This window comes from Synechococcus sp. H70.2 (assembly GCF_047462275.1).
GTDB lineage: Bacteria > Cyanobacteriota > Cyanobacteriia > Thermostichales > Thermostichaceae > Thermostichus.
On the sequence record NZ_JANSIU010000007.1, the window covers coordinates 54,838 to 136,559 of the forward strand.

74 protein-coding genes (1 of these 74 running past the window's edge) are annotated in these 81,722 nt (G+C 60.2%); 38 read left to right on the plus strand and 36 right to left on the minus strand.

Annotation, left to right across the window (positions count from 1 at the left end; all coding sequences use genetic code 11):
• On the minus strand, nt 1-1,006 hold the 5' portion of the coding sequence (locus NW822_RS08385) for an NAD(P)H-quinone oxidoreductase subunit 5 (RefSeq protein WP_414404143.1). The gene continues 1,145 nt to the left of window position 1, outside the view; 1,006 of the gene's 2,151 nt are visible here — the first part of the coding sequence; the start codon lies at nt 1,004-1,006; the stop codon falls past the left edge of the window.
• A gap of 297 nt (nt 1,007-1,303) precedes the next feature.
• On the opposite strand from NW822_RS08385, the gene NW822_RS08390 reads away from it, so the two are divergent.
• Nucleotides 1,304-1,660 (plus strand): single-stranded DNA-binding protein, encoded by a 357-nt coding sequence (locus NW822_RS08390; protein ID WP_414362199.1) that lies wholly within the window; start codon nt 1,304-1,306, stop codon nt 1,658-1,660.
• Here NW822_RS08390 and NW822_RS08395 read toward each other — a convergent pair.
• The gene (locus NW822_RS08395; RefSeq protein WP_414404144.1) at nt 1,581-2,423 is read right to left on the minus strand and encodes a cobalt-precorrin-6A reductase; all 843 of its coding nucleotides are present in this window, start codon (nt 2,421-2,423) and stop codon (nt 1,581-1,583) included. The genes NW822_RS08390 and NW822_RS08395 overlap by 80 nt on opposite strands.
• A gap of 73 nt (nt 2,424-2,496) precedes the next feature.
• Here NW822_RS08395 and NW822_RS08400 point away from each other — a divergent pair, with 73 nt between their 5' ends.
• From NW822_RS08400 to hemL, 3 genes are all read left to right on the plus strand, one after another.
• Nucleotides 2,497-3,024 (plus strand): bifunctional nuclease family protein, encoded by a 528-nt coding sequence (locus NW822_RS08400; protein ID WP_414362203.1) that lies wholly within the window; start codon nt 2,497-2,499, stop codon nt 3,022-3,024.
• Between the two features lie 155 nt (nt 3,025-3,179).
• Entirely contained in the window at nt 3,180-4,421 is a 1,242-nt protein-coding gene (gene ispG / locus NW822_RS08405; RefSeq protein ID WP_414362205.1) for a (E)-4-hydroxy-3-methylbut-2-enyl-diphosphate synthase, read from the plus strand.
• 36 nt (nt 4,422-4,457) lie between these two features.
• A complete protein-coding gene (gene hemL / locus NW822_RS08410; protein WP_414362207.1) occupies nt 4,458-5,768 on the plus strand; it encodes a glutamate-1-semialdehyde 2,1-aminomutase in 1,311 nt (436 codons plus the stop codon).
• 165 nt (nt 5,769-5,933) lie between these two features.
• Here the strand turns inward: hemL and NW822_RS08415 are convergent, their stop codons facing one another.
• The 3 genes from NW822_RS08415 to NW822_RS08425 form a co-directional block, all read right to left on the minus strand.
• Nucleotides 5,934-6,899: a protochlorophyllide reductase gene (locus tag NW822_RS08415; protein WP_414362209.1), complete on the minus strand. Its 966-nt coding sequence runs from the start codon at nt 6,897-6,899 to the stop codon at nt 5,934-5,936.
• Nucleotides 6,900-7,096: 197 nt separating this feature from the next.
• Nucleotides 7,097-8,383: a recombinase family protein gene (locus NW822_RS08420; protein WP_414404182.1), complete on the minus strand. Its 1,287-nt coding sequence runs from the start codon at nt 8,381-8,383 to the stop codon at nt 7,097-7,099.
• A 99-nt stretch (nt 8,384-8,482) separates the two neighbouring features.
• The gene (locus tag NW822_RS08425) at nt 8,483-9,463 is read right to left on the minus strand and encodes a 30S ribosomal protein S1 (protein ID WP_414362210.1); all 981 of its coding nucleotides are present in this window, start codon (nt 9,461-9,463) and stop codon (nt 8,483-8,485) included.
• 211 nt (nt 9,464-9,674) lie between these two features.
• On the opposite strand from NW822_RS08425, the gene obgE reads away from it, so the two are divergent.
• From obgE to NW822_RS08445, 4 genes are all read left to right on the plus strand, one after another.
• Complete coding sequence (gene obgE, locus NW822_RS08430) at nt 9,675-10,808, plus strand: GTPase ObgE (RefSeq protein ID WP_414404183.1); 1,134 nt, start codon at nt 9,675-9,677, stop codon at nt 10,806-10,808.
• Nucleotides 10,795-11,118 carry a hypothetical protein gene (locus NW822_RS08435; protein ID WP_414404145.1) on the plus strand — a complete coding sequence of 108 codons (324 nt, stop codon included), beginning with the start codon at nt 10,795-10,797 and terminating at the stop codon, nt 11,116-11,118. Before obgE ends, NW822_RS08435 begins: the two co-directional genes overlap by 14 nt.
• Nucleotides 11,119-11,133: 15 nt before the next feature.
• Nucleotides 11,134-11,829 carry an L-threonylcarbamoyladenylate synthase gene (locus NW822_RS08440; protein WP_414404146.1) on the plus strand — a complete coding sequence of 232 codons (696 nt, stop codon included), beginning with the start codon at nt 11,134-11,136 and terminating at the stop codon, nt 11,827-11,829.
• 72 nt (nt 11,830-11,901) lie between these two features.
• Nucleotides 11,902-12,528 carry a PAP/fibrillin family protein gene (locus tag NW822_RS08445; protein ID WP_414404147.1) on the plus strand — a complete coding sequence of 209 codons (627 nt, stop codon included), beginning with the start codon at nt 11,902-11,904 and terminating at the stop codon, nt 12,526-12,528.
• Here NW822_RS08445 and NW822_RS08450 read toward each other — a convergent pair.
• The 6 genes from NW822_RS08450 to trpC all read right to left on the minus strand — a co-directional run bounded on the left by NW822_RS08450 (nt 12,443) and on the right by trpC (nt 18,357).
• Entirely contained in the window at nt 12,443-13,147 is a 705-nt protein-coding gene (locus NW822_RS08450; RefSeq protein ID WP_414404148.1) for a hypothetical protein, read from the minus strand. The two genes, NW822_RS08445 and NW822_RS08450, sit on opposite strands and share 86 nt — an antisense overlap.
• Before the next feature lie 63 nt (nt 13,148-13,210).
• On the minus strand, nt 13,211-14,239 hold the full coding sequence (locus tag NW822_RS08455; protein ID WP_414404149.1) for a sirohydrochlorin chelatase: 1,029 nt from the start codon (nt 14,237-14,239) through the stop codon (nt 13,211-13,213).
• A gap of 184 nt (nt 14,240-14,423) precedes the next feature.
• Entirely contained in the window at nt 14,424-16,688 is a 2,265-nt protein-coding gene (locus tag NW822_RS08460) for a heavy metal translocating P-type ATPase (RefSeq protein WP_414404184.1), read from the minus strand.
• A 184-nt stretch (nt 16,689-16,872) separates the two neighbouring features.
• On the minus strand, nt 16,873-17,067 hold the full coding sequence (locus NW822_RS08465; RefSeq protein ID WP_414362221.1) for a heavy-metal-associated domain-containing protein: 195 nt from the start codon (nt 17,065-17,067) through the stop codon (nt 16,873-16,875).
• 68 nt (nt 17,068-17,135) lie between these two features.
• Entirely contained in the window at nt 17,136-17,375 is a 240-nt protein-coding gene (locus tag NW822_RS08470; protein ID WP_414362223.1) for a DUF5340 domain-containing protein, read from the minus strand.
• A 61-nt stretch (nt 17,376-17,436) separates the two neighbouring features.
• Complete coding sequence (gene trpC, locus NW822_RS08475; RefSeq protein WP_414362225.1) at nt 17,437-18,357, minus strand: indole-3-glycerol phosphate synthase TrpC; 921 nt, start codon at nt 18,355-18,357, stop codon at nt 17,437-17,439.
• 204 nt (nt 18,358-18,561) lie between these two features.
• Here trpC and hmpF point away from each other — a divergent pair, with 204 nt between their 5' ends.
• Both hmpF and lysS read left to right on the plus strand, forming a co-directional pair.
• Complete coding sequence (gene hmpF, locus NW822_RS08480) at nt 18,562-20,286, plus strand: pilus motility taxis protein HmpF (RefSeq protein WP_414404150.1); 1,725 nt, start codon at nt 18,562-18,564, stop codon at nt 20,284-20,286.
• Between the two features lie 109 nt (nt 20,287-20,395).
• Entirely contained in the window at nt 20,396-21,934 is a 1,539-nt protein-coding gene (gene lysS / locus NW822_RS08485; RefSeq protein WP_414404151.1) for a lysine--tRNA ligase, read from the plus strand.
• A 30-nt stretch (nt 21,935-21,964) separates the two neighbouring features.
• Here lysS and groL read toward each other — a convergent pair whose 3' ends face one another.
• The 3 genes from groL to NW822_RS08500 form a co-directional block, all read right to left on the minus strand.
• Nucleotides 21,965-23,587 carry a chaperonin GroEL gene (groL, locus tag NW822_RS08490; protein WP_414404152.1) on the minus strand — a complete coding sequence of 541 codons (1,623 nt, stop codon included), beginning with the start codon at nt 23,585-23,587 and terminating at the stop codon, nt 21,965-21,967.
• Between the two features lie 251 nt (nt 23,588-23,838).
• Nucleotides 23,839-24,168: a 30S ribosomal protein PSRP-3 gene (locus NW822_RS08495; RefSeq protein ID WP_414362302.1), complete on the minus strand. Its 330-nt coding sequence runs from the start codon at nt 24,166-24,168 to the stop codon at nt 23,839-23,841.
• A 499-nt stretch (nt 24,169-24,667) separates the two neighbouring features.
• A complete protein-coding gene (locus NW822_RS08500; RefSeq protein WP_414404153.1) occupies nt 24,668-25,732 on the minus strand; it encodes an ABC transporter substrate-binding protein in 1,065 nt (354 codons plus the stop codon).
• A gap of 14 nt (nt 25,733-25,746) precedes the next feature.
• On the opposite strand from NW822_RS08500, the gene nadC reads away from it, so the two are divergent.
• The 3 genes from nadC to NW822_RS08515 all read left to right on the plus strand — a co-directional run bounded on the left by nadC (nt 25,747) and on the right by NW822_RS08515 (nt 29,236).
• Entirely contained in the window at nt 25,747-26,589 is an 843-nt protein-coding gene (nadC, locus tag NW822_RS08505) for a carboxylating nicotinate-nucleotide diphosphorylase (protein ID WP_414362234.1), read from the plus strand.
• A gap of 156 nt (nt 26,590-26,745) precedes the next feature.
• Nucleotides 26,746-27,678 carry a quinolinate synthase NadA gene (gene nadA / locus NW822_RS08510; RefSeq protein WP_414365436.1) on the plus strand — a complete coding sequence of 311 codons (933 nt, stop codon included), beginning with the start codon at nt 26,746-26,748 and terminating at the stop codon, nt 27,676-27,678.
• A gap of 34 nt (nt 27,679-27,712) precedes the next feature.
• A complete protein-coding gene (locus NW822_RS08515) occupies nt 27,713-29,236 on the plus strand; it encodes an L-aspartate oxidase (protein WP_414404154.1) in 1,524 nt (507 codons plus the stop codon).
• Here the strand turns inward: NW822_RS08515 and gndA are convergent.
• Nucleotides 29,233-30,642, minus strand: a complete 1,410-nt coding sequence (gene gndA, locus NW822_RS08520) for an NADP-dependent phosphogluconate dehydrogenase (RefSeq protein WP_414404155.1) — start codon at nt 30,640-30,642, stop codon at nt 29,233-29,235. The genes NW822_RS08515 and gndA overlap by 4 nt on opposite strands.
• A gap of 89 nt (nt 30,643-30,731) precedes the next feature.
• Nucleotides 30,732-31,235 carry a pentapeptide repeat-containing protein gene (locus NW822_RS08525; protein ID WP_414362240.1) on the minus strand — a complete coding sequence of 168 codons (504 nt, stop codon included), beginning with the start codon at nt 31,233-31,235 and terminating at the stop codon, nt 30,732-30,734.
• 123 nt (nt 31,236-31,358) lie between these two features.
• Between NW822_RS08525 and larC the strand changes: the two genes are divergently transcribed.
• The 4 genes from larC to NW822_RS08545 all read left to right on the plus strand — a co-directional run bounded on the left by larC (nt 31,359) and on the right by NW822_RS08545 (nt 37,662).
• The gene (gene larC / locus NW822_RS08530) at nt 31,359-32,552 is read left to right on the plus strand and encodes a nickel pincer cofactor biosynthesis protein LarC (protein ID WP_414404185.1); all 1,194 of its coding nucleotides are present in this window, start codon (nt 31,359-31,361) and stop codon (nt 32,550-32,552) included.
• A gap of 179 nt (nt 32,553-32,731) precedes the next feature.
• Nucleotides 32,732-34,726: an ABC transporter ATP-binding protein/permease gene (locus tag NW822_RS08535; protein ID WP_414362242.1), complete on the plus strand. Its 1,995-nt coding sequence runs from the start codon at nt 32,732-32,734 to the stop codon at nt 34,724-34,726.
• A gap of 218 nt (nt 34,727-34,944) precedes the next feature.
• Nucleotides 34,945-36,726 (plus strand): NADPH-dependent assimilatory sulfite reductase hemoprotein subunit, encoded by a 1,782-nt coding sequence (locus NW822_RS08540; protein WP_414362244.1) that lies wholly within the window; start codon nt 34,945-34,947, stop codon nt 36,724-36,726.
• Nucleotides 36,727-36,840: 114 nt separating this feature from the next.
• Nucleotides 36,841-37,662 (plus strand): tetratricopeptide repeat protein, encoded by an 822-nt coding sequence (locus tag NW822_RS08545; RefSeq protein ID WP_414362246.1) that lies wholly within the window; start codon nt 36,841-36,843, stop codon nt 37,660-37,662.
• A gap of 35 nt (nt 37,663-37,697) precedes the next feature.
• On the opposite strand, the gene NW822_RS08550 is transcribed toward NW822_RS08545, so the two are convergent.
• Nucleotides 37,698-38,042 (minus strand): STAS domain-containing protein, encoded by a 345-nt coding sequence (locus NW822_RS08550; RefSeq protein ID WP_414362248.1) that lies wholly within the window; start codon nt 38,040-38,042, stop codon nt 37,698-37,700.
• A gap of 111 nt (nt 38,043-38,153) precedes the next feature.
• Between NW822_RS08550 and NW822_RS08555 the strand changes: the two genes are divergently transcribed.
• A complete protein-coding gene (locus NW822_RS08555) occupies nt 38,154-39,341 on the plus strand; it encodes a glycosyltransferase family 2 protein (protein ID WP_414362250.1) in 1,188 nt (395 codons plus the stop codon).
• On the opposite strand, the gene NW822_RS08560 is transcribed toward NW822_RS08555, so the two are convergent.
• The 3 genes from NW822_RS08560 to NW822_RS08570 are packed head-to-tail and all read right to left on the minus strand — an operon-like array spanning nt 39,338 to nt 40,891.
• The gene (locus tag NW822_RS08560; RefSeq protein ID WP_414362252.1) at nt 39,338-40,294 is read right to left on the minus strand and encodes a DNA adenine methylase; all 957 of its coding nucleotides are present in this window, start codon (nt 40,292-40,294) and stop codon (nt 39,338-39,340) included. The two genes, NW822_RS08555 and NW822_RS08560, sit on opposite strands and share 4 nt — an antisense overlap.
• 1 nt (nt 40,295) lies before the next feature.
• On the minus strand, nt 40,296-40,685 hold the full coding sequence (locus NW822_RS08565; protein WP_414362254.1) for a PD-(D/E)XK nuclease superfamily protein: 390 nt from the start codon (nt 40,683-40,685) through the stop codon (nt 40,296-40,298).
• Nucleotides 40,686-40,723: 38 nt separating this feature from the next.
• The gene (locus tag NW822_RS08570; RefSeq protein WP_414362256.1) at nt 40,724-40,891 is read right to left on the minus strand and encodes a hypothetical protein; all 168 of its coding nucleotides are present in this window, start codon (nt 40,889-40,891) and stop codon (nt 40,724-40,726) included.
• Between the two features lie 304 nt (nt 40,892-41,195).
• Between NW822_RS08570 and NW822_RS08575 the strand changes: the two genes are divergently transcribed.
• Together NW822_RS08575 and lgt are read left to right on the plus strand one after the other, a co-directional pair.
• Nucleotides 41,196-41,888: a response regulator transcription factor gene (locus tag NW822_RS08575; protein ID WP_414362258.1), complete on the plus strand. Its 693-nt coding sequence runs from the start codon at nt 41,196-41,198 to the stop codon at nt 41,886-41,888.
• Nucleotides 41,889-42,064: 176 nt separating this feature from the next.
• Nucleotides 42,065-43,168: a prolipoprotein diacylglyceryl transferase gene (gene lgt, locus NW822_RS08580; RefSeq protein WP_414404156.1), complete on the plus strand. Its 1,104-nt coding sequence runs from the start codon at nt 42,065-42,067 to the stop codon at nt 43,166-43,168.
• 30 nt (nt 43,169-43,198) lie between these two features.
• Here lgt and NW822_RS08585 read toward each other — a convergent pair whose 3' ends face one another.
• The 5 genes from NW822_RS08585 to NW822_RS08605 form a co-directional block, all read right to left on the minus strand.
• Complete coding sequence (locus tag NW822_RS08585) at nt 43,199-45,151, minus strand: tetratricopeptide repeat protein (protein ID WP_414404157.1); 1,953 nt, start codon at nt 45,149-45,151, stop codon at nt 43,199-43,201.
• A gap of 15 nt (nt 45,152-45,166) precedes the next feature.
• Nucleotides 45,167-46,651, minus strand: coding sequence for a site-2 protease family protein (locus tag NW822_RS08590; RefSeq protein WP_414362264.1), 1,485 nt, complete (start codon nt 46,649-46,651; stop codon nt 45,167-45,169).
• Between the two features lie 47 nt (nt 46,652-46,698).
• Nucleotides 46,699-47,790, minus strand: a complete 1,092-nt coding sequence (gene acsF / locus NW822_RS08595) for a magnesium-protoporphyrin IX monomethyl ester (oxidative) cyclase (RefSeq protein WP_414404158.1) — start codon at nt 47,788-47,790, stop codon at nt 46,699-46,701.
• A gap of 108 nt (nt 47,791-47,898) precedes the next feature.
• A complete protein-coding gene (gene gltB / locus NW822_RS08600; RefSeq protein WP_414404159.1) occupies nt 47,899-52,506 on the minus strand; it encodes a glutamate synthase large subunit in 4,608 nt (1,535 codons plus the stop codon).
• Between the two features lie 210 nt (nt 52,507-52,716).
• Complete coding sequence (locus tag NW822_RS08605; RefSeq protein ID WP_414404160.1) at nt 52,717-53,730, minus strand: hypothetical protein; 1,014 nt, start codon at nt 53,728-53,730, stop codon at nt 52,717-52,719.
• A 298-nt stretch (nt 53,731-54,028) separates the two neighbouring features.
• On the opposite strand from NW822_RS08605, the gene NW822_RS08610 reads away from it, so the two are divergent.
• The 11 genes from NW822_RS08610 (at nt 54,029) to NW822_RS08660 (ending at nt 66,680) form a co-directional block, all read left to right on the plus strand.
• A complete protein-coding gene (locus tag NW822_RS08610; protein ID WP_414404161.1) occupies nt 54,029-55,045 on the plus strand; it encodes an ATP-binding cassette domain-containing protein in 1,017 nt (338 codons plus the stop codon).
• 43 nt (nt 55,046-55,088) lie between these two features.
• The gene (locus NW822_RS08615) at nt 55,089-55,943 is read left to right on the plus strand and encodes an ABC transporter permease (protein WP_414404162.1); all 855 of its coding nucleotides are present in this window, start codon (nt 55,089-55,091) and stop codon (nt 55,941-55,943) included.
• An 885-nt stretch (nt 55,944-56,828) separates the two neighbouring features.
• Complete coding sequence (locus tag NW822_RS08620; RefSeq protein ID WP_414404163.1) at nt 56,829-58,823, plus strand: pentapeptide repeat-containing protein; 1,995 nt, start codon at nt 56,829-56,831, stop codon at nt 58,821-58,823.
• A gap of 112 nt (nt 58,824-58,935) precedes the next feature.
• Nucleotides 58,936-59,310 (plus strand): DUF1257 domain-containing protein, encoded by a 375-nt coding sequence (locus tag NW822_RS08625; protein WP_414362277.1) that lies wholly within the window; start codon nt 58,936-58,938, stop codon nt 59,308-59,310.
• A 9-nt stretch (nt 59,311-59,319) separates the two neighbouring features.
• Nucleotides 59,320-59,535 (plus strand): DUF2997 domain-containing protein, encoded by a 216-nt coding sequence (locus NW822_RS08630; protein ID WP_414404164.1) that lies wholly within the window; start codon nt 59,320-59,322, stop codon nt 59,533-59,535.
• 98 nt (nt 59,536-59,633) lie between these two features.
• Nucleotides 59,634-60,278 (plus strand): helix-turn-helix domain-containing protein, encoded by a 645-nt coding sequence (locus NW822_RS08635; protein WP_414404165.1) that lies wholly within the window; start codon nt 59,634-59,636, stop codon nt 60,276-60,278.
• Nucleotides 60,275-61,804, plus strand: a complete 1,530-nt coding sequence (locus tag NW822_RS08640; protein WP_414404166.1) for an Hsp70 family protein — start codon at nt 60,275-60,277, stop codon at nt 61,802-61,804. The genes NW822_RS08635 and NW822_RS08640 overlap by 4 nt, the downstream gene beginning before the upstream one ends.
• Before the next feature lie 5 nt (nt 61,805-61,809).
• Nucleotides 61,810-63,225, plus strand: coding sequence for a pentapeptide repeat-containing protein (locus NW822_RS08645; protein WP_414404167.1), 1,416 nt, complete (start codon nt 61,810-61,812; stop codon nt 63,223-63,225).
• Nucleotides 63,226-63,270: 45 nt separating this feature from the next.
• Nucleotides 63,271-64,053: a pentapeptide repeat-containing protein gene (locus NW822_RS08650; protein ID WP_414404168.1), complete on the plus strand. Its 783-nt coding sequence runs from the start codon at nt 63,271-63,273 to the stop codon at nt 64,051-64,053.
• Between the two features lie 43 nt (nt 64,054-64,096).
• On the plus strand, nt 64,097-65,731 hold the full coding sequence (locus tag NW822_RS08655; RefSeq protein WP_414404169.1) for an AAA family ATPase: 1,635 nt from the start codon (nt 64,097-64,099) through the stop codon (nt 65,729-65,731).
• 226 nt (nt 65,732-65,957) lie between these two features.
• The gene (locus tag NW822_RS08660; protein ID WP_414404170.1) at nt 65,958-66,680 is read left to right on the plus strand and encodes a pentapeptide repeat-containing protein; all 723 of its coding nucleotides are present in this window, start codon (nt 65,958-65,960) and stop codon (nt 66,678-66,680) included.
• Between the two features lie 194 nt (nt 66,681-66,874).
• Here NW822_RS08660 and NW822_RS08665 read toward each other — a convergent pair whose 3' ends face one another.
• Nucleotides 66,875-67,798, minus strand: coding sequence for an NAD(+) kinase (locus NW822_RS08665; RefSeq protein WP_414362441.1), 924 nt, complete (start codon nt 67,796-67,798; stop codon nt 66,875-66,877).
• Nucleotides 67,799-67,971: 173 nt separating this feature from the next.
• Between NW822_RS08665 and ispE the strand changes: the two genes are divergently transcribed.
• Together ispE and leuC are read left to right on the plus strand one after the other, a co-directional pair.
• A complete protein-coding gene (ispE, locus tag NW822_RS08670) occupies nt 67,972-68,928 on the plus strand; it encodes a 4-(cytidine 5'-diphospho)-2-C-methyl-D-erythritol kinase (protein ID WP_414404171.1) in 957 nt (318 codons plus the stop codon).
• A 111-nt stretch (nt 68,929-69,039) separates the two neighbouring features.
• A complete protein-coding gene (leuC, locus tag NW822_RS08675; protein ID WP_414362439.1) occupies nt 69,040-70,443 on the plus strand; it encodes a 3-isopropylmalate dehydratase large subunit in 1,404 nt (467 codons plus the stop codon).
• Between the two features lie 56 nt (nt 70,444-70,499).
• On the opposite strand, the gene thiD is transcribed toward leuC, so the two are convergent.
• The 9 genes from thiD to NW822_RS08720 form a co-directional block, all read right to left on the minus strand.
• Complete coding sequence (thiD, locus tag NW822_RS08680) at nt 70,500-71,348, minus strand: bifunctional hydroxymethylpyrimidine kinase/phosphomethylpyrimidine kinase (protein WP_414404172.1); 849 nt, start codon at nt 71,346-71,348, stop codon at nt 70,500-70,502.
• Between the two features lie 37 nt (nt 71,349-71,385).
• Nucleotides 71,386-71,586, minus strand: a complete 201-nt coding sequence (locus tag NW822_RS08685) for a hypothetical protein (protein ID WP_414404173.1) — start codon at nt 71,584-71,586, stop codon at nt 71,386-71,388.
• A gap of 30 nt (nt 71,587-71,616) precedes the next feature.
• Complete coding sequence (locus tag NW822_RS08690) at nt 71,617-71,925, minus strand: 2Fe-2S iron-sulfur cluster-binding protein (protein ID WP_414362436.1); 309 nt, start codon at nt 71,923-71,925, stop codon at nt 71,617-71,619.
• 8 nt (nt 71,926-71,933) lie between these two features.
• Entirely contained in the window at nt 71,934-72,182 is a 249-nt protein-coding gene (locus tag NW822_RS08695) for a DUF1816 domain-containing protein (RefSeq protein ID WP_414404174.1), read from the minus strand.
• 57 nt (nt 72,183-72,239) lie between these two features.
• The gene (gene rlmB / locus NW822_RS08700; RefSeq protein WP_414404175.1) at nt 72,240-73,133 is read right to left on the minus strand and encodes a 23S rRNA (guanosine(2251)-2'-O)-methyltransferase RlmB; all 894 of its coding nucleotides are present in this window, start codon (nt 73,131-73,133) and stop codon (nt 72,240-72,242) included.
• Nucleotides 73,134-73,174: 41 nt separating this feature from the next.
• Nucleotides 73,175-73,597 carry a ribonuclease III domain-containing protein gene (locus NW822_RS08705; RefSeq protein WP_414362433.1) on the minus strand — a complete coding sequence of 141 codons (423 nt, stop codon included), beginning with the start codon at nt 73,595-73,597 and terminating at the stop codon, nt 73,175-73,177.
• 26 nt (nt 73,598-73,623) lie between these two features.
• Nucleotides 73,624-74,082 (minus strand): photosystem I reaction center subunit XI, encoded by a 459-nt coding sequence (locus NW822_RS08710; RefSeq protein WP_414362432.1) that lies wholly within the window; start codon nt 74,080-74,082, stop codon nt 73,624-73,626.
• An 85-nt stretch (nt 74,083-74,167) separates the two neighbouring features.
• The gene (locus tag NW822_RS08715; RefSeq protein ID WP_414362431.1) at nt 74,168-74,287 is read right to left on the minus strand and encodes a Photosystem I reaction center subunit IX; all 120 of its coding nucleotides are present in this window, start codon (nt 74,285-74,287) and stop codon (nt 74,168-74,170) included.
• A 55-nt stretch (nt 74,288-74,342) separates the two neighbouring features.
• Nucleotides 74,343-74,888 (minus strand): Photosystem I reaction center subunit III, encoded by a 546-nt coding sequence (locus tag NW822_RS08720; protein ID WP_414404176.1) that lies wholly within the window; start codon nt 74,886-74,888, stop codon nt 74,343-74,345.
• Nucleotides 74,889-75,079: 191 nt separating this feature from the next.
• Between NW822_RS08720 and tsaD the strand changes: the two genes are divergently transcribed.
• On the plus strand, nt 75,080-76,177 hold the full coding sequence (gene tsaD / locus NW822_RS08725; RefSeq protein WP_414404177.1) for a tRNA (adenosine(37)-N6)-threonylcarbamoyltransferase complex transferase subunit TsaD: 1,098 nt from the start codon (nt 75,080-75,082) through the stop codon (nt 76,175-76,177).
• On the opposite strand, the gene mnmG is transcribed toward tsaD, so the two are convergent.
• Nucleotides 76,138-78,072 carry a tRNA uridine-5-carboxymethylaminomethyl(34) synthesis enzyme MnmG gene (mnmG, locus tag NW822_RS08730; protein ID WP_414404178.1) on the minus strand — a complete coding sequence of 645 codons (1,935 nt, stop codon included), beginning with the start codon at nt 78,070-78,072 and terminating at the stop codon, nt 76,138-76,140. The genes tsaD and mnmG overlap by 40 nt on opposite strands.
• 232 nt (nt 78,073-78,304) lie before the next feature.
• Between mnmG and thrC the strand changes: the two genes are divergently transcribed.
• From thrC to NW822_RS08750, 4 genes are all read left to right on the plus strand, one after another.
• Entirely contained in the window at nt 78,305-79,624 is a 1,320-nt protein-coding gene (gene thrC / locus NW822_RS08735; protein ID WP_414404179.1) for a threonine synthase, read from the plus strand.
• A gap of 296 nt (nt 79,625-79,920) precedes the next feature.
• The gene (locus NW822_RS08740) at nt 79,921-80,196 is read left to right on the plus strand and encodes a ubiquitin-like small modifier protein 1 (protein ID WP_414362426.1); all 276 of its coding nucleotides are present in this window, start codon (nt 79,921-79,923) and stop codon (nt 80,194-80,196) included.
• Nucleotides 80,197-80,213: 17 nt separating this feature from the next.
• A complete protein-coding gene (locus NW822_RS08745) occupies nt 80,214-80,801 on the plus strand; it encodes a DNA-3-methyladenine glycosylase (RefSeq protein ID WP_414362425.1) in 588 nt (195 codons plus the stop codon).
• 70 nt (nt 80,802-80,871) lie between these two features.
• Nucleotides 80,872-81,722 (plus strand): peptidase C39 family protein (locus NW822_RS08750; RefSeq protein ID WP_414404180.1); only part of this gene is annotated, 851 nt, incomplete at its 3' end.

Below are 81,722 nucleotides of genomic sequence, written 5' to 3' on the forward strand. Positions count from 1 at the left end.
AGCCCATGGCCATGACCATATAGCCCAATTGGGAAATAGTGGAGTAGGCCAGGCCCTTTTTGATGTCGTTTTGGGTAATGGCGATGCTGGCCCCCAAAAAGGCCGTCCCTGCCCCTGTCCAGGCAATGAGATCCATGACTGCCGGGATCCCTTCCAAGACCGGAAACATACGCGCCAACAGGAATACTCCGGCAGCCACCATGGTGGCCGCGTGGATGAGGGCGGAAATGGGCGTGGGACCTTCCATGGCATCCGGCAGCCACACGTGCAGCGGGAACTGAGCTGACTTGGCCACTGGCCCCAAGAACACCAAGAGGGCAAACAGGGCAACCAAGCTGCTGCTCACCGCGCCGTTGGCCACCATCTGCTCCACATTGCGGGCCAGTTCCTCGAACTCGAAGGTTCCAGAAATCCAGTAAAAGCCCAAAATGCCCAGCAACAGACCAAAGTCGCCCACCCGGTTGACCACAAATGCCTTCTGGGCTGCCTCTGCCGCCGCCTGCCGCTCGTACCAGAAGCCAATCAGCAGGTAGGAGCACATCCCCACCAGCTCCCAGAAGATGTAGATCTGTACCAGGTTGGGACTGAGCACCAGGCCCAGCATCGAGGAGGCAAACAGGCTTAGGTAAGCATAGAAACGCACATAGCCGGGATCCTGGGCCATGTAGCCATCGGAGTAGATCTGCACCAAGAAGGCCACCGTGGTCACCACCACCAGCATCATGGCGCTGAGGTGGTCGACCACAAAGCCCATGTCCAGCGAGAAGGAGCCCGCCTGGGCCCAGGTGATGGTTCTAAGGACGGCCTCATGGCCTTGCAGCTGGCTGGCCAAGAGGGCAAAGGCGTGAACCATCGCCGTCCCCGTTGCAAATACGCTCAAAAAGGCGGCCAGAGCCCGGTTGGCCCTTGTCCAGGCGTTGAAGACCAAAATGCCTAGACCCAGCAAAAAGGCCGCCACTAGGGGATAGACGGGGATCAACCAGGCGTATGCGTAGATGAATTCCATGGGAAATGGTGCTGAATGCTTCCGCTTGCAGTAGTCAACCCTTCCTGCTGGCCGCTGAGAAGGCCTGGGCCGGCAGGGACTCTGGGGCCTCTGACATTGTAAATCTTTGCAACACAATCAGCGCCCCCTTGCGGCTACTCACTCGCAGAGATTTTTGGATCCCCCCAGAAAACCATCCCCAGCCTCAAACTACAAGGGCAATAGCCCGCTGACCCAAAGGCCTGAGGCTGGCGCTGCATCCCTTGCGGGCGCTAAAACAAAAAAGGCTAGAGCGGTCAGTAGTCTGGAGAAAAGCCCATGAGCCTGAACCTGGTGACCCTGGTGGGCCGGGCCGGTACGGATCCGGAAGTGCGTTACTTTGAATCGGGCAAGGTGGTGTGTACCTTTAGCCTGGCGGTCAACCGCTTCCGCAAGGGCGAAGACAAGCCCGATTGGTTTAACCTAGAGCTGTGGGGACGCACCGCTGAGGTGGCGGGGGAGTATGTGCGTAAAGGCAGCCTCATTGGGGTGACGGGCAGCCTGAAGTTCGATCGCTGGAAAGACAGATCCACAGGGGAGGAGCGCCAGCGGCCCGTTATTGCCGTGGAGCGGCTGGAGCTGCTGGGATCCCGTCCCGATCGCGAGCCTGATTTGCCTGCAGAGGAGCCGTTTTAAATTTCTCCAGCTGACGTTGGCACTCCTGCACCACCTCAGCCAAATTCTGGCTACACCAGGGGTAGGGCAAAGGGGGTCGTTGGATCACCCAGAGGGGGATTCCTAGGGTCTTAGCCACGGCCTGCTTGACCAGTAGACCACCGGCTTCCCCGGAGTCCTTAGTAATAACCACTTGGGGCTCCAGCCTCTGCCAAAGCTGCAGTTCCTCCTCAAAGCTCAGGGGCAAACGCCTGCCAATGACCCGCTCGGCAGCAATCCCAGCCCGCACCGCCTGGGGAACTGACTCCGGAAGCACCCGCGCGTACAACTGGCAGCGATCCTGCCAGGGTACAAACAAGGGCAACGCCTTCACCCCCACCGTTAAGAGCACCCGCCGCCCCGCCAGTACGCTCTCGCTGAGGACGGTCTGCCAGCCCGGCGCCACCTGCACCCACGGATCTAGACCTACAGAAGGACGTTCGTAGCGCAGGTAGGGGATCCCCAGTTGGGCTGTTACCTGTATAGCCAGCTGCGAGATCTGCTGGGCAAAGGGATGGGAGGCATCCACCAGCACCCCAATCCGCCGCTCCTGCAGGAATTGTGCCAAAGAGGGCAGCGAAAAGCGGGTAACCACCACCTGCCCAGGCAAATCCCGGTAAAGCCTGCTTCCCCCTGCAGTGGTAACCGTAGCTATCCAAGGGATCCCTTCTTGGCTAAGGGCGGCGGCTAAGCTGCGGCTTTCACTGGTGCCGCCGAGGAGAGCTACTGCAATTGAGTGCCGCATTGAGCTCATGCGTGTTGCCAAAGTTTTCTACCCATGGGTACGATCGAGATCCAGAGGCTGGAGGCAGTTGACCATGATCGAGATGCAGGTGGCTGGGATTGCGGTCGATGCCGTTAACCAGAACCCCATTGTCATCCTGCGCGATACCCATGGACGTCGTGCTCTGCCTATCTGGGTAGGAAAAGCAGAAGCCAATGCCATTTTGCAGGCCCTGGACGATCAGAAGCCGCTCCGCCCCATGACCCATGATCTTATCCTCAACTCCTGGAAAGCTTGGGGAATTAAGCTGGAGCGGGTCATTATCCATGCCTTGCTAGACAACACTTTTTATGCGGTGCTGGTCACGGTTAGCGGTGACAAAAAGCAGGAGATCGACTGCCGTCCCAGCGATGGTATTGCCCTGGCTCTGCGGGCCCACGCCCCCATCTGGACGGTAGAGGAAGTCATTGCGGAGGCCTCGATCCCAATGAATCAGGATGCCGACGAAGCTGAGCGCGAGGCCTTCCGCAAGTTTGTGGAAAATGTAACGCCTAGAGACTTTATTCGCCACCGACCCCTCACAGACTACCCTACGGATTCCACCACAGAAGCAGACAGCTGAAGCTGCTGTCCTATTTTCCCCGCCCTCCGGAAGGGAGCCAGGGGGGCAACTAGTGGCCTGTCTGGAAAGCACCTCGAGGCAAGGGTAGGCAGGGCCCCTCAATAGGCGGGCATTTCCGCCTACAATGAGGCTAGAGCAGCCCTTCTGAGCAAGCTATGCAAACTGTGGAGCGGCCCAACGCACAGCAGCCCTACCCAGAACCGGTCTACCCCCGTCGCCCCACCCGCACAGTGGCGGTGGGCAACGTCTTAATTGGCAGCCAGCACCCAGTGGTGGTGCAGTCCATGATCACCGAAGACGTGCTTAATATTGACGCGGCGGTGGCTGCCATTCGCCGTCTGCACGAAGCGGGCTCGGAAATTGTGCGGGTTGCTGTTCCCAGCTTGGCCCATGCCAAGGCGATGGAGGCAGTCCGGGAGAAGTTGCTCCAAACCTACAAGCCGGTGCCGCTAGTGGCTGACGTTCACCACAACGGCCTCAAGGTTGCCCTGGAGGTGGCCAAATACGTTGACAAGGTGCGCATCAATCCTGGGTTGTTCGTTGTTGAGAAGCCCCAGCCAGGGCGCACAGAGTACACAAAGGCTGAACTAGAAGCCATCCGTAGCAAGATCCGTGAAGCTTTTGTCCCCCTTGTACAGACCCTCAAGGCCCAGAACAAGGCCCTGCGCATTGGCGTCAACCACGGCTCCCTGGCGGAGCGGATGCTCTTTCTCTATGGCGACACCCCCGAGGGAATGGTGGAGTCAGCCCTGGAGTACGCTGAGATCTGTGCCGAGCAGGACTTCCACAACGTGGTTCTCTCCTTCAAGGCTTCCCGTCCGCAGGTTATGTTGGCTGCTTACCGGTTGGCGGCCCGCCGTTTCGACGCCTTGGGCCTGAACTACCCCTTCCACCTAGGGGTGACCGAGGCTGGAGATGGAGAGTATGGCCGCATCAAGTCAGCAGTGGGGATCGGGACGCTCTTGGCGGAAGGGATTGGCGACACCATTCGCGTCTCCCTCACAGAAGCGCCGGAAAAAGAGATCCCAGTGGCCTACGGTATTTTGCAGGCCCTCAACCTGCGCAAAACCATGGTGGAGTACGTGGCCTGTCCCTCCTGTGGGCGTACCCTTTTCAACCTGGAGGAGGTGCTGCAGAAGGTGCGGGCGGCAACTCAGCATCTGGTAGGCCTCGACATTGCCGTCATGGGCTGCATTGTCAACGGCCCTGGGGAAATGGCCGACGCTGACTACGGCTATGTGGGCAGGACGCCGGGGGTGATTTCCCTCTACCGTGGCAAAGAAGAAGTGAAAAGGGTGCCTGAGTCAGAAGGCGTCCAGGCTCTGATTGAGCTCATCAAAGCCGATGGTCGCTGGGTGGATCCCCCTGGGGAAGGAGGGTCCTCCTCTGCCTGCTAGTTTTATTATTCTCAGAGATACGTCGAATGCCTTGTTATGACCAGCACGCTCCGCTCCACCTCGTTCAATACCACCCGCTCCAAGGAGATCTTTGCCCGTGCCCAGCAGCTGATGCCAGGAGGGGTTAATTCTCCAGTGCGTGCCTTCAAGTCTGTCGGCGGGGATCCCGTCGTGTTTGACCGCGTCTCAGGAGCCTACGCCTGGGATGTGGACGGCAACCAGTACATTGACTACATCGGCAGTTGGGGGCCGGCCATCGTTGGACATGCCCATCCCGAAGTTATTGAGGCATTGCGGCGGGCACTGGAGAAAGGCACTAGCTTTGGCGCTCCCTCTGTTTTGGAAAACGAGCTGGCAGAGCGCGTGATCGAAGCGGTGCCCAGTGTGGAGATGGTGCGCTTTGTTAACTCCGGCACCGAAGCCTGTATGGCGGCGCTGCGCCTAATGCGGGCCTACACGGGCCGGGAAAAGGTGATCAAGTTTGAGGGCTGCTACCACGGTCATGCAGATATGTTCTTGGTCAAGGCCGGCTCAGGGGTAGCCACCCTGGGTCTGCCGGATTCGCCGGGGGTGCCCAAGGCCGCCACCAGCGCTACGCTGACTGCTCCCTACAATGATCTAGAGGCAGTTAAGGCTCTGTTTGAGCAGTATCCAGATTCGATTGCCGGGGTAATCCTCGAGCCAGTGGTGGGCAATGCCGGCTTTATCCCGCCGCAGCCAGGGTTTTTGGAGGGCCTGCGCGAACTAACCCAAAGGTATGGCGCCCTGCTGGTGTTTGACGAGGTGATGACCGGCTTTCGCATCAGCTACGGCGGCGCCCAGGCCAAGTTTGGTGTCATCCCTGATTTGACTACCCTGGGTAAGATCATTGGCGGTGGCCTGCCGGTAGGCGCCTACGGCGGCCGGCGGGAAATTATGGAGATGGTAGCACCGGCAGGGCCGATGTACCAGGCGGGTACGCTGTCCGGCAACCCTCTGGCTATGACGGCGGGGATCCAAACGCTGGAGATTTTGCGTCGCCCGGGCACCTATGAGTATCTGGAGCGCATTACTGCGAAGCTGCTGACGGGGCTGCTGGAGATTGCGCGAGAAACTGGGCACGAAATGTGCGGAGGCTATTTGCCCGGCATGTTTGGCTTCTTTTTTACTGCCGGCCCAGTGCGCAACTACGAGGAGGCCAAGCAGTCGGACTTGCAAAAGTTTGCCCGTTTCCATCGCGGCATGCTGGAGCGGGGGGTGTATCTGGCGCCCTCACAATTTGAGGCCGGCTTTACTTCCCTAGCCCACACGGAGGCGGATGTAGAGAGAACCCTGGAGGCCGCACGGGAGGTGCTGCGGGCCCTTTAGTTCTCTCACCAGCGCAGCACCTGCTAGGGGGGAAGCCTTCTCTGGAGCGCAGTCCCTTCCCACCCCTGCTTGGGCTGGATCCGACGGAGTCGAGGCTCCTGGCCCCCGCCACTCCGACAGAATTGGGGGGACAGGCCATGCAACCAAGCGGAAGGATTGCCAGCGCTAGAGGGCTGCCAACTGGGGCAGGCCCACCAATTTCTCGCTCAGCTCCCAGAGCAACTTGGCTTTGGCTTCATCCTTTGCTTCGTCGGAAACCTCTTGGTTAAAGGGTTTGGCATTTTTCCGTTGCCGGTTGCCCCAGCTCCAGTAGAATCCCGAATGGCGAAATTCGGGATCGGCCACCACCTGCGCTACCCGTTCGCCGGCCAGCTCCTGGGAGACATAGCCGCCAGTGATGTTTTTTTGAAACCAGGGGAAAAGCTTTTGGAACAAGGGATAGTGGTGGCGGAAGAGGCCGGTTTCTGCCACACAGCCAGGATAGAGGGAGAGAAAGGTGATGCCGGTGCTTTCGTGGAAGCGGCGGTGCAGTTCCCGCATGGTGATGATGTTGCAAACTTTGCTGTCTTTGTAGGCTTTGACGGGATCGAACTTGCCGCCATCGGCCATGCTGATGGGTTCCTTAAAGCCCTGGGCAAAGCCCCGCAGATCTCCCAGGTGGGGTTGGGGAGGGATCTTGCCTCCCAGCTCCTTGGGGTTGTGGGTAACCGTCCCTAAGATGACCAGACGCCGGTCCGGGTAAGGGGAGCGCTGGAGATCCTCCAGCATTAGGCGGCAGAGGAGGAAGTGTCCCAGGTGGTTGGTGGCCATCGTTAGCTCGTAGCCCTCGGGGCTGCGCAGGGGCTGCTTGAGCAGGGGCATGTAGATGGCGGCGTTGCACACCAGGGCATCCAGAGAGCGGCCCGACTGGCGGAACTGCTCGACAAATTGCCGCACGCTGGCCAGGCTAGCCAGATCAATTGGCATTAGGCTATAGCTCCCCTCTGGGATCCCCACCTCCTCGGCCATCCGCCGGCCCTTGTCCAGATCCCGACAGGCCATGACTACGTGCCAGCCCCGCTTGGCCAAAGCCAAGGACGCATACAGGCCAACGCCCGAGGAAGCACCAGTAATGACGACAGTGGGTTGCATTGGTCCCTCCCTATCCAACTCCTTCCTAAAGTGGGATCCTCCGGATCCCTGCAGGATCCATCTTGGAGTGGAAAGGGAGCTGGACAAAGAATTGATAAGGTTTGCGACGCTTTTCCGGGTCAGTCCCTTCATTTTTAGATACAAGCTCGGCTTCCGCTCCTGCAAAGCGGGGCCAGGTGGGCAAAGCCCTGCAATCTCTAGGGATCAAAGGCAAAGAGAAGCCGCACCGCCCCTGTAGAATCCACCTCAACCCCGCGTAGGAATTCCCGCAGGTAGGTGCGGCGCTCGCTCTCGCTGAGATCCTGCCAGAAGGGTGGGATGGAGAGGGTTTGGATGGTCTGGGTAAGCTTAGCAGGGGGGAGCTGTTCCAGCTTTTGGGCCAAGCGGGCGGTCTCAGCTCGCAGCTGGTAGCAGCGCTGGGCCAGCGAGGGCTCATCCATCAGTCCAGATTGCTGCAGCGCCTCCAGTTGCCGCAGCCGCTCGCTGTTGGCCTGGATCTGGGCTTGGAGCTGTTGGCGGGTTCGGTCTAGGGCCTGCCAATCCAGGTTTTGGGCACGGTGGGGAAGCTGTTCGCAGACCTGGCGGATCACCTCCTGCAAGACTTCAGCATAGCGGAGGCTATAGCGACAGGCTTGGCAGCGCAAGTAGAGGTAAGAAGAGCCGTTCTGCTTGCCCTTGCCGGGGGTGGTTTGCACAATGCGCAAAAGGCCGCCACAGGTCCGGCAGTGGACGAGGCCGGCCAAGGCGCGGGAGGCACTGGCGCTGCGGCGCGGGATCCCTTGGTTGCGCTTTAGCCAGCGATCGATCTGGGCGGCTTCGGTGCGGCTGAGGAGAGCTGGATGAGTATCGCGCAGAACGGTGCCATCGGCGTAAGCCAGATCCCCTCGGTAGACCGGGTTGAGCAGCCAGTTGCGCCCAGTGGCTACGGAGATGTGCTTGTGGTGTTTCTCAGCAATGAAGCGCACCGCCTGGCGCAGGGATCCGTAGCGGAGAAAGTGCTGGAAAAAATCCTGAACAATAGGGGCCTGGCGGCAATCCGGGACATAGCGTCCCCCTTCGCGGCGGTAGCCAAAGGGAGGTGGCCCAGGGGGAGGCTTGCCCGCCAGACGGCTTTGGGCTTGGCGTTGACGGAGACGGCGACTTTGCAAGTGATGGGGAATCTCGGCCAGCAGCGGGATCCAGTCGCTGGGAGTGCTAGGGGTTTGCAGGCCGTCAGCACTAACTAGGCTAAGGCGGATCCCAGCCTGTTGGATTTGCAGCAGCCGCCCGTACACCTCCTCCACCTGGTCTCCTAGATCTGCTAGGCGCACCAGCAGCACCTGCTGCACCGAGCCCCTGGCAACCTCCTGCAGCAGTTCCTCCAGGTAGGCACGGGATCCCCAGTCGTGCCAGAGGGGATTCGCCCCGTGGGCTTTTAGCCAAGCCAGCTCCTCCTCCGGCCAAGGAGCATAGGCAGGCGTGTAGAGGTAGCCGCAGACGCCCATGGACAAACACCCTGCCACCGCTGCTGCCCTAGGCTTGCTGCGCTAGGCTTCCCAGCAGATGCCCCTAGGGCCAGGTCGACACCCCCCAGCCTGCCTGCTCTACTCCACTGCTGTTGCCGCATATTCCAGCTCTTCTTCTGCCACCTCCAGCTGTGCTTCCTCCGCCTGTCCCGCCTGTTCTTGCTTGGCAGCCCGCAGTTGCTCGCGGTACTTGGCTGCCATCTCCTCCGCTTTCTCGTAGACCAGCTTGGGATCCCGCAGCATATCGCCGGGATTGGGCTCCAGTTGCTTAGTCGATAGCGAAATTCGACCCCGTTCTGCGTCTAGGTCAATGATCATTACCTTCACTTCATCGTTGACGTTGAAGACGCTGTGGGGGGTATCGACATGCTCGTGGGAGATTTCGGAGATGTGCAGCAAGCCGGAGACGCCGCCAATATCGATGAAGGCCCCGTAGGGCTTGATGCCACGCACTGTGCCGACTACTACCTCGCCCACCTCCAGCTTGTTCATCTTCCGCTCCACCAGGGCCCGGCGATGGCTTAACACCAAGCGGTTGCGGTCTTCGTCCACCTCGAGAAACTTCAGGGGCAGTTCCTCGCCCACCAGCTCTTCCTTGGGCTTGCGGGTGCTGATGTGGGAGCCGGGGATAAACCCGCGCAGTCCCTCAATGCGCACCAGGGCGCCCCCACGGTTGGTGGCAAAAATGGTGGCCCGCACCGTGGCATCCTCCTTTTGAAGCTGGCGCACCCGTTCCCAGGCCCGCATGTACTCAATGCGGCGGATAGAAAGGGTCAGCTGCCCCTCCTCGTTCTCTTCGGTGAGGATGAAAAACTCACGCGTTTCCCCCGGCTGCAGGACCTCGTGCGGATCCTCCACCCGGCTAATAGACATCTCCTGCAGAGGCAGAAAGGCAGCCGTTTTGGCCCCAATGTCGATTAACGCGCCGCCCGGTTCCACCGAAAAGACTGTGCCGGTTACAATTTCGCCGGGGCTAAAGTGATAGTCGTACTTATCCAGGAGAGCAGCAAAGTCCTCGGTGGTAAAACCAACATCGGCAGCAGCGGTAACTCGAGTCATAGGGGCCTGGTAGCAAAGGTAGTTGCACAAGTTCAAAGAGAGCTGAGCTTAGCCTGGGTGAAGGCACCAGCGCGCCTCCACCTTCCCACCCCACCTAGGGTGGGCGCTGGAAACACTATCCTAGCTCAAAAAAGAAGCTTTTGTGGCAAGTTTCCTTGCAAGCTTGCCAAGCTAGAAGGAGGTGGCCCAAAGAGGTTTGGGAGAGAGGCAGTTGCATTTCATTGACCAAGTGGAAATTGAGGTGCAGGGGGGAAATGGCGGGGATGGCATCGTTGCCTTCCGCCGCGAGAAGTACGTCCCTGCCGGCGGACCCTCGGGTGGCAATGGGGGGCGGGGCGGCTCGGTAATTCTGGTAGCCGATCCCGGCCTGCAGACCTTGCTAGACTTTCGCTTCCAGCCGGTAATCAAAGCTGAAGACGGGTCAAAAGGAGGACCCAACCAGCGCACGGGGGCCAGTGGTGCAGATCGGCTGGTGCGGGTGCCCTGTGGCACGATGGTGTTCAACGCGGAAACGGGCGAGCTCCTCGGGGATCTGGTGCAGCCGGGGGATCAACTGCTGGTGGCCCGCGGCGGCAAAGGGGGTTTGGGCAATGCCCACTTCTTGAGTAACCACGATCGCGCCCCCCGCCGCTTTACCAGGGGTCAGCCGGGAGAGCGAGTGCGGCTGCGCCTAGAGCTGAAGCTCATTGCTGAAGTGGGGATCGTCGGCTTGCCGAACGCCGGCAAGTCAACCTTAATTTCCGTGGTCTCCTCCGCCCGCCCTAAGATTGCCGATTACCCCTTCACCACGCTGCAGCCCAATTTGGGAGTGGTGCCCCATCCCTCGGGGGATGGAGTGGTGTTTGCCGATATTCCCGGGCTCATTGAGGGAGCCCACCGAGGGGTAGGGCTGGGGCATGACTTTTTGCGCCATGTGGAGCGCACGCGGCTGCTGATTCATCTGGTGGACGGCACGGCCGCCGATCCGGTCAGGGATTACCAAATTGTGCAGCAGGAGTTGCGTGCCTATGGCCACGGGCTAATCGACAAGCCACAGATGGTGGTTTTAAACAAAATCGACGCCCTCGAGCCGCGGGAGGTTGTCGAGCGCACCCAGCGGCTTGCGGCTGCTGTCGGCGCTCCGGTATTGGCCATCTCAGCAGTGGCCAGGCAGGGTCTGGATTCTCTCCTGCAGCGGGTGTGGCAGGGGCTGGGCCGGGATCCAGAGCCCTCTCCTGGAGGAGGGAGAAGCAAGATCCAGCCAGCTGCAGCTCAGGAGAAGCCTAGAATAGGAGTGCCCCTGCTTTCCCATAGCCCAGATGTATATCTCCGAGGAGAATCTGCCACCCGACTTGCGCCAGATTAAGCGGGCCGTTGAGCAGGCAGCGCAGGCGAGGGCAGGAGTCTGTCTAGAGCTGTTAATGCTGCTGCGCCTGTTGGAGGACCTGCACCGCACTATTTTGGAGGGAGCCTTCCAAGAAGCTTTGCCCAACACTCGGCACGAGCTCTATCGAGTGCTGCAGGAGCTAGAGGAGGCAGGTGACTGGCCCTACCTGCCGCGTTTGCACATCCAGGCCCTGATGCAGCAGCTCAAGGACTGGCCGCAGGGATCCCTGTCGGTGCCGCCCACCCCTCGTCCTATGGTGGAAGTGGCGGAAAGTCCTCCTAAAGCTTGAGGTTTTCTCTCCCTCATGGCCGAGTACTTTAGGATCCATCCCCAGCACCCCCAGCCCCGTTTCATCCAGCGCATTGCAGCTGCTCTCCGCGAGGGGGCGGTGATGCTTTACCCCACCGATACGGTCTATGCCATTGGCTGCGATGTTACCCACAAGCAGGCCGTGGAGCGGGTGCGGCGCATCAAGCGGCTGTCCAACGACAAACCTCTTACTTTTCTGTGCCCCTCGCTTTCCCAGATTGCCCAGTATGCCCAGGTGAGTGATCCCGCTTATCGGCTAATGCGGCGGCTAGTCCCTGGCCCGTTTACGTTTCTGCTGCCAGCCACCAAGCTGGTGCCCAGGTTGGTGATGGATCCCAAGCGGAAAACCACCGGCATCCGCGTGCCGGATTCGGCCATCTGCCAGGCGCTGTTGGCCGAGTTGGGCAACCCCATCGTCTCTACCTCGGCCAAGCTGGGCGGGGATCCTGTGGGCTCCCTGGAAGTGGGCTTTGATCCGGCGACGGTGGGGGAGGAGGGGGGAATCTTTACCGCTGAGGAAATGCGCCAGCTGGAGAAGCAAGTGGATCTAATAGTGGACGACGAGGCCCCCTATCGTGCCCAGGTCTCAACCGTAATCGATCTCACAGGGCCGAAGCCGCTCCTGGTGCGAGCCGGGCTGGGCTACGAGCAGGTGGCAGACCTGCAGTGGGCAGAAGAGGCGGGCGGCTGAGGGGTGGGATCCTGGCTGCCCCGCTCAGCGGTCGTTAGCTCCTAGAATAGGGTCGTGCTCCTGGGTAGGCCCATGCCTAGAGCTTTAGCTGAGCAAAAAGCGGTGCTGTTGCGCCTCTTGCAGACAACGGACCGGGGCGGCAAGCTATCGCCCGACCAAAAAAGTCAAATCCTGTCTCAGATTGCCGCGCTGGAGGCCCTCAACCCCACCCCTGAGCCCCTGGCAGCTCCTGAGCGGCTGGAGGGGAATTGGCTCAACCTATTCACCACCAGCGCCGCTTTGTTGCGGCTGGCCCAGTTGCCCCTTTTAACCACCGGCGCGATCTATCAGTGCATTCGGGCCCAAAAGGGTCAAGTTTTTAACGTAGCCGAAATCCAGGGATCCGGCTGGCTAGAGGCCTGGCTGCCGCGGGGGGTTTTGGCGGTGGCAGCCCGTTTCTACCCCGAATCGCAACGTCGGATTCGGGTGGTTTTCAAGCGACTGCTGCTGGGATCCCAGGCGTTGATGAGCTACGAGATTGAGAGTTTCCTCTATTTGCTTGAATGGGCTCCAGAGCGGATCCCAGCGCTGAAGGTCGACCTCCTTCGCCGCGAGCCCACAGGCTGGCTGGATATTACCTATTTGGATGAAGACTTACGGATAGGTCGGGGCAACGAGGGGAGTGTGTTTGTGCTGCAGCGGGTGGGCAAAGGTGGCTAGCCGCAGCTACTCCCGCCGAGGGTTTGGGGATGAGGGTAAAGCTAATCTCGCAGAGAGTTGCTAGAGCATGGCAGGACTCCCGCAACGTTTGCACCTCCTGCTGGCATTGCTCCAGTTGCCGGGCCCACTCCTCTTGCTGGGAGCGCAGCTTTTGGTTTTCCCATTCTGTGCGCTGCAGGAGACCCTCGAGCTTTTGTTGCTGCTGCTGGAGTTGAAGCCGCTCGGCTTCCGACTGCTGCAGTTGGAGCCCTTGGCGCTCCAATTCCGCCCTCAGGGCAGCGACCTGGGACTGCAGCTGAATCAGCGCTTGCTCTGGGCTAGGCTGGGGTTGCTGCCGTGGCTGGCCGCCGTGATCGGCAGGGTCGAAGGGAGAGAGAGCCTCCAGCAGCGCTTCTCGAAAGCTGCCCCAAGAAGCCGACTGCAACGCTAGCCGGGCCACCCACCAAACCCCGTAGGCGGCTGCTAGCCCGGCCGCCAGGCCAGGGATCCCGGCCAGGGAAACTTTGGGCAGGGTGGGCAGGATGCGATCCAGAAGAGCGGCCACCCCCGCCGCGACGCAGAGCCCGCTCCCCGCAGCAGCGGCACCTGAGATCCAAGAGGAGCGGGAGAGCCTTGGCATTTTGTTACCCTCCACAGGGGATCGAGAAGAGGCCTGCCACCCCCAGTTTATCCTGCCCCCCTCCTAGGGCACCTGCCAAGCTCGTTGGTGGTAGTCCTCCAAGGTGGCCCAGGGATCCGCAGCCCCTGCGTGGGTATGGCTGTGCTCTAGGTGAGGGGGGTGGTGATGGGATCCCTGCCCATAAGAGTGGTGGTCATGGGGATGGTGGTGGGTATGCCCCACTCCCAGCTTTGCACTCACCGCCAGGCGAAACTTGCAGAGGTGGCAGTTCACCTGGGTTTGGCCCTGGAGAGCTTCCTGCTCCAGTTGCTGCAGGCTGTGCAGCACTGCCTCCTCAAGGCCCAATTCCGGCAGCATCAGCCAGTCAATCTCGGGGTGGCAGCGCCGCTGCTCTTGCACAGCCGCCTCAATTTTTTTTACCAGTACCCCCGTAAAGAGGAAATAAGGCAACACAATGACCCGGCGCGGCTGCCAGGAGAGGGCTCGCTGCAACCCCACCGGCAGGCGGGGATGGGTAATGCCGATAAAGCAGGTCTCCACAGCAGCAAACCCGGACCCTTCCCAAAGGAGCCGAGCCAGCTTACACGCTTCAGCGTTGGCTTCGGGATCGCTGGAGCCGCGGCCAACGAACAGCAGCACCGTCTCAATTGCTGGGATCCGCCGGGGCTGGGCGGCCAGCAAAGCGGCCAATCGCTCTCGCAGCAACTGGAGGATTTCGACGCGGATCCCCAGCGGCCCGCCGTAGTGAATGCGCAACTGGGGGTAAAGAGCCTGGAGGCGATCCAGCTCGGTGGTCACGTCAAACTTGTCGTGGCGCGCCCCAAACAGCAGCAGCGGTAGGGCTACGATTTCCTGCCACCCTTGGGCCAAACACTGCTCCACCCCTTGGGCAATGGTTGGCTGGGTCAGCTCCAGAAAGCAGGGGATCACTGGCCGTTGGGGGGTGCGGGCTTGGTAAGCCTGGGCCAGCTCCAGAAAGGCTTGCCGCCCCTCCGGATCCCGGGAGCCATGGCCAATGAGCAGCAAGGGCAAAGGGGCAGGAGAAGACTGCCCAACGGCAAGGGAGGGGGAAAACCTAAGGGTACTCGACACAAAAAGCTCCGTTTTATCAATCGCAAGGGGTACAGAACACTGGCAGGTGGGGGCTCCGGAGTAGCACCGCGCTGTCCCCAATCTGCCTGGGCTTTTTAGGTTAGCTTGCTGCCTGGCGTTCACCAAGCCCCCCTGGGGGGATGGCCGCCTCCGAGAAGATAACTCCAGCCCCTTGCCTTGATCCCTAACTCCCCTGTCCCAGAGGAAGAGAGGCTGGGGGTGAGGGCCGAAAATGCCTTAGGCGCAGGGCATTGGCCACCACCGAGACGGAACTAAGGGCCATGGCTGCCCCTGCCAGCATGGGATTGAGCAGCCAGCCAGTGAAGGGATAGAGCGCTCCAGCGGCAATAGGGATCCCCAGGATGTTGTAGATAAAGGCAAAGAAGAGGTTTTGGCGAATGTTGGCGAGGGTGGCCCGGCTAAGTTGGATGGCAGCAACCACACCCCGCAAATCGCCAGATACCAGGGTAATGTCACTGGTGGCCATGGCCACGTCCGTGCCTGTTCCAATGGCGATCCCCACATCGGCCTCAGCCAAGGCCGGCGCATCGTTAATGCCATCCCCCACCATCGCCACCCGCCGCTGAGGCCGCCTTAGCTGGCGAATCAAGGCTGCCTTTTGCTCAGGACGGACCTGGGCGATTACCCGCTGGATTCCGACTTGGCGGGCAATGGCTTGGGCAGTGGTGGAGTTGTCGCCAGTTAGCATAACCACCTCCAGCCCCATTTGTTGCAGCTGTTGCACCGCTGCCGCGGAGGTGGGCTTTAGCGGATCGGCAATGGCCAGCAGTCCCAGAAGACTCCCCCCTTGGGCCACGCCAATGGCCGTTTTGCCCTCGCTCTCCCAAGCCTGGGCCTGTTCCCCGCTAGCAGGAGGGCAGGGGATCCCCATCTGCTGTAGCCAGCTCAGGCGACCAACACGCACCTGCTGGCCCTCCACCCAGGCCTCTACCCCCTCGCCTACCCTGACCTGGAAGGACTGGGCCGGCGGGAGCGCGATCCCTTCGGCTTTGGCTTTTTGCACCACTGCCCGGCCTAGAGGATGCTCGGAGTACTGTTCCGCCGCAGCCGCTAGACGCAACAGCGCCAGAGGAGAAGAGGTGGGAGTCCAGATATCCGTAACAGCGGGACAGCCGGCGGTGAGAGTGCCGGTTTTGTCGAAGACCACCGTGGCCAGCTGATGGGCCAGTAGCTCTAAGCTCTCGGCCCGCTTCACCAGGATCCCCAGCTCTGCTCCTCGCCCTGTTGCCACCTGGATCGAGGTAGGGGTGGCCAAGCCCAGGGCACAGGGGCAGGCCATGACCAGCACCCCGACGGTATTCACCAAAGCGAGCGTCGGGTTGCCCGCCAGCCCCCACCAGAGCCCAAACGTCACTGCTGCCACTCCAATCACCGCCGGCACAAACCACGAGGTAACCCGATCTGCCACCTGCTGAATGGGAGCCTTGGATCCTTGAGCTTCCTGCACTAGGCGCACAATCTGGGCCAGAAGCGTATCTTTGCCCACCCGCCGCGCTTCCATCACAAAGCTGCCTGTCTGGTTGAGGGTGGCCCCAATGACCTCATCCCCTACCGATTTGCTTACCGGCAGGCTCTCGCCGGTCACCATCGACTCGTCCAGACTGGAGGATCCCTCTAGAATGACCCCATCCACCGGCACCTGCTCACCGGGGCGCACTCGGATCCAATCCCCCACCTGCACTGCTGCAATTGGGATCTCCTGCTCCACCCCCTCGCGGATGACCCTTGCCGTTTTCGGCTGCAGCCCCATTAGCTTGCGGATGGCCTCGGAGGTTTGGGCTTTGGCCTGCTGCTCCATCCACTTGCCCGCCAGTACTAGGGTGACGACCACCGCTGCTACCTCGTAATACACATCGGGGTGCAGGCCCTGGCGGTGGAAGAAGTCGGGAAAGACGGTGGCAAAAAGGGAATAGAAGAAAGCAGCGCTTGTTCCCAAGGCCACTAGGGTGTTCATATCGGCCGTTCGCCGCCGCCAAGCCGCCCAGGCGCCGCGGTAAAACGGCTGGCCCACCCAGAACTGCACCGGCAGCGTCAGCAGCAACTGCAACTTGGGATCCTGCAGCCACGAGGGTAGGCCTGGAATTTCCCTCCCCAGCATCATTGGCAGTGAGCCAATCAGCAGCACTGTGCTGATCCCTACCCCTAGGGCCACCTTCTGCTTCAATTCCCGCTCTGCCGCCCGCTGGGCAATTCGCTCGGCATCGGCGGGCTCTGCCAGTGGCCAATCGTCCTGGAGGAGGTGGGCTCGGTACCCTGCCAGCTCCACTGCTTGGAGCAGGGCCTGAGGAGTGACCCGCCGAGGATCCCCTTGGACGATAGCCTGTTCGCTAGCAAAGCTTACCGTTTGCGCTGTTACACCGGGTACCTGGCTCAGGGCCCGTTCAATACCGGCAGCACAGGAGGCACAGCTCATCCCGTGGATGGCCAGGCGCCAGGTGGCCTGTGCCGATGGCGCGCCCCCAGGAACTGCGGTAACCTCTGGACAAGCGGGCAGACCAGGGCTCGAGGCGGAGGAAGTGGGATCTGACACGGCCACTTTTAGAGTCAAAGTTAAAAAGGCGAGGGAAAGAACCTCCCTCCAGCCAGGGGAAAGCTCCCACTGGAGTTCCTGCCTAGGCAGGTGGATAGCCCACTTGAGCAAGCACCTGCCGCCAGTCAGTGTCTATCTGCTCAGAAATAATCCGCACCTGCTTGGTCTTGGGATCCGCTTCCACCTGCGCCTGGGGGTCCCGTTGCCGCACCGCCTGGGTAACAGTATCCACGCAAGCTGAGCAGGCCAGCCCCGGTACCGTCAAAACAACCACCATCGCGGGAGGTCCTCCTGGACCCATCTTGTCTAGCGTAGCCAAAGCCCCATCTTCCGGCAAGCGGAAGATTAGGGAGAGGGAGGAGGCTCGTCTAGGTTCCAGCGGTAGTCCACCTGGTAGCCTCGCTGGCGCCACTCTTCTTCCAGTTGCAACTGTTGGGTGAGGGCCTTGCGCAAAGAGGTGATTAGCTCTTGCGCGCGGCCGCGGTTGCCAAAATCCTGTTCCTCGACTGCCGGAAACGTCTGCCGCTCCAGAACTCGCAGCAGAAATTCGTAGTGGATGTGGGCTGGCACCGGAATCCGTTTCATCAATTTCAGCAATTTAAGAGGGGACCCATCCTTAGGGGTTTCCTAAGAGTTTCCTAAGAGTTTACGAAGACGACAACAGGGAGCGCAAAGCTTGACCGGGATCCGGCTGCGTGACCAGCGCTTCCCCCACCAGCACGGCGCGCACCCCCCAGGCTTGCAATTGCTGCAGATCCCTAGAGGTGTGGATGCCGGACTCGCTGACCACAGGCAGATCGCCCAGGCGCTCCCGGTAGAGGGCTAGGAGGTTGCGTGTTGTATTTAAGTCCACTGCAAAGGTTCTCAAGTCGCGATTGTTGATTCCAATTAACACCTTCCCCTTAGCTTGTGGCAGTTGTGGCAAGGCCAAAACCCGCTCCAGTTCCCGAGCGGTGTGCACCTCCAGCAAGGCCGCCATACCCAATTGCTGAATGAGCTTGAGAAAATAGCCCAAGTCCGCATCCGAGAGAATGGCGGCAATCAGCAGCACCGCGTCCGCTCCTAGGCTGCGGGCCCAGAGAATTTGGTAAGGGTAGAGGATAAACTCCTTGCAAAGGATGGGGATCCCTGTTGTCTTGCGGATCTGGTGCAGGTGCTCGCCGCTGCCCTGAAAAAACCGCTCATCGGTGAGCACGGATAGGCAACTGGCCCCCCCCGCTTCGTAGCTGCGGGCAATGGCCACCGGATCAAAGGGATCCCGGAGGAGGCCGCGGCTAGGAGATGCCCTTTTCACCTCAGCAATGACAGAGACGGGGTGAGGGGATTGGGTAAGGGCAGCTACAAAATCCCGCACCGGTGGGGCCTGATCCAGTTGCCGTTGCAACTCCTTGAGGGGAAGCTGCTCCCGTTGGCGCTCCACCTCCCGTTCTTTGTGCCAGACGATTGCCTCCAAAATGTGGCGCGGCTGAGCCTCCGGCGCTGTTGTCCGATAGACTTGCGAGGCCACCACCACTTCTGGAGCAGGGGAACGCCGACGAATAGCAAGTAGCTCACTTTGCAGCTCCATATTGCCCCTGAAGAGAACCTCCCACCTCACCCTAGTCTAGGGCTCGGCGGTCAGTTTGAATAGCTCCTCTAGACTTCTCTAGGCAGCATCTGGCGAGGGCGTTTTTTTTACCCTATCGTTGAGTTGGGATCAGGCAGCAACCGAGATGGGTTGACCTACCATTAGCGGCCGCCCCAAACTGTTTATGGCTAAGGGGGTTCAGGCGTGCTGTACCTAGCAGAGCTATCCAAGTCCATTGGGTTTGGCAAGTCGTCTTTACAACTGCTAGCTAAGCAACAGCAGGACAACACCTGGGTGGCGGTCAACGAGGACCCCATCCCTCTGGAGGGCCGGATTGCTCAAGAAACCGGGCGCTTCAAGGACGGAGTGCTGGTGCTGGCGGAGGTTGCCGGCAACCGTCAGGTGACTCGCATTAGTGAAGCTGCCCGCCAGCTAGTAACCTACCTGCAAAGTTTTAGCCAACTTCAGCTGAGAGTTCGCCGCCAAGAGGAAGAGATCGAGAATTGGCGCAAGTCCCTCACCTTTCAAGCTCAAGAGCTCACCCGCCGCGAGATGGAGTTGGCTGCCCAAGAAGAAGAGGTGCAGCGGCTGTACGAGCAATACAAGGCTGTTGCGGAGGAGCGCAAACTCCTGGACAGTCTCAAAGAAGAGCTGGCCAGTCAGCAAGCCTATCTGGCTGAGCAACAGCGCTGGATTGGAGAGCAGCGAGAAGCTCTCAACCGGCAGCGGCAGGAGCTGGAAGCCCAGCTCCAGGAAGCTCGCTCCCGCCGCCTGGGGGAAGCCGAAGCAGCCCAGCTCCAGGCTTTGCTGCAAGAAGTTCAGGAGCATCTAAGTTGCTCTACGGCGTCCCTGGCCCCTCTGCAAAGTTTAAAAGGTCAACTCCAACAACAGCAGGAGCACTGCCATCGCCAGCTGGCCCAACTGGAGCAGGAACGACAACAAGCCCAACTTTGCCAGGAGGAGCTGGATCGGGACTACCGAGCCTGGCGGGAGCGTCGCGCTGCCTGGTGGGGATCCCGCCATTCCCTAGAGCAAAGCCAGGCCAGCTGGCAGGCCCAGCAGCGATCCCTGCAGCTTTATCAAGAGCAGCTGCAGCGGATCCTCCAGCAGTTGCACTCCCAGGAGAGCCTCCAGCAAAAAGCCTATCGTTTGCTTCAGGAGTACGACTTCATTGTCGACGGCAGCAGCAACGGCGGTGGGGAGGCGGCGATCTCGGTGGAGGAGCTGGCAGCTTTGGTTAGCCAAATGCGCCAGGACTACGAGCAGCGAGCAGCCCAGGTCAGCCAACAGCGGGCCGAGCTGGAGCAGCACCGGAAAACTTTGCAGGAGCTGCAAGCGCGGCTGGCTACCGCCTCTCCTGAAGAGCGGTTGGAGCTGGAAATGGATATCGACTACGCCCAGTCTGCCTGTAGCGCCCTGGAAGAAGCTCTGCTGCCCCAGGAAAAAAACCTGCAGCGGGAATACGAGGAGCTAGCCCGCTATGAGGCTCGCCTCAGACAGCTACAGAATCAGGCTGCCACTCCAGTTCGAGTGGATATTGGCCCCCTCCTAGCGGAGATTGCTAAGCAAAAGCAGGAGCTGCTCCAGGAAAAAAACCGCCTGCAAACGCTTGTCCGCCAACTGGAAACTTCCCTCTCAGCTCAGCAGGAGCAACTGGCCCGCCAACAGCAGGAGCTGGAGCAGCAGTGGCAACAGCTAGAGCAAGAGGAGGAAGCCTTGCGAGCCCGGACCCAGGCCCTGGCCGAAACCTGGGGGCGCCTCAACCAGCTGCAAGCTACGCTTGCTGCCGAGCAAGAGCGCTGGGCGGAGTTGGCAGGCCATCTGGAGCAATTGGAGGCGGAGCTTGGCCACGGCCAAGAAGGGAGCTCCAGGGCCTGGGCTCACCTCCAGCAGCTGCAGTCCCTTTTGGCTAGCCTTGCCCAAGGATAAACCTCCCAAGGAGGCACTCAAGCCCAGGCCCCTAGGTTCCTAAAAACGTGCGGGGACAAGGCTGGGATCCTCATCTTAGTACTCTGGTTAGATAAGCTTTTCTCCTGCTATGTCCACCCTTCCCACCAGCAGTGAAGCCGCTCAACGGGCTGCCCGCCTGGAAAAAGCCCGCCACCTGCAGGAACAAGGGATCCTGCCCTATGCCTATTCTTTTCCTGTTACCCACCTAGCTGCTGAGTTGCAGGCGCAATTTGCGGACCTGGAGCCTGGCGGAGAGCGGGAGGACGTCCAGGTGGCAGTGGCTGGGCGAATCCGGGCGCGGCGAGTTATGGGCAAACTGGCCTTCTTTACCCTGCAGGATCGCTCCGGCACCATCCAGCTTTACCTGGAGGAGCAACGGCTAACAGAGCGCATGGGGGAGAGGGCCTTCAAGAACCTAGACAAGCTCATCGACGTGGGCGATTGGTTGGGGGCTAAGGGCTGCCTCAAGCGCACCAAAAAAGGGGAGCTATCGGTGCGGGTGGACGAATACCAGATCCTGACTAAGGCCCTCTTGCCTCTGCCTGACAAATGGCATGGCCTGCGGGATGTGGAGAAACGCTACCGCCAGCGCTACGTCGACCTCATTGTTAACCCTGAGGTTAAGCAGACCTTGCTCGACCGGGCCAAGATCATCCGCTCCCTGCGGCAGACGCTGGAAGAGCAAGGTTTTGTGGAAATTGAGACGCCGGTGCTGCAGGTCATCCCTGGGGGGGCAGAGGCGCGGCCCTTTGTTACCCACCACAACGCTCTAGATCTGGATCTCTACCTCCGCATTGCTACCGAGTTACACCTAAAGCGGTTGGTGGTAGGCGGGATCGAGCGGGTTTACGAAATTGGGCGGGTCTTTCGCAATGAGGGTATCTCCACCCGCCACAACCCGGAGTTTACCTCGCTGGAGGCCTACCAAGCCTTCGCTGACTACCACACGATGATGGAACTTACCGAAACCTTGGTCTGCAACGCCGCCCTGGCGGTACGGGGATCCCTGCAGCTTACCTACCAAGGGGAAGCCATCGACCTCACTCCTCCCTGGCGACGGGTGACGATGCAGGAGTTGGTGGAAGAGGCCACTGGTATTTTCATCGATGTGGAAAAGGGAAGCACCGAAGAGCTCTTGCCTGCCTTGGCCGCCCAAGGGATCCCCAACCTCTCCCCCCAGGACTCTCCTGGCCAGTTGCTGGTCAAGGCCTTTGAGCACTGTTGTGAAAGCCGCCTGCGCCAACCCACCTTTGTTCTGGACTATCCCCTTGAGGTGTGTCCGCTCACCAAGCCTCACCGCAGCAAGGCAGGGTTGGCCGAGCGCTTTGAGCTGTTCATTGTCGGGCGGGAGACAGCTAACGCCTACTCGGAACTCACCGATCCGGTGGATCAGCGGCGGCGGCTGGAGGCCCAAGCAGCCCTGAAGGCAGCCGGCAACGAAGAAGCCCACTTTCTCGACGAAGACTTCCTCACCGCCTTGGAATATGGCCTTCCTCCCACCGGCGGTCTGGGTCTAGGCATTGACCGCCTGGTGATGCTACTGTGCGATGCTCCCAGCATCCGCGATGTCATCGCCTTTCCCCTGCTGCGGCCCGAGAGCTCCGCTCAAGAAAAAGCCCCTGAATAGGGGCAGGGGCCTCCAGTTGGACAAGGGGATTTACATCATTCCAGGCTTGCTCGAGCGAGCTTTGGCTGGCTTAGGTTCCGGCTTTTCGACGACCACGGCCTCAGTAGTAAGGTACATGGCCGCGATGGAAGCCGCATTTTGCAAGGCAAAGCGCACCACCTTGGCCGGATCGACAATCCCGCGGGCAAACATGTCCACATACTCACCCGTCAGGGCGTCGAAGCCGTAGGGCATCTCCTGCTCCAGAACCCTTTCCACCACTATTGATCCCTCCAGCCCAGCGTTGTGGACAATTTGATAGAGGGGCGCCCGCACGGCCTGGTAGACAATGTCTGCTCCCACCTGCTCTTCGGCGTTCAACTTGGCTTTAAACTCTGGGATCCCCTTGGAAAGGTGGAGCAGCGTCGCCCCCCCACCTGGGACAATCCCTTCCTCTACGGCTGCTCGTGTGGCGTTGAGGGCATCTTCAATCCGCAGCTTGCGGTCCTTGAGCTCTGTCTCCGTGGCAGCCCCCACCTTGATCACCGCCACCCCGCCAACCAGCTTGGCAATCCGCTCCTGCAGCTTCTCACGGTCATACTCCGAGTCAGTAGTCTCCAGCTGCCTACGGAGTTGCGCTACCCGCTTCTCCACTGCCGCCTTGGTACTGCCATCGGTAACAATGGTGGTCTTGTCGCGGGTAACTGTAATCTTGCGGGCCACCCCCAGCATGTCCAGGGTGACATTCTCCATCTTGATGCCAATTTCCTCCGAGATGAGCCGGCCTCCAGTGAGGATGGCAATGTCCTCCAGCATGGCCTTACGGCGATCCCCAAAGGAGGGGGCCTTCACGGCCACTGCATTCAACACCCCGCGCAGCTTGTTGACTACCAGGGTCGCCAAGGCATCTCCCTCTACATCTTCGGCAATTACCAGCAAAGGTCGCCCTTCCCGGGCCAGCCGCTCCAGCAGGGGCACCAGCTCCTGCACATTGGAGAGTTTGTTGCTGGTAATGAGCAGATAGGCGTTTTCGTATTCGGCTACCATCCGCTCTGTATCGGTGACGAAGTAGGGAGAAATGTAGCCACGGTCGAACTGCATTCCTTCCACCACTTCTAGCTGAGTTTCCATCGACTTGGATTCTTCGACCGTGATCACCCCTTCTCGCCCCACTGCATCCATAGCCTTGGCAATCATCTCGCCTATCTCGCTGTCGTTGCCAGCAGAGATAGTGGCTACCTCGGCAATGGTCTTGCGCTCCTCCACCCGTTTGGCAGAGGCAGCAATCTTCTCCACTAGGTAGGCGGTGGTCTTTTCAATCCCGCGCCGCAGGGCTACAGGGTTAGCCCCTGCTGCAACGTGCTTTAGCCCTTCCTGCACCATGCTCTGGGCCAAGATGGTGGCTGTACTGGTGCCATCTCCGGCCGCGTCATTGGTCTTGGTGGCTACTTCCCGCATCAACTGGGCACCGGCATTTTTCAAGGGATTGGCCAACTCAATTTCTTTAGCAATTGTTACCCCATCGTTGACAATCTGAGGCGCACCAAATTTCTTCTCTAGAACCACATTGCGCCCCTTAGGGCCAATCGTAACCTTGACTGCGTCTGCTACTTGATTAATGCCCTCCTCCAGTGCCTTGCGGGCCTCTTCCTTAAACAAAATCTGCTTGGCCATAGCGTCCCCGATCCTCGCTATCTCAACTAGCAACTAGGCCACTTGTTCTGAGTGCCACTGGGCCGAGCGGGATCCTGGGAGGTTCCCAGTGATCCCCTCCCTTGGCTAGGTCAAGGGCTAGCACTCTGAAACCTCGAGTGCTAATCTAGCCCAAAGGCGGCAGCCTCAGCAAGATGGCCTGGATTCGGAGGTAACTTTCGGCTGGAGAAGCCTGCCTTTGGCCTGCTGCAAGGGAACAAACAGGGGGGCTGTTACGAACTGTCGCTGATGAGGATGTCAGGAAACCGGGCTTGGGCTTCGCTAATGGGACGCTCCCGTCCACCGTTTTGCCAGTAGTTGATCAGTTCGGTGGCTTGGTTGAGCAGGTTGATGCGATCTTCCTCACTAATCCAGCTTTTGCTTTCCAGTTCAGTCTTAAGCTGTTCCCAAGCATCATCCCGCGGCCAAAAAAAGTAGCGGGTGAGGGGACTGCGGTTTTTGGCCACTATTTGATCCACTGCAATAGCCAAATCGTTTTGCAGCCACAGGGCTTTTAGGGCAAATTTTGGCAAGGCTTGCTTCTCCTTTTCACCACTCAACAGACGGAACGACAAGAGACAAACCTGGCCTCAGCCAGGCAGTCTTCCATTGTAAACTACCCGCCCTCCTGCCGCGGCAGGGAGCGTAGCCTCAGGAGGCTGTCCCCTTGCCCCAAGGGGTAGCCCTCCCCCTGCCAGCCTTACCTTCTCTTCTTGGGAGCTTGCCAAGGGATCCTAGGCCCTCCCTCCAACGGCTAGGCAATATCCGTGCACCCCAACCCAAAGCTCCCTTGCCCCTTTACCCAAGGGGTAGCTTTCTGGTAGGTGCCGGTTGGCTGACGGGGGTGAGCGAACCCCCGCCAAGGGAAGACCCCAGCGGCACAGGTGACAAAGGCAGCCTTGAGGGACAACCTGGCGAGAACCCTTAGTGGGCCAAGTTCCTGGACAAGCTGAATCCAGCACGAATTTCGGATCCCTGCCCCCCGGCCAGAGAGGGGCGCGCGGATTCTGATGGAGGGCTGTCTGCCCCTAAGGGGGTCGTCAGGCTTTGTAGGGCGTAGGCCTAGCTCTTGTAATAATCAGGCCCTTTGTTGACAAAGTCCAGGGTGTAGGCAGCTCGGTAGTTGATGGTTGGCTCAAAGACACCCGCCACTGTCATGTTCTCAAAGAAGCTTTGCCAACGTTCGTGGGTCATGGCGCCAATGCCCTTTTCTAGGGCGTCGCCAGATAAAATGATGCCGTACTCCTTCAACTTCTCAAAGCTATAGGCCAACTGCTCATCGCTCATCTCCGGGTTATCCTGCTTGATGAGGCGATAGGCGGGGCGGGGATCCTCTAGAAAGCTGTACCAGCCCTTGATGGAGGCATCCACAAATCGCTGCACCAGGTCTGGCTTGGTTTCCACCAGTTGGCGCCGCGTCTCGATGGTTGTGGCATAGGGGTTGTAGCCGTAGTCGGCTAGGAGAAAAATTACCGGCTTAAAGCCTCCTTGTTTTTCAATGGCAAAAGGCTCAGAGGTGAGATACCCCTGCTGCGCTGAGGTGGGATCCGCCAAGAAGGGACCGGGGTTGAAGTTGTAGGGGCGGGTCTGGTCGTCGGTGAAGCCGTACTTGGCCCGCAGAAAGGGCCAGTAGGTAGTAAAAGCCCCTTTGGCCACGAAGATGGGTCGGCCCTTGAGATCCTCCAAGCGCTGGGTGCCGGGATGGGCGAGGAGAACCTGGGGGTCTTTTTGGAAAATAGCCGCCACGCAGATGAGCGGGATCCCTTCCCGCACGGCGTTGATGACTCCCGCGCTTCCCCCCATGGCAAAGTCGGCAGCTCTGCCGGCCAAAATCTGGGTAATGTTGACGCCAGGGCCGCCCATCTTGATGGTGACGTCTAGCCCATATTCGCGATAGATGCCTGTGGCCACCGCCTGGTAAAAGCCGCCATGCTCCGCCTGGGCATACCAGTTGGTAGCATAGGAAACCCGGTCAAGTTTGGATCTCTGAGCCACGATGAGAGTGGGGGAGGATCGGGCAGCCGCTGCCGCCAGCAGACTTCCCCCAAGGGCAGCAGCTCCTGCTTTGAGCAACTGACGACGGCTGAAGGTACCGCTATTGGGTTGAGACGATCCAGTCGAGGCCATAAGCAAAGCAAAAGATGATGTCAGCATTCTACATCCCGGAGGAGACCCTGTGCGCCTGGCTACAGGAAGATCTCGGCCACGGCGATCTCACCAGCGAGCTGACGCTGCCCCCCGGAGTAGAGGGCGAGGCGGTGATCCTAGCTAAGGAGGCAGGGATCCTGGCGGGTCTGGAGATTGCCAGGCGGGTTTTCCGGCTGGTGGATCCCCAGGTGGAGTTCGCTCCCAAGGCAGAGGAAGGGGAGAGGGTGGCCGTCGGCCAAGAAGTGCTCCAGCTCAAGGGATCCCTGCGGGGGATTCTGGCAGCAGAAAGGCTAGCGCTGAACCTTCTCCAAAGGCTTTCTGGCATTGCCACCCTTACCCGCACCTACGTAGAGGCGTTGCGGGGAACCTCGACCCAGCTCCTGGACACCCGCAAGACCACCCCCGGCCTGCGCGCTCTGGAGAAATATGCGGTGCGGGTAGGAGGCGGCAAAAACCACCGCTTTGGCCTCTTCGACGGCATCTTGATTAAGGAAAACCACATTCGCGGTGCCGGCGGCATCCTGGCAGCCGTCCAGCGGGCCAAAGCAGGTGCCCCCCACCACCTCAAGGTCGAGGTTGAGGTGCGCAACCTCCAGGAGCTGGAGGAGGCTTTGGCGGCAGGCGCCGATCTAATCCTTCTCGATAACTTCCCCTTGGAGCAGATCCGGGCTGCCGTTCAACGGGTAGGGGGGAAAGTTCCCCTAGAAGCCAGCGGCAACATGAACCTAGAGCGCGCCCGGCAAGCGGCGGAGGCAGGCGTTGACTACATCAGTGTGGGGGCCCTGACTCACTCGGCCAAGGCCCTGGATCTCTCCTTGCTCGTGGTGCGGCCCTGAGGTTTGCCCCAGGGAGCGCTGTTTCTAATGCTAGGCTAGGTAACAATCCCGCCTAAAGCAGGAAGGCCAGTTGCTGCCTACTGGCAACTTCTCCTTAGCCCCGCACCAGTCCAGATCTGCACCCGTGGCCGGCCCAGCCAAAACAGAAGGTTCACCATGACCCAAGAAACCCTTGTCCAGGAAATTGCTCGACTCAAGCAGGAAAGGCAGGCCGTTATCCTAGCCCACTCCTACCAACTCCCCGAGGTGCAGGAAGTGGCGGACTTTGTGGGAGACTCCCTGGGCCTGGCCCGCGCGGCCCAAAAGACAGATGCCCAGGTCATTGTCTTTGCTGGCGTCCACTTCATGGCCGAGACGGCAGCTATCCTCAACCCGGAAAAGACGGTGCTGCTGCCGGATCTAGAGGCAGGCTGCTCCCTGGCCGATAGCATCCGGCCTGAGGATGTGCGGCGCTGGAAGGAGGCCAACCCCGAGGGGCTGGTGGTGGCCTATGTCAACACGGCCGCCGAGATTAAAGCCCTGGCCGATGTCTGCGTTACCAGCGCCAACGCTGTGCAGGTGGTGGCCAGCCTGCCGCCGGATCGCCCCATCTTCTTTGTGCCGGATATGTTCCTGGGGGCCTATGTAGCCCAGACAACGGGGAGGGAGTTGGATCTGTTCCCCGGCGAGTGCCACGTCCATGTGGGCATTCGCGAGGAGCACCTCAAGGCAATGGCAGAGAAGCACCCGGAGGCGGAGTTCCTCATCCACCCCGAGTGCAGTTGCGGCTCCAGTTGTCTATTTCTCAAGCCGGACGCCAAGCTCCTTTCTACCGAGGGGATGGTGCGTTATGCCAGAACTTCGGCCAGCCGCGAGTTTGTGGTTGCCACCGAAGTGGGCATTCTCCACCGGCTGCAAAAAGAGGCCCCCGATAAGACCTTTATCCCCGTCAAGGCGGACGCCGTCTGCGAGTATATGAAAAAAATTACCCTGGAGAAGATCTACCGCTCCCTAGTGGAGATGCGCTACGTGATCCAGGTGCCGGAGGCGGTGGCCGAAAAAGCCCGCAAGTCGATCCTAGCCATGCTGTCAGTGCCTGCTGGAGCCTAGAGGGAGCACCCTTGGCGAGGGTCTGTTTTGTCCAGTGTTGTCTACGTCTTTCCTAGCGGAAACAGACCTCTTGATCCTGGGGGCAGGGGTGGCAGGGATCTATGCAGCCCTGTGGGCGGAAGCAGAGGGAGCCAGAACCCTGGTGGTAAGCAAGGATCCCTTGCCTTCTGGATCCACTCCTTGGGCGCAGGGGGGGATAGCTTTTCCACTGGATGCAGCAGATGTGGAAGCCCACCTCCAGGACACCCTGCAAGCAGGCCGTGGCTTGGTGGAAGTGGAGGTGGCCCGCTCCATCCTGCAGGAAGCCCCCTTTCACCTGGAGAGGCTTTTGTCCTGGGGGCTGCCCTTCCATCCGGAGCCGGTGCGGGAAGGGGGCCACTCGCGGGCGCGGATACGCCATCTGGGAGGGGATCGGAGCGGGCTGTGGCTATTGCAAGGTTTGCTGGCTCGCCTAAACAAGCCGCCTCTCCAGGGATATACAGCCCTCAGCCTTTTGATGGCAGGAGACAGGGTAGGGGGGGCCCTGCTGCTGGGGCCAGATGGGCCACTGCAGGTGAAAGCAGGGGCAGTTCTCTTAGCTACAGGCGGGTTTGGCAGCCTTTTCCCCCTCTCGACGGCTCCGCCGGGGGCCAGCGGGGATGGGATGGCCTTGGCCTGGCGGGCAGGAGCTGTCCTAAGGGATCTGGAGTTTGTGCAGTTTCACCCCACCGCCTTGCCCAATGGAGCCCTGGTCAGTGAGGCTGCCCGAGGGGCAGGGGCCGTGCTTCTCAACGCCTGGGGGGAGCGCTTTATGCCTTGCTATACGGAGCTGGGCGAGCTGGCGCCGCGGGATGTGGTGGCCCAGGCGGTGTTCTGGGAGCGGCAGCGGACGGGGGGAGTTTATCTTGATCTACGAGCTGTGCCAGAGCTGGAGGAGCGCTTTCCCACCGTTGTTGCCTCTGCCCGCGCTTTGGGGCTGGATCCCGGAAAAGACCTCCTGCCGGTTGCTCCCGCTGCCCACTACGTCATGGGCGGGGTGCGAACGGATGCCTTTGGCTTCACTGGCCTGCCGGGCCTCTATGCTGCCGGGGAGGTGGCTTCTACAGGGTTGCACGGGGCAAACCGTTTGGCTTCCAACAGCCTCTTGGAAGGGCTGGTCATGGGCAAGCGAGCTGCTCTAGCTGCCCTGCGGGAGCTCCAGGAGCCACCCCTTCAGGTGCAGGCTCTACCTGTGCTGACCGCGCCGCCCTCTCTTCTTCCCAAGCTTAGGCAGCAGGTGGGAGAGGCACTGGGCGTGGTGCGGCAGGGAGAGCGGCTGCGGGCTTTTCTAGCTTTTGCAGAAGCCCTGCCCCTGGAGGAGAAGCCCTGGGCCAGCCGGGAGGAGGTCGAGGCCGGGAGTTTGTTGCTGCTTGCCCGCCTGGTGGGGCAAGGGGCTCTCTTGCGGGAGGAAAGCCGCGGATCCCACTTCCGCAGGGATTTTCCCCAAGAAGGAGAGCCTTTCCATACCGAGGCGTGGGGCTCTACCTTGAAGCAGACGCCGCTAGGTCTAGCGGCCGCACCAGAGGGGGATCCTGCCTAGGCGTTCCAGGCGTGGTGGAAAACCCCCGGCCTGTCGATGCGCTCAAAGGTGTGGGCGCCAAAGAAATCCCGCTGGGCTTGGGTGAGGTTCTGGGGCAGCTCGGCAGTGCGGTAGCTGTCGTAGTAGGCCAGGGAAGCGCTAATGGCCGGGATCGGGATCCCTAGGGTAGCTGCGGTGGCCACCACCCGCCGCCAGGATCCCTGCCGTTCCTGGATGGCCTGCTGAAACTCCTCATCCAAAAGCAGGTTGACCAGCTGCGGATCCCGCTGGTAGGCCGCCTGGATCTTGCTCAGGAGGCGGGCGCGGATGATGCAGCCCCCCTTCCAGATGCGGGGGATCTCGCTAAAGGGGTAAACATAGCCGTGGGCAACGGTGGCTTGCTTGAGCAGCGCCATCCCCTGGGCGTAGGAGCAGATCTTGGAACAGTAGAGGGCGGCGCGCAGATCCTGGAGGAAGCGGTCGGGATCCCCTTCAAAGGCTGTTCCCGGCCCTGGCAACTGCTGCGAGGCGGCCACCCGCTCTTCCTTCATCGAGGAGAGGAGGCGGGCCTGCACTGCCGCCTCAATGGTGGGCACCGGCACCCCCAGATCCAGGGCGTCCTTGACCGTCCACAGGCCCGTGCCCTTCTGGCCTGCTTTGTCCAAGATGAGATCCACCAGCGGCTTGCCCGTCTCCGGATCCAGCGTCCCCAAGATCTTGGCGGTAATCTCAATCAAAAACGACTCCAGCTCCGTCTCGTTCCAGGCCTGGAAGATCTCCTGCATCTGGGGGGCTGACAGCTTCAGCCCCCTGCGCATGAGGTCGTAGGCCTCGGCAATCAGTTGCATGTCGCCGTATTCGATGCCGTTGTGCACCATCTTCACGTAGTGCCCGCCCCCTTTGGGTCCCAGGTAGGTGACGCAGGGGCCGTCCGGCCCTTGGGCGGCAATTTTGGTGAGGATGGGCTCCAGTTGGCGGTAGGCTTCCAGGCTGCCGCCGGGCATGAGGCTAGGGCCGTTAAGGGCACCTTCTTCCCCGCCGCTCACCCCCATGCCGACAAAGTGGATCCCGCTGGCTTCTAGGGCCTCGGCGCGCCGGTCGGTGTCGCTGTAGAGGGAGTTGCCGCCATCGATGAGGATGTCGCCTGGCTCCAGCAGCGGCCTGAGCTCGTCGAGGATGGCATCCACCGGCGGGCCTGCCTTGACCATGATTAAGATTTTGCGGGGCCGCTCCAACAGTTGCACCAATTCGGGCAGGCTGTAGGCGGGGGTAATCTGCTTGCCTTGGGCCCGCCCTTGGATGAACTGCTCGGTCTTGGCGCGCGTCCGGTTGTAGACCGCAACGGGAAAGCCATTGCGCTCGACGTTGAGGGCCAGGTTTTCCCCCATCACCGCCAGGCCAATGACTGCGAAGCTGGGCTTGCTCATGGTGGGGCAGGGTCAACACCTTCCCCAATCTAAAGGGCAATCCAGCCAAGAGGGTTCAGGGATCCTGTTTTCTTCACCTTTGCCGGCTTTCAGGGACAGCCTAGACTTGCGCGGGTGGCAACGCCTGTTACGGGATGGGATCCCTCAGCCCGCTGGCACAATTCCCGCAGGGCTGCCCGATCCACATAGGCGTCGCTAAAGTCAGCGCCGGCAATCTGCGCCCCTTGCCAAACCGCCCGGGCAGCAATGGCTCCCCTGAGGTTGGCCCCCCTAAGGTCGGCGCCTGCTAGGTTGGCCAGATCCAACAGGCTGTTGCTGAGATCTGCCCCCGCCAGGTTAGCCCCCGCCAGATTGGCTTTGGTAAAGGCCACGCCGGCAAGGTTGGCCCCGTGCAGATCGGCACCCTGCAGGTTGGCGCTGACAAAACTGCTGCCCCGCCAGTCCTGGCCGGACAGATCCTGCCCCTGCAAATTGGCATTGCTAAAGTTGAGGCGAGTCTGGGATCCTGCTGGGGATCCCCACAGGCCCCACAGCAGCAGCGTTGCCCCCAGCAGGATCCCCAGGGAAAGCCAAAAGCGGATCCAAGGATTCATTTGGGATCCCCCCTTGCGGCGGAAGTTTTTCCTATTTTGGCCTTGGCGGCAGCCCCTCCCGTTGGCATCGCCACCACTCTGGGCAAAACTGAGTGGAGCCGTCCCTCCCGTTTCAACGCTGCTATGAAGGTGGCCTACTTGGACTGTGCGGCAGGCATTGCCGGCGATATGTGCTTGGGGGCTCTGCTGGATTGCGGGGTGCCCCTGGAGTATCTCAACCAGCAGCTCCAGGCGCTGGGCATCGAAGGAGAATACAGCCTACAAGTATGCCGGGTGCAGCGGTGCGGCCAGCCGGCTCTGCAAGCGGTGGTGGAGGTGTTGGACGAGTCCCCGCCCGCCCGCTCCTGGAGGGAGATCCAGGCTTTGATTGCCGGATCCCGCTTGGCCCCTGGGGTCAAGGCCCGCAGCCTCAAAGTTTTTGAGAAGCTGGCGCAGGCAGAGGCAAAAGTCCATCAGGTGCCCCTAGAAAAAGTGCATTTCCACGAGGTGGGGGCCGTCGATGCCCTGGTGGATATCGTCGGCACCTGTATCGGCCTGGATTGGCTGCAGGTGGAGCGGGTGATCTCCTCTCCCCATCCCATTGGCGGTGGCTGGGTGAGCACCAAACATGGCCAACTGGCGGTGCCCGTGCCGGCGGTGATTGAGCTGTGGGAAATGGGACGGGTGCCAGTGTTTAGCAACGGCGTGGAAGCCGAGCTGGTTACCCCCACCGGCGCAGCCCTGGCGGTGGCGCTGGCAGAAGCGTTTGGGCCCTGTCCACCGCTGCGGCTGGAAAAAGTGGGGCGCGGGGCCGGCAGCCGCGAGTTGCCCATTCCCAACATCTTTCGTCTCTGGATTGGTCAGTCCCAGGGGGAAGAGCCAACCGAGATCGTCTCAGTGTTGCAAACTCAGATTGACGACCTCAACCCCCAAGTGATTGCTTATACCTGCGAGCAGTTGCTGGCCCTCGGCGCCTGGGACGTGTTTACCCAGCCCATCACCATGAAGCAGGGGCGGCCGGGAGTGTTACTGACGGTGATCTGCCCGCCGGATCGGGTGCCGGAGTGCCAGGAGCTCATCTTCCGGGAAACCACCACCCTGGGCATCCGCCACTCCCAGCAGCAGCGCACCGTCCTGGAGCGCCGGATCGAGCGGGTGGAAACCCCCTACGGCCTGGTGGACATCAAGGTGGCCTATCACCATGGCCGCCTTGTCAACGCCCAGCCGGAGTTCCGCGACTGCGTGGCCCGCGCCCAAGCGTTTCGCGTGCCGGTTCAGACGGTGTGGCTGGCGGCCCAAGCGGCCTGGCAAAAGCGGTTGCAAGGGGATCCCAACTGAAAACAGAAGCTTTGGGCAAAAGTAGGCTCCCGCGCAGGAGCTGGACATAATCCCTACCAGCACTGGCTCAGCATGGGCAGCGGGGCTCTTCCTTAGAGGCGAAGGGATTTGCTCCTGGTGGACCAAGAAGGGATCCCTGGCCTGTTAGCCTGGAAGATGTTGTTGCCGACAACTGCCACATGGAATCCCAGACCTATCAATTTAACTTTGACCGCAAACTTTGGGACCGCTTTATTAGCGTAGCCCAGCCCTATTTTTACCCGCGGGTGCGCTATGGGGGCTGGATTTTCTTTGGCTTGTTAACAGCATCCATGGTGTTTGTGGTTGCCCTGATGTTTTTTGTCGAGATTGGGGTAACCCTGGCTGGGCAGGCTCTTTTTCCAGAGTTCTTCCGAACTTTAGCAGCAGGACTGGTCGAGCAAACGGAGAGAAACCTAGCCTCGCCAGTACTGGGGGTGGCAGCAGCCAGCTTAGTCCTAAGCAGTCTGGCGTTTGTGGTGGTGTGGAGGCAGATTCATCGGCGCTGGTTGCAGTGGGTGCTCCTTACCTTTTTGCTGTTTCTATCTCTAACGGTAAACCGACTAAACGTAATGATTAGCTTTATCTTTCGGTTTATCGATACCGCCCTACAACAAAAAGAAGAGAGTACCTTCTGGCAGTTTTTAATCATCTACGGGGTGCTAATCATCTCGGCCATTCCCATTTTGGTTATTTACCGATATACGCGGCTGAAGCTGGGGCTGTTTTGGCGGGAATGGCTGACCGACCACTTTCTGGATCGCTACTTTGATCGCCGGGCCTACTACGAGCTGGATTCCAACGCCGCCAACACCGAAATCGACAACCCCGACCAGCGCATCTCCGAAGACGTTCGCTCCTTTACCGGCACTACCCTTTCTTTTTTGCTGGATATTCTCGACTCGATCCTCACCCTCTACGCCTTTACCGGCATCCTCTACAGCATCTCCCGCCCCTTGGCGGTGGGATTGGTTGTCTATGCTGCCATTGGCACCGCCATTGCCATTGTGGCTGGACGCAAGCTAATTAAAATTAACTTCGATCAACTGCGCTACGAGGCTGACTTTCGCTACAGCCTAGTCCACGTGCGGGACAACGCTGAGTCCATCGCCTTTTACCAGGGAGAAGACCTAGAGCTGAGGCAGATCTTGAATCGCTTTGCTGCTGCCCTGCGCAACTTTGACTTGTTAATCATTTGGCAGGCTGTTATTGACATTTTTCAGTATGCCTATAACTACTTCACGCGCATTGTGCCCTATGTAATTGTGGCCCCCCTTTACTTTAGCGGCGTACGGGATTTTGGCACCATTACCCAGGCCACCATTGCTTTCAGCCAGGTGCTGAGTGCCCTTTCAATCGTGGCCAACCAGATCCAGAGCATCTCCAGCTTTGCCGCCGGGATCAACCGTCTAGGGTCCTTTTACGAAGCGTTGGAGAATCCGGCCCTGCGCCACACCCACACTCGGGAGAGCACCATCCAAACTCGCATTGCTCCCCACCTGGCGCTGCAGCACGTTACTTTGCTAACACCAAACTCGGAACAAACCCTGGTGCGGGATCTGTCTCTGAGTTTAGAGGCAGGCCAACGGCTGCTCATTGTAGGAGCCAGCGGCAGCGGCAAGAGCTCCCTCCTGCGGGCCATTGCCGGCCTGTGGAACAACGGCCAGGGATCCATTGCCCGCCCCGATACCACCGAGATGCTCTTCCTGCCGCAAAAGCCCTACATGCTGCTGGGATCCCTGCGGGATCAACTCCTCTATCCAGGTCGTCGCCGAGATCTAACCGACGAGGAGCTCTTGCAAATCTTGGCTCGGGTTAATCTAGCCGACTTGCCGGAGCGGGTGGGCGGCTTTGACGTGGAGAAAGATTGGGCCAGCACCCTCTCCTTGGGCGAACAGCAGCGCCTGGCCTTTGCCCGCATTTTAATTACACGGCCTCGCTACGCCATTTTGGATGAGGCCACCAGCGCTCTAGATGTAGCCAACGAAAAGCTGCTCTACCGGCAACTGCAACACCTCAACACCACCTACGTCAGCGTCGGCCACCGCCCCACTCTCCTGGCCTACCACGACCTGGTCTTGGAGCTACAGGGCAACTCTGCCTGGAAACTCTGGTCGGCGGCAGAATACGGCGCCCGCCTGGCCCTGGCCGGCTAGAGGCTCTCAATCTGCGGTGGTATCCTGCCCTCACCCCCGTCCCCTCTCCTGGAGTGACGACCCAAGCGCTCCGCGCCGCTAGCGCGAACACCCCCAGCCCCTCTCCCAGAGGGAGAGGGGGGTAGGCTGTTCTAACCCCAACCCACAGAACTAGACACGGCCCAGGGGAGATGCTACCCTGTTTCACAGGTATTCCGACCGGATTACTGGAGAATCGGATGAGCTCCCTTGTCGGCTCTGCGGCCAAGCGCTCCAAGGTGGAGCAGATCAAGGCAGATAGCCATTTCCTGCGGGATCCCTTGCAGCAGGAGCTGGCCCAAGACACCACCCACTTTAGCGAGGCGGCGGCGCAAGTGCTCAAGTTTCATGGCGCCTACCAGCAGGACGACCGGGATCTGCGGCAGCAGCGGAAGCAGGAGGGACGGGAGCGGGCCTACCAGATGATGTTGCGCACCCGCATTCCGGGGGGGCATGTGCCGCCGCAGCTTTACTTGACCCTGGATCGGCTGGCCGAGGAGTACGGCAACGGCACCCTGCGGGCCACCACCCGGCAGACCTTTCAACTCCACGGGATCCTAAAGAAAAATCTCAAGGCCACCATTGCCAGCATCATCCGGCAGATGGGATCCACCCTGGCCGCCTGTGGCGATGTTAACCGCAACGTCATGGCGCCGGCTGCCCCCTACAAAAACCGGCCTGCCTACCGCTACGCCCAGGAGTACGCCCGCAAGCTGGCGGATCTCCTGGCTCCAAAGACTTCTGCCTACTACGAGCTGTGGGTGGATGGAGAGCCGGTTCCCATCCCGCCGGTGGATCCGGAAGTCCAGGAAGCCGAGCAGTTTGTGGGCAACGGCGTGAGGCTGGAGGGGCCGGAACCTCTCTATGGCCCGGTCTATCTGCCCCGCAAGTTTAAGACGGCCATCGCCGTAGCCGGGGAGAACACCGTCGATGTGTACTCCCAAGACCTGGGTTTGATCGTCCTCACCGACCGCAAGGGCAACCTCAAGGGCTTCAACATCGTGGTGGGCGGCGGCATGGGGCGCACCCACGGCAAGGAGGAGACCCAACCCCTTTTGGCCCAGAAACTCTGCTTTGCCCCGCCGGAAGCGGTGTACCGGGTTTGCCAGGCGGTTTTGGCGGTGCAGCGGGATCACGGCAACCGCTACGACCGCAAGCAGGCACGGCTGAAGTATCTGGTGCGCGACTGGGGGATCCGCAAGTTTCGCCGCGTGGTCGAGCAGTACCTGGGGGAGAAGCTACTGCCCTTCCGGCGCATGCCCAAGTTTGTCCCCAACAGCGACGACTACCTGGGCTGGCACGAGCAAGGGGATGGCCGTTGGTTTTTGGGCCTCTCGATTGAAAATGGCCGCATCCAAGATACGCCGGAGCGGCAGCTGAAAACGGCCCTGCGCAAGATTGTAGAGGAATTTTCCCTCCACCTGCGGCTAACCCCTACGCAGGACGTGATCTTCATTGACATCGAGGAGAGTCAGCGAGAGGCCATCAACCAGATCCTCAAGTCCCACGGGGTGCTTTCCAAAGAGGAGATCCCGGAGCTGGTGCGGCTCTCCATGGCCTGTCCGGCGCTTCCCACCTGCGGCTTGGCCATTACCGAGTCGGAGCGAGCCCTGCCCACCCTGATTCGCCAGTTGGATCAGCTCTTGCAGGAGCTGGGGCTGCAGGATTCGCCCTTTTTGGTGCGCATGACCGGCTGCCCCAATGGCTGTGCCCGACCTTACTTGGCAGAGCTCGGCTTGGTGGGATCCGCCCCCGATGGCTACTACCAGATCTGGCTGGGGGCCAGCCCGCAAGGGGATCGCCTGGCCCAGCCGTTTCAGGATCGGGTGCACATTAGCCAGATCGTGCCCCTGATGAGAATTCTTCTGCAGCTCTACAAGCAGGAGCGCCACCCCCAAGAGCGCTTCGGCGACTACTGCTACCGGGTGGGGATCCCCTACCTACAGGCCCAGGTGCAGCAGCTCCAGCAGGTTCAAAGTTAAGGGGGCTGCCGGCGAGGTTCTAGCACCATCCCTGTGCCGCTGGCCTGGCCAGTAGGCTGCTGTGCTTTCAAGGGGGCCGATGATAGAGTACAGAGAGATTGGTGGAGCCCCTTCATGCCTCAGTCCAAACCTGACAAATCGCCCCTCCGCAAATTCCTGGAAGCCCTGATGCTGGTGTTTGGCGCAGTCGTGTTCCTGGGCTTCTCCTTTGGCCCGATACTGCAGGCACTGGGGCCTTCTGACTCGGCAGACACCGCCAATTTGGTTACCGAGCAACTGCGGGCCCAGGCGGACGGCTACCGGGCCGTGCTGGAACGGGAGCCGGATAACCCCATTGCCCTGCGGGGGTTAATTGACACGCAACTGCAGCTCAACGAGCCGCAAGGGGCCATTGAGCCGCTGAAGAAGCTGGTGGAACTGGAGCCGGAAAATCGGCAACTGCGAGCTTTTTTGGCTCAGATTCAGCGGGAGACAGGAGATCTAGAAGGGGCATTAGGACAGCTCCAGATCCTTCACAAAAAGGATCCCAAAGATAGCCAAGTTCTGCAGGAGCTGGCCGATGTTCAACTGGCTCTGGGCCGCACTTCTGAAGCCATTGACCTGCTGGAGAACTACCTGAAAGAAGTACCGGAAGATAACGATGTCCGCCTGCGCTTGGCCTTTATCTACGCCCGCAACAACCAGACGGGAAAAGCGGTGGCCCTTTATGATGAGATGATAGCGGCGGATCCCAGTGATTTTGCGCCCCTGTTGGGCAAAGCCATTGCTCTTAGCTCCGCTACCGACGAAAGCCTCCGGGCACAAGCCCCTGATCTGTTTGAGCAAGCGGCCCGCCTGGCCCCGCCCAAGGTGCGGGAGGAAATCCGGCAACAGGCAAAGCTCTATGCCCAAAGAAACCAGCCCCAGGCCGTTGAGAACCAGGAGACTAGCCCCTAGGAGTTTTGATTTGAGGAGGCGGTAAGCTCTCCCCTTTAGGACTCAGAGACCTCCTTGAGGGCCGCTTCCACCGACGGATAAATCTCAAAAAGAGAATCCAGACGGGTAACCTTGAGAACCAGCTTGGCTTGTTCTCCTAAGCCGCAGAGCTTGAGATGACAGCCAGCGGCAGAGCAGAGGCGTCTTGCCCACACCAAAGCCGACACCCCCCTGCTGTTGATCAGCGTAACCTGGCTTAGATCCAGTAAGAGGTGTTTGGGTTTCTCGGCAAGAATTTGGCCCAGCTCTTTCCGCACCAAAGCGGGATCCAGCTTTTCTGCCGGAAGCCTGACCAGGGTAACAAGGGATCCCCCAGGGCTGAGCTGAGTGGAAACATCCACAAAGGGCTGGAAAGGTGAGGGTCAGCGAAGGAGCCACACTGATTCTGAACCGAAGCCGCTGGGTTGGGTTCCACCGGGCAACTTTTGTTTGATGTTGAAAAGTAGGTTGAGATGGATACACATGGGATCCCGGATTGGATCGGCGATGCGGCTGCCCTGGGTTTGCTGGCCCTGCAGATGCCAATGGCAGCGGTGTTGCTGGCCCGGCTGCTGCCCGCTGTGTGGCGCCCTTCCCCTCTGCCCCCTGGCCAAGCGGGGATCCCTTTCCCGCCGGGCCTGGTCAGCGTCCTGCTGCCCACCCTCAACGAAGCCAAGCGCCTGGATCCCTGCCTGGAAGGGCTGCACCGCCAGGGAGCGGTTGTGCGCGAGGTACTGGTGGTGGATAGCCACTCCCAGGATGGCACCCGCGAGAAAGTGCTGCAGATGGCCGAGCGGGATCCCCGCTTTCGCCTCTTGACCGACGATCCCCTGCCCAGTGGCTGGGTAGGTCGTCCCTGGGCGTTGCACTATGGATTTCTCCAATCGGATCCCGCCTCTGAGTGGATCCTGGGTATTGATGCCGATACCCGCCCCCAGCCAGGCCTGGTAGAGCGCTTGCTGGAAACTGCCCAAGCCAACCAGCTGGATCTCATCACCCTGGCGCCGCAGTTTATCTTGGAGCACTGGGGAGAAGCTTGGCTGCAGCCAGCTCTTTTGGTAACCCTGATCTACCGCTATGGGGCGGTAGGGGACACGGCTGCTCTGCCGGAGCGGACGATGGCCAATGGGCAATGCATGTTGGTGCGCCGCTCGGTGCTGGAAGCCATGAATGGCTACACGCTGGCGCGAGCTTCCTTTTGCGACGACGTCACCCTGGTGCGGCAGATCGCGGCAGCCGGCTTTAAAGTAGCTTTTTGCGACGGTCGGCACCTGCTCAAGGTGCGCATGTACACGTCTTTGGCCGAAACCTGGCGGGAGTGGGGCCGCTCCCTGGATTTAAAAGATGCCACCCCCAAAGCTCAACTGTGGGGGGATATCGCCCTACTGGTGCTTACCCAAGGGATCCCGGTCTTGGCAGTTGGGGGGCTGGGGCTCAAGGCCGGGATGGGGTTGCCTTTTTCCCTAACAGAGCAGGTTCTGTTGGGGCTAAACTTAGGCCTACTCGCCCTGCGCTTGGGCGTGCTGGTAGGCATTCGCGGCTCCTACCAGGATCCCCCGTGGACATTCTGGGCTTCGCCCCTGGCGGATCCCTTGGCTGTCCTGCGGGTGATCTTGTCAGCCCTCAGTCGCCCCCGCTCTTGGCGCGGGCGCACCTACTAGTCTGTTGCCTCAGGAGCGACGCCGAAGCGCAGCGGAGCAGCAGCAGGGGCAGGCGCCTGTTGGGTGGCATTCAAATAAGGCAACCCCTGCTCCAGTAAGCATAGCTGCACCGTTCTTTCAACAGGGTAGTTTGTGATCACTAGCTCCGTGATTTTTCCTCGCTTTGCCCCCTTGCAGTTGATAGCCCGGTTTGCTTGAACCTCATCAACAGCAAAGAAGGGCATAGCGTACAAAGAGCGAATGATTGCAGTATCAGAATTAGAAAGCGTGATGTACACGTTATTCTTGCTCAAGTCAATGCAAATATCTCGTAGTCGCTCTTGATCCTTTAAGGTGAAGCCGTTGGCATGATAGGAAGTAAAGTTTGATGTTTGCGAGACAGGAACATAAGGTGGGTCGAAATACACCCAGTCGCCCGGCTTGGCTCTCTTGATAACTGTCTCAAATGGCACGCACAAAATTTCAGCATGTTGTAGAGCAAGGGACGCAGCTAAAAGATTGTCTTTGTCCAGATACTTTGGAGCTTTATATCGTCCAAAAGGAACATTAAACTTTCCCTGCCGATTGACCCGATACAAACCATTGTAGCCTGTCTTGTTTAGGTAAATCATGCGTGCTGCTCTTTCTGCAAGACTCATTGACCAAGGATCTTTCTCTCGAATCTGGTAATAAAAACTTTTATCGTATGGAAATTCAGAAAGCAGTTGAATAACTTCCCAAACATGATCGCGAATGGCTAGGTAAGTATCTATCAACTCGGCGTTGATATCAGAAAGAATCGCTTGTTTAATCTTGCGTTCTCTGTACAGGCGAAAGAAAAGTGCACCACTCCCAACAAAAGGCTCGTGGTAAGTGTTGAAATAGAGGGGCATCCGCTCCAATAGGGCGTCTGTCAGTTGTGTCTTGCCGCCAGCCCATTTTAGAAAGGGTCGCGGAAGAAGCAAATCGCTCATGTTACAATCCAAAATACAAACGTAGCCAATCTTCTAAATCGCTAAACCAAACCACCTTCCCTGTAGACATCAGGTATCCTTGCATGTTTTTTGAGAACCCTTCGCCATCAATCACCACGATCCCTGGAATAGGCCAGTGCTCCATATCTTGAATGGTTGCAGGGATCTTCTCTTCTGCTGTACCTAACGTCGCCTGAAACTTGCACTCTACTCCTAGTCGCTTGCCGCTTTCCTCATCGCTAATGACCACATCAATATAGCGCTGTTGCCCCCACAGCCTTCGTCCTGCTTTGACTCTTGCTTGTGTCTTCAATCCAAGAGATTGTGCTAGAGCAACAACTCGCTGCTCCAATTTGTCACCACTTTTAGGTGCTGTTCCTTTTCCTGGCATTGGGAAAACTCCTCACAGACAATGGGTTTCGTTTGGTTTTACCACCCATGCGCTCCCACATCGCCACCCAACCCCCGCACCAGAAGCAAACTCCCGTCGGCAGTCCACCACTGCAACCAGTTGGCCTGGGTCTTGACTTTTTGTCCGCGCCACACCCCCAGGAACAAGCCAATCTCCAGGATCTCACCCTGGGCACGTACAGCCACTTGGGGGCTTTTACCACCACCTTGCTGCCCAGGCCAAAGTTGGAGGCGATCAAAGGCTGGGGGGAGTGAGCTGAGCCAGTTCCAAAGCCTCGCGCCCGGCAGTTTTTCCCATGCAATTGGGGGTAGAGACGACATGGCCCACAGGGATGCTCTTTGAATAACTCAAAGCCCTCTCTGGGATCAACCGCAGGCAATTCTACAGGACTGGCGTAGGCTTTGAGTAACCTCAACTGCCAACCCCTAGGGCTGAGGTATGCTGGTGGGCAGTGAGCAAGTTTCCCGCCTCTTCCTTTGAGGAGAGAATATGCCAGAACCGGAATCCTCCTCTGCGCACATTTTGGTGATCGAAGATGAGACTAAACTGGCCCGCTTCCTGGAAACTGAGCTGACCTACGAGGGATATCGGGTTAGTGTGGTCAGCGATGGCACGGCGGGGCTGGCGGCAGCTTGTGATCAGAAGCCTGACCTAGTGCTGCTGGACTGGATGTTGCCCGGGATCTCGGGGCTGGAAGTTTGTCGGCAGTTGCGCCTGACGGGCAACCGCATGCCGGTGGTGCTGATGACTGCTAGCGACGAGGTGGCGGATCGAGCGGCAGGACTGGAGGCCGGGGCGGATGATTACGTGGTCAAACCCTTTAGCCTGCAGGAGTTGCTGGGGCGGATACGGATCTATTTGCAGCACCCCAAGGGATCGCCTAATGGCCAGTTAGTCTTCATGGATCTAACCCTGGATCCCGTGACACGGGAGGTGAGGCGGGGGGAGCGACAGGTGGAGCTGACGGCTAAAGAGTACGAGCTGCTGCGCTACCTCATGGAACATCCTCGCCAGGTGCTCAGCCGCCAACAGATTTTGGAGCATGTGTGGGGACATAACTTTACAGGGGACTCCAACATCATCGAGGTTTATATTCGCTACTTGCGTCTCAAGATTGAAGCTCCAGGGGAGAAGCGCCTCATCCAGACGGTGCGCGGGGTAGGCTATGTGTTGCGGGACTAAATCGTCTGGGCATCCGGAGGAGCAAGATGGGGGAGAATGGATCCCTACTGGAGGGGACAACGGCTGCTCAAGGTTACGGAAAGGAACCCAGACAGGACTTTGTCCCACTGGCGCAATAGGGTCTTCTGATGGAAGCCGGCTGCTGGAACTGAATTGGGGATTTTGGGGTGCAGAGCATGCTGGGTCTTACCTTCAGCTCGCCGGGAGAATTTGTCTTTCGCTTTCCCCCCGAAACTCCATTGCTGGGCGGTCTGGGGCTGCGCTGGTACGGCCTGCTGATGGCCATTGCCGTGTTGGTCGGCCTGCTCCTGACCAAAGCCCTAGCAGAGGCTCGCCATCTGGAGAAAGAGCCTGGCAAGGCCAGCGAACGGGTCGAGATCCTGGCCCTGTGGCTGGTGGTGTCCGGGTTTCTGGGCGCCCGCCTCTACTACGTCCTCACCCACTGGTCAGAGTTCCAAGACAGCCCCCTCTCGGCCTTCGCCATCTGGCGGGGAGGCATCGTCATCCACGGTGGGATCTTGGCTGGCGCTCTGGCCCTCTACCTCTATTGCCGCGCCACCGGGATCAACGGCTGGAAGTACGCCGATGTGATCACACCGGGGTTAATCTTGGGCCAAGCCATTGGGCGCTGGGGCAATTTTTTTAACTCCGAGGCCTACGGTGCCCCTATTCCCCCCGACAGCGGGTGGCCCTTGCGGGTATACATCCCCCCCCAAGCCCGCGAGCCGGAGTACAGCCAGTTTGAGTTTTTTCACCCCATCTTTTTCTACGAGAGCGTCCTCAACCTGGTTCTGTTTGCCCTCTTGATGGGGATGTTCTGGCGCTTCCCCAAACTCAAAGATGGCACCTGGGTTTGGACCTATGTTGTCGGCTACAGCCTAATTCGCATCCCTTATGAAATCTTGCGCGTCTCGGCGGTGGCCTATCTGCCGGGAACCTCCATCAAGGCTGCCTATGTGGCCAGCGCCATAGGCCTAGTGCTTGGGATCGGCATGCTGATCTACATGTACCGGCTGCGCTTCGATCCCGACTTGGAACAATTGGCGGCTTGGCTGGCCCAACAGGCGGGGCTGGAGCTGGAAACAGCCGCAGAGCTTGTGCAGCGGGCTTGGGCCATCCAGCAAAAGCACCGCCGCGCCGACTTGCTGGATCGCGTTACTCTGGCCATGCCCCACTTTCCAAGCACTCTTGCTCCCCATCTCTCTTTGGGCCAACGGGAGCTGCTGATGCGGCAACTGTTCTGCCGTCTGGAAGGCCGGGATCTTCCCCAGGCAGGTTAGCGCTAAGGCTATTGGGCTGGATGAGAGTACCTAAACCAGACTTTGCAACCAGGCTTCCAGGGCGCGGATGGGGGCTGGATCCCGGTAGACACGCTCCTGGCGGGCTTTTACCTGCTGGCCCATCTGTTCCCGCCAGCGGTCATCCAGGCCCAGGCGCACAGCAATCCGGACATACTCCTCTAGGTTAGAGGCAATGGTGGCGTGGATCCCCATCTGCTGCAGGATGGCGTAGGTGTGGCGACCCCGCATCAAGGATCCCGGCAGGGTAACGATGGGCAGCCCGTGGGGCAAGGCTTCCAGGGTGGTGTTGCCGCCAGACCAGTCAATGCTGTCCAGGTAAACATCTCCCAGGGCGTTGTAGGCGGCGTACTCGGCGGGGGAGAGTTCTGGCAGCAGCAGCACATAGTCTTCCGCGGCCAGGCCGTAGGCGTGGAAGGCTCGCTGTAGCCGTTGCCAGAAGCGCTGGCGGATCCCTTGGGAGAGGCGGCCCCGCAAAAACAGGAATTGACACCGCCCCACTTCCCGAGCAATGCGGGGGAAGACCTCGTCGTACTGGGGCAGGTACTTAAACAGAGATTGGGCGCAGAGGTAGAGCACCCTATCGGGATCCACACCCCACGCTTGCCAGTCCACAGGGGCGGGGTCAACGTCCAGAGGGATGTAGTAGGTGCCGATGCCAGGCAGAAGCAGGAGCTGCTCGGTGTAGTGGTCGGCCCCATCCGGCGGCTCCATTAGTTCGCTACTGATGAAAACGTCCAGCGTCGGCAGGCCAGAGGTTTGCGGATGTCCCCAGGCCATGGCCTGCACAGGGGCCAAACGCAAGGCGGCCAACTGGGCGCAGACCGGGTCAATGCCCACTTCCGGGTAGAGGAGCACGTCCAGTTGGGCCGCTCGAATCGCCGCCTGCCACTCCGCCAAGCTGCGGGATCCGGCTATAAACTGCTCAAAACGCGGTGGCAGGGAGCGCGTAATCTCGTCTTGGACGACCGAGGTGTGGAAGCCGTAGAGGGCTACTTGGGAGCGATCCAAAGCTTCTACCCAGCCATGGGTCAGGATCTTCCAAACAGAGTGATCCCGGAACAGGCCAGAGACGATGCCCACCCGCAGCCGCCCAGGACGGCGCCGCAGGAGAAGGGGGGGCTGCGGGTAGCGAGCCGCCATCACCTCCCCTACCAGGGATCCGTACAGGTGCTGCAGCTCGCGGTCGTTCTGGCCCTGGTAGGGCAAAAAGAAGGGTTGGACGGAGCCAACACCAGCAGCTGCCCGCTCTAGGGTTTTGGGATCCCGCGGCAGTTGCTCCCAGCGGGCCTTCACCTGCTGCAGAGCTTGGCGGTAGCGCTCCCGGGCAACTGGGATCTGCTCAGAGGTGTCGTAGAGCAGGGGCAACTGGCTGACACACCAGCCCAGGGCCGCTGCCAAATCGGCAGGATCAGTTTGCCAGAGGCGGTAGAACAGCCCTGCCGCTTCCTCCTCCCGGCCACAATCGCGCAACAGGATGGCCAGCGTATAGGCGGCATCGGCAAAGTCTGGCTGCAACTCCAGAGCCTGCTTCAGCGGCACCAGGGCCGCTTCCAACTCCCCCTGCTGCCGCAGCACCAGTCCTAACTGGTACAGGACTTCCGGATCCGGCCCCCCTTGCTGCAGAGCCTGCTGGAGGTGGGCTTTTGCCTCCCCCAGGTAACCTGCCTGCTTAAGAGCAATCGCCAGATTATAGTGGGCGTCGGGAAAGTACGGCTGCTGCGCCAACGCCTGCTGCATCAGGGCAATGGCCTCCTCCAGGGATCCCTGCTGCTGCCGACAGACCCCCAAAAGGTGCAGCGCCTCCGGGTGGGTGGGCCGGGCCTGCAACACCTGTTGATAGAGGGAGCTGGCCTCCTGCAGTTGCCCCCTCTGGTGATGGTGGAGAGCCTGAAGCAGCAGGCGCTGTAGATGCTTCTCTCTGTTGTCTCGGCTGGGGCCAAAGCCCTTTCCCGGCGGCGACATCGAGCTTCCCAGACTTTAGCCGTTGGGGAGGTTGAGGAAGCCCGCCAAGGCTGGGGCAATGGGCAGCAGGGTCATCACCATCAAAAAGAGAGCTAGCAGCGCCAAGGCATCCCGCTGGCCGTCGGTTTCGGTAATCTCATCCTGCGGGGGACGCTCCGGCTCGCGGGCAATAAAGAGAATCAGCAGCGCCCAGTAGAGGGCCAAAACGTTACTAATGGCTGCCACTGCCAGAGCAATCAGGGTGATGACCGTAGCACGTGCCGCCGTCTTCCGCCCGTACACCGCCTGCACGATCCGCCCGCCGTCCAACTGGCCCGCCGGCAGCAGGCTCAAGGCGGTGATGGCCAGGCCAATCCAGCCTACGGCCACGAAGGGGTGAATGGGCACCAGCTCCGCCTGCAACTGGGATCCCAGCACCAGCCGCGCCAGCGTGCCCACCAGGATGGAGCTGCGGAAGATCTCCGTGGGCACGTATAGGCCACTGGAGCCAGACAACTTCAAGCCAACCAGCAGCACCACCAGGGAAAGAAGACCCCCCGCCGCCGGGCCGGCAAAGGCAATGTCAAACAGGGCCTTGCGGTTGGGCACCGGCGACTGGATGCGGTTTAGGGATCCCAGCGTGCCAATCCCCAAGCTGGGAATCACAAAAGCCGGGCTGAGGCGCACGCCGTACTTGCCGGCCATCCAGCGGTGGCCGGTCTCGTGCACCAGCAAAATGGCGAAGATCCCCGCCGCCACTGGCAGGGCCTCCACCCAGCGCCCTGGCGCCTCCAACAGCCGGAAGCCCAGCAGGTTGGCCCCCACCTCCAAAGTGGCCAGAAAGCTCGCTAGCATTAGGCCTGCAGCCAGGATCTTTGCCCCTGTCGAAGTGCGGTAGTTAACAATCTCGTCTGGCAGAACCACCACCGCTGGCTTTTCCGAGGCATCCTCAACCAAAAACAGTTGGTAGCGGCCGCCCACTCGTTCCTTCAGCCTTTCCAAAAGCAGGGGCACCACTACCTCTGCGTCCCGGCGGAGGTTGCCCTTGAAGATTGCCCCCTCCCCATAGGGAATAGTCTCGGTGACAAAGAAGGTGTCCAGACTGAAGATGGATTGAATGGCCTGCAAATCTTCCGCAGAGATGCCCCGCAACACCACTGCTGGCCGTTCCCCAGGCGCCTCCCCCTCAGCTGCCGAAGAGGCTTCCTGCCGCTCCCCTAACTGGGCCAACTGCTGCCGCCGCGCCTGCAGCTCCTGCTGGGCCAACTGGCGGGTTTTGCGCCCCACGGCAATGTAGAGCCCCGTGAACACCAGCAAGAGCAGGAGGAAGCCGGCAAAGTTGAGGTAAACCCCAAACAGCAAGAGCCCTAGGAAGACCACCCAGGGCAAAAGAAGCAGGGATCCCTGGAACCACACCCAGACAGCCAGGGATCCCCGCTGGCGGGCTCGCCAGAACCCCCACCCCAAAAAGGCCAGCGTTCCCAGCAAAAAGAGGGGCGTAATCTCGGCGGCGATGTTCATGGCTGACCTACGAGGCTTATCGATACTGAGCTGGGATCAAGAGCCGCTCAAGCAGAAACATCCGCTTCTTCAAAACGAGGCTCCGGCTGCTCCCACAAGTAAAAGCCAGCTTTGCGCGGTTTGAGCAGAAACAGCCGCAGGAACTGGTAGGCGTTGTTGAGGTAAAGGGGCAGCTTGCGCAGGCCCTTGAAGGGGCCAGAACCGCGGGCAATTTCCCTCAACTTGGCGTTGTTGGCCACGCACTTCTGCAGCCGGCGCACAAACTCAGGGTTCTCCACATCCAGCACCACCGGGAAGACCTTGGCCGCCTCGCGGTTGGTCTTGTAGATCACCTCCATATCGTAGGTATGGGGATCCAGGCCGATGAGGCGGTAGAAGTCCGGGCGCTCGCCCACGTCATTGAGGTACATGGTGGCAAATACCGACAGCAGGAAGAAGCGGCACCACAGCTCCGCTACCCATCCCTTGAGCAGCCGCGGCTGGCTCAGGAGCATGAGAGCAAAGAAATCGCCGTGGCGGTTCTCGTCCTGGCACCAGTTCTTGAAGAAATTGAAGATGGGGTAGATGCGGTTTTCGGGATGAGCTTCGAGGTGGCGGTAGATGAGGATGTAGCGCCAGTAGCCGATCTTCTCCGAGAGATAGGTGGCGTAGAAGATAAAGCGGGGCGCAAAGTAGGTGTAGGACTTGTGCTTGGTCAAAAAGCCCAGGTCAAAGGCCATGTTGAAGTCGCCCATAGCCCGGTTGAGGAAGCCGGCGTGGCGGGCTTCATCCCGGCTCATTAGGGCAAAGCACTCGGCCAAGATGGGGTTGGTCTTTTTCAGCCGGCGGGATAGCTCCTTGTAGAGGAGAAAGCCAGAGAACTCCGCTGTGCAGGAGCGCTCCAAAAACTCCACAAACAGCCGCCGCGCTTCCGGATCAAGCCGGCTTTCCCAATCTTGGTTGAACTCCTCACCGCGGACAAAGTGGTGGCGGTTGTAGTCGGCGCGAAACTCCTCTAGGAGGGCTCGAAAGTCAGCCTCTCGATCGCCCAGCCCCATCTTGCCGATGGCCTCGAAGTCAGTAGTGTAAAAGCGGGGTGTTAGGAGGGTCTCTTTGGGCACTCGCGCCTGGGTTCGGGCAGCTTGCAACGTGGAAGTCATAGGGGTTGCAGGATAAAAGGCCTGTATACTCCTGTATACTCTCGCAGTTTACCAGCCCCTTTGGCCGTCGGGGGGATAAGAAGTGTTACCGACCGGCCCTGCGATCCCCTACAACTGCACTGTTGCCGGCTGGGATCGCGTGGGATCCGTCAGCTCGCTGCCTTCTTCGGAAGGGGGAACCACCTGCCAGAACAGGGGCAGGTAGGACTCCCAGTTCTTAAGGATACGCTCGGCCTTGGGGGAATGGGTGCGGCGGTAGTGCTCCTGGATCAGGCCCTTCAGTTGCGCTTCCGCGGCTGCCGTTTGCACCCGCTGGATGCGCACAATCTCGCCGTTGACCTTGGCGGGGAAGTTGCCCTCTTCATCCAATACGTAGGCTAGGCCGCCGGTCATGCCCGCCCCCAGGTTGCGGCCCACCCGCCCTAGCACCACCACCACGCCGCCGGTCATGTACTCACAGCAGTGGTCGCCGGATCCCTCGATGACCGCCTGGGCACCGGAGTTACGCACGGCAAAGCGCTCTCCCGCCTGGCCGTTGGCAAACAGGGATCCACCGGTGGCTCCGTACAGACAAGTATTGCCTAGGATCACGTTTTCTGCTGGATCCCGGGGGGCTTCTGGGGGGGCAAGGATGACGATCTCACCGCCGCACATACTCTTGCCCACGTAGTCGTTAGCTTCCCCCGTCAGGGTCAGGCGCATGCCCGCCAGGGTAAAAGCCCCGAAGCTCTGACCGGCTGTGCCCACAAAGCGCAGATCCAGCAGCCCCCCTTGCTGGGCAAAGCCTGCATCCCCATACAGCCGAGCCAGGGTGCCAGCAATGCGCCCGCCCACACAGCGATCCGTGTTGGCAATGGGAAGCTCAAGCATGGCCGTGCCGCAGGTCTCAATAGCCTTTTGCACCTCAGGCCGAGCCAGGATGGCGTCGTCCAGCACTGGGCCGTTGCTGTGCACCGGCTCGTGCTCTAGCCACTCTGGCCGCTGGTGGGGAGCAAAGCCCGGGGGAGTTCGCAGGAGACACTCCAAATTCAAGGACTGGGTTTTCTCCAAAACCACACCAGCGCGGGGGCAGAGCAGATCCACCCGCCCAATCACCTCCTCCAAAGAGCGGTAGCCCAGTTGAGCCAAGATTTGGCGCACCTCCTCAGCCAGGAAGGTAAAGAAAGTAACCACCTGGTCAGGAGTGCCGGGGAAGCGCCTGCGCAGCTCCTCTTTCTGGCTGGTCACCCCTACCGGGCAGTTGTTGGTGTGGCACACCCGCGCCATGATGCACCCCTCAGCAATCATGGCTACTGTCCCGAAGCCGAACTCCTCCGCCCCCAGCATGGCCGCCATCACCACCTCCCAGCCGGTGCGGATGCCGCCATCCACCCGTAGGATTACCCGCTGCCGTAGGCCGTTCTCCAGCAGGGCGTGATGCACCTCCACCAAGCCCAGCTCCCAGGGCGCCCCTGCGTGTTTGATGGAGCTCAAAGGAGAAGCCCCTGTGCCTCCCTCGTGGCCAGAGATCTGGATGATGTCGGCATTGGCTTTGGCTACCCCTGCCGCCACCGTGCCAATGCCCACCTCCGCCACCAGCTTTACCGACACCTGCGCCTGCGGGTTGACCTGGTGCAGGTCAAAGATTAACTGCGCCAGGTCCTCAATGGAGTAGATGTCGTGGTGGGGCGGCGGCGAGATCAGGGTCACCCCTGGCTTAGAGCGGCGCAGCTTGGCGATGTAGGGGCTGACCTTTTTGCCCGGCAGTTGTCCGCCTTCGCCTGGCTTGGCCCCCTGGGCAATTTTGATCTCAATTTGCTGCGCGTTAAGCAGGTACTCTGGCGTCACGCCAAAGCGGCCCGAAGCCACCTGCTTCACCGCCGAGCTGGCATTGTCCCCCATGCGCAGGCCCTTCAGGTGGGGGAAGCGCGCCGACGTGCCCTCCGGGGTGACGTCGGTGATGGGGATGTAGCGCTCTGGATCTTCTCCACCTTCGCCGGAGTTGGACTTGCCACCGATGCGGTTCATGGCAATGGCTAGGGTCTCGTGGGCTTCGCGGCTGAGGGCCCCTAGCGACATCCCCCCCGTGGTAAAACGTTTGAAGATGGCTGTAGCGGGCTCTACCTCTTCTAGGGGAATGGGATCGCGGTCGCTGCGAAAGTCCAGCAGATCCCGTAGAGCAGTGGGGGGGCGGTTGCGCAAATAGGTCCGGTAGATCTCGTAGTGCTCGGGCTGCCCTGAAGCAATGGCCTTGTGCAGCAGTTTGGCCATTTCTGGGCTGTTGATGTGGTACTCGCCCTTGGGCCGCGCTTGGATAAAGCCAAAGTTCTCCAATTTTTTGGCAGTGAGCTCTGGGAAGGCTCGCCGGTGATTGGCCATACCCTCGCGGGCCAGTTCCGCCAGGGTCATCCCCCCCACCCGCGACACCGTGCCGCGGAAGGCCAGGTCAATCACCTCTTGGCTGAGGCCGATGGCCTCGAAGATTTGCGCCCCGTGATAGCTGGAGAGGAGGGAAATGCCCATTTTGGAGAGGATCTTCAGCAAGCCCGCCTCGATGGCGGCGCGGTACTTCTGTTGGGCTTCAGCCACCGAGACCTGGGGCAGCTTACCGGCCGCCATCTGGGTTTGCGTCTTGGGCTTGTGCCACCACTGGCGCACCGCCTCGTAGGCTAGGTAAGGGCAGACGGCGCTGGCCCCATAGCCAATCAAGCAAGCAAAGTGGTGGGTACTCCAGCACTGAGCCGTCTCCACCACCAGAGAAGTGCGCAGGCGCAGCCCCTCCTGAATGAGGTGATGGTGGACAGCCCCTACGGCTAGCAGAGGCGGAATCAAGGCCTGCTCAGCACTGAGACCGCGATCTGAGAGGATCAAGATCTCTACTCCTTCCCGCACTGCCTGCGCCGCCTCTTGGCACAGGGCCCGCACTTGAGCAGCCAGCCCCTCTGGCCCAGCGGCCACTGAGTAGAGGATGGGCAGCGTCCGGCAGGAGAAAGGCGTGCGCTGCAGGGCGGCCAGCTCCGCCTCGTTGAGCACCGGACTGCGTAGGTGCAGCAGGCGAGCATGCTCAGGGCGGATCTCCAGCAGGTTGCCTTTGGATCCCAGATACATGTCCAAAGACATCACCAAGCTTTCCCGCAGGGGATCGATAGGGGGGTTGGTCACCTGCGCAAAGCGCTGCTTGAAGTAGTCGTAAAGGGGGTGGGGCTGGGCGGAGAGCACCGCCAGCGGCGCGTCGTCCCCCATGCTGAAAACCGGCTCTTTGCCCGTAGCCGCCATCTCCTCGATAATCATCTCCACATCTTCCGAGGAGTAGCCGCAGGCGGTTTGCAGTTGGAGCAGCTGTTCTTCGGTAAGCTGCGGGGTCCTCTCAAAGTCTTGGCTAGCCAACTGAACGCGGTGAGCCCTCAACCACTCTCCATAGGGGTGCTGAGCCGCCACCTGTGTTTTGATCTCCCAGTTTTTGTAGAGCTGGCCACTTTGCAGCTCCACCGTCAGCATCTGCCCTGGCCCCAGCCGCCCCTTTTCTAGGATCTCGGCTTCCGGCAGGGGAACCACCCCCGCTTCCGAAGCCACTACCAGCAACCCGTCGCGGCTGAGGGCGTAGCGGGCTGGGCGCAGGCCATTGCGATCTAGAGTGGCGCCAATGGTTTTGCCGTCGCAGAAGACCACCATCGCCGGCCCATCCCACGCTTCCTGCAGGCCAGCGAAAAACTCGTAGAAGTCCACCACTTCCGGGTGATTCTGCAGCTCTGGCTGGTGGCGGTAGGCTTCCGGGATCAGCACCATCATTGCCTGCTGGCTAGAGTAGCCAGAGGCAACCAAGAGCTCAAAGACCGCGTCCAGGCCTGCCGAGTCGCTGGTGCCGGGATCAATGACGGGCTTGAGCTCCTCGATGGCCTCGCCCCAGAGGGGATGGGCCAAAGAGGGCTCGCGGGCGGCCATCCAGTTGACATTGCCCAGGTAGGTGTTGATCTCGCCGTTGTGGCAGAGGTAGCGGAAGGGCTGGGCCAGCGACCAGCGGGGCAGCGTGTTGGTGCTAAAGCGGCGGTGGTAGGTGGCGTAGGCGGTGGCGTAGAGGGGGTTTTGCAGATCGCGGTAAAACTGGCCTAGCGCCGCCGACTGCACCATGCCCTTGTAGACAATTAGCCGGCAGGAGAGGGAAGCAAAGTAGATGGAGTAATAGCCAAACCGGCTTTCCACCTGCCGCCGCAGGCGCCGCCGCAAGAGGTAAAGCTGCCGCTCCAGCTCATCTCCCTCCAGCCTGGGATGGGTAAGAAGCATCTGCCAGATGGAGGGCAGGGTTTGCCGTGCCATTGGCCCCAGGCAGTCTGGATTGACCGGCACCCAGCGCCAGAGGGGCCGTCCCCACTCCGTGGTGGCCAAGTACTCGTCGATGAGCTGGCGCACCGCCTGGCACTCGGCGGGATCCGGGGGCAAGAACACCATGCCCACGGCACTGCGGCGGGGATTCCAAGCCCGGATCTCCTCCCTCTCTGCCTGCAGCAGTTGCCAGGGAATGGCTGTGGCAATGCCAGCTCCATCGCCGCTTTGGTTGTCGCCGCCGCAGCCGCCACGGTGCTCCATGCAAGCAAGAGCAGCAAGGGTTTTTTGCAGCAGCTCGTGGCTAGCTCTCCCCTGGCGATCCACCAGGAACCCAACGCCGCAGGCATCTCGCTCTTGAAAGTGCCAGCTTTCCTGCAGGATAGGAACCGAGACCTGGGAGCGATGGGGGGTCATAGGAGGAAAAACAGCTGGGAATCGTTCGCGTTATGAGAGTTGGGAAACTAGCATATCGCAATTCCATCCAACCGGAAAGGAGGGCAGCCCCCAGCTGGGGCTGAGACAAAGACGCCCCAAGCGGCAAAGACAGTCCAAAAAGGCTTGCTGGGAACGGATTTTCACCCCCAGCCCCTCTGCTGGAGGGAGAGGGGGTCTTGGGGGCAAAAGTTATCTAAAAAAGTCAGAAAAAGTATTCCGCAGGTCGGAGAGGCGATCCCTAAAGCAAGTAAGCCGATCCTCAGTAGAGTTCAGCAGGGTTAAATCCGCCCTGCCGGTTGCGCCCTCGGATCCCAAGAGGGGAACACTCATGCGGCTGGGATCGGCAGGATTCTGGGAGACGCGGATAACCGTTCGCTCGCGGTTAAACTGATAGGCCTCGGCCACGTAGCGGATGGGCTCGCTTAAGCTGGGATCCACCGGCAAGTCAGGGGCTGGCAAAAGGTCCACCAGCTCGGTAAAGGTGCCGCTCCGCAGGCCCACCACGGCAGCAGCTCCCAACTGGTTGCAGATGGCAATCAGCACCGGCTCTTGGGGGCTGGCGCTAACGTTGGCCAAGGTAACAGTGACATTGGCCCGCCGGGGTGCTGGGGAGTAGGTAACCTCAAAGGTGCGGGCAGGAGCATTCCCCAGTTCGTCGCGGGCGCGAAAGCGAAGCTGCCCCCTGTAGGGCAGGAGGGAAGAAAAGTAAATGCCAAAGCGGTCGCTAGGGCCACGTCCGGGGATACTGGACTGGCCAGGGACGTAGGCGAGGACGGCGCGGCTTTGCCAGTTGTTGGGCGGTGCATAGGGCAGCAGGGGGCCACTGGTGAGGCTGGGGGGATCGGGGGGAGGCGCATCCGGCTGGCCATCCCTGTTCAGATCCAGGCCATTGCCCAAAAAGGCCACCGAGCGCTGCAGCAGGAGGGGGCGGTTTTGGTTATCGACCAGAGGAGGTTGCCCTTCTGCCAGCCCTGCATTCTCCACATAGACGTTGAAAGGACGATTCAAGATCTGGTTGTCCCGCTGCCGCCGCAGGTTGAATTGGAGGTAAGGCCCCACCGCGCCCGCCGTCGGGGATCCCCCCGTAATGGCAAAGTCGTCGGCCCGCAAAAAGGCATTTTCCAGCGGGCTAAGCGGGGTTGTTGCCTCGCCGCAGCCGACCAGGCCGAGGGCAAAGGTTACCAAAGTTCCAAGGGTTGCCACAGAGCCCCCTTGGGGGAAAGCTGGCAAGGGGGATCGGCAGGCAAGCTTTGGCTTGAGCATTCCTCTCCTCTCCACAACCGTTGGCGACGGTTTAGCCCAACCGAACTCAATGGCAAGGTGGGCAGGGATCCGCCCCCAACCTACCCAGTGGCCTGAACTACTATACCCTGAGGCTTGGTTTGGCTCCCAACTTCCCAGGGAGTCGGCGGCTACAGAGCTGCCGAGAGGGGGCAAGCCCATGGCTCCCCCTTTCTCCCAAGCGGCTTGATAGCCTAGAGGAAGCGAAAGGTGGAGGCCCATGTCAGATACCCCTGCGGTCTTGGTTCAACAACTCCAGAAGCGCTACGGATCCACCGTGGCGGTGGCGGATGTCTCCTTCCAAGTAGAGCCTGGCCAGATCTATGGCCTTCTCGGCCCCAACGGCGCCGGCAAAACCACTACCCTGCACTGCCTGTGCACCCTGCTGCGCCCTGACGCGGGCCGGATCGAGGTGTGCGGGATCCCGGTCAATGAAAATCCCAAGGCGGTACGCGAAAAGCTGGGCTTCGTTGCCCAGGAGGTGGCCTTAGACAAGGTGCTGACGGGGCGAGAATTGTTGCAGTTGCAGGCGGATCTCTACCACCTGCCGCGGCCTTTGGCCCGAGAGCGGATTGCTGCGGTCTTGGAATTGCTGGGGCTGGCCGACCGCGCCGACCAACGCATCGGCACCTACTCCAGCGGCCTGCGCAAACGCCTAGATCTGGCGGCAGGACTGCTCCACCAGCCCCAGGTGTTGGTTTTGGACGAGCCCACAGTGGGCCTGGATATTCCCAGCCGGCAGGCCATCTGGGACTTTCTGCGCCAGCTTAAAAACACCGGTGTGACGGTGGTGCTCAGCAGCCATTACCTGGAGGAGATCGACCTGTTGGCGGATCGGGTGGCCATCATCGACCGCGGCAAGGTGATTGCCGAAGGCACCCCAGAAGAGCTAAAGGCCCGCGTCGGTGGCGAGCGCATCACTGTCAAGCTGCAGGAGTTTGCGCCGCCAGAACTGGCCCAGCGGGGAGCCGAACTGCTGGCATCCCTGCCCTTTGTCCAAAAAGTGGTAATCAACAGCGCCCAGGGCAACGCCCTCAACTTGGTGGTGCGGCGCAATGGGGAGGATCCCCTCAGCCAGATCCGTGCCTGCCTCGAGGCCCATGGGCTGGAGGTTTTCAGCAGCACCCAATCCCGTCCCAGCCTGGATGATGTGTATTTGGCGGCAACCGGGCAAACCCTCCTGGATGCGGAGCTGGCTGCCGCTGAAGCCAACCTGGGCAAAAAGAATTTTCCCTGATTCCCGATCCCTACCTCGTTCAAAACTTTGCAGGAGCCTTGGTATGACCTCTGCCGCTTCCCCAACCCCATCCAACCCAGTTCCTCTATTTACGGCCGACTTTTGGCAGGAGACTTTTGCCCTCACCCGACGCTTGTTTATCCAACTGCAGCGTCGCCCCGTAACCCTGCTGGTCGGCATCATCCAGCCGCTGCTTTGGTTGATTTTGTTCGGGGCCTTATTTCAGAACGCCCCTGCTGGCATCTTTGGGGCTGGACAAAACTACACCCAGTTTTTGGGAGCAGGAGTTATCGTGTTTACGGCCTTTGGCGGGGCTTTAAATGCCGGCGTGCCAGTGATTTTCGACCGGGAGTTCGGATTTTTAAACCGATTGCTGGTGGCTCCCCTTACCTCTCGCTTCTCCATTGTGCTGGCCTCTAGCCTGTTCATTATCAGCTTGTCGCTGCTGCAGACGGCAGTGATCGTGGGGGCAGACTACGTCCTCGGCGGCGGGATCCCGGACGGGCGGGGGCTGGCAGTGGTGGCCTTGATCGTGGGCCTATTGGTCTTGGGCTTTACGGCCCTGAGCTTGGGCCTGGCCTTTGCCATGCCAGGTCACCAGCAGCTGCTGGCCTTTATCTTTTTGGTGAATTTGCCCCTGATTTTCTCCAGCACCGCTCTGGCTCCCCTTAGCTTCATGCCCACCTGGCTGCGCTGGGTGGCTAGCCTTAACCCGCTCACCTTTGCCATTGAGCCGATTCGCCACGTCTATCGCACCAGCAGCTGGAGCTTTGCTGATGTGGTGCTGCAGGCCCCCTGGGGCGATCTCACCCTGGCGGGATCCCTGGGCCTCTTGACGGGGTTTGTGGTGGTGTCAGTTCTGCTGGTGCAGGGGGTGCTGCGCAAGAGCTTGGCGTAAACTACCCGACTCCGACCGCCAGAGTTCCCACCCCTCAACGGTGGTCAGCAACCCTGTCCAGGCCTTCTTGCAGAAAAGGACTTCGTCCCGCTAGCGGGAAAGGTAACAAAGCCACTCTCGAACACCTTGACCGGACGATTTTCCGGCTGGCCAACCCTACGGGCAGAGGCCACTTGCCTGCAGACCTGTTGTGCCAATCGCGCCAGCGGGACGGAGTCCTTATTGCTGGATAAGCCAAAGCGGGTACGGATTTCAGTTGGACGGTGTTCTGCTTCACCCAGTAAGGCCTCCGACCCGCTGGTGCAAGCAGGGCTTGGGCAAAAAAGCAAACAAGGTCGCCTCCAGCTTGGCGGCTGGCGATGTAGAGACCTTGAGCTTGCGGGAGAGAGTCAGGACTCGGCTCATAGCTTTACCCTCTCAAGCAAAGCCCTATTCCTCCCGACCCTACAGGTACAGGGCAGGGCTGCTGCGGTTTCTATAGGTTATCGCGAACGGGCCGGCAGCACGGAGTGCCTAGAGAACGTCTTAATCGAGTTTGAAATGACCATCAATTCAATTGTCTGGCACAAGGGATCCCTTTTCCAGGTTTGAACTCCTCTTCTCGAGCCTGGCATGCTTGAAATGCTCTAGACAATCTTAAGACTCGATTAAGACTGGCTTCCTGGAGAGAACCCCTCAAGTTTGACTTGAGCCCTCTCCAGGGCCAAGGTAAAAATGGAGACGAAGCTAGCCAACAGGGGATAGACCGTGGCTATCAGCAAGGGTGGACAAGTTGCCGGTAGTTTAGAAGTTATTCAGTTGGTTTCTAGAAGGGGGGATCTCGTTAGCGGAAATGGAGCTATTGGAAGTTTTGGCCAAAGAAGCAGAAAGCTTTTTCTACAGACAATGCTACAACCCCTGGATTGGGAAGTGCAGTTTGCGGTTTGGAAAACCCTACTGAACTCTGGCATCCCTCCACTGGTGCAAGTAGCAAAAAGATATCCCGTTCCCCTACGTCCAGTTGGAAACCCTGAAGAGAGATATCGAGCCGGCGAGCGGGACTTTCGCTGGGCAGATCTGGGGAGGGTCAACCTTAGCCGGCTAGATCTAAGGGGGCTTGACTTAAGCGGGGCCAGTTTAGTTCGGGCAAGGCTGAGCCAGGTCAATCTAAGCCACACCAGCCTGATTGGAGCCAACCTCAGCCAGGCAGACCTCAGCGGCGCAGATCTGAGAGGAGCCAACTTAAAGGGAGCTAATCTGATGGGGGCCAATCTCATTGGCGCCAACTTGCAGGGAGCCAATCTGGCAGACGCCAACCTGAACTGGGTCGTCATTTCCCCCGAAACGCAAATTGATCGCAAGTGGCGGCTGGTCTGGGAAATTGTCAACGGCCATGCTCAGGGAAAAAACCTAGCTCAGGCGGACTTGAGCGAGGCCAACTTGGATTGGGCTGACCTGCGGGGGGCCAACTTGGCGCAAGCAGACCTAAGGGGGGCACGGCTTGTCGGTGCTAACTTGCAGGAAGTCGACCTCCAGGGAGCCGACCTCCGGTGGGCCAGCTTGGAGGGAGCCAACCTCAGCGGGGCCGATTTGAGCGCAGCTTGCCTGCAACTGGCCAGCCTGCGGGGAGCTATCCTTTCCCCCGAAACCCAAATTGACCACAAGTGGCAGCTGGTCTGGGAAATTGTCAATGGCCACGCTCAGGGGAAAAACCTAGCTCAGGCGGACTTGAGCGGGGCCAACTTGAGCTGGGCAAATCTGAGCGGGATCAGGCTCACTGGCGTGAACTTGGTGGGAGCCGACCTGAGCGGGGCCAACCTCTGCGGCGTAGACCTACAGTGGGCAGACTTGAGCAAAGCCAATCTAAGCCAGGCGGATCTGAGGGGGGCCAACTTAAACCAAGCGGATCTCAGCGGGGCAGACCTAAGCGGTGCCAACCTCAGTGGAAGCAGCCTGATCAAGGCCAAACTAGCCAAGGCCAAACTTGTGGGGGCCAAGTTGGCGCAAGCCAACCTCGTTGGAGCCAAGCTGAGACGGGCTAAGCTCAACGGCGCAGACCTAAGGGGGGCCAGCCTCATTGGGGCCGACCTCAGCGAAGCCAAACTGGGCAAGACAGACCTGAACTTGCCTAGCTTGAGATGGACGGTGATTTCTGGAGAGGCCAGCTCGGAGAGTAGCTGGTGGTTCATGATTTTCCATGCTGGCGCCCCTTCGCAGGAGCTGAGCCAAACAGACTTGAGAGAGGCGGACTTGAGAAAGGCCAACCTTAGCCGGGCAGACCTCAGCGGGGTAAGGTTCAGTGGAGCTAACCTAAGCCAGGCTTATTTGATTGGGGCAGATCTCAGCGAGGCCAGCCTAGATGAAGCCAATCTAAAGAGGGCCAAGCTGGGCGGAGCCAACCTCAGCGGCGCCGACCTGAGGGGGGCAGATCTGGAGCTGGCCAGTCTGCAGCGGGTGATCCTTTCTCCTGCAACCCAGATCGAGGCCAAGTGGCGTCTAGTGTGGGAGATCGTCAACGGTCAAGCCTCCAAGAGAAACTTGAGTGGGGTTGACCTGAGCGGCGCTAATTTGAATTGGGCCAAGCTCAACGGGGTGCAACTGGTCGGGGCAAACCTAAGTGGAGCCAGCCTCATTGGAGCGGATCTAGGAGGATCTAACCTCAGCCAAGCCAATCTGAGGAAGGCCAATTTGAGCTACGCCAACTTGGAGGGATCCAATCTAGACAATGCTATCCTAGAAGGCGCAAAACTTGATTTTCAGTGGCAGTGGATCTGGCTCTTCCTTTGGTTCAAAGGTTTGGCAACCATCTGGTTTGGTTACCCCAGTACCCCTCAACTGCCTCCTCCTGCTACGCCGGATCCCAATCGGTATCTCCCAGCCGAGAAGCCCAAGGAGAAGTGAACACTTCTGTTCTTTGGCTAGGGCCACGCAGGTTTGTATCCTAGCAAACACTTTTTAATCCAAGAGAGCTGCTTTAGGATAAAGGCGTGTCCTTCTGAGGAGAATCCCCACAGTGTCTCACTTCACCAGCATCAAGGTTCAGTTCAAAAATAAAGAGATCCTGAAAAGCATTTTGGTTGCCCAAGGTCACGAGGTTCTGGAAAACACTTATGTCCGGGGGTATGGAGGGAACCGCGTCCGGGCAGATCTTGTGGTCAGGCGCAGCAACGGCTACGACATTGGCTTTCGCCAACGGGGGGACAGCCTGGAGATGATTGCCGACTTTTGGGGAACGGGAGTCACCGCTGAGGCTTTCTTAGCGCCAATCCGCCAAGCCTACACCCGCGAGCAGCTCCTTGCAACGGCAGCGGAGAAGGGGTTTACCGTAGAGTCGGAATCTGTGGACGAGAAAGGACAGATCAGGATTGTGTTGGGGCGCTGGGCTTGAGGAGGCGTTATGGCGGAATATCAACAGGTTGAATACATCATCGACAAAGATGGCAACGTGATTGAGCGCGTGCTTAATGTCAAAGGCAAGGGCTGCCTTGACCTAACTGAGGAAATAGAAAGGGCATTGGGCACAGTTCAAAAAAGGGAGCTGTTGCCTGAATATGACCAGGCCTCAGTCATAGAAATAGAACAAAATGTCCAGCGTCAGGTAGAGCGTTTATGAATGCCCCAAACCCCTTTCTGGATCCCCTGTCTGGTTTAACCAAAGGGATCCAAAGGACTCTGGCTAGGATTCCATTTTGGAGTCATAACTCTGATGAAATGAAAAGTCATGATACGAAAAGTCATGATACCCTGCTGCGCAATCTCATGCAGGCTGCCGGTATCTCAACCTGGCGAGAGCTTCGACAAAAGGCCAAACTGAGTCGAGGAGCCCTAAATGCCCTGAGAACTGGCCAGGCCGAAAAGCTGAAGTTAGCCGATCTCAATCGAGCGGCCAGCATTTTGCAAGTGCCCTTGCCGAGCCTTATTCAAGATTTCAGCGGAATCGAGCTAGCATTGGAGCCTGCAGAAACGGCTCAGGAAGTGCAGCGGCTGCACAAACAGCTAGAACAGCAGGAAGGGCAATTGCGCCATCAAATCCGCGCCGAACTAGTGGAAAAGCTCAAGCCTCTTTTGGTGCAATACCCCACCCTGCAGCAGGTTGTGCAGAGGCGACCGGATTACCCTGCCCAGCAAGTCTTGGCTTTGCTGAACTGTCTGGGCAACTTGTTGGAAGACTGGCAGTTGGAAACCATTGGCCAGGTGTGGCAACAGGTGGCCTATGACCCAGAAAGCCACCAGGCAGATGAGGAGGATATCCAGGCGGGCGAGCCGGTCTACGTTCGCTTTGTGGGCTATCGACTTAGGGATCAAGTTTTAGTTCGAGCCAAAGTCAGTCGCACTCTACCTTCCTTGGCAGCATGACGACGTTGGCTATTGATTTTGGCACTTCCAATACGGTGGTCTGTGCCTATCAAAATCGAAAGCCGATTGTGATCGACATACCAGGGATCACCCACCGCTACGACGGCAGCCCGCCTCTAATTCCCTCGGTTCTCTTTGTCGGCCAAAACCAGCAATTTTTGATTGGGGCACCTGCCCAGGCCAAACGGGATCCCAAGCGCCTATTCAAAGGCTTTAAGCGGGATCTCTCTCAACAATTCCAGCCGGCCCCAACCTATGTGGATGGACAGGCCTACACAGCCCAAGAGGCCACGCGGATCTTTCTGCAGCAGCTTCTTGCCAAACTCAAGGCGGAGGGCTGGCAGCCCGATAAGGTGATCTTGACCGTGCCGGTGGGAGCCTACGAGGCCTATTTGCACAACCTGCAAGAGGTGTTTGGCTCCCTAGGGATCCAACAGGTTGTGTTCCTCGACGAGTCCACCGCGGCTGCTTTGGGCTACGGGGTGCAGGAACCGGGATCCCTGATTTTGGTGGTCGATTTGGGGGGCGGAACTCTCGACCTCTCTTTGGTCAAAATCTTGAAGCCAAAGCAGGGCACTGCTTACCGAGCTGAGGTCATTGCCAAAACTGACCGGGCCTATGGCTGTGGCGGCGTCGATATCGATATCTGGATTGCCGAATGGCTGCTGGAGCAGTTGGGCCGCAAGCGACACCAGGTTCCGGCCAGCAGCTTCCAGGTTCTGTGCGAGGTTGCTGAGCGGCTCAAGATCCGCCTCTCCAGCCATTCTCAGGCCAGCGAGGCCTGGCTGGATGAAGACTCCTTTGAGACCCACACCTTAACGCTTCAGCGCGAACAACTCCAGGAGCTGTTGGAAGAGCGCGGCCTGCTGACGCGGCTAAGAGAAGCCATCGATGAGGTCATCGAGAAAGCCCACAACAAAGGGATCTCTAAACGAGATATCCACCAGGTGGTGTTGGTGGGTGGCACCAGCCTCATTCCAGGGGTGCAGCATCAGGTCATTAGCCTCTTTGGCCGCGACAAGGTTAAGTACCACAAGCCGTTTGAGGCAGTGGCCCACGGCGCTCTGGCCTTCACCCAGTTTGCCCGCCTTCAAGATCATCTCCGCCATACCTACGCCCTGCGGCTCTGGAATCCCTATTTGCAGGCGCCCGACTTTTTCCCTCTCTTTAAGAGCGGCACGGCCTATCCTGCCACGGTGGAACTGCCTCCCTTGCAGGCCAACGCCAATGGACAAAGCCACATCAACCTGGTGGTTGGTGAGATGGCCGAGGAAGGGGCAACCGAAGTTGTTTACGGTCCCGACGGTCGGATGCAGATTCGCAACAGCAGCGCAGCTTCTAGCTTTCGTCCCCTTGGGAGCCACAAGCAGCTTTCCATTCCTCTCAAGCCCCCAGGGCAGGTAGGAGTGGATCGTTTGCAGGTCACCTTTGCCGTCGATGCTGGGCGAACTTTGCGGGTAACGGTAGTAGATTTGCAAACTCAAAAGACCCTTATGCAGCAGCAGGTGGTTGGGAGGTTAACTTGAGAGGGATGGCGGAAAACTTTGATCCCGTTCTGGGTGGGCAGCAATTGGCCGGCTCCGATCCAGTCATGGGAGGCTTGGTAGCTGTTGAGCAAGCCCTAGACAGTCCGGATCCCAAGGTGAGAATCCAAGCAATCAAGGGTGCTCTGAAGTACGGATCCAAAGGGGCCGAGCTTGTTATCCAGGCCATGCGAAATGATCCCAACTGGGAGGTGCAGTTTGCGGCTTGGGAGACGCTGCTGGAAGCGGAGGATCCGCAGCACGTGCAGGTGGCAAGGTCCTATCGCCTTCCCCTCCGACAGCTGGGAGATGTCCGAGCAAGGTATGAAGCGGGAGAGCGAGATTTCCGCTGGGCCAAGCTAAGCAGAGCTGACCTGAGCCAGGCCAAGCTGAGCGGGGCCAACCTGAGCGGGGCCAGTCTGAGCAGGGCCAACCTGAGCGGGGCCAGTCTGAGCAGGGTCAACCTGAGCCAGGCCAAGCTGAGTGGGGCTGACCTGAGCAGGGCTGACCTGAGCCAGGCCAAGCTGAGCAGGGCCAACCTGAACCAGGCCAAGCTGAGCGGGGCCAACCTAAGTGGAGCCAACCTGAGCGGGGCGGACCTGAGCGGGGCCAACTTGAGCGGGGCCGACCTGAGCCAGGCTAACTTGATCTTGGCCAAGCTGAGCGGGGCCAACCTGAACCAAGCCAAGCTGAGCGGGGCCAACCTGAGCCAGGCTAAGCTGAGCAGGGCCGACCTGAGCGGGGCCGACCTGAGCGGGGCTAACCTGAGGGGAGTGAATCTTCAGGGATCCAACTTGTTCTGGGCTAGGTTGAGGAGATCCCTGCTCTCTGCCGAGACGCAGATGGATCCCAAGTGGCGGCTGGTCTGGGAAATCGTCAACGGTCAGGCGAATGTCAAGAACCTGAGCGGGGCCGACCTGAGTGGAGCCAACCTGAGCGGGGCCGACCTGAGTGGAGCCAACCTGAGCGGGGCCGACCTGAGCAGGGCTGACCTGAGCGGGGCCAACCTGAACTGGGCCAACCTGAACTGGACCAACCTGAACTGGACCAACCTGAACTGGGCCAACCTGAGCGGGGCCGACCTGAGCAGGGCTGACCTGAGCAGGGCTGACCTGAGCGGAGCCAACCTGTGGCAAGCCAACCTGAGCGAGGCCAACCTGAACTGGGCCAACCTGAGCGAGGCCAGGCTGTGGCAAGCCAACCTGAGCAGGGCCAACCTGAGCGGGGCCAAGCTGTGGCAAGCCAACCTGAGCGAGGCCAAGCTGTGGCAAGCCAACCTGAGTGGGGCCGAGCTAAGGGGAGCAAACCTGGACGGCACGGATCTGAGAGGAGCAAACCTGAGGGACGCAAAACTGAGTTTTGGGTGGGGATGGTTCAAAGACCTAACAGGCACCATCCTTCCTGATGGGCAAGTTCACTCCTAACTTTTCTCTCAGCGCCAAGTACTGGCTAAACCAGGGAGGCAAGCGGTGGCGGAAACCTTTGATCCTGTTCTGGGTGGGCAGCAATTGGCCGGCTCCGATCCAGTCATGGGAGGCTTGGTAGCCGTTGAGCAAGCCCTAGACAGTCCGGATCCCAAGGTGAGAATCCAAGCAATCAAGGGTGCTCTGAAGTACGGATCCAGAGGGGCCGAGCTTGTTATCCACGCCCTGCAAAATGATCCCAACTGGGAGGTGCAGTTTGCGGCTTGGGAGACGCTGCTGGAAGCGGAGGATCCGCAGCATGTGCAGGTGGCAAAGGCCCATCACCTTCCCCTCCGACAGGTTGGAAATGTTCGAGCAAGGTATAAAGCGGGAGAGCGGGATTTTCGCTGGGCCGACCTGAGGGGGGCCAACCTGATCTTGGTCAACCTAAGCGAGGCCGACCTGAGGGGGGGCAATCTGAGCAGGGCCAACTTGAGCGGGGCCAGTCTGAGCAGGGCCAACTTGAGTAGGGTCGACCTGAGGGGATCCGGCCTGAGCTTGGCCGACCTGAGCGGGGTAAACCTGATCGAAACCAACCTGAGCCAGGCCGATCTGAGCGGGTCCAAGCTATGGTGGGCCGACCTGAGCGGAGCCAACCTGATCGAGACCAACCTAAGCAGGGCCGACCTGTGGCGGGCTAACCTAAGCAAGGCCAACCTGAGCAAGGCTGACCTGAGGGGGGCTGACCTGAGGGGGGCAAACCTAACGGGCGCAAAACTAAGTCCCGGCTGGGATCGATTTGCTGACTTGAGTGGGGCCATCCTCCCCGACGGAACTGTCCATCCCTAGGCGGATCCCTTTGCTAGACTACCTACAGCTAGCAGCTAGATCCATGAGTTCCTCAGATCTCGCCTTTGCCAGCAATCACCAAGACATTCTCACGCTGCTGGACTTGGTGGTTCGCGCTCGCTACCCTTTGATCTACCTGGTTACTCCCGAAGAAGCCCCAGCAGAGGAGCTGCTACAAGTTCTGGCCGATTCTCTCAAACCCAAGCGCAAACTCCTAATCTGGGATATCGTCTCTGGCTGGTCAGATAACGGCCAAAACAAAGGTCAATTGATGCCTGCTCTGGGCCGCATCGGCGCTATCAAAGAGGACGAGGCGGTTATTTGTGTTCTCAAGGATCTAAACCCCACCCTGAGAAATCCAGAACGCTCAGATAACTATCCCGTTATCCGCTACCTAAAAACCTTGGCCAGAGAGGGCCGCCACAGCCGCAAGTCCATCATCCTCTTGGGTCAAGAAGCCGTTGTCCCTGCCGAGCTGCGCGAGGAAATTGTAGTCTATGATTTTCCCCTGCCCAGCATCGACGAAATTGAGCGGATCATTACCCGCGCGATCCCTGCCCGTCAACTGGAGCTAAGCGGCCCAGCGCGGGAACAACTGGTTCGAGCCTGTCAAGGGCTGACCCGGCAGCGCATTGAGCGGATCCTGGCCCGCGCCCTAGCCGCCAAAGGCAAGGTCAGCGAGGGCGATATCGACCTGGTTCTGGAAGAGAAAAAGCAATACATCCGCCAGACGGAAATCCTGGAGTTTTACAACCCCTCCGAGACCCTGCAAAATGTCGGCGGCCTGGAAAACCTCAAAGCCTGGATTCGCCAGCGCCGCAACAGCTTTAGTGCCCAGGCCCGCGACTATGGCTTGCCCAGCCCCAAGGGCATTTTGCTGGCCGGGATCCAGGGCACCGGCAAGTCCCTCTGTGCCAAAACCATAGCCCGCGAGTGGCGCATGCCCTTGCTCCGGCTGGATGTGGGGCGACTCTTCGGCGGGATCGTCGGCGAAAGTGAAAGCCGCGTGCGCCAGATGATCCAAATTGCCGAAGCTATGGCCCCCTGTGTTTTGTGGATTGATGAGTTGGATAAGGCCTTTGGCGGCGTCAACAGCGAGTTTTCAGGAGATTCGGGCACCAGCAAGCGGGTCTTCGGCAGCCTAATTACCTGGATGCAGGAAAAAACCAAACCCGTTTTTATTGTTGCCACCGCCAATAATGTCCGCATCTTGCCGGCTGAGTTGCTGCGCAAAGGCCGGTTTGATGAGATTTTCTTTGTCAATTTGCCCAACCAGCGGGAGCGGGAGGAAATCTTCCAAGTCCACATCCAGCGGCTGCGGCCCAACCGCGTGCGGGATTTCTCCTACCCTGAGCTGGCCATGGCCAGCGAAGATTTCAGCGGGGCAGAAATTGAACAGGCCATCTACGATGCCATGCACATGGCCTTCAACCAGGATCCACCCCGCGAGTTTACCCAGGAGGACATCCTCAGCGCCATTCGCCAAACCGTTCCTCTGGCCGCCATCGCCCGCGACCAGATTCAGGACTTAAAAGCATGGGCTGCCGAGTCCGGGGCGCGCACGGCCTCCCAAGACCAACAGCTTGTGCAGGAGCTGCGAACGCTGGTGCAAAAAAGAGGGCTGGGCCCCATCGAAGTCGACAGCCCCTCTTCGTTTTTCCCCTCCTCCCCCTCCTAAGTTCTCAGTCCTGGTCTTCTGGCGGGATGTAGCAGCCCTACCAAAACCAAAGGTGTTCAGCTCCCCAGGGATCCAGCAGACAGCGGCTGCTTTGGGCTACGGGATCCCTGATTTTGGTGGTCGATTTGGGGGCTGGAAGCTTACCAAGCTGAAGTAATTGCCAAAACTGACCGGGCCTATGGCTTATGCAGCAGCAGGTAGTTGGAAGGTTAACTTGAGGTTAGGGATGGCGGAAACCTTTGATCCTGTTCTGGGTGGGCAGCAATTGGCCGGCTCCGATCCGGTCATGGGAGGCTTGGTAGCCGTTGAGCAAGCCCTAGACAGTCCGGATCCCAAGGTGAGAATCCAAGCAATCAAGGGTGCTCTGAAGTACGGATCCAGAGGGGCCGAGCTTGTTATCCACGCCCTGCAAAATGATCCCAACTGGGAGGTGCAGTTTGCGGCTTGGGAGACGCTGCTGGAAGCGGAGGATCCGCAGCATGTGCAGGTGGCAAAGTCCTATCGCCTTCCCCTCCGACAGCTTGGAGATGTCCGAGCAAGGTATGAAGCGGGAGAGCGAGATTTCCGCTGGGCCAAGCTAAGCAGGGCTGACCTGAGCCAGGCCAACCTGAGCGGGACCAACCTGAGCGGGGTCAGTCTGAGCAGGGCTGACCTGAGCCAGGCCAAGCTGAGCAGGGCCGACCTGAGCGGGGCCAACCTGAGCGGGGCGGACCTGAGCGGGGCTAACTTGATCTTGGCCAAGCTGAGCGGGGCCAACCTGAACCAAGCCAAGCTGAGCGGGGCCGACCTGTGGCAAGCCAACCTGAGTGGGGCCGAGCTAAGGGGAGCAAACCTGGACGGCACGGATCTGAGAGGAGCAAACCTAAAGGGCGCAAAACTAAGTCCCGGCTGGGATCGATTTGTCGACTTGAGCGGGGCCATCCTCCCCGACGGAACTATCCATCCCTAGGCGGATCCCTTTGCTAGACTACCCACAGCGTCGCCCCTTGGGTTTTGTGGATTGATTGAGTTGGACAAAGCCTTTGGCGGCGTCAACAGTAAGTTTTCAGGGGATGCGGGCACTGGCAAGCGGGTCTTCGGCAGCGCCTCCATCCAACGGCCTCCCAAGACCAACAACTTGTGCAGGACTCCTAAGTTCTCCGGCTAGGGCAGCTCTACCGAGGTAGGCTTAGAAGCATAGGTTAGGCCCCAGCCCAACTTCTCGCGCATGACGCGGAAGAACTCCGGTCGGCGGAGGCGAATCAAATCTGTCCAGTAGGGGGCGCGGACAACGCGGATTTGGTCTTCTGGCAGGATGTAGCAGCCGGCATTGCCGTCGGCTACCAAAACCAGCGGTTGGGGGCTGGCGGGGCTGATCCACACCTCTTCCGAATCGGGAAAAACCAGAGCCCGTGAGGCCATTGAGTGGGGACAGATAGGGATCAACTGCAACACCGGCAGACTGGGAGTGATGACGGGCCCTCCCGCCGAAAGGGCATAGGCCGTCGAGCCAGTGGGGGTGGCTAAAATGATGCCGTCGGCAGCTACATCCAAAGGTGAGTGCTCCCCAATGGTTACTTCAAAGTGGCACATGCTGGTCAAGGGCTCGCGGTGCAGCACCATTTCATTGAGGCTGAGCACCTCCCAGCGCAACTCATGGCCGCGGTAGGCCTGCACCAGCAGCATGCTGCGGCGATCTAGGATGTACTCGCCGGCAATGGCTGCCTTGGCTGCCTCTTCTAGGTGGCTGAGGTAGGTCTCCGTCAGAAAGCCCAAGTGGCCAGTGTTCACGGCCAGCAAAGGGATCCCTTTGGGGGCCAGTTGCCGGGCTGCTGCCAAAACAGTGCCATCTCCCCCCAGCACCACGGCAAACTTCATGCTTTCGTCAAAGCCGGCGGGGGCCAAGCTGTCCACCTTCGTCAAGCAAACGGGACTATCGGGCTTGGCGTAGCCGAGAATGCCGCCCCAGTTGGGGGCAACACAGACCTCCCAGCCCTGTTCTTGAAACCAGCGGGCCAAGGTTTCGCTGCTGCGCTTGGCGGCGGGCTTGGCGTCGTTGTAGAGGATCCCAACTTTGGGCTTGCTCATGGGGCAGTGGTGAGGCAGAGGGTGCCAAAACTTTATCAGTTCTGGAATAGCTGCAGCAAAAAGTAGCTAGCCCCAGGGTTCTACCCAGATCCCTTGCCTTAGAATCGGGCTGAAAGGGCTCCCCAGATTAGGTCTGTGTTTGCGTTGGTCTGGACAGGCTGAGGGGAGTGGAGATGCATTGCCAACCCCGTTCTCACCCCATGCAAGCCTGTACCCTGATTGCCCGCGCCAAGATCAATCTTTACCTGGAAATCCTCGGATCCCGCCCCGATGGCTATTCCGAGGTGGCTATGATCCTGCAGAGCATTGCTTTGGCAGATCGCGTGCGTCTCCAGCGCCGTGCCCACGGCATCCACCTAATCTGCAGCCACCCGGAGGTGCCGGCAGATGGCCGTAACCTAGCCTACCAAGCGGCTGAGCTGCTGCAAAAGGAATGTCAGGCCGATCTGGGAGTGGAGATCCAGCTGGAAAAACAGATCCCAGTAGCAGCGGGCTTGGCGGGCGGCTCAGCGGATGCGGCGGCAGTTTTGGTGGGACTCAACCAGCTCTGGGGCTTGGGCCTAACGGTAGGAGAACTCCAGAACTTGGCGGCGCGCCTGGGATCCGATATTCCCTTCTGCGTACAGGGAGGGACGCAGCTAGCCACGGGGCGGGGAGAAGTTTTACAGCCCCTGGCCGACTGGGAAGGGATCCCCCTGCTCTTGGCCAAGCCCCGGTATCTAGGGGTTTCCACCGCCTGGGCCTATCAGGCCTTTCGCACTCGCACTGCCGCTTCCTTACCTTCTGTCGCGTCCTCCTTGCCGAGCTTGCCCCAGGTGCTGGCTGCTCTGGAGCAGCGGGATCTGCTGGCCTTGGCCCGCAGTTTGCGCAACGATCTGGAACAGCCAGTTTTGGCAGAGTACGCCATTGTGGGAAAATTGCGCCAGGCCTTGCTTGAGGCAGGGGCATGGGGGGCCTTGATGTCGGGCTCGGGGCCGACGGTGTTTGGGATCATGCCCAGCCTGGAATTGGCCGCCCAAGCCCGCGACAGCCTGCGTCGCCACTTTCCGGAGGTGGATTTCTGGGTAACCCAATCTGCTCCCACCGGCATCTTGCTCGAGCCGGATCCCCAGCCGCTTGACCCCCCCTAGAGGTGCCCGCTAGCTTGGCTGGGAAAAGGGCCCTGGCCGCCCCTGCCTTGGCAAACCTTAGAATTAAGAGAAATTAAGAAAGATCGGCTTGGCCGCGGGCTAGAGAGGAAGATGAGCGAAAGAACGCTTTTTGACAAGGTCTGGGACGCCCATACGGTGCGGGTTCTGCCCTCGGGGCAGACGCAGTTGTTTATCGGCCTGCACCTCATCCACGAGGTGACCAGTCCCCAGGCTTTTGCCATGCTGCGGGAGCGCCATCTGCCGGTTCTCTTTCCGGAGCGCACCGTGGCTACAGTGGATCACATCATTCCCACGGACAACCGGACGCGGCCCTTTGCGGATCCCTTGGCGGAGGAGATGATCCAGGAGCTGGAGCGCAACTGTCGCCAATACGGCATCCGCTTTTACAACAGCGGCTCCGGTCGGCAGGGGATCGTGCATGTGATTGCGCCGGAGCAAGGGCTGACGCAGCCGGGGATGACCATTGCCTGCGGCGATAGCCATACTTCTACCCACGGCGCCTTTGGAGCAATTGCCTTTGGTATTGGCACCAGCCAGGTGCGGGACGTGCTGGCCACCCAAACCTTGGCCCTGTCTAAGCTCAAGGTGCGCCGTATCGAGGTTCAGGGCAGCCTGGGGCCAGGAGTTTACGCCAAGGATGTTATCCTGCACATCATCCGCAAGCTGGGGGTCAAAGGCGGGGTGGGCTACGCCTACGAGTACGGCGGCAGCACCATCGAGGCAATGAGCATGGAGGAGCGCATGACCCTCTGCAACATGTCCATTGAAGGGGGAGCCCGCTGCGGCTACGTTAATCCCGATGCGGTAACCTTTGAGTACCTAAAGGGACGGGAGTTTGCTCCTCAGGGATCCGACTGGGAGGAGGCAGTGGCCTGGTGGAAAAGCTTAGCCAGCGACGCCGACGCTGTCTATGACGATGTAGTGGTGTTTCAGGCCTCTGAGATTGCCCCCACGGTCACTTGGGGGATTACCCCCGGCCAAAACATTGGGGTAGACGAGCGGATCCCTGCTCCCGAGGAGCTGCCAGAAAGCGAGCGGGAGCTGGCTAGGGAAGCCTATGCCTACATGGGTTTGCGGCCTGGGGATCCCATTGTGGGCACGCCAGTGGATGTCTGCTTCATTGGCAGCTGCACCAATGGCCGCTTGAGTGATTTGCGGGAGGCGGCCAAGATTGCCAAAGGACGGCGGGTAGCGCCTGGAGTGAAGGCGTTTGTCGTGCCTGGCTCGGAGCAGGTCAAGCAGGAGGCGGAACGCGAGGGCCTGCGCGAGATCTTTGAGGCGGCAGGGTTTGAGTGGCGGGATCCCGGCTGCTCCATGTGCTTGGCCATGAACCCAGACCGCCTGGTAGGCCGGCAAATAAGCGCCTCTTCTTCCAACCGCAACTTCAAGGGCCGCCAGGGATCCCCCACGGGACGCACCCTGCTGATGAGCCCGGCCATGGTGGCGGCAGCGGCAGTAAGCGGCAAAGTGGTGGACGTGCGGGAACTGCTCTAGCCAACCCTCCCCTAGCAGGGTGAGCCCGTGCCACCAAGCTTGCTTTCTGGGAAGGGCTAGGACTGCAGCAGCGGGTAGAAGTGCCCTACCGGCCCTTGTCCTGCGCCGATGGCCAGAGGATGCCGCAGGGCGTCGGTAACATAGGCCTTGGCCGCCAGTGTTGCCGTCAGGGGATCCTTTCCCCAAGCCAGTTGTGCTGCAATGGCTGCCGAGAGGGTGCAGCCGGTGCCGTGGGTGTGACGGGTGGGGATGCGCTCGCTTTTGAGGACCTCCAGCCGCTCGCCGTCAAACCACACATCCACCCCCTGCAGTTCCCCTGGCATACCTCCCCCCTTGACGAGTACAGCCTTACAGCCCAGGGCGTGGATGCGGCGGGCCGCTTCCTCCATATCCGCCAGCAACTGCAGCTCCATCCCTGCCAAAATCTGAGCCTCGTAGCGGTTGGGGGTAACGACCTGAGCCAGAGGGATCAGCCGCTCGCGGATGGCCTGGATGGCATCCTCCGCCAGCAGCTTGGCCCCCGTGCGGGAGACCATCACCGGATCCACTACCAGCGGCTGCAGCGCCCAGCGTTCCACCTGGCGGGCCACCTCCCCCACAATCTCGGCATTGAGCAACATGCCGGTTTTGATCCCTTGCACCCCAATGTCTTCCACTACCGCCTCAATCTGGGCAGCCACCGCCTCCGGGGGTAGGGGATCCACTCGCTTAACCCCCAGGGTATTCTGGGCAGTTACGCAGGTAAGGGCAGAAGTGCCGTGAACGCGCTGGAAGGCAAAGGTGCGCAGATCCGCTTGAATGCCTGCTCCGCCGCCGCTATCGGAGCCGGCGATGGTGAGGGCCACAGGGGGACGCTGCTCGGCCAAAGTTGAAGCTGGGGCCGCTTCAGGTTTGGAGACAGACATGGCAACTGCCGGGGGTACCGCTAGCCATTTCTATAGCCTAAACCCAACTCGCCTCGTCCGTGGTAGCCACCACCTCCACCCAAACCCTCTCCCCCTCCACCGCCGTCAGACTCCAGCGCAGGAGGCGGGCTGGCTGCCCCAGCTCTTGGGCCACTTGTTGGAGAAGGGATCCCTCTATTTGAGAAGCAGAAAGCGGCAAACTTAGGGGCAAAGCTAGACGCAGAAAATGGAGCTTCACAGCTTGGAGATACTTGATGCTAGACCAGGGCTAGGAGCCAAACTGCAAGCGGTAAACCTCCTCCTCTTGATCCGTTTCCACCTCCAAGTCGGAGGTAGGGTAGGCTACGCACAGCAGAACAAAGCCCTGAGCCTTGAGTTCCGGCCCGATCCCCATTGCGTCAGGCTGGGCTACGGATCCCGACTTTAGCCGCCCCGCACAGGTGGTGCAGACTCCCGCCTGACAAGAGGAAGGTAGCTCCAGGCCGTACTCGAGAGCTGCCTGTAAAACCGTCTGATCCGCCGCGGCAGGAAACTGGTAGGTCTGGCCCCGATGATGGACAGTGATCTGGTAAACCATAGCGAACCTCAAGAACCCACCTGTGAAGGGGTGTGAACCACCGTCAGCGTCTGCGGCTGGCGCATTTTCTTTATCTGAACCTCGATCTTTTCAGCCCCCTCCGCCTTTAGGTCAGCGATGTAGTGGCTTTTGTGCGCTTCCGCTTCTTTCTCGCTGGCGAAGGGGCCGTAGTAGTAGGTGCAGTCGTCGGTGGTGATCTCAATCCAGACCGCTAAGCCACGCAGCCTATCCAACAGCCAGACCAAAGGGTTGCCCACAGGATCGATCCCCCCCATTCACAAGTGCCAAGGATTGTTCGGGATCTGCCGCAATCATTAATTAGATTCTACTGCCTTCGTTGAGGATTTGTTGAGAATTGTTTCAGTCTCGGCGCGTTTGAGCTGGTGGGGGGAGCGCTGCCGGTGGATCTCATAAAGGGCGATGCCTGCTGCCACCGAGGCATTTAAACTCTGGGTGCGGCCTGCCAAGGGAATCGACAGCAGTTGGTCGCAGTGGCGCTGGGTGAGTAGGCTGATGCCTTCCCCTTCGGATCCAATTACCAAGGCAACGGGTCGGCGAAAGTCGGCGCTATAGACAGGGGCAGCCCCTTGGCTGGTGGTGCCATAGATCCAGAACCCCTGCTCTTTGAGGTATTCCAGGGCGCGGTTTAAGTTCACCACCCGCGCCACCGGCAGGGTAGAGAGGGCCCCCGCTGCCACCTTCATCGCGGTTGCGGTGACGCCTGCCGCCCGCCGCTGCGGGATCACCATCCCCTGCATGCCAAACGCCTCCACGCTGCGGGCAATGGCCCCCAGGTTGTGGGGATCCTGGATCCCGTCTAGCACCACCAGCACCGGCTGGGGGCTAGCCTGGCGGCTCTGTTCCACCAGCTCTTCTAGATCCACGTAGCAATAGGGGGTGGTCTGGGCAGCGATCCCTTGATGGTTAGCTCCGCCGGTGAGGAGGTTTAGCCGCTGGGGAGAGACCTCATCAATAACTGTGCCGCGCGCTTTGGCCTCCTCCAAGAGTGACAAAAACTGGGGGCTATACCGCAGCTTTGGCACCACCCAAACCCGGTTGAGGGTAGCGCCGCTCCGCAGGGCCGCCAATACCGTTTGGCGACCGTAGATGATCTCTTGTTCCGCCTCGGCCTTGGGATCCGTGGGTTGCCGCAACTTGCGTGGGCGAGAAAGTTGTAGAGGAGCTTTGGGCTGAGAAGGCTTAGGCATGAGAGGAAAACGGTGCCGAGCAGACGCTGATCCTAACCTTCCTAGTCGTCTATCGTCTCAGCCAAAACATCGGTGAGGGCAAGAATAGAGCGCAAGCGGTCGGGATTGGTGAGGTAGAGGTAGCCCAGGATAGTTTCCAGGCCACTGGCATTCTGATAGTCAACTAGGCTTAGATGCCGGGGTGGGCGACCACAACCATTGCGGCCCCAGCGGACAATAGCCTGCTCTTCAGGGCTGAGATAAGGTAGCAGCGCTAACAGCAACTTGGCCTGAGCCGAGCTACGCACTCGCTTCACCACTTGCTGATGGTAGCGCTCCAGGCGATCTGGGGGAAACAACCGTTGCCGCCGCACGTGCAGTTCGTAAATGGCATCCCCCAAGTAGGCTAGAGCAGCTGGCGACAGGCGACGGATCTCGGTCAACGACAATCTCTCAGAAGTGGGATCAAGGAGTGGATTAGTCACGGCTGCTCCCAAAAAATGCTGGAAACTTAGCGAAGGGGGGGAAACAGGAGATCCCCATTGAGCAAAAGCAGGTAAGCAACCATGGCTCCCCCCATCCCCCCTATTAAAAAGCCGGCAGCCAATTCGCTCCAAGACTGGGATCCCTGCCCTGACCCACCATGGCGCGGCGAGGAGACGCTGCCGTAGAGCGAGAGGGCCGCCGTCAGGATCAAAATGAGACCACAGGCTCCCAAGAAGCCGCTCAGCAGGCCAATGGGCTCGTTGCGCAAAGGCCCAAGCTTGGCAAAGGGCCCCACCAGCCAATAGCCGTGGGCCATGCCAATTTCCAGACCTCGCCAGATGGGGCTGGCTCCCGGGCGGTTGATTGGTAGCCAATTTAAGAAGAGACGAACAGCAGGCGCATGGTTAATTGGGGTCTGCAGGTTGCCAATTTGCGGATCCCCTTCGGGGACAGTGATGTATTCCTCGACAGTGGGCTCAAGCATGGGGCAATCTTGTGTCAGGCCAAGAGAAGCCAAGGAAATTAAGCAGGGATCCCCATGGCTTGGCGGGGATCCCTGACCCTCTGATTTAGAACGTCAAAATGTCGGGGAAGAAGCGATTGATCTCAATAAAAAGGGCAAGGACGAAGCTAGAAAACAAAATGAGGGCTACCGGAGCGGTGGTGAGAAATTTGGTGAAATCAGCCATATCGACCTCTCACAGGGAATGGGTTGACTTAAGCTAATCAGGCAAGATCCCTTCCTCAGCGAGGAGAGATGGGAACAGCCTCCTCCGGCTCTCGAATGTCACCACTGGCAATTTCCTTGAGGGCAGCTGCGGGCCAAGCCAAAGCCGTCAGGAAACAGCGCAGTGCCAAGGGGACGTCGATGATACTTTCTTTCATCTCCGGCTCATCGCTATCGCGAACGGCAATCAGGTAGGAGCGGCCTGCCCAGCCCAACCAGCCGGCAATGTAGAGGAAAAGTAAGCCAGGGATGAGAAACTCACCGGCATGGCTCCAGCGGCCATCGGTAACCAGGTGGGGCAAGCCTTCCTCGCCACAGAGCAGCTTGCTGTAGCGTTCAAAACGCTTTTCGGTTTGGACCAACTTTTGCTGGTAAAGAGGAGCCAACTCGGGGCTGGCATTGCGGATTTTCTCTTCGAGGCTGCTCAGGCGCTGCTCTCGCAGGGCCTGGAAAGCGGGAACTTCGCTGCAAGGCTTCAAACCAATCAAGGGCTCTGCCTGCACAGCCTGGGTAAAACCAAGCGCTAGGCAAAGGGCCAAAAGAAGACTCAAAAGGGTTCGCATGGCAGGATGTGTCCTTGAGCTAGGGGTCTAGGATGATGCTCAATGGGCAGGAATGCTTAGTGCAGAAACGGGCACTAAACGGTTAGTATCATACTCCCGAGTGCTTCGCCTCGACGGATCCCGGGTTTTAGCTCACACAATTCTTAAGGATCCTCAAGCATTCCTACCCCTTTTCCTTCCCTTGCTCTCCCATGGCCCGCGTCCTCGCTATCGAAACCAGTTGCGACGAAACGGCTGTGGCGGTGGTGGAGGGGGAGCCGAGCTGGCCAACCTTTGCCCCGCGGCAGCTTAGCTCTGTGGTGGCTAGCCAGATCGACCTCCATGCAGCTTACGGAGGCGTGGTGCCGGAGGTGGCCTCCCGCCGCCATGTGGAAACCCTGCCCTTTGTGCTGGAGGCAGCGCTGCAGGAGGCCGGGCTGGGCGTGGCCGATCTGGATGCCATTGCTGTTACCTGTGCGCCGGGCCTAGTGGGATCCCTGCTGGTGGGGCTGATGGCGGCCAAGACCTTGGCCCTGCTCTACGACAAACCCTTGATTGGGGTGCACCATCTGGAGGGCCACCTCTTCAGCGGTTTTTTGACCGAGCCCGACTTGCGCCCCCCTTGTCTCTGCCTTTTGGTTTCAGGGGGCCACACCAGCTTGATCTGGATGAAGGACTACGGGGAGTACCAGACGGTAGGCCGCACCCGCGACGACGCTGCCGGCGAAGCCTTTGACAAGGTGGCGCGGCTGCTGGGGCTGGGCTACCCCGGCGGGCCCCCGATCGACCGTTGGGCGCAACAAGGGGATCCCAACCGCTTTCCCCTGCCTGCGGGCAAGCTAGCTCACCCCTACGACACCAGCTTCAGCGGCTTGAAGACAGCGGTGCTGCGCCTAGTCCAACAGTTGCAGCAAGAAGGCCGGGAACTGCCCGTGGCCGATATTGCCGCCAGCTTCCAGGCCTGCCTCACCCGCGTGCTGACCGAAAAAGCGGTGGCCTGTGCCGAGGCGCTGGGCCTCTCGACCCTGCTGGTTACAGGGGGGGTGGCCGCCAACCGGGAGCTGCGGGCTCGCCTGCTGGAAGCGGGCCGCCACAAGGGCCTGCGGGTGATCATCCCGCCTGTTGCCCTCTGTACCGACAACGCCGCCATGATTGGGGCAGCTGGCCTCTGCCACTGGCTGCGCGGGGAGGTCTCGCCCCTGGATCTAGGCGTGGCTTCGCGCCTGCCCCTAGAAGAGATCCCTGCCCTCTACGGCAAGGGGGGCAGAGATTACCGCGAGGTGCTAACGGGTTCTGCCGTGGCCCTCTGACGTTGCCGCACCTCGAGGTAGATCAGCAGGGCGTTGATGTCGGCGGGGTTGACGCCGCCAATGCGAGCGGCCTGGCCCACCGTCAGGGGGCGGACGGCCGCCAGTTTCTCCCGCGACTCTTTGGAGAGGGTGGGGATGGAGTGGTAGTCCAGATCGGGGGGCAGGGGGCGGTGGTACTGCTTGCTCACCTGCTCAATTTGGTTCTGCTGCCGCTGGATGTAGCCGCTGTATTTGACGGCAATTTCTGCTGCCTCCTGCTCAAAGGGATCCAGCTCCTCATTGCCCAACCCCAGCTCCAGTAGGTTGGCATAGTGAATCTGGTTGCGGCGCAGGAGCTCGGCTAAGGTGGCGGATCCTTTGATCCCCTGGCCAGTCAGTTGGCTAAGGTGGATCCCGGCGGGGTCGTGGGCTTTGACCCGCTGGGTTTCCAGGCGCTCGATCTCAGCGGCAAGGCGGGCTTGCTTGGCCTGGAAAAGAGCCCAGCGGCGGTCGTCGATGAGGCCCAACTCTCGCCCCAGAGGAGTAAGGCGCTGGTCGGCGTTGTCAGCACGTAGGATGAGGCGGTATTCGGAGCGGCTGGTGAGCATGCGGTAGGGCTCCCGCAGCTCTTTGGTGCAGAGGTCGTCGATGAGGGTGCCGATGTAGCTGGACTCGCGCGGCAGCGTCACCAGCGGCTTGCCCTGCACCAGGCGGGCGGCATTGATCCCGGCGATCAGACCCTGGGCTGCCGCCTCCTCGTAGCCGGTGGTGCCGTTAATTTGGCCGGCGCAGAAGAGCCCCTGCACTTTTTTGGTCATTAGGGTGGGGTAGAGCTGGGTAGCCGGTAGATAGTCGTATTCCACCGCATAGGCAGGCCGCAGCATCACGCACCGCTCCAGGCCGGGCAAGGAGCGCAACATCTGGATTTGGATTTTCTCTGGCATCCCCGTCGAGAACCCCTGGATGTAGAGCTCCGGCAGATCTCGCCCCTCTGGCTCGATGAAGACCGGGTGCCTCTCTTTGTCGGCAAAGCGCACGATCTTGTCTTCAATGCTGGGGCAGTAACGCGGCCCTTTGGCCTCCACCCAACCGCCGTAGACAGGAGTTTCGTGGAGGTTCTCCCGAATGATGCGGTGCGTCTCTGGGGTGGTGTAGGTGAGGTAGCAGTCCATCTGCTCCCGCGGCACCCACACCGCTGGGTCAAAGCTAAACCAGCGCACGTCGGGATCCCCTGGCTGCCGCTCCATCACCGAAAAATCGACGCTGCGGCGATCCACACGGGCAGGGGTGCCAGTTTTCAGCCGGCCTGTCTCAAAGCCCAGTTGGCGCAGGGTGTCGGTCAGCCCCTCGACGGCAAATTCCCCCGCCCTGCCGGCAGGTTGCCAGTGGCGGCCAATCCAGATGCGCCCTCCCAGAAACGTGCCTGTGGTCAGGATCACCGCCCGACAGCCGAAGACACTGCCAAAGTGGGTAACCACGCCCACCACCTCATCGTTGCGCCCCAGCACCAGGTCGGTGACGGTGCCCTCGCGGAGCGTCAGGTTGGGTTGGTTTTCCACCACTGAGCGCATCACCCGCGCGTACTCCCGCTTGTCGGTTTGCGCCCGCAAGGCCCACACCGCTGGCCCCCGCGAGCGGTTGAGGATCCGCTTCTGCAAATAGGTGCGGTCGGTAACCTTGCCCATCTCGCCGCCGAGGGCATCGATTTCGTGCACCAGTTGCGACTTGGCCGGGCCGCCGACGGCGGGGTTACAGGGCTGCCAGGCAATCTTGTCCAGGTTCAACGTCAGCATCAAGGTATTGCAGCCCAAGCGTGCTGCTGCCAGGGCCGCTTCACAGCCAGCATGCCCCCCACCCACGACGATTACGTCGTAGTGGTCGAGAAAGTCCACGTTGTCCCGTCCAACTTTGAGCATACGGTGGCCTTTGCCGCTAAATAGCGGGATCCCAATTTTTTTCCAGTTTAGCGAGAGGGGCAGCGCTTGAGACGGCGGGGCTTTTCAGTCCCTCGCCCATCGCCTGCCTTCGGCCAGATCTAATCCAGACTATTTTAGTCGGATTTAGTTGACGGGGTAGATCGGGGGTGATAAGATTGGCCTCGACGATGGGTCAACCAGATCCAGCCCTTTCTCCTGCCTGAGGCTTCCTATGACGCAAACCCTTTCTCAACGCCCGCTCAGCCCTGCCCTGCGCAACCCCCAGGTGGGCTTCAGCCGCTTGCGCTGCCGCGAATGCGGGGCCGAGTACGAGCCGGTTGCCAAGCACGTGTGCGACCTGTGTTTTGGCCCCCTCGAAGTGGTCTACGACTATGACTGGCTCAAGGGTGCCGTCAGCCGGCAGAGCATCCAGGCCGGGCCGCTGTCCATCTGGCGCTATCTGCCTTTTCTACCGGTGGTTTCGGAGCGGCCCATCGATGTGGGCACCGGCATGACCCCGCTGGTGAAGGCGGAGCGGCTGGGCCGGCGGTTGGGGTTGAAAAACCTCTACCTCAAAAACGATGCGGTCAACATGCCCACCCTCAGCTTTAAGGATCGGGTGGTGTCGGTGGCCCTAACCCGCGCCAGGGAGCTGGGCTTTACCACCGTTTCCTGCGCCAGCACGGGCAATCTGGCCAACTCCACCGCCGCCATTGCCGCCCACGCTGGCTTAGATTGTGTCATCTTCATCCCAGCGGACTTAGAAGCGGGCAAAGTGCTGGGATCCCTCATCTACAACCCCATCGTCATGGCGGTGGAGGGCAACTACGACCAGGTCAATCGCCTCTGCGCCGAGGTGGCCGATCGCTACGGCTGGGGCTTTGTCAACATCAACCTGCGCCCCTACTACGCAGAAGGCTCGAAAACCCTGGCCTACGAGGTGGTGGAGCAACTGGGGTGGCAACTGCCGGATCAGGTGGTGATCCCGCTGGCGTCCGGATCCCTGTACACCAAGATTTACAAAGGTTTTCAGGAGTTTGTGAAGGTGGGGCTGGTGGCGGAGAAGCCGGTTACCTTCCATGGCGCCCAGGCCCAGGGCTGTGCACCCATTGCCCAGGCCTTTCGCGAAGGACGGGATTTTGTTACTCCCGTTAAGCCCAACACCATTGCTAAGTCGATTGCCATCGGCAACCCTGCCGACGGCATCTACGCCTTGGAGATTGCCCGCAAGACCGGCGGCCAGATCGCGACGGCTACGGATCCTGAGATTATCGCTGGCATCAAGCTCCTGGCCGAGACCGAAGGTATCTTCACTGAGACGGCCGGCGGTACCACCATCGCCGTGCTCAAACACCTGGCCGAAGCTGGCCACCTCGATCCCGAGGCGGTTACGGTTGCCTACATTACCGGCAATGGCTTGAAGACCCAGGAGGCGGTGCAGGCGCAGGTGGGCCATCCGCTGGTGATCTCGCCCAAGCTGGAGAGCTTTGAACAGGCGCTGGAGCGGGCCCGTACGTTGGAGCGGCTGGACTGGCAGGAGGCTTCGGTTTAAAGCGAGGGGGATCCCCCTCCCAAACCCAACTGCTCAAGAGCTCTGCACCATGCCTCTTCGCCTTTGCCCCTTCCAATCTGGCCTTTGGGCAATTGCTGCCGGGCACTGGGGAGACGTGGTTGCAGCCGGCCAAGCGGGATCCTCCCTACCCCCTTGGCAGGGCTGCCGCTGGATCCATCCAATGGCAGCATCCGGGTCGAAGGGGCCAGCGTGAACTTACGGCGTGATTCACGGCAGCGATGGGGTGCTGCTACCCTAGTCTTCTAATGTTGGTCAATGGACAAAGCATTGGACTTATGGCGGTCAAGGTGTTAATTCCCACCACGCTGCGGGCGCTCACCCGGGATCAGGAGGTGGTCAGTTGCGAGGGATCCACCATTCGGGAGCTGCTGGAGGCCTTGGAGCAAAGCTATCCAGGCATCAAGGCGCGGCTGTGCGATGAAAAGGGGGAATTGCGCCGCTTTGTTAATCTCTATGTCAATAGCGAAGATATTCGCTTCCTTCAGGGATCCGACACGCCTCTTCAGGATGGGGATGAGGTGAGCATCGTCCCTGCTGTTGCCGGCGGCTGACGGCTGCCGAGCCTGCTGTGGATCCCAGGGACTGGTTAAGCCAGCCGGCGCCGCTGGTGGCACCGGCTTTGCTGGGCATGGTGCTGGTGCGGCAATTTGCCGATGGGCTGCAGGTGCGGGCCCAGATCGTGGAAACAGAAGCCTATACAGCTGGGGATCCGGCCTGCCACGCCTATCGCCGCAAAACCCGGCGCAACCAGGTGATGTTTGGGCCACCAGGGCATCTCTACGTCTATCGCATCTACGGCCTCTACCACTGTCTAAATATCGTCACTGGGGCCGAAGGGATCGCGTCAGCAGTACTGATCCGGGCAGCCCAGTTGGATTGCCTGCCGGAGTGGATCCCGGCCAATAAACGACGGAAACCGGCGCGGGTGGCGGCAGGGCCGGGCCTGCTCTGCCAGGCGCTGCGCATCGACGGATCCCACAACGGCTGGCGGCTGGAGCGGGTGGAAGCCGGTCAGGAAGGCATTTGGCTAGAGGGATCCCCCTCTGGGCCAGCCCAATGGACCATTGTCCAGACCACCCGCATCGGTATTACCCGCGGCGTGGAGCTCCCCTGGCGCTGGTACATTAAGGGGCACCCGGCAGTGTCGCGCTACTAGTGGGGGCAAGCAGAGCATGGGGGTTGCAAAAGGCTGGAGCGGTTGGCAGGGTCTGCTCGGGCTGGCTGGCGTGACTGTACTGCTTCTGCCGGCGTTGGCCCAGCCGGCTCCCACTTCCCCAGGACTCCTGGCAATGCAGGCCCAGATCCCCTCCACCTACCGCACTGGGTTGCAGCGCTGGCAGGCCCCCCAAGGCTTTCAGGACTGGTCAGCCCGCGGGATCCGGCTGAATGCCCAAGGGCAATTGGTTTTGGATCCAGAGGGCTGGCGCCAAGAAGTCAGCCTTGAAGGGCCTGAGTCGGCGTTTCAGGGCCGGCCTTTTTATCCCCCCGGCCGCTATTGGGTGGGAGAAGCCGTCAGCGCGGAGGTTCCCGCCAGCTTTCCTCTGGTGGAAGCGATCGTCTCCTGGAATGCCACCACGCCCCCCGGCACCTGGCTGGAAGTGGGGATCCGGGCCAAGCTTGCGGGGCGCTGGACGAAGTGGTATCACGCTGGGGTGTGGGCCGCCGATCCGGCCACCCTGGCCAGCCACTCCGTGGGCGGGCAGGCAGATGAGGACGGCAACCTCAACACGGATTTGTTGGTGCTCCAGGATACCCAAAGGGGGGCCGAAGCTTTTCAGGTCAGGGTGCGCCTGTTCACGCAAGAGCCAGGCCGTTCCCCCCTTGTGGATCAGGTGGCGGTTGCCTTTTCCAACCAGCCAGCCCAGCCCAGCCACCTCCCCCCTGGGGATCCCAGCCGCTGGGGCCAGGTCTTGGATCTGCCCTTGTGTTCCCAGATGGTCTACGCTGACGGGGGAGCAGCTTGGTGCAGCCCCACCGCTTTGGCCATGGTGATGGCCTACTGGCCGCGGGATCCCCGCCCCTGTGAGCCGTTGGTGCGCGCCGCGGTGGCTGGGGTGTACGACCGGGTTTACCAGGG

Bases quoted from the DNA above. Each gene is read 5' to 3' on its own strand.
- NW822_RS08390 (WP_414362199.1), top strand. From the start codon at position 1,304: ATGAGCCTGAACCTGGTGACCCTGGTGGGCCGGGCCGGTACGGATCCG.
- NW822_RS08395 (WP_414404144.1), bottom strand. From the start codon at position 2,423: ATGCGGCACTCAATTGCAGTAGCTCTCCTCGGCGGCACCAGTGAAAGC.
- NW822_RS08400 (WP_414362203.1), top strand. From the start codon at position 2,497: ATGATCGAGATGCAGGTGGCTGGGATTGCGGTCGATGCCGTTAACCAG.
- ispG (WP_414362205.1), top strand. From the start codon at position 3,180: ATGCAAACTGTGGAGCGGCCCAACGCACAGCAGCCCTACCCAGAACCG.
- hemL (WP_414362207.1), top strand. From the start codon at position 4,458: ATGACCAGCACGCTCCGCTCCACCTCGTTCAATACCACCCGCTCCAAG.
- NW822_RS08415 (WP_414362209.1), bottom strand. From the start codon at position 6,899: ATGCAACCCACTGTCGTCATTACTGGTGCTTCCTCGGGCGTTGGCCTG.
- NW822_RS08420 (WP_414404182.1), bottom strand. From the start codon at position 8,383: ATGGGCGTCTGCGGCTACCTCTACACGCCTGCCTATGCTCCTTGGCCG.
- NW822_RS08425 (WP_414362210.1), bottom strand. From the start codon at position 9,463: ATGACTCGAGTTACCGCTGCTGCCGATGTTGGTTTTACCACCGAGGAC.
- NW822_RS08440 (WP_414404146.1), top strand. From the start codon at position 11,134: ATGGCCGAGTACTTTAGGATCCATCCCCAGCACCCCCAGCCCCGTTTC.
- NW822_RS08445 (WP_414404147.1), top strand. From the start codon at position 11,902: ATGCCTAGAGCTTTAGCTGAGCAAAAAGCGGTGCTGTTGCGCCTCTTG.
- NW822_RS08450 (WP_414404148.1), bottom strand. From the start codon at position 13,147: ATGCCAAGGCTCTCCCGCTCCTCTTGGATCTCAGGTGCCGCTGCTGCG.
- NW822_RS08465 (WP_414362221.1), bottom strand. From the start codon at position 17,067: ATGGTGGTTGTTTTGACGGTACCGGGGCTGGCCTGCTCAGCTTGCGTG.
- NW822_RS08470 (WP_414362223.1), bottom strand. From the start codon at position 17,375: ATGAAACGGATTCCGGTGCCAGCCCACATCCACTACGAATTTCTGCTG.
- trpC (WP_414362225.1), bottom strand. From the start codon at position 18,357: ATGGAGCTGCAAAGTGAGCTACTTGCTATTCGTCGGCGTTCCCCTGCT.
- lysS (WP_414404151.1), top strand. From the start codon at position 20,396: ATGTCCACCCTTCCCACCAGCAGTGAAGCCGCTCAACGGGCTGCCCGC.
- groL (WP_414404152.1), bottom strand. From the start codon at position 23,587: ATGGCCAAGCAGATTTTGTTTAAGGAAGAGGCCCGCAAGGCACTGGAG.
- NW822_RS08500 (WP_414404153.1), bottom strand. From the start codon at position 25,732: ATGGCCTCGACTGGATCGTCTCAACCCAATAGCGGTACCTTCAGCCGT.
- nadC (WP_414362234.1), top strand. From the start codon at position 25,747: ATGATGTCAGCATTCTACATCCCGGAGGAGACCCTGTGCGCCTGGCTA.
- nadA (WP_414365436.1), top strand. From the start codon at position 26,746: ATGACCCAAGAAACCCTTGTCCAGGAAATTGCTCGACTCAAGCAGGAA.
- gndA (WP_414404155.1), bottom strand. From the start codon at position 30,642: ATGAGCAAGCCCAGCTTCGCAGTCATTGGCCTGGCGGTGATGGGGGAA.
- NW822_RS08525 (WP_414362240.1), bottom strand. From the start codon at position 31,235: ATGAATCCTTGGATCCGCTTTTGGCTTTCCCTGGGGATCCTGCTGGGG.
- larC (WP_414404185.1), top strand. From the start codon at position 31,359: ATGAAGGTGGCCTACTTGGACTGTGCGGCAGGCATTGCCGGCGATATG.
- NW822_RS08535 (WP_414362242.1), top strand. From the start codon at position 32,732: ATGGAATCCCAGACCTATCAATTTAACTTTGACCGCAAACTTTGGGAC.
- NW822_RS08540 (WP_414362244.1), top strand. From the start codon at position 34,945: ATGAGCTCCCTTGTCGGCTCTGCGGCCAAGCGCTCCAAGGTGGAGCAG.
- NW822_RS08545 (WP_414362246.1), top strand. From the start codon at position 36,841: ATGCCTCAGTCCAAACCTGACAAATCGCCCCTCCGCAAATTCCTGGAA.
- NW822_RS08555 (WP_414362250.1), top strand. From the start codon at position 38,154: ATGGATACACATGGGATCCCGGATTGGATCGGCGATGCGGCTGCCCTG.
- NW822_RS08560 (WP_414362252.1), bottom strand. From the start codon at position 40,294: ATGAGCGATTTGCTTCTTCCGCGACCCTTTCTAAAATGGGCTGGCGGC.
- NW822_RS08565 (WP_414362254.1), bottom strand. From the start codon at position 40,685: ATGCCAGGAAAAGGAACAGCACCTAAAAGTGGTGACAAATTGGAGCAG.
- NW822_RS08575 (WP_414362258.1), top strand. From the start codon at position 41,196: ATGCCAGAACCGGAATCCTCCTCTGCGCACATTTTGGTGATCGAAGAT.
- lgt (WP_414404156.1), top strand. From the start codon at position 42,065: ATGCTGGGTCTTACCTTCAGCTCGCCGGGAGAATTTGTCTTTCGCTTT.
- NW822_RS08585 (WP_414404157.1), bottom strand. From the start codon at position 45,151: ATGTCGCCGCCGGGAAAGGGCTTTGGCCCCAGCCGAGACAACAGAGAG.
- NW822_RS08590 (WP_414362264.1), bottom strand. From the start codon at position 46,651: ATGAACATCGCCGCCGAGATTACGCCCCTCTTTTTGCTGGGAACGCTG.
- acsF (WP_414404158.1), bottom strand. From the start codon at position 47,790: ATGACTTCCACGTTGCAAGCTGCCCGAACCCAGGCGCGAGTGCCCAAA.
- gltB (WP_414404159.1), bottom strand. From the start codon at position 52,506: ATGACCCCCCATCGCTCCCAGGTCTCGGTTCCTATCCTGCAGGAAAGC.
- NW822_RS08610 (WP_414404161.1), top strand. From the start codon at position 54,029: ATGTCAGATACCCCTGCGGTCTTGGTTCAACAACTCCAGAAGCGCTAC.
- NW822_RS08615 (WP_414404162.1), top strand. From the start codon at position 55,089: ATGACCTCTGCCGCTTCCCCAACCCCATCCAACCCAGTTCCTCTATTT.
- NW822_RS08620 (WP_414404163.1), top strand. From the start codon at position 56,829: ATGCTACAACCCCTGGATTGGGAAGTGCAGTTTGCGGTTTGGAAAACC.
- NW822_RS08630 (WP_414404164.1), top strand. From the start codon at position 59,320: ATGGCGGAATATCAACAGGTTGAATACATCATCGACAAAGATGGCAAC.
- NW822_RS08635 (WP_414404165.1), top strand. From the start codon at position 59,634: ATGAAAAGTCATGATACGAAAAGTCATGATACCCTGCTGCGCAATCTC.
- NW822_RS08640 (WP_414404166.1), top strand. From the start codon at position 60,275: ATGACGACGTTGGCTATTGATTTTGGCACTTCCAATACGGTGGTCTGT.
- NW822_RS08645 (WP_414404167.1), top strand. From the start codon at position 61,810: ATGGCGGAAAACTTTGATCCCGTTCTGGGTGGGCAGCAATTGGCCGGC.
- NW822_RS08655 (WP_414404169.1), top strand. From the start codon at position 64,097: ATGAGTTCCTCAGATCTCGCCTTTGCCAGCAATCACCAAGACATTCTC.
- NW822_RS08660 (WP_414404170.1), top strand. From the start codon at position 65,958: ATGGCGGAAACCTTTGATCCTGTTCTGGGTGGGCAGCAATTGGCCGGC.
- NW822_RS08665 (WP_414362441.1), bottom strand. From the start codon at position 67,798: ATGAGCAAGCCCAAAGTTGGGATCCTCTACAACGACGCCAAGCCCGCC.
- ispE (WP_414404171.1), top strand. From the start codon at position 67,972: ATGCATTGCCAACCCCGTTCTCACCCCATGCAAGCCTGTACCCTGATT.
- leuC (WP_414362439.1), top strand. From the start codon at position 69,040: ATGAGCGAAAGAACGCTTTTTGACAAGGTCTGGGACGCCCATACGGTG.
- thiD (WP_414404172.1), bottom strand. From the start codon at position 71,348: ATGTCTGTCTCCAAACCTGAAGCGGCCCCAGCTTCAACTTTGGCCGAG.
- NW822_RS08690 (WP_414362436.1), bottom strand. From the start codon at position 71,925: ATGGTTTACCAGATCACTGTCCATCATCGGGGCCAGACCTACCAGTTT.
- rlmB (WP_414404175.1), bottom strand. From the start codon at position 73,133: ATGCCTAAGCCTTCTCAGCCCAAAGCTCCTCTACAACTTTCTCGCCCA.
- NW822_RS08710 (WP_414362432.1), bottom strand. From the start codon at position 74,082: ATGCTTGAGCCCACTGTCGAGGAATACATCACTGTCCCCGAAGGGGAT.
- NW822_RS08715 (WP_414362431.1), bottom strand. From the start codon at position 74,287: ATGGCTGATTTCACCAAATTTCTCACCACCGCTCCGGTAGCCCTCATT.
- NW822_RS08720 (WP_414404176.1), bottom strand. From the start codon at position 74,888: ATGCGAACCCTTTTGAGTCTTCTTTTGGCCCTTTGCCTAGCGCTTGGT.
- tsaD (WP_414404177.1), top strand. From the start codon at position 75,080: ATGGCCCGCGTCCTCGCTATCGAAACCAGTTGCGACGAAACGGCTGTG.
- mnmG (WP_414404178.1), bottom strand. From the start codon at position 78,072: ATGCTCAAAGTTGGACGGGACAACGTGGACTTTCTCGACCACTACGAC.
- thrC (WP_414404179.1), top strand. From the start codon at position 78,305: ATGACGCAAACCCTTTCTCAACGCCCGCTCAGCCCTGCCCTGCGCAAC.
- NW822_RS08740 (WP_414362426.1), top strand. From the start codon at position 79,921: ATGGCGGTCAAGGTGTTAATTCCCACCACGCTGCGGGCGCTCACCCGG.